This is a genomic window from Nonomuraea monospora (assembly GCF_039531895.1).
Taxonomy (GTDB): domain Bacteria; phylum Actinomycetota; class Actinomycetes; order Streptosporangiales; family Streptosporangiaceae; genus Nonomuraea; species Nonomuraea monospora.
Genome location: NZ_BAAAQX010000036.1, coordinates 1 through 113,688 on the forward strand (window position 1 = coordinate 1; position 113,688 = coordinate 113,688).

The 113,688-nt window shown below is 72.0% G+C and carries 102 protein-coding genes and 2 pseudogenes (1 of these 104 only partly in view); 52 read left to right on the forward strand and 52 right to left on the reverse strand.

Annotated elements, in window-relative coordinates; all coding sequences use genetic code 11:
* Window positions 1–110: 110 nt before the first annotated feature.
* The 5 genes and pseudogenes from ABD331_RS61140 to ABD331_RS45935 all read left to right on the forward strand — a co-directional run.
* Window positions 111–863: pseudogene (locus ABD331_RS61140) on the forward strand (TOTE conflict system archaeo-eukaryotic primase domain-containing protein); the annotation flags it as partial.
* Window positions 864–934: 71 nt separating this feature from the next.
* Complete coding sequence (locus tag ABD331_RS45920) at window positions 935–1,966, forward strand: Lsr2 family DNA-binding protein (protein WP_344490149.1); 1,032 nt, start codon at window positions 935–937, stop codon at window positions 1,964–1,966.
* A gap of 100 nt (window positions 1,967–2,066) precedes the next feature.
* Window positions 2,067–2,312 (forward strand): hypothetical protein, encoded by a 246-nt coding sequence (locus ABD331_RS45925; protein WP_020547380.1) that lies wholly within the window; start codon window positions 2,067–2,069, stop codon window positions 2,310–2,312.
* 67 nt (window positions 2,313–2,379) lie between these two features.
* A complete protein-coding gene (locus ABD331_RS45930) occupies window positions 2,380–2,685 on the forward strand; it encodes a type II toxin-antitoxin system VapC family toxin (RefSeq protein ID WP_344490154.1) in 306 nt (101 codons plus the stop codon).
* 230 nt (window positions 2,686–2,915) lie between these two features.
* Window positions 2,916–3,452, forward strand: a complete 537-nt coding sequence (locus tag ABD331_RS45935; RefSeq protein WP_344490157.1) for a hypothetical protein — start codon at window positions 2,916–2,918, stop codon at window positions 3,450–3,452.
* A gap of 251 nt (window positions 3,453–3,703) precedes the next feature.
* Here the strand turns inward: ABD331_RS45935 and bla are convergent, their stop codons facing one another.
* The 6 genes from bla to ABD331_RS45965 form a co-directional block, all read right to left on the reverse strand.
* Window positions 3,704–4,663, reverse strand: a complete 960-nt coding sequence (gene bla, locus ABD331_RS45940) for a class A beta-lactamase (RefSeq protein WP_344490161.1) — start codon at window positions 4,661–4,663, stop codon at window positions 3,704–3,706.
* Between the two features lie 222 nt (window positions 4,664–4,885).
* Entirely contained in the window at window positions 4,886–6,193 is a 1,308-nt protein-coding gene (locus tag ABD331_RS45945; protein WP_344490164.1) for an MFS transporter, read from the reverse strand.
* 208 nt (window positions 6,194–6,401) lie between these two features.
* Window positions 6,402–6,788, reverse strand: a complete 387-nt coding sequence (locus ABD331_RS45950) for an MFS transporter (protein WP_344490167.1) — start codon at window positions 6,786–6,788, stop codon at window positions 6,402–6,404.
* 47 nt (window positions 6,789–6,835) lie between these two features.
* Window positions 6,836–7,693, reverse strand: coding sequence for an LLM class flavin-dependent oxidoreductase (locus tag ABD331_RS45955; protein WP_344490170.1), 858 nt, complete (start codon window positions 7,691–7,693; stop codon window positions 6,836–6,838).
* Between the two features lie 48 nt (window positions 7,694–7,741).
* Window positions 7,742–8,404 (reverse strand): DsbA family oxidoreductase, encoded by a 663-nt coding sequence (locus ABD331_RS45960; RefSeq protein ID WP_344490173.1) that lies wholly within the window; start codon window positions 8,402–8,404, stop codon window positions 7,742–7,744.
* Between the two features lie 36 nt (window positions 8,405–8,440).
* On the reverse strand, window positions 8,441–8,848 hold the full coding sequence (locus ABD331_RS45965) for a DUF6069 family protein (RefSeq protein ID WP_344490176.1): 408 nt from the start codon (window positions 8,846–8,848) through the stop codon (window positions 8,441–8,443).
* Window positions 8,849–9,354: 506 nt separating this feature from the next.
* Between ABD331_RS45965 and ABD331_RS45970 the strand changes: the two genes are divergently transcribed.
* The 4 genes from ABD331_RS45970 to ABD331_RS45985 all read left to right on the forward strand — a co-directional run bounded on the left by ABD331_RS45970 (window position 9,355) and on the right by ABD331_RS45985 (window position 13,014).
* Window positions 9,355–10,011, forward strand: a complete 657-nt coding sequence (locus ABD331_RS45970) for a response regulator transcription factor (protein ID WP_344490179.1) — start codon at window positions 9,355–9,357, stop codon at window positions 10,009–10,011.
* 30 nt (window positions 10,012–10,041) lie between these two features.
* Entirely contained in the window at window positions 10,042–11,250 is a 1,209-nt protein-coding gene (locus tag ABD331_RS45975) for a sensor histidine kinase (protein WP_344490182.1), read from the forward strand.
* 415 nt (window positions 11,251–11,665) lie between these two features.
* Complete coding sequence (locus ABD331_RS45980; RefSeq protein ID WP_344490186.1) at window positions 11,666–12,739, forward strand: serine hydrolase domain-containing protein; 1,074 nt, start codon at window positions 11,666–11,668, stop codon at window positions 12,737–12,739.
* A 92-nt stretch (window positions 12,740–12,831) separates the two neighbouring features.
* Window positions 12,832–13,014, forward strand: a complete 183-nt coding sequence (locus tag ABD331_RS45985) for a hypothetical protein (RefSeq protein ID WP_344490189.1) — start codon at window positions 12,832–12,834, stop codon at window positions 13,012–13,014.
* Between the two features lie 270 nt (window positions 13,015–13,284).
* Here ABD331_RS45985 and ABD331_RS45990 read toward each other — a convergent pair whose 3' ends face one another.
* On the reverse strand, window positions 13,285–13,728 hold the full coding sequence (locus tag ABD331_RS45990; RefSeq protein WP_344490192.1) for a DUF4333 domain-containing protein: 444 nt from the start codon (window positions 13,726–13,728) through the stop codon (window positions 13,285–13,287).
* Window positions 13,729–14,195: 467 nt separating this feature from the next.
* On the opposite strand from ABD331_RS45990, the gene ABD331_RS45995 reads away from it, so the two are divergent.
* Window positions 14,196–15,164: a helix-turn-helix domain-containing protein gene (locus ABD331_RS45995; protein WP_344490195.1), complete on the forward strand. Its 969-nt coding sequence runs from the start codon at window positions 14,196–14,198 to the stop codon at window positions 15,162–15,164.
* A 66-nt stretch (window positions 15,165–15,230) separates the two neighbouring features.
* On the opposite strand, the gene ABD331_RS46000 is transcribed toward ABD331_RS45995, so the two are convergent.
* Window positions 15,231–15,635: a hypothetical protein gene (locus ABD331_RS46000; RefSeq protein ID WP_344490198.1), complete on the reverse strand. Its 405-nt coding sequence runs from the start codon at window positions 15,633–15,635 to the stop codon at window positions 15,231–15,233.
* Between the two features lie 51 nt (window positions 15,636–15,686).
* Window positions 15,687–16,916, reverse strand: a complete 1,230-nt coding sequence (locus ABD331_RS46005; protein ID WP_344490201.1) for a serine hydrolase domain-containing protein — start codon at window positions 16,914–16,916, stop codon at window positions 15,687–15,689.
* Between the two features lie 424 nt (window positions 16,917–17,340).
* Here ABD331_RS46005 and ABD331_RS46010 point away from each other — a divergent pair, with 424 nt between their 5' ends.
* From ABD331_RS46010 to ABD331_RS46035, 6 genes are all read left to right on the forward strand, one after another.
* Entirely contained in the window at window positions 17,341–18,546 is a 1,206-nt protein-coding gene (locus ABD331_RS46010; protein ID WP_344490204.1) for a bifunctional glycosyltransferase family 2/GtrA family protein, read from the forward strand.
* Window positions 18,547–18,626: 80 nt separating this feature from the next.
* Complete coding sequence (locus ABD331_RS46015) at window positions 18,627–20,495, forward strand: ArnT family glycosyltransferase (RefSeq protein WP_344490207.1); 1,869 nt, start codon at window positions 18,627–18,629, stop codon at window positions 20,493–20,495.
* 9 nt (window positions 20,496–20,504) lie between these two features.
* A complete protein-coding gene (locus ABD331_RS46020) occupies window positions 20,505–21,083 on the forward strand; it encodes an ArnT family glycosyltransferase (RefSeq protein WP_344490210.1) in 579 nt (192 codons plus the stop codon).
* A 64-nt stretch (window positions 21,084–21,147) separates the two neighbouring features.
* Complete coding sequence (locus tag ABD331_RS46025; RefSeq protein WP_344490213.1) at window positions 21,148–21,900, forward strand: mannosyltransferase YkcB-related protein; 753 nt, start codon at window positions 21,148–21,150, stop codon at window positions 21,898–21,900.
* A gap of 64 nt (window positions 21,901–21,964) precedes the next feature.
* Window positions 21,965–22,660: a response regulator transcription factor gene (locus ABD331_RS46030; protein ID WP_344490216.1), complete on the forward strand. Its 696-nt coding sequence runs from the start codon at window positions 21,965–21,967 to the stop codon at window positions 22,658–22,660.
* A gap of 82 nt (window positions 22,661–22,742) precedes the next feature.
* Window positions 22,743–23,852: a sensor histidine kinase gene (locus tag ABD331_RS46035; protein ID WP_344490219.1), complete on the forward strand. Its 1,110-nt coding sequence runs from the start codon at window positions 22,743–22,745 to the stop codon at window positions 23,850–23,852.
* On the opposite strand, the gene ABD331_RS46040 is transcribed toward ABD331_RS46035, so the two are convergent.
* Both ABD331_RS46040 and ABD331_RS46045 read right to left on the reverse strand, forming a co-directional pair.
* Entirely contained in the window at window positions 23,794–25,098 is a 1,305-nt protein-coding gene (locus ABD331_RS46040; RefSeq protein ID WP_344490222.1) for an FAD-binding oxidoreductase, read from the reverse strand. The genes ABD331_RS46035 and ABD331_RS46040 overlap by 59 nt on opposite strands.
* 38 nt (window positions 25,099–25,136) lie before the next feature.
* A complete protein-coding gene (locus ABD331_RS46045; RefSeq protein WP_344490225.1) occupies window positions 25,137–26,240 on the reverse strand; it encodes a DUF4267 domain-containing protein in 1,104 nt (367 codons plus the stop codon).
* 107 nt (window positions 26,241–26,347) lie between these two features.
* Between ABD331_RS46045 and ABD331_RS46050 the strand changes: the two genes are divergently transcribed.
* From ABD331_RS46050 to ABD331_RS46065, 4 genes are all read left to right on the forward strand, one after another.
* Complete coding sequence (locus ABD331_RS46050; RefSeq protein ID WP_344490228.1) at window positions 26,348–29,731, forward strand: ATP-binding protein; 3,384 nt, start codon at window positions 26,348–26,350, stop codon at window positions 29,729–29,731.
* Between the two features lie 144 nt (window positions 29,732–29,875).
* Window positions 29,876–30,706 (forward strand): peptidoglycan-binding domain-containing protein, encoded by an 831-nt coding sequence (locus ABD331_RS46055; protein ID WP_344490231.1) that lies wholly within the window; start codon window positions 29,876–29,878, stop codon window positions 30,704–30,706.
* Between the two features lie 39 nt (window positions 30,707–30,745).
* On the forward strand, window positions 30,746–31,624 hold the full coding sequence (locus ABD331_RS46060) for a peptidoglycan DD-metalloendopeptidase family protein (RefSeq protein WP_344490234.1): 879 nt from the start codon (window positions 30,746–30,748) through the stop codon (window positions 31,622–31,624).
* Between the two features lie 18 nt (window positions 31,625–31,642).
* A complete protein-coding gene (locus ABD331_RS46065) occupies window positions 31,643–32,587 on the forward strand; it encodes a SpoIID/LytB domain-containing protein (protein ID WP_344490236.1) in 945 nt (314 codons plus the stop codon).
* A 28-nt stretch (window positions 32,588–32,615) separates the two neighbouring features.
* On the opposite strand, the gene ABD331_RS46070 is transcribed toward ABD331_RS46065, so the two are convergent.
* From ABD331_RS46070 to ABD331_RS46090, 5 genes are all read right to left on the reverse strand, one after another.
* Window positions 32,616–33,512, reverse strand: a complete 897-nt coding sequence (locus ABD331_RS46070) for an NBR1-Ig-like domain-containing protein (RefSeq protein ID WP_344490239.1) — start codon at window positions 33,510–33,512, stop codon at window positions 32,616–32,618.
* Between the two features lie 67 nt (window positions 33,513–33,579).
* The gene (locus tag ABD331_RS46075; protein ID WP_344490243.1) at window positions 33,580–33,981 is read right to left on the reverse strand and encodes a putative quinol monooxygenase; all 402 of its coding nucleotides are present in this window, start codon (window positions 33,979–33,981) and stop codon (window positions 33,580–33,582) included.
* A gap of 140 nt (window positions 33,982–34,121) precedes the next feature.
* Entirely contained in the window at window positions 34,122–34,628 is a 507-nt protein-coding gene (locus tag ABD331_RS46080) for a signal peptidase II (RefSeq protein ID WP_344490246.1), read from the reverse strand.
* A 62-nt stretch (window positions 34,629–34,690) separates the two neighbouring features.
* The gene (locus tag ABD331_RS46085; RefSeq protein ID WP_344490249.1) at window positions 34,691–35,443 is read right to left on the reverse strand and encodes a hypothetical protein; all 753 of its coding nucleotides are present in this window, start codon (window positions 35,441–35,443) and stop codon (window positions 34,691–34,693) included.
* Entirely contained in the window at window positions 35,440–35,979 is a 540-nt protein-coding gene (locus ABD331_RS46090; protein WP_344490252.1) for an EF-hand domain-containing protein, read from the reverse strand. The genes ABD331_RS46085 and ABD331_RS46090 overlap by 4 nt, the downstream gene beginning before the upstream one ends.
* Window positions 35,980–36,099: 120 nt before the next feature.
* Between ABD331_RS46090 and ABD331_RS46095 the strand changes: the two genes are divergently transcribed.
* Complete coding sequence (locus ABD331_RS46095; protein WP_344490255.1) at window positions 36,100–36,915, forward strand: methyltransferase domain-containing protein; 816 nt, start codon at window positions 36,100–36,102, stop codon at window positions 36,913–36,915.
* Between the two features lie 111 nt (window positions 36,916–37,026).
* On the forward strand, window positions 37,027–37,815 hold the full coding sequence (locus ABD331_RS46100; protein WP_344490258.1) for a GAF and ANTAR domain-containing protein: 789 nt from the start codon (window positions 37,027–37,029) through the stop codon (window positions 37,813–37,815).
* On the opposite strand, the gene ABD331_RS46105 is transcribed toward ABD331_RS46100, so the two are convergent.
* Window positions 37,776–38,132, reverse strand: a complete 357-nt coding sequence (locus ABD331_RS46105) for a hypothetical protein (protein ID WP_344490261.1) — start codon at window positions 38,130–38,132, stop codon at window positions 37,776–37,778. The genes ABD331_RS46100 and ABD331_RS46105 overlap by 40 nt on opposite strands.
* Before the next feature lie 171 nt (window positions 38,133–38,303).
* Here ABD331_RS46105 and ABD331_RS46110 point away from each other — a divergent pair, with 171 nt between their 5' ends.
* Window positions 38,304–39,275, forward strand: coding sequence for a helix-turn-helix transcriptional regulator (locus ABD331_RS46110; protein ID WP_344490264.1), 972 nt, complete (start codon window positions 38,304–38,306; stop codon window positions 39,273–39,275).
* Window positions 39,276–39,396: 121 nt separating this feature from the next.
* A complete protein-coding gene (locus ABD331_RS46115) occupies window positions 39,397–39,603 on the forward strand; it encodes a hypothetical protein (protein ID WP_344490267.1) in 207 nt (68 codons plus the stop codon).
* Window positions 39,604–39,628: 25 nt separating this feature from the next.
* Here ABD331_RS46115 and ABD331_RS46120 read toward each other — a convergent pair whose 3' ends face one another.
* From ABD331_RS46120 to ABD331_RS46130, 3 genes are all read right to left on the reverse strand, one after another.
* A complete protein-coding gene (locus ABD331_RS46120) occupies window positions 39,629–40,006 on the reverse strand; it encodes a hypothetical protein (RefSeq protein ID WP_344490270.1) in 378 nt (125 codons plus the stop codon).
* Between the two features lie 104 nt (window positions 40,007–40,110).
* On the reverse strand, window positions 40,111–41,748 hold the full coding sequence (locus ABD331_RS46125; RefSeq protein WP_344490273.1) for an endo-1,4-beta-xylanase: 1,638 nt from the start codon (window positions 41,746–41,748) through the stop codon (window positions 40,111–40,113).
* Between the two features lie 161 nt (window positions 41,749–41,909).
* Complete coding sequence (locus tag ABD331_RS46130) at window positions 41,910–43,058, reverse strand: glycosyltransferase (RefSeq protein ID WP_344490276.1); 1,149 nt, start codon at window positions 43,056–43,058, stop codon at window positions 41,910–41,912.
* A gap of 195 nt (window positions 43,059–43,253) precedes the next feature.
* Between ABD331_RS46130 and ABD331_RS46135 the strand changes: the two genes are divergently transcribed.
* Together ABD331_RS46135 and ABD331_RS46140 are read left to right on the forward strand one after the other, a co-directional pair.
* Complete coding sequence (locus ABD331_RS46135) at window positions 43,254–46,067, forward strand: AfsR/SARP family transcriptional regulator (protein WP_344490280.1); 2,814 nt, start codon at window positions 43,254–43,256, stop codon at window positions 46,065–46,067.
* Between the two features lie 98 nt (window positions 46,068–46,165).
* On the forward strand, window positions 46,166–46,990 hold the full coding sequence (locus ABD331_RS46140; protein ID WP_344490284.1) for an alpha/beta fold hydrolase: 825 nt from the start codon (window positions 46,166–46,168) through the stop codon (window positions 46,988–46,990).
* Window positions 46,991–47,081: 91 nt separating this feature from the next.
* Here ABD331_RS46140 and ABD331_RS46145 read toward each other — a convergent pair whose 3' ends face one another.
* Window positions 47,082–47,342 (reverse strand): GlsB/YeaQ/YmgE family stress response membrane protein, encoded by a 261-nt coding sequence (locus ABD331_RS46145; protein WP_344490289.1) that lies wholly within the window; start codon window positions 47,340–47,342, stop codon window positions 47,082–47,084.
* Between the two features lie 231 nt (window positions 47,343–47,573).
* Between ABD331_RS46145 and ABD331_RS46150 the strand changes: the two genes are divergently transcribed.
* A complete protein-coding gene (locus tag ABD331_RS46150; RefSeq protein WP_344490292.1) occupies window positions 47,574–49,436 on the forward strand; it encodes an AfsR/SARP family transcriptional regulator in 1,863 nt (620 codons plus the stop codon).
* Between the two features lie 94 nt (window positions 49,437–49,530).
* Here ABD331_RS46150 and ABD331_RS46155 read toward each other — a convergent pair whose 3' ends face one another.
* The 3 genes from ABD331_RS46155 to ABD331_RS46165 all read right to left on the reverse strand — a co-directional run bounded on the left by ABD331_RS46155 (window position 49,531) and on the right by ABD331_RS46165 (window position 54,053).
* On the reverse strand, window positions 49,531–52,362 hold the full coding sequence (locus ABD331_RS46155; RefSeq protein ID WP_344490294.1) for an AfsR/SARP family transcriptional regulator: 2,832 nt from the start codon (window positions 52,360–52,362) through the stop codon (window positions 49,531–49,533).
* 28 nt (window positions 52,363–52,390) lie between these two features.
* Complete coding sequence (locus tag ABD331_RS46160) at window positions 52,391–52,621, reverse strand: GlsB/YeaQ/YmgE family stress response membrane protein (RefSeq protein ID WP_344490296.1); 231 nt, start codon at window positions 52,619–52,621, stop codon at window positions 52,391–52,393.
* A gap of 103 nt (window positions 52,622–52,724) precedes the next feature.
* On the reverse strand, window positions 52,725–54,053 hold the full coding sequence (locus ABD331_RS46165; RefSeq protein WP_344490300.1) for a S41 family peptidase: 1,329 nt from the start codon (window positions 54,051–54,053) through the stop codon (window positions 52,725–52,727).
* A gap of 88 nt (window positions 54,054–54,141) precedes the next feature.
* Here ABD331_RS46165 and ABD331_RS46170 point away from each other — a divergent pair, with 88 nt between their 5' ends.
* The gene (locus ABD331_RS46170; protein WP_344490303.1) at window positions 54,142–54,795 is read left to right on the forward strand and encodes a response regulator transcription factor; all 654 of its coding nucleotides are present in this window, start codon (window positions 54,142–54,144) and stop codon (window positions 54,793–54,795) included.
* Entirely contained in the window at window positions 54,792–55,901 is a 1,110-nt protein-coding gene (locus ABD331_RS46175; protein WP_344490307.1) for a sensor histidine kinase, read from the forward strand. Before ABD331_RS46170 ends, ABD331_RS46175 begins: the two co-directional genes overlap by 4 nt.
* 37 nt (window positions 55,902–55,938) lie before the next feature.
* Here the strand turns inward: ABD331_RS46175 and ABD331_RS46180 are convergent, their stop codons facing one another.
* On the reverse strand, window positions 55,939–57,228 hold the full coding sequence (locus tag ABD331_RS46180) for a class I SAM-dependent methyltransferase (RefSeq protein WP_344490310.1): 1,290 nt from the start codon (window positions 57,226–57,228) through the stop codon (window positions 55,939–55,941).
* A gap of 154 nt (window positions 57,229–57,382) precedes the next feature.
* A complete protein-coding gene (locus ABD331_RS46185; RefSeq protein WP_344490313.1) occupies window positions 57,383–57,904 on the reverse strand; it encodes an anthrone oxygenase family protein in 522 nt (173 codons plus the stop codon).
* A gap of 92 nt (window positions 57,905–57,996) precedes the next feature.
* On the opposite strand from ABD331_RS46185, the gene ABD331_RS46190 reads away from it, so the two are divergent.
* From ABD331_RS46190 to ABD331_RS46200, 3 genes are all read left to right on the forward strand, one after another.
* Window positions 57,997–58,662: a TetR/AcrR family transcriptional regulator gene (locus ABD331_RS46190; protein ID WP_344490316.1), complete on the forward strand. Its 666-nt coding sequence runs from the start codon at window positions 57,997–57,999 to the stop codon at window positions 58,660–58,662.
* Window positions 58,663–58,829: 167 nt separating this feature from the next.
* A complete protein-coding gene (locus ABD331_RS46195; protein ID WP_344490319.1) occupies window positions 58,830–59,927 on the forward strand; it encodes a hypothetical protein in 1,098 nt (365 codons plus the stop codon).
* A 91-nt stretch (window positions 59,928–60,018) separates the two neighbouring features.
* On the forward strand, window positions 60,019–63,135 hold the full coding sequence (locus ABD331_RS46200) for an amidohydrolase family protein (RefSeq protein WP_344490322.1): 3,117 nt from the start codon (window positions 60,019–60,021) through the stop codon (window positions 63,133–63,135).
* Window positions 63,136–63,145: 10 nt separating this feature from the next.
* Here ABD331_RS46200 and ABD331_RS46205 read toward each other — a convergent pair whose 3' ends face one another.
* Both ABD331_RS46205 and ABD331_RS46210 read right to left on the reverse strand, forming a co-directional pair.
* Window positions 63,146–64,891 (reverse strand): serine/threonine protein kinase, encoded by a 1,746-nt coding sequence (locus ABD331_RS46205; protein WP_344490325.1) that lies wholly within the window; start codon window positions 64,889–64,891, stop codon window positions 63,146–63,148.
* Window positions 64,892–65,018: 127 nt separating this feature from the next.
* The gene (locus tag ABD331_RS46210; RefSeq protein ID WP_344490328.1) at window positions 65,019–65,765 is read right to left on the reverse strand and encodes an SDR family oxidoreductase; all 747 of its coding nucleotides are present in this window, start codon (window positions 65,763–65,765) and stop codon (window positions 65,019–65,021) included.
* Between the two features lie 160 nt (window positions 65,766–65,925).
* On the opposite strand from ABD331_RS46210, the gene ABD331_RS46215 reads away from it, so the two are divergent.
* Entirely contained in the window at window positions 65,926–67,200 is a 1,275-nt protein-coding gene (locus ABD331_RS46215) for an acyltransferase family protein (RefSeq protein WP_344490330.1), read from the forward strand.
* A 4-nt stretch (window positions 67,201–67,204) separates the two neighbouring features.
* On the opposite strand, the gene ABD331_RS46220 is transcribed toward ABD331_RS46215, so the two are convergent.
* Together ABD331_RS46220 and ABD331_RS46225 are read right to left on the reverse strand one after the other, a co-directional pair.
* A complete protein-coding gene (locus ABD331_RS46220; protein WP_344490332.1) occupies window positions 67,205–67,960 on the reverse strand; it encodes a glucose 1-dehydrogenase in 756 nt (251 codons plus the stop codon).
* Between the two features lie 44 nt (window positions 67,961–68,004).
* The gene (locus tag ABD331_RS46225; RefSeq protein WP_344490335.1) at window positions 68,005–68,847 is read right to left on the reverse strand and encodes a helix-turn-helix transcriptional regulator; all 843 of its coding nucleotides are present in this window, start codon (window positions 68,845–68,847) and stop codon (window positions 68,005–68,007) included.
* Between the two features lie 66 nt (window positions 68,848–68,913).
* Here ABD331_RS46225 and ABD331_RS46230 point away from each other — a divergent pair, with 66 nt between their 5' ends.
* From ABD331_RS46230 to ABD331_RS46240, 3 genes are all read left to right on the forward strand, one after another.
* Window positions 68,914–70,140 carry a cytochrome P450 gene (locus ABD331_RS46230; RefSeq protein ID WP_344490337.1) on the forward strand — a complete coding sequence of 409 codons (1,227 nt, stop codon included), beginning with the start codon at window positions 68,914–68,916 and terminating at the stop codon, window positions 70,138–70,140.
* Between the two features lie 85 nt (window positions 70,141–70,225).
* Entirely contained in the window at window positions 70,226–70,876 is a 651-nt protein-coding gene (locus ABD331_RS46235) for a TetR/AcrR family transcriptional regulator (protein WP_344490340.1), read from the forward strand.
* Between the two features lie 31 nt (window positions 70,877–70,907).
* Entirely contained in the window at window positions 70,908–72,764 is a 1,857-nt protein-coding gene (locus tag ABD331_RS46240; RefSeq protein WP_344490343.1) for a serine/threonine-protein kinase, read from the forward strand.
* A 512-nt stretch (window positions 72,765–73,276) separates the two neighbouring features.
* Here ABD331_RS46240 and aroQ read toward each other — a convergent pair.
* Window positions 73,277–73,924 (reverse strand): gamma subclass chorismate mutase AroQ, encoded by a 648-nt coding sequence (gene aroQ, locus ABD331_RS46245; protein ID WP_344490346.1) that lies wholly within the window; start codon window positions 73,922–73,924, stop codon window positions 73,277–73,279.
* 66 nt (window positions 73,925–73,990) lie between these two features.
* Here aroQ and ABD331_RS46250 point away from each other — a divergent pair, with 66 nt between their 5' ends.
* The 4 genes from ABD331_RS46250 (at window position 73,991) to ABD331_RS46265 (ending at window position 77,526) form a co-directional block, all read left to right on the forward strand.
* Entirely contained in the window at window positions 73,991–74,740 is a 750-nt protein-coding gene (locus ABD331_RS46250; protein WP_344490349.1) for an MBL fold metallo-hydrolase, read from the forward strand.
* A 66-nt stretch (window positions 74,741–74,806) separates the two neighbouring features.
* Window positions 74,807–75,271, forward strand: a complete 465-nt coding sequence (locus ABD331_RS46255) for an RrF2 family transcriptional regulator (protein WP_344490503.1) — start codon at window positions 74,807–74,809, stop codon at window positions 75,269–75,271.
* Window positions 75,272–75,316: 45 nt separating this feature from the next.
* Window positions 75,317–76,492, forward strand: coding sequence for an MFS transporter (locus ABD331_RS46260; RefSeq protein WP_344490352.1), 1,176 nt, complete (start codon window positions 75,317–75,319; stop codon window positions 76,490–76,492).
* A 65-nt stretch (window positions 76,493–76,557) separates the two neighbouring features.
* Window positions 76,558–77,526, forward strand: coding sequence for a zinc-binding dehydrogenase (locus ABD331_RS46265; protein WP_344490355.1), 969 nt, complete (start codon window positions 76,558–76,560; stop codon window positions 77,524–77,526).
* On the opposite strand, the pseudogene ABD331_RS61145 reads toward ABD331_RS46265, so the two are convergent.
* A pseudogene (locus ABD331_RS61145) lies at window positions 77,517–77,774 on the reverse strand (serine hydrolase); the annotation flags it as partial. The gene ABD331_RS46265 and the pseudogene ABD331_RS61145 sit on opposite strands and share 10 nt — an antisense overlap.
* On the opposite strand from ABD331_RS61145, the gene ABD331_RS46270 reads away from it, so the two are divergent.
* Together ABD331_RS46270 and ABD331_RS46275 are read left to right on the forward strand one after the other, a co-directional pair.
* Complete coding sequence (locus tag ABD331_RS46270; protein WP_344490357.1) at window positions 77,671–78,048, forward strand: hypothetical protein; 378 nt, start codon at window positions 77,671–77,673, stop codon at window positions 78,046–78,048. The pseudogene ABD331_RS61145 and the gene ABD331_RS46270 overlap by 104 nt on opposite strands.
* Before the next feature lie 5 nt (window positions 78,049–78,053).
* Complete coding sequence (locus tag ABD331_RS46275) at window positions 78,054–79,304, forward strand: FxsB family cyclophane-forming radical SAM/SPASM peptide maturase (protein ID WP_344490360.1); 1,251 nt, start codon at window positions 78,054–78,056, stop codon at window positions 79,302–79,304.
* Here the strand turns inward: ABD331_RS46275 and fxsT are convergent.
* On the reverse strand, window positions 79,301–81,763 hold the full coding sequence (fxsT, locus tag ABD331_RS46280) for an FxSxx-COOH system tetratricopeptide repeat protein (RefSeq protein WP_344490362.1): 2,463 nt from the start codon (window positions 81,761–81,763) through the stop codon (window positions 79,301–79,303). The genes ABD331_RS46275 and fxsT overlap by 4 nt on opposite strands.
* Window positions 81,764–81,974: 211 nt before the next feature.
* On the opposite strand from fxsT, the gene fxsA reads away from it, so the two are divergent.
* Window positions 81,975–82,166, forward strand: a complete 192-nt coding sequence (gene fxsA, locus ABD331_RS46285) for an FxSxx-COOH cyclophane-containing RiPP peptide (RefSeq protein ID WP_344490364.1) — start codon at window positions 81,975–81,977, stop codon at window positions 82,164–82,166.
* 251 nt (window positions 82,167–82,417) lie between these two features.
* On the forward strand, window positions 82,418–84,094 hold the full coding sequence (locus ABD331_RS46290; RefSeq protein ID WP_344490369.1) for an nSTAND1 domain-containing NTPase: 1,677 nt from the start codon (window positions 82,418–82,420) through the stop codon (window positions 84,092–84,094).
* On the opposite strand, the gene ABD331_RS46295 is transcribed toward ABD331_RS46290, so the two are convergent.
* The 8 genes from ABD331_RS46295 to ABD331_RS46330 form a co-directional block, all read right to left on the reverse strand.
* A complete protein-coding gene (locus tag ABD331_RS46295) occupies window positions 84,069–85,922 on the reverse strand; it encodes an MFS transporter (RefSeq protein ID WP_344490372.1) in 1,854 nt (617 codons plus the stop codon). The genes ABD331_RS46290 and ABD331_RS46295 overlap by 26 nt on opposite strands.
* 167 nt (window positions 85,923–86,089) lie before the next feature.
* The gene (locus ABD331_RS46300; RefSeq protein WP_344490375.1) at window positions 86,090–86,893 is read right to left on the reverse strand and encodes a glycerophosphodiester phosphodiesterase; all 804 of its coding nucleotides are present in this window, start codon (window positions 86,891–86,893) and stop codon (window positions 86,090–86,092) included.
* Window positions 86,894–86,988: 95 nt separating this feature from the next.
* Complete coding sequence (locus ABD331_RS46305) at window positions 86,989–87,888, reverse strand: sugar phosphate isomerase/epimerase family protein (RefSeq protein ID WP_344490377.1); 900 nt, start codon at window positions 87,886–87,888, stop codon at window positions 86,989–86,991.
* Window positions 87,889–87,899: 11 nt separating this feature from the next.
* Window positions 87,900–89,993, reverse strand: a complete 2,094-nt coding sequence (locus tag ABD331_RS46310; RefSeq protein ID WP_344490380.1) for a PQQ-dependent sugar dehydrogenase — start codon at window positions 89,991–89,993, stop codon at window positions 87,900–87,902.
* Between the two features lie 187 nt (window positions 89,994–90,180).
* Complete coding sequence (locus ABD331_RS46315) at window positions 90,181–91,407, reverse strand: S1C family serine protease (RefSeq protein WP_344490383.1); 1,227 nt, start codon at window positions 91,405–91,407, stop codon at window positions 90,181–90,183.
* A 149-nt stretch (window positions 91,408–91,556) separates the two neighbouring features.
* On the reverse strand, window positions 91,557–92,219 hold the full coding sequence (locus tag ABD331_RS46320) for a response regulator (RefSeq protein WP_344490386.1): 663 nt from the start codon (window positions 92,217–92,219) through the stop codon (window positions 91,557–91,559).
* Window positions 92,216–93,376, reverse strand: a complete 1,161-nt coding sequence (locus tag ABD331_RS46325; RefSeq protein ID WP_344490389.1) for a sensor histidine kinase — start codon at window positions 93,374–93,376, stop codon at window positions 92,216–92,218. The genes ABD331_RS46320 and ABD331_RS46325 overlap by 4 nt, the downstream gene beginning before the upstream one ends.
* 24 nt (window positions 93,377–93,400) lie before the next feature.
* Window positions 93,401–93,979 (reverse strand): hypothetical protein, encoded by a 579-nt coding sequence (locus ABD331_RS46330; protein WP_344490392.1) that lies wholly within the window; start codon window positions 93,977–93,979, stop codon window positions 93,401–93,403.
* A 163-nt stretch (window positions 93,980–94,142) separates the two neighbouring features.
* On the opposite strand from ABD331_RS46330, the gene ABD331_RS46335 reads away from it, so the two are divergent.
* Window positions 94,143–95,339: a serine hydrolase domain-containing protein gene (locus ABD331_RS46335; protein ID WP_344490395.1), complete on the forward strand. Its 1,197-nt coding sequence runs from the start codon at window positions 94,143–94,145 to the stop codon at window positions 95,337–95,339.
* A 313-nt stretch (window positions 95,340–95,652) separates the two neighbouring features.
* Here ABD331_RS46335 and ABD331_RS46340 read toward each other — a convergent pair whose 3' ends face one another.
* Window positions 95,653–96,273 carry a hypothetical protein gene (locus tag ABD331_RS46340; RefSeq protein ID WP_344490398.1) on the reverse strand — a complete coding sequence of 207 codons (621 nt, stop codon included), beginning with the start codon at window positions 96,271–96,273 and terminating at the stop codon, window positions 95,653–95,655.
* A gap of 323 nt (window positions 96,274–96,596) precedes the next feature.
* Between ABD331_RS46340 and ABD331_RS46345 the strand changes: the two genes are divergently transcribed.
* The 5 genes from ABD331_RS46345 (at window position 96,597) to ABD331_RS46365 (ending at window position 100,942) form a co-directional block, all read left to right on the forward strand.
* Window positions 96,597–97,661 (forward strand): trypsin-like serine peptidase, encoded by a 1,065-nt coding sequence (locus ABD331_RS46345; RefSeq protein WP_344490401.1) that lies wholly within the window; start codon window positions 96,597–96,599, stop codon window positions 97,659–97,661.
* Window positions 97,662–97,709: 48 nt separating this feature from the next.
* Window positions 97,710–98,849 carry a M20/M25/M40 family metallo-hydrolase gene (locus ABD331_RS46350; protein ID WP_344490404.1) on the forward strand — a complete coding sequence of 380 codons (1,140 nt, stop codon included), beginning with the start codon at window positions 97,710–97,712 and terminating at the stop codon, window positions 98,847–98,849.
* Between the two features lie 94 nt (window positions 98,850–98,943).
* Complete coding sequence (locus ABD331_RS46355) at window positions 98,944–99,393, forward strand: RlpA-like double-psi beta-barrel domain-containing protein (protein WP_344490407.1); 450 nt, start codon at window positions 98,944–98,946, stop codon at window positions 99,391–99,393.
* 13 nt (window positions 99,394–99,406) lie between these two features.
* Entirely contained in the window at window positions 99,407–99,997 is a 591-nt protein-coding gene (locus ABD331_RS46360; protein ID WP_344490410.1) for a cell wall protein, read from the forward strand.
* Window positions 99,998–100,012: 15 nt separating this feature from the next.
* Window positions 100,013–100,942, forward strand: a complete 930-nt coding sequence (locus tag ABD331_RS46365) for a MauE/DoxX family redox-associated membrane protein (RefSeq protein WP_344490413.1) — start codon at window positions 100,013–100,015, stop codon at window positions 100,940–100,942.
* Here ABD331_RS46365 and ABD331_RS46370 read toward each other — a convergent pair.
* The 4 genes from ABD331_RS46370 to ABD331_RS46385 all read right to left on the reverse strand — a co-directional run bounded on the left by ABD331_RS46370 (window position 100,939) and on the right by ABD331_RS46385 (window position 103,438).
* Window positions 100,939–101,280: a chorismate mutase gene (locus ABD331_RS46370; protein ID WP_344490416.1), complete on the reverse strand. Its 342-nt coding sequence runs from the start codon at window positions 101,278–101,280 to the stop codon at window positions 100,939–100,941. The two genes, ABD331_RS46365 and ABD331_RS46370, sit on opposite strands and share 4 nt — an antisense overlap.
* Window positions 101,281–101,349: 69 nt before the next feature.
* On the reverse strand, window positions 101,350–102,516 hold the full coding sequence (locus ABD331_RS46375; RefSeq protein ID WP_344490419.1) for a 4-hydroxybenzoate 3-monooxygenase: 1,167 nt from the start codon (window positions 102,514–102,516) through the stop codon (window positions 101,350–101,352).
* A 263-nt stretch (window positions 102,517–102,779) separates the two neighbouring features.
* Window positions 102,780–103,037, reverse strand: coding sequence for a hypothetical protein (locus ABD331_RS46380; RefSeq protein WP_262380326.1), 258 nt, complete (start codon window positions 103,035–103,037; stop codon window positions 102,780–102,782).
* A 65-nt stretch (window positions 103,038–103,102) separates the two neighbouring features.
* Window positions 103,103–103,438, reverse strand: coding sequence for a hypothetical protein (locus tag ABD331_RS46385; RefSeq protein WP_344490424.1), 336 nt, complete (start codon window positions 103,436–103,438; stop codon window positions 103,103–103,105).
* Between the two features lie 185 nt (window positions 103,439–103,623).
* Here ABD331_RS46385 and ABD331_RS46390 point away from each other — a divergent pair, with 185 nt between their 5' ends.
* Window positions 103,624–104,955, forward strand: coding sequence for an esterase/lipase family protein (locus ABD331_RS46390; protein WP_344490427.1), 1,332 nt, complete (start codon window positions 103,624–103,626; stop codon window positions 104,953–104,955).
* A gap of 133 nt (window positions 104,956–105,088) precedes the next feature.
* Here the strand turns inward: ABD331_RS46390 and ABD331_RS46395 are convergent, their stop codons facing one another.
* From ABD331_RS46395 to ABD331_RS46420, 6 genes are all read right to left on the reverse strand, one after another.
* Window positions 105,089–106,474 carry a PLL family lectin gene (locus tag ABD331_RS46395; RefSeq protein ID WP_344490430.1) on the reverse strand — a complete coding sequence of 462 codons (1,386 nt, stop codon included), beginning with the start codon at window positions 106,472–106,474 and terminating at the stop codon, window positions 105,089–105,091.
* A 97-nt stretch (window positions 106,475–106,571) separates the two neighbouring features.
* Window positions 106,572–108,347, reverse strand: a complete 1,776-nt coding sequence (locus tag ABD331_RS46400; protein ID WP_344490433.1) for a pectinesterase family protein — start codon at window positions 108,345–108,347, stop codon at window positions 106,572–106,574.
* Complete coding sequence (locus ABD331_RS46405; RefSeq protein ID WP_344490436.1) at window positions 108,347–109,633, reverse strand: ABC transporter substrate-binding protein; 1,287 nt, start codon at window positions 109,631–109,633, stop codon at window positions 108,347–108,349. Before ABD331_RS46405 ends, ABD331_RS46400 begins: the two co-directional genes overlap by 1 nt.
* A 7-nt stretch (window positions 109,634–109,640) precedes the next feature.
* Window positions 109,641–111,059, reverse strand: coding sequence for a glycoside hydrolase family 43 protein (locus ABD331_RS46410; protein ID WP_344490439.1), 1,419 nt, complete (start codon window positions 111,057–111,059; stop codon window positions 109,641–109,643).
* On the reverse strand, window positions 111,056–111,928 hold the full coding sequence (locus ABD331_RS46415) for a carbohydrate ABC transporter permease (protein ID WP_344490442.1): 873 nt from the start codon (window positions 111,926–111,928) through the stop codon (window positions 111,056–111,058). Before ABD331_RS46415 ends, ABD331_RS46410 begins: the two co-directional genes overlap by 4 nt.
* Window positions 111,925–112,839: a carbohydrate ABC transporter permease gene (locus ABD331_RS46420; RefSeq protein WP_344490445.1), complete on the reverse strand. Its 915-nt coding sequence runs from the start codon at window positions 112,837–112,839 to the stop codon at window positions 111,925–111,927. The genes ABD331_RS46415 and ABD331_RS46420 overlap by 4 nt, the downstream gene beginning before the upstream one ends.
* 183 nt (window positions 112,840–113,022) lie before the next feature.
* Here ABD331_RS46420 and ABD331_RS46425 point away from each other — a divergent pair, with 183 nt between their 5' ends.
* Window positions 113,023–113,688: the 5' portion of a LacI family DNA-binding transcriptional regulator gene (locus ABD331_RS46425; protein ID WP_344490448.1), read on the forward strand. 342 nt of this gene lie beyond the right edge of the window; 666 of the gene's 1,008 nt are visible here — the first part of the coding sequence; its start codon is at window positions 113,023–113,025; its stop codon lies beyond the right edge, outside the window.

The following is a 113,688-nucleotide window of genomic DNA, read 5'->3' on the forward strand; positions in this document are numbered from 1 at the left end:
CTCCAGCAACGAGCCCACCGTCACCACCGCCTCACCGTCTGCACTCACAGTAGAAGGCGGTTCCCGGACTAAACAGTCACGACCACAAAAGCGCAGCTCAGGCACTCACTGAGGAAGAGCTACACCCGAATCTGATCGCGCTGCCGTTGCATGGCAGTAGCCGGGAGCAGGGCACAACACTGTTCTGTGACCCGCACACCTGGCAGCCGTATGAGGATCAGTTCGCGTTCCTGTCCGGGGTGCGTCGGCTGCGCCCGATCGAGGTGGATGCGCTGGTGAAGCGGTATGGCCAGATCGACGCCGGGCCATCGACGACGGGCAGGTTGCCTGCCAAGCACCGTAAGGGCGCGCTGGGTGTCGCACCCCAACGGGTGCGCGCGCGGCTGGGCGCCATGCCGGCGATCTCGACCGACGGCCTTCCCGCGCCGCTGATCGCCGCTCTCAAACATCAGGCTGCCTTTCACAACCCTGAGTTCTACCGGCGGCAGTCGATGCGGTACTCCACTTTCGCCACTCCGCGCTTCGTACACTGCTTCGACGACAGCGACCCCGACTGGCTACGACTCCCACGAGGGCTGGCGGAGCAAGCGGAACATCTGATCGCGGCAGCGGGCGGCGCCATCGAGATCACCACCACGGTGCCGGACCATGACCCTATCGCGGTGCGTTTCACTGGTGAGCTGACGAATGTACAGACCGAGGCGGTCACCGCGATGGCCAAGCACCTCACGGGAGTCCTGATGGCGCCACCCGGCGCGGGCAAGACCGTGATGGCCTGCGCACTGATCGCCCGGCACCAAGTACCAACTGCGATCATCGTGAACCGCGCCGAACTGCTCGACCAATGGAAAGACCGGCTGACGATGTTCCTCGATCTTGACGGGGCGCCAAGGGTAAGGGCAAGGACGAGCGGCACGGAGTCGTCGATGTCATCATGCTGCAGTCCGTTGCCCACCGCGACGCCGACCCATCGCTACTGGACGCGTACGGCATGGTCGTCGTCGACGAATGTCACGCGGTCGGTGCTCCGGCCGCCGAGGCCGCCATCCGTCAGGTAGCCGTGAAGCGCTGGATCGGGCTCTCGGCGACGCCATATCGGGCCGACCAGATGGACGCGCTCATCACCATGCAGTGCGGACCGATCCGGCATGAGATCACCTCTGAGGTGTCGTTCGCCCAGCGGCTCATTGTTCACGCGACCGGCTTCAGCACCGAGAAGATCGGAAACGACGGCGCCTCCTTCCAAGCGATCTATGGCGAACTGGCCGCAGACGAGACCCGGACCGCCCAGATCGCCGCTGACGTCGCGGACGCGGCGAGCCGGGGCAGGAACAGCCTCCTCTTGACCAATCGAGTGGAACACCTGCAATGCCTGGCCGCGGCCCTGGAGGACAACGGCGTGGCCGCGACGCTCCTGCACGGGCAGCTCAGCGCCCCAGAACGCGACCGCGTCCGCACCCGCCTTGCCGATGCCGGGGCGGGCCCGCTGGCGCTCCTGGCCATCGACAAGGTCGCAGGCGAGGGATTCGATCTACCCCGACTGGACGCCCTGTTCCTCGCGATGCCGATCTCGTTCAAAGGAAAAGTGATCCAGCACGTGGGCCGGATCATGCGAGAAGCCGCCACCAAGCACGACGTCGAAGTCCACGACTATCTGGACGCACAAGTCCCACAGTTGGAACGCATGTACGGCAAGCGGCGCCGCACCCTCACCCGCCTTGGCTTCACCACCACAACATCCGGCTCAGATGAACATCCACCGGCCACCGACACTCCCCCGCGCCCTTCCCCGCCGAAGACGTCAGCAGAGGTGGCGCAGCCAAGCGACCAGCAGCCGACCCCATCGCAAGTGCGCGCATGGGCTCGTGAACAAGGATTGCCGGTCGCCGGCCGCGGCAGACTCCGTCCCGAGATCTGGAAGGCCTGGCATGCCGCCGCCGGCACCACGCCAGGGGAGACTCCCTGACTAACAGCAGAAGGACGCCGGCCATCGGCCAGAGTGAAGCTCGGCCACCAGTTACGCTGGAGGTGCAACTCAGCACCGCAACGGAGGGAGTCGAGCGACGGTGAGCGTGGACCTCGAACACGAGCCCATTCATGACCTCGCCCGCCGGGTCATCCGGTTGGCCGAGGAGACCCAGCATGCTGCTCAAGTGCTCGAACGCCGCCTGGATGCGCTGGAACGCCGCTCCGAAGCCGCCGGCAGGGCCGAACGCATTTTGAGCGTTGCCGCCGGCATGCGAACCCACCTCGGTCGAGACCGGCTGTCCGTGGAAGATTTGTACGACCCGGACACCGGTCTTCCCGCGTGATCATCGACTCCAGCGCCATCATTGCCGTCATCAACGGTGAGCCAGAGGCCATCCCATTCGCGCGAACTTGTGTCGCATCTCGGCCGTCAACTACGTCGAAGCGGCCATCGTGGGGGACAACCGTGGTGAGGCCATGCGCAACGCCTTCGACACGCTCGTTGATGAGATGGGCCTCATCATCGAGCCGGTAACACCCCATCAGGCCAGGATCGCGCGCCGGGCGTACCAGACCTACGGCAAAGGCAACAACTCCAAGGCCAAGCTCAACATGGGCGACTGCTTCGCCTACGCTCTCGCCAAAGACCTCGACCAGCCCCTGCTCTTCAAAGGCGAGGACTTCCCGCACACCGACATCACCCCCGCACAGCCCTGACGGTCCAGCATTCCCTCTGCCCACATGTGATCACCAAAGTTTCCTCGCGGGAGTATTGTGTGCTTCTGTGACTGGCCGCCCTCCTGACGATCAATTGGATGGCATCGTGGCGATCTGCCGCCATAACGGGCACGAGCAGGCGATCGGCATCCTCGATCGGCCGCTGCCCGACCCGCCACCGGACAGCGCCGAACGGATCCACGCGTTCCACCGCTGGGCCGGATGAGGGCATGAGCGAATACCAGTACTACGAGTTCCTGGCCATCGATCGGCCGCTCACCGACCAGCAGCAGGCCGAGGTGCGCGCCCTGTCCACCCGGGCCCACATCACCGCCACCAGCTTCACCAACGAGTACCACTGGGGCGACTTCCACGGTGACCCGTCCCGCATGGTGGAGCGTTACTACGACGCCCACCTGTATCTGGCCAACTGGGGCACCCACCGGATCATGCTGCGCCTGCCCAAGGCCGTGCTCGACCCCAAGCAGGCCGAACGCTACCGGGCCGAGAGCCGTCGCCTTGGGCGCCGCGACGGACTTCGTGGTCTGCGTCTGGGGCACCGCGAAGTCGGGCGAGAGCGCTTTGACCAGGGCCAGCAGGACGGGATCGTCCCCGGCCAGCGCGGCGGCGCGGTCATAGTAGCGCTGGGCGCGCTTGGGAGCGGTGGCGGCCGCGGCTGGGGCCGGGCGTCCTGCCAGCGGCAGGAGGGCCGCAGTGGTCAGCAACGCACGGCGGGACGGGGCGGACTGCCCGAGGGTCATGGGTGAACACCTGCTCTTCGCTGGGCCACAGATCGTGACGTGATCAGCCCAGACGGACGTTCATGCCCGTCCAGCAGACCAGAACTGATCTTGTGACGTTCAATATCGGTGGGGAAGGTCCGGCGATGGAAAGCGAACATGGGTGCTGCTCCAGCCTCTGAAGGAGGCCCTCGTGGCCAAGCGGCACCCGGGCAGCCGCGCGAGGTTCGCTTCGGCAGCGAACGCGTGGGTGGCGGAGATGCCCAGGGAGTCGCCCGCTACAGGCGGCCCAAGCCGCGGGCCAGCAGGGTCGCCGTCTTGGCGATCACACTGTTGTCCATGGTCGCGGCGGGGTCCTCGCGGTTGGTGTAGACGGCGATGATCAGCGGGGCGCCGGTGGGCGGCCAGGCGACGGCGATGTCGCTGCCCGGCGCGTAGACGCCGGCGGCGCCGCCGGTCTTGTCGCCCACGATCCAAGTGGTCGGGAGCCCCTTACGGATGCGCTCGGGGCCGGTGACGCTGGCCTTCAGCCAGTCGTTGAGCCGCTGCCGGTCCTGGGGGTGCAGGGCCTGGCCGACGGTGAGCTTGTGCAAGCTGCGGGCCATGAAGGCCGGCTTGATGGTGTCGCGCTTCTCGCCCGGCTTCCAGTCATTGAGCTCCGGCTCCCAGCGGTCGAGCCGCCCGACGGGGTCGCCGAGCGAGCGGTAGTAGCGGGTCAGGCCGGCGGGGCCGCCGATCTGCTTGAGCAGGACGTTGCCCGCCGTGTTGTCGCTGACCGTGATCGCGGCATGGCACAGGCGCTCGACGGTCATGCCGTTCTTGACGTTCTGCTCCAGCCCGGTGATCGGGGAGTCGACGACCACTTCCTCCGCCGTCCAGCGCAGCGTGCGCTCGAGCAGGCCGGGGTCGCTGGTGCGAGCCTTGGCCAGGATGGCCCCGCACAAGATGGCCTTGAAGGTGGAGCGGCTGGGGAAGCGCTCCTCACCCCGGTAGGAAAGGATCTTGCCGGTTCCCGTGTCGATCGCGTAGGCCCCGATACGTCCCTGGTAGGACAGCTCCAGAGCACGCAATTGCTTCTTGACCTCGGCCGCGTCGGGGAAGGGCCGCGCGGCGGAGGCGGGGCGCGTCTCGGCTCCCGCGGGTGCGCCCAGGCCGGCTACGGCCGCGAACGCCGTCGCGATCGCCACAACGGAGCGTGCCAGCCTGACCCGGAATCGGCCGCGACGAACGTGCCTCACATCAGCTCCCTGGTCTTCATTCTGATCTTTCATGGCGAGGCGACAGAAAACCATGGAGAGCGGCTGGGTGTCCAATATTGATATGGATGACCACATCTTCATAATTTCGATATAGGAGCAGGTCAATACGGTCGCCGGCTCGCATTCCCGCGCCGGCCGCCGGTGCCGCTGCAGGACGCGGTCGGGGCCCGCATCCGCGATGATGCGGAGGGCGGACACCGGTCAGCGCGACGTGCGGGCCGCCTGGGCCGCCAGCAGCCCGCCCGCTGTGAACACGGCCGCCGCCGCCAGGTAGAGCTGTGCCGCGCCCCAGCCCGCGTCGAGCAGGCCGCCGGCCAGCAGCGGGGAGATCAGCGAGCCGATGCGTCCGGCGCCGACGACCCAGCCCAGGCCGGTCGCGCGGACCTCGGGCGGGTAGGCGGACAGGGCCAGGGTGTACAAGGCGGCGACGCAGCCGTTGACGAACAGGCCGATCAGCACGCCCAGCGCGAGCGACAGCCCGTACAGAGGGCCGGCCGGGATGAAGGAGGCGGCGAGCGGCGCGGCCGCGGCGAGCGTGTAGAGCACCAGCAGGCGCCTGAGCCCGAAGCGGGCGGCCAGCAGGCCCAGCAGCAAGGTGCCGAGAATGCCGCCCAGGTTGAGCGCCACGCCCCAGGTAATGCCCTGCTCAGCCGACAGACCCGCCTCCACCAGGAGTTTCGGTGTCCAGCTCGCGACGAGGTAGAAGGTGGACATGGCGACGGACAAGCCGGTCCAGATCAGCAGCGTGTCGCGGCGCAACCGCGGAGTGAGGAACTGCCGGATCCGGGACGCCGGCCGGGCGGAGGCGCCGGGCAGGTACTCCAGGGCGGGCCGGCCCATTGCGCGCAGCAGCCGGTTGAGGCGGTCCAAGGCGTGCGGCGGGCGGCGGGTGAGCAGGAAGTCCAGGGACTCGGGAAGCCGCCACAGCACCGCGCCGATGAGCAGGGCCGTGGCGGCGCCGCCACAGGCGAACACCGGCCGCCAGCCGGTCCCGTCCTGCAGCGCCGCCGCGAGGACGCCGCCCGCACTGGCGCCGACGGCGTAGCCGGTCACGTTCAGGCTGACGGCCAGGCTCCGCCAGCGGGCATTGGCGTACTCGGCGGTGATGACATTGCTCGCGGCCAGGATGCCGCCGACACCGAGTCCGGTGAGCACCCGCAGCAGGCCGAGCTGGACGGCGTCCTGGCTCAGCGCCGAGCCCAGCATCCCGGCGGCGGCGAGCACGAGGCCGGCCAGGATCAGGGTGCGCCGCCCGATGCGGTCGGCCAGCGGAGCCAGCAGCAGCGACCCCGCCGCCATCCCGGCCAGGCCCGCGCTGAGCAGCAGGCCGAGCTGCGAGCTCGACAACGACCACTCCTGCGACACCGCGACGGCCGTGAAGGACATCACCATGACGTCGAACCCGTCCACCACGTTGAGCAGCACGCACACCGCGATCGCCCACCACTGCGCCCGTGACATCGGGGAGCCGTCCACGCGGGCGCGCAGTTCCGCGAGGTTCGCATTCATGTGCCCGGCCTTTCACCGCGACTGACTTCATATCGGTGTCTGTCTACCTCGCCGGTCGCGGGAGAGCGCACTCAGGACTCGGGGACGGGGCGAACAGTGGGGCTGACGACCGCGGCCCGGACCGCGCGCCATGATGATCAACACCGCACCCGACCGGTGCGGCAACCCGCTCAGCCGCCGCCCGTACGAACGGCCGCCGACACCGAGGTCAGCCATGCCTCCTCCGCGCGCCCATATCTGCCCCAACGCCACGTGTAGGCGGCACCAGCGCCAGAGCCGCGCCCTGCACGACCCTGGCCGCGATCAGCTGCCCGATGTCCTGCGCGGCCACGGCTCCGGCCAGCCCGATGAGGTACGTGGCCAGCACGGCGAGCAGCACGCGGCGCTTGCCGTACAGGTCGCCCATCCGGCCGAGCAGCGGGGTGAGCACGGCACTGGACAGCAGGAACCCGCTGATGATCCACGAGGCCCAGCCGGATGTGGTGCCGAGCTCGCGCTGTAAGAGGCCGACCGCGGGGACGACCATCGTCTGCATGAGCGCGTAGCTGAAGACCGTGGCGACAGAGGCGGACAATGTCGCGTTGGCACTCTTCACTGACTTCACCTTGTTTCGCGGTAGGAACCCTGGGCCGGCCGCCGCCACTACAGGCCGATCGCGTCGGCCAGGAGGTCCACCTGCCAGGGGTCGGGATCGTTGCCCATGAAGATCAGCTCGTCGCAGCCGATCCGTTCGAAGTCGGCGATGGTGGCGATGATCTGCTCCGGTCTGGTGCGGGCGATGGAGATGCCGTACCGGGCGTACCCTTCGCCGGCGAAGGCGTCATAGGGGCCGATGGCCTCGGAGATCGCGGCCTCGGCGTACGGGCCGAGCGCGTACATCACCGAGGCAACCAGCCGTGGCGAGCCCGTCCTGCCGGCGTCCGCCCATGCCCGCCGCAGGCGGGGGGCGAAGTCCTGCACGGCTTGGACGGTCGCGTCGCCGACGATGCAGCCCGTCCCGTGGGTGGCGATGCGGCGCAGGGTCGCCTGGGAGGTGCCGCCGAACAGCAGGGGCGGGCCGCCGGGTGTGGCCGGTGGCGGGCCGACCGGGTCGCCGGGCGCCGCGGCCGCCGTGAGCCGGTCCAGGAGCCGGTCGAACTGCTTTCCCCGGGTGCCGTGGTCGACCTCGCTGAGGACGAAGTCGTCTTCCCAGAGCCCTGGCGCCAGCCCCAGTCGCAGGCGGCCGGGCCCGGCGAGCTGGTCCAAGGTGGTGACGGTCTTGGCGAACAGCGCGTGGTTGGCGCGCAGCGGCGCCAGGAGCACGCTGGTCAGAAGCCGGATGCGTGAGGTGGCTCCCGCTGCGGCGGCAAGTGTGGTCAGAGGTTCCGGCGTCGACCAGGCCAGGCGGTCGCTCACGCTGAGGGTGGAGAAGCCACGCTCCTCCGCCCGGCGCGCCCACTGCACCAAACTCCGGCCGTCTCGCCAGGGGCCATGTCCGGGCAGTCCGATACCGATGTCCATCGTGAATGCGTTCCTTCCGAGAGTGTGTCGAGGGCTACCGGATCGGCGTCAGCCCGCAGTCCTGCCGCGTGGGGCAGGGACGCCTGACGAGCCGCTCGTACGGCGCTCCAGCAGCCGGTGCAGGTGAGCGACGGGTTGAACCCCGGAGACCGGCGAGCGGCCGTCGATGACCAGGCTGGGGATGCTGGTGATGCCGTGCTCGGCCGCGCGGAGCCGGTCCGCCCGCACCTGGTCGGCGTAGCCGTCGCCGTCCAGGACGGCGCGCACCTCATCGGCCTCCAGCCCGGCCGTGCCGCCCAGCCGTGCCAGGACCTGCGGGTCGGCGACGTTGAGCCCCTCGGTGTGGTAAGCGTGCAGCAGCGCCTCCCACAACTGGTCGGCCCGGCCGCGGTCGGCGGCCAGCTTGCTCACCCGGTACGCGTCGAAGGTGTTCACCGGCCGGGCCAGGTCCAGATTCAGTTTCAGGCCCTCCGCGGCGCCCAGCGACCGGATGTGAGCGATATGGGCGGCCGTCTGCTCACCTCCCCAGCCGGCCATGGTTTCGGCTGCGGTCGGGCCGGGGGTCCGGCTCTTGCCCGGGGCGAGCTCGAAGCTGCGCCAGATGACCCGCACCTCGTCTTGGCCGTCGAGCTTGTCCAACGCCGCCGTCAGGCGTCTCTTCCCGATGTAGCACCACGGGCACAGCACGTCGGCGTAGATCTCCAGCTTCATGTACGTCCTTTGTCGGTGATCGTTGGCGTAGCAGTATCAGCGGTCGCCGGAGCCGGGGCGCATGCCGATGACCCACGCGGCACCGACGACCAGGTGCATGACGGCCAGCGCCACACTGGTCGGGAGGTCGTCGGAGACCGCGAATGGGCTCACGGCCGAGACCAGCGCAAGACCGAGCCCGCCCCAGACGATCCACGCGCGCAGCACGGCGTGCCATCGGGCCAGCACCGGCACGATCACGCCGCCGACGAGCAGCGGAACAGCGGAGGCGCCGCCGACGACCACGGGGGTGATGTCGTAGGGGGCCTCGATCTGCCAGGTCGCGCCGACGGGGGAGGCGGCCGCGAAAATCACGAGATTGGCGACGACCGCCGCCGCGGTCGCGATCAGCAGCCTGACGGGAGCCCGGAGGGCCTGAGCCGGGCGCGTGGTGGCGTGGTCCATGAAGTCCTCTCGATTCTGCGGCTCTTCGCAGCGCGCGCCGACAGCATGCTCGCCGAACTGCCCAACAGCGGTGACAAGAGTGCGGTTCGCGAGTTGGCACCCGTGATTCCGCAGCATGATCGGACGAATTTGTAGCGTTACCGTCGGTTGGCCGATCCGATCGTGCTGTGTGAGAGATGACCCATGAGTTCGTTGACCGGTTGCGCCGTTGCCGCAGCCGCAGGACCCCGCCCAAGTGCTCGAACGCCCGCCTGGATGCGCTGGAACGCCGCTCCGAAACCGCCGGCAGAGCCGAACGTATCTTGAGCATCGCCGCCGGCATGCGGACCCACCTCGGGCGGGACCGACTATCGCGCGCGCCGGGCGTACCGGACCCGCGCGAGGCGTGTCGTGAAGTCGAAAGGCGCGTCGAACTTCCCGGAAGTGAAGCTGCTGGACGGTGATCTCGCCGGCCCGCTCGACCAGACCATATGTGGTCCATATGTGGACGTTGCGATACTGCCCGGATGCGTGTGCTCCTGGTCGAAGACGAGCAGCCCCTCGCCCGCTACATCGAGGCAGGGCTGCGCAAGCACGGCTTCACCGTCGACGTCGCCTTAGACGGCCGGAGCGCGCTGGACAAGTGCGAGCTGACCCCGTACGAGGTGGTCGTGCTGGACCGGGACCTGCCGGAAGTGCACGGCGACACCGTGTGCCGCCGGCTGGTCCAGCGGGGCGAGTCGCGGGTGCTGATGCTGACCGCGTCCGACGCGGTGGAGGACCGGGTGGGCGGGCTGATGCTGGGCGCCGACGACTACCTGGGCAAGCCGTTCGCCTTCTCCGAGCTGGTCGCCCGCGTGCACGCGCTCATCAGGCGCAGCGCGCCGGCCCGCCCGCCGGTGCTGCGCGTGAGCGGCGTGATGCTGGATCCGGCCCGGCGCAGCGCCGAGCGGGACGGCCGACTGCTGCGCCTGACGCCCAAGGAGTTCGGCGTGCTGCGGCAGCTGCTGGCCGCCTACGGCGACGTGGTCAGCGCGGAGACGCTGCTTGAGAAGGTGTGGGACGAGCACGCCGACCCGTTCACCAACGCGGTCCGGATCACCGTCGGCACGCTGCGCCGCAAGCTCGGCGACCCGCCGCTGATCGAGACCGTCACCGGCGCCGGCTACCGGATCGGTGGCTGACGGGGTGCTTCGGCTGAGAGTGGCTGACGGGTGCCTCGGCTGAGAGCCGTGCGGCTGACCGCCCGCGCCCGGCTCGCCGTCCTGCAGACCGCTCTCGTGCTGGCCACCGGGGCCGCGCTGACCGGCCTGACCTACCTGCTCATGAAGCGCCGCCCCGCGCTCGTCACCCACCTGGACCCGACCGGCCCCGATGCGCAGGGCACCCTCCGGCTGGTGCCGCAGCCGCAGGACCTGCGTGAGCTGGCCGACCGGGTGCAGTCCGACACTCTGTCCGCGCTACTGCCCCAGGCCGGGCTGGCACTCGTCGTGGTGACCGCCCTGGCCGCCGTCCTGGCCTGGCTGATGGCCGGCCGGGTGCTGCGGCCGATCCGCGCGATCTCCTCGGCCGCCCGTCGGCTGTCGGCCGAGAACCTCACCGAACGGGTGCCGGTCACCGCCCCCGCCGACGAGCTGTCGGCGCTGGCCGGCACGGTCAACGACATGCTGGACCGCATCCAGCGCGGCGTCACCGAGCGCGACCGCGTCCTGGACGGCCAGCGGCTGTTCACCGCCAACGCCGCCCACGAGCTGCGCACCCCGCTGACCACCGCCCGCACCGCGATCGACGTCACCCTCGACGGCCGGCCCAGCCGGGAGGAGCTGCTCGCGATGGCCGGCGACGTGCGCGACGCGGTCGAGCACATGCAGCGCGTCCTGGACGGGCTGCTCCTGCTGGCCCGCAGCCAGGCCGGCTCCGACGCGCGCGAACCGGCCGACCTGGCTGCCATCGCGGCCGAAGTCCTCGACGCCGCGCGGGGACGAGCGGCAGCCGCCGGCACAGCCGTACGCGCGAGGCTGCTGCCCGCTCCCGTCACCGGCGAGCCCGTCCTGCTGGAACGCCTGGTCGGCAACCTGGTCGACAACGCGCTCCGCCACAACCACGCAGACGGGCACCTCGTCGTCGAGACGTACACAGCGGGCCCGCGCGCCCGGTTGCGGATCCACAACACCGGCCGCGAGATCGCGCCCGAGGAAGCGCGGACGCTGCTGGAACCGTTCGTGCACGGTCACGGCACCCGCGTCCGCACCGACAGCCCCGGCCTGGGCCTGGGACTGTCCATCGTGCGCGCGATCACCGACGCACACCAGGGGAACCTCGCGATCGCCGCCCGCGCGGGCGGCGGCCTCGACATCACCATCGATCTGGCCGCGCGGGAACGCTCGCACGACTCGGCACCTTTCACTCGGACGACCCGCTAAGAGCCGGCACAGCTCTTCCCGGCTCGCTGGACGCAGCCTTCGGGCAGCCAGGGCCCCTCGCCGCAGCGCCTTGACCACCTGCGCAGAGGCCATGTCGCCGACCTCCAGGCCGGAGGTTGCGTGCAGTGGCCCGGCCACCAGAGTCGTCGTTCCGAGGTCCGGTGCGCCATTTCCGTTCGTCGGAGGTCGTGTCGGGAACGCCAGCGCGAGGCGGTGGGCGAGGAACAACGCGGTGACGACCGCGTCGGCTGGTCGCCGTGCCCGTGCGGCGGGTTCCGGCCCAGGACGGCCCGCCCGCGCGCAGTATCGCGGGCACCTGCATATGGACCACCTATGGTGCACCGATCGCGTGCCGATACGCGCCGGCCGATAGATGTGATCACCCTCGACGTTCCCGTAGAGAGGATCACAGGAAATGAGCCGTGCACGAACCGCAGGCGTGACCGGGCTGGCCTTCGCCTTGCTGGCGTCGAGTCTCCCGACGCCGGCCAACGCCGCCGTCCAGGTGGGGCCCGCAGACATCCGGCAGGCGATCGACAACGTGGCAGGAACCGACGGCGTGGTGGGCGTCATCGGCGAGCTGTACGTCGACGGCAAGCGGAAGGGCCAGGCGAGCGCCGGAACACGCCTGATCGGCGGCAAGGGCGGGCGCATCCCCGCGGGGTCCCGTTACCGCATCGCGTCCCAGACCAAGCTGATGGAGGCGGCGGTCGTCCTGCAACTGGCCGGGGAAGGCAAGCTCGGCCTGGACGACAAGCTCGGTGACGTCCTGCCCGGGGTGTACGGGGAGGGGGACGAGAAGATCACCGTACAGGACCTGATCCGCCACACCTCCGGCATCCCCGACTTCACCGAGAGCGGGAAGTTCGACGTCTTCGACTTCACCACCGCCTACAAGCCCATCGAGCTGGTGCGAGCCGCCCGTGCCGTCCCGCAGGGCGAGCTCGGGAAGTACCGCTACTCCACCACCAACTACGTGCTCCTCGGCATGATCATCGAGAAGGTGACCGGCCACGACCGGGCCGCCGAGTTCCAGCGGCGGCTGTTCGCCCCGCTCGGCATGAAGCACACCTACCTGGCCACCAAGATCTCCGACCAGATCAAGGGCCCGCACGGCCACGGCTACCACTCCGACGCCAAGGGCCGGCCGCGCGACGTCGACCGGCTCAACGCCACCAGCTACGGCGTCGAAGGAGCGATCTCCACCGCGCACGACGTCAGCGCCTTCTTCCGCGCGCTCAACCAGGGCAAGCTGGTGCCCTCAGAGCTGTCGAAGCAGCTGCCGCGCCCCTTCCCCGAGCTGTGCGGCGGCACGGTCTCCTCGGCCTCGGGCGGCCTGCCCGGGATCAGTTCCGTCACCTTCTCCTCGGCCGACGGCCGGACCCAGCTCGCGATCGCCGCCACGCTGAAGATCGACAACGAGAAGGCCATGGCAGTCGGCGACGCCATGAAGCAGGCCGCCGAAACCGTACTCTGCCCCGGCCGATGACCACGAGGCCATCCGCCCTTCCCTCGCGTTCACCCTGCTTCTGACCGGCTGCGGCTCCGGTGATGGCGGCGGGGCGGAGGTGGCCTCGGCCGGTGGCGATGACGTTCGACGCGCCACAGGAGAAGGTCCGGGCGGCGCAGGAGGCGTGCCGGCAGTACGCCCCCAGCGGCCGGCAGCAGATTCGCGACCCGCAGATGGCCGAGAACCTGCGCAAGCTCGCCCTGCGCCTGCGTGCAACGGCGTCGAGGCCTACCCCGATCCTGAGGGCAGCATGATGCGCATCACCGAGGAGGCCGCTGAGGATCCGGATTTGAAGGCCGCAGAGGAGAAGTGCCCGCAGCAGGCGGCTGACGCCAGCCCGGGAGAGGCGAGCTCGTGGCCGGGCCGTACGGGGGTGCTGGCGGGCACGGCCGACCCGGAGGCGCGGTGGACCTGCTCGTGGGCGGGGTCGGGGTGGCCAACACGATGGTCATCTCCGTTCTGGAACGCCGCGGATCTCCGGCCTGAGCCCTTCGTTTCCCGGACGGGTCGCGCGGGCTCTGCGTCTACTCGGCGTTGTCGTCGACCTTGAAGTTGTAATTGACCTGCTTGCCGTTGACCGAGGTGGCAGTGACGGTGACACCGAGGGTGTCGCTGCCGGCCGTGAGCTCGCAACGGATGGTGGCGCCGACGCGTGCCGGGAGGTGCTCAGGACAGGTGACCCTGTCGGGGCGCTTGCCGGCGTTCGCGGCGAGCTTGTCGGAGATCGTCTGCGCGACTCGGGCCTTGTGGACGGCCCCGCCCTCGCTGACGCCCGTGTCCTCGGGCTCTGCGGGGTCGTCACCGGCTCGCTTCTCCTCAGCCGTCTGCGGCTTCTCGGTGGGGGTCTCCTCGCCGGCCGTCGTCTCACTCTTCTTTCCCACGTCGCCAAGGCTGAAGGAGCATCCGGTGGCGAGAAGCGCCGTCAGTGCGCCCAGCGCCGCCGCGGCGGCAATCCTCTTGTTACGCATGATGTCCCCCTGTTGGTGGTGATGAGAAAGGATCGGGATGCCGCGGGCGGCTGCGTGCTAGATACGGCGACGGCGAAGCTTCGCTTGACGCCGTAGACGCCAGGTGATCGCGTCGGTGGGCGGCAACCTACGCGGCGCTCGACGTCCCAACGACAGTCAGGTCCTCGTGATCCACCGTGATGACGCTCGGCCACGGCCACCACGTAACACGTTCCTTTCCCTGACCTCGTCCATAGACCTTAGGGTCATCGTGGGCTCCGGACTTTGTCATTCATGCTGGGAGCTTTGTCAGGGGTGCACAGCTTCAGGCGAGGGCCCCGCGTGTGCCCGTCGAGCCGTTGCACAGCGAAAGGCGATCCCGACAAACTGATGTCAAGAACCGGCCGTGCCGAAGGAGGTCTTGTGGGGGAACGGGCCGAGGTGTTGCCAGACCGGCTCTGTGACCGACGCGGACGAAGGTCCGCCTCATGAGTTCGGTCCTCGACACCGCGTTCATACCGCCGCGGGACCGGGAGGAAGTGGTCCGGAACGCGGTGTGGGAAGGCATGGTGGCAGTCGACATCGACCACGGTCCGCCGGCTGAGGACATCGCCGTGCGCATAGGGTTCGGCGTCGTCGGGCCCCTCAGGGTCTGTTCGGCGCGGGCGACCGCCGTCACGCTCCGTCGGACGGAGCGGCTCGCCCGGGAGGATGAGGAGCCGGCCGTCACTCTGGGCGTTCAGATGACGGGCAGCAGCATGGTGGTGCAGAACGGTCGCGAGTGCCTGCTCAGGCCAGGAGACTGCGCCGTCTTCGAGTCGATCGCTCCCTACACGCTGCTCTTCGACGAGGGAGTCGACCACCGCTTCATCCGTTTTCCCCGCGCGGCACTCGCGCTCCCCGACAGATTGCTGCGAGACGTCACCGCGGTCCCTCTGGGATCCGACAACCCCATCGCGCGTCTCGCCTTCCCCTACTTCTCCCAACTGGCCGTCACCGACGAACTGCACCAGGGTGTGCACGCCGACGCCGCCGTGCAACCCAGCGTCGAACTCCTCCGTGCCGTCCTGACGTCCCAGCACGGCAACTCCGGCTTGGCCAGGGCGCCGTTGGAGGCGACGCTCAGCCTGCGGATCACCCGTTACATCCGTGAGCATCTGGCTGATCGGGATCTGTCGGCGGCGCGGATAGCCGCCGCGCACAACATCTCCGTACGCCATCTGTACGCTGTGCTGTCCCGCTCGGGAATCAGCCTCGGAGACTGGATCCGTACACGCCGTCTGGCCGAGTGCAGGCGGGAACTGGCCGGCCAGAACGGGCGGCTGCGGACCATCGCGGCGATAGGGCGGAGCTGGGGCTTCGCCGACGCGACCCACTTCAGCAAGGTGTTCAAACAGACGTACGGGATGTCACCGCGGGCCTGGCGCGAACAGAACCACCCCCGCGCCTCCGCGTGATGGTCTGCGCGCAGCCGCGTTTCGCGTGACCGGCCTTGGACGGCTCCTGGCAACTCCCCGTACCTGTCAGCGGCGCACCATGACCCAGTGCTGGTCACTGCCCGAACGGCCGCACGCCACCGCGGAGGTCTCCCACGGACGCCGCACATTGTGGTGCAGGCACAGGTTGCGCAGGTGCTTCCATTTGATCTGGATGACCGGGTCCCACACGCCCTGCTTGACCACGGGGAAGGTGAACTGCTGACGCTTGTCGCCGCTGCACCGCCCCACCCGCACCGCCGTGCCCTTGGGCGCGCCCAGGCAGTACGTACGCCCGCGGTAGGTGACGGCGAGCTGGGAGCGGGCCGTGCGCTTCCACAGATAACCGTCGAACTCGGTGGACGGGCAGTAGTTCGCCCGGGCGAGGAAGCCCAGTTCGGCCGGGGTGTGGTCCACCGCGTAGGTGAGGCAGCGGTCGTCGTTCTTGATCATGGCACGGCATGCTACGACGATCTTCCGGGCGCGGGGCGCCGCCGGTCCTTCTCAGCCGCCCCCGCCGCCGCCACCGGACGTGCCTCCGGTGACGGCCTGTACTTCCCGCCCGCTCAGCGCCTGCAGCGTCTCGCCGTCGGTGTTGCTGAGGATGACACCGACCCAGCCGGTGTACGGGTAGATGTTCCAGCTGGCGCCGACACCGGGGTTGGCGCCGGCGCGGCCGTGCACCCACTGGCCGCTGACGATGTGGACCGGCATGTGGTAAGCCCCGAACGACTGCGGCCCGTGAGGGGACTTGGCCGCGGTGAGCACCTCGGCGTAGGGCCGTTCCAGCACCGTGCCGTCGCGCAGCGCGTGCGCGAACCGGACCAGGTCCGGTGCGGTGGCGAACCCGCCGTCCCCGGGAGCGTCGATGAAGCAGCGGCCCGGGTTCTTGCCCAGCGTGGTCTGGTTCGAGCTGCTCTGGTCCAGGTTGCGGACGGCGTCCACCGCGCTGCCGTCGGCCAGTGTCATGTAGGGGTGCGCGATGTGCGCGTCGGTGAGCCACTGCGGCCTGGTGTAGAACGCCGAGCCGGTCATGCCGCAGCGCTTGAAGATGTTCTCCTCGACGTAGTCCCAGTACGTCTTGCCGGTCACCGCCTGCACGATCAGCGCCGGGATGACGATCCCGGCACCGGCGTGGCCGGTGGGGGTGCCGACCGGTGCGACCAGCTTCGAATGGCGGGCCCACTGCCCGTAGAACTCCTGCACCTCCTCCCGGCTCTGGAAGACGCGTGCCACGTCCTCCTCCGGGCTCTCCAGCCCGGAGATGTTGGCGAGCAGGTGGTGGATGGTCACCTGCTCGGCGATCTCCTTGGCGAAGCCCGTCAGGTAGGTGCCGACCGTGTCCGACAGCTTCAGCTTGCCCTGCTGCGCCAACTGCAGGACGGCCACCGCGCCGAACGGCTTGCCCGCCGAGCTGAGGCTGAACGCGACACTCTCGCTGTTGGCTATCCCCTTCTCCTTGTCGGCCATGCCATAACTGCGTGACAGCACCGTCCGGCCCTTGTGGGACAGCAGCACCACGCCGGAGAACTTGCCTTCGGCGGCCAGCCGCGCCACGTACCTGTCGTAGGCCCCGCCGGGCAGCGTGTCCGGCGGGAGGGCGGAGTCCGCGTCGCCGCCGTCGGCTCCCGCCGTGACCGCGGCGCCCATCAGCGGCACGGTCGCGGCGGCACCGGCCGCCACGGCGGCGCCCCGCAACAGCGAACGCCGGTTCCATACTCGGTCAACAGCCACGTCTTCTCCCCTTTTACGGTCGCTTTCACGGCGGCCTTCCGTCCGGTGGACGGTTCGGGCGAGGGCCGGCTCGAAGCACATCCGCACGGCCGGCGCCTCCCCGATCACCCCGTCCACTGTCGACCGGCCGTGTCCCCGCCACGTCCGCGCCAGGTCATCGTCATGTCACGGCTCGCGCCGGCAGTGGCCGCCGCCGGGAGCGCTGCGGCCTATCGCGGGCATATCGAAAACCGCATACGCCACGGCGACAGGCCTCCCGCTTCGGTGAAGGCATGGACCACAGCGCATCACTGTCAGCGCGGGCGCGTCGTAGGCGCGGGATCGTGCTCGTTCCTCCGCCGATCTCCGGCGGCTCGCCTGCCCAGCCGAAACGCCGCACATCAGGCAGGGCCGCTTCTGTGGCCTCACTGTGAGGAGCTTGGTCGTGGATCCCCTGGTGGAGATCGCCGTACCCGTCCACAACGAGAAACACGTGCTGGCGCGCAGCGTGCGCCGGTTGCACGACTATCTGGAGGAGACGTTCCCCTACCGGTTTCGGATCACGATCGCCGACAACGCCAGCATCGACGGGACCTGGCAGGCGGCGCTGGACCTGGAGGCCGCGCTGCCCCACGTACGCGCGGTGCGGCTGGAGCAGAAGGGCCGGGGGCGGGCGCTGCGGCAGGTGTGGAGCCGCAGCGACGCCGACGTGGTCGCCTACATGGACGTGGACCTGTCGACCGATCTGGACGCGTTCCTGCCGCTGGTGGCGCCGCTGATCTCCGGGCACAGCGATCTGGCGATCGGGTCCCGGCTGACGCGCGGGTCGGCGGTGGTGCGCGGCCCGAAACGGGAGCTGATCTCCCGCTGCTACAACGTGCTGCTGCGTACGACGCTGGCGGCCCGCTTCACCGACGCCCAATGCGGCTTCAAGGCCGCCAGGACCGTGATCGCGCGGGCGTTGCTGCCGTCCGTGCAGGACGAGAAGTGGTTCTTCGACACCGAGTTGCTGCTGCTGGCCGAGTGCAACGGGCTGCGCATCCACGAGGTGCCGGTGGACTGGGTCGACGACCCCGACAGCCGCGTGGACGTGCTGCGAACCGCGCTGGATGACCTGAAGGGCATGGCCCGGGTGGCGCGTCGCATGCTGACGGGCGCGTTCCGCGTTCCGGTGGAGGGCCGGCCGCGCCCCCGGCTGCCGGCGGGGATGGCCAGGCAACTGCCGGCCTTCGCGATCATCGGGGTGTTCAGCACGATCGCTCAGCTCGTGCTGTTCGTGCTGCTGCGCACGGTGATGGGGCCGCTGTGGGCGAACGCGGTCTCGCTGGTGATCACCACCATCGGCAACACCGCCGCCAACCGCCGCTTCACCTTCGGCGTGACCGGGCCGGAGCGGGCATTGCGGCAGCAGCTCGAGGGCGGTGTGGCGTTCCTGCTCGGGCTGGCGCTGAGCAGCGGCGGCCTGGCGCTGCTTCACGCGCTGGCGCCGGAGGCGTCACGTGCCGTCGAGATCGCCGCGCTGGTGACCGCCAACGGGGTCGCGACGCTGGTGCGGTTCCTGCTGATGCGTACCTGGATCTTCCATCCAGGGCGTCTGGGGCACCGGCCGGCTCCGGCCGTCCGCACAGGTAGAGAAGGCGAGGTTCGATGACCACCCCCGCACATCATTCGCCGACGCTTCCCGGCCCGTCAGGCACGTCCGCGTCCGGCAGTCATCGCGGGAGTCACCGCTTGCTGCGCCGGCTGGCCCTGGGCGGCCCTGAAGATCCGCGCTGGTCGCGTCCCGCGCTCTGGGGCGTGCTGCTGGCGGCCTTCGTGCTGTACGCGTGGAGCCTGACGTCGGCCGGCCACGCCAACGCCTACTACTCGGCGGCGGTCAAGAGCGGCACCGAGAGCTGGAAGGCGTTCTTCTTCGGCTCGCTGGACTCCGAGTCGTTCATCACCGTGGACAAGCCCCCGATGGCGTTGTGGGTGATGGGCCTGTTCGCCCGCGTCCTGGGGTTCGGGACGTGGAGCCTGATGTTGCCGCAGGTGCTGGCCGGGGTGGCCGCCGTCGCGGTGCTGCACGCCACGGTGCGGCGGGCGGCCGGGCTCCCGGCGGCGCTGATCGCGGCCGGGGTGCTGGCGCTGACGCCGATCACGGTCGCCATCAACCGCGAGAACGCCCCCGACCCGTTGCTGGTGCTGTTCCTGGTGCTGGCCGCGTGGGCGTGCGGGCGCGCGATCGAGACGGGACGCCTGACCTGGCTGCTGGCCTCGGCGGGGTTCGTGGGGTGCGGGTTCAACACCAAGATGCTGCAGGCGTTCGTGGTCGTCCCGGCACTGGCTCTGGCCTACCTGGTGGCTGCCAGGCCGGACGTGCCGCGCCGGATCTGGCACCTGCTGGCGGCCGGTGTGGCGCTGGCGGTGTCGAGCTCCTGGTGGATGGTGGTGGTCGACCTGATCCCGGCCGCGAGCCGCCCGTTCGCCGGCGGCAGCACCGACGGGACCGTGTGGGACGTGGTCATCGGCTTCAACGGCCTCGGCCGGATCCTCGGCGAGGGAGGGGGTTCCGGCGGAGGCAGTTTCGGTGGCGCCGCGGGCGCGGGACGGTTGTTCAACGACATCGTCGGCGGCCAGATCTCCTGGCTGCTGCCGTTCGCGGTGCTCGCGCTGGTGGCGGGGCTGGTGCTGCTGCGGAAGCGGCCGCGCACCGACCCGGCGCGGGCCGCGCTGGTGCTGTGGGGCGGCTGGCTGGCCGTGCATCACGTGGTGTTCAGCTTCGCCGGGGGCGTGTTCCACCCGTACTACACCACGGCGCTGGCCCCGGCGATCGCCGCGCTGGCCGGCTCGGGCGGGGTGCTGCTGTACGGCGCGTACCGGCGGTCGGTCGGCTGGTCGTGGGTGCTGCCGGTGGGCGTGGTGGCCACGGGCGCGTGGTCGTTCGTGCTGCTGAACCGCACTCCCGAGTGGAATCCGTGGCTGCGCTGGGTGGTCGTGGCGGCGACCGCGGTGGCGGTGGCTGCGCTCGTGGCCGCGCGGCTGCCGGGGCGGCGCGGCCGTGGGATCGCCGTCGCGTCGGTGGCGTTCACGCTGGTCACGGCGCTGGCGGGCCCGGGAGCGTACGCGTCGGCGACCGCGTTCGGCGGTGCGAAGGACTCGTACGGCAACGCGCTGGCGGGGCCGTCCATGGAGCAGGGCCCTGGAATGCGGCAGACAGGGGGCGGCGGCGTTCGCATGGCCGGCGGGCCGGCCGCCGCGCTGAGCCCCGGGCTGATCGGCTACCTGCACAGGAACCGGGGCGATGCGCGCTGGCTGGTCGCGGTGTCCGGTGCCCAGCAGGCCGCGGGGATCATCCTGTCGACCGGCGAGCCGGTGATCGCGATGGGCGGCTTCACCGGGCAGGACCCGGCGATGACGGTGGCCAAGCTGCAGGACTACATCAGGAACGGCGAGCTGCGCCACATCCTGCTCAACGCATCGGCCGGTCCTCGTAAGGGTGCGATCTCGGCTGTCACGGCATGGGTGCGGCAGAACGGCGCCCTGGTCGACGCCGGCGAGTACGGGGAGTCGCCGTCCTCCTCGACAGGCGCTGAGCAGCAGCTTTACCGGTTGAGCTGAGGAGCGTTCATGGCGAGACTGACGTCCGTTGCCCGGCGGCGCGCGAGCCCCGCCGGGGGCGACCCGGCCTGGGCCCGGCCCGTGCTTGTGGTGCTGCTGGCAGGCACGGCCGTGCTGTACACGTGGCGGCTGAGCGCCGCGGAGTGGGCGAACTCCTTCTGCTCGGCCGCGGTGCAGGCCGGGGCGAGCAGTTGGAAGGCGTTCTTCTTCGGCTCCTCCGACGCGGCGGGCGCGATCACCGTGGACAAGCCGCCCGCCGCGTTGTGGCCGATGGCGATCTCCGCGCGGTTGTTCGGGGTGAACTCGTGGAGCATCCTGCTGCCGCAGGCGCTGATGGGCGTGGCGACCGTCGCGACCGTGTCCGCGGCCGTGCGGCGCGCGCTGGCAGGCGCCGTGCCCGCGCGGGTCGAGGCGGGCGCGGGGCTGCTGGCCGGTGCGGTGCTGGCGCTGACGCCGGTGGCCACGCTGATGTTCCGGTTCAACAACCCGGACGCCTTGCTGGTGCTGCTACTCACGGTGGCCGCGTACGCGCCTCGCTGGGGCTGTGGGGTGGGTGGGTGCTGGTCACCGGCGCGGTGTTCAGCCTGATGCGGGGCATCTTCCACCAGTACTACACCGTGGCGCTGCCCCGGCGGTCGCCGCCCTGGTCGGGTTGGGGTTCGGGCTGCTGTGGCCGCGGCGGCGCACGGTGGCGGGCGCGGCCACGCTGGCGGCGGTCGTGGCGGTCACGGCGGCGTGGTCGTACGCGCTGCTGCGGCGCACCCCCGATTGGCATCCGTGGCTGGGCCCGGTCGTCGTCGTGGGTGGCCTCGTCACGGCCGGAATGGTGCTGCGAGCCGCCTACCTGCCGGGGCGGGTGGTCGCGGGGGCGGCCGTGCGGCGCGCGCTGGCGGGGCCGGCCGCGTACGCACAGGAAACGGTCGCCTCCCCGCGTAGCGGGGTGATAGTGACCGCCGGGCCCGCCGTCGCGTCAGGCGCCGGTCTGATGCGGACAGCAACGAGCCGGGGGAAGCAGCAGCCCGGCCGCGAGGTCGTCCTCATGCACTCCTCGCCTCCTCCCAGCGCTGAGCTGGTGGCGCTGCTGAAGGCGGACGCGGCCTCCTACCGGTGGCCCGCCGCGACGTTGACGTCCCTCAACGCCGCGGTGTACCAGCTGGCCACGCGGACGCCGGTGATGGCGATCGGCGGCTTCAACGGCACCGACCCTGCTCCCACACTCGAGCAGTTCCAGCAGTACGTGGCCCGGAAGCAGATCCACTACTTCGTGGACGGCGGCGGGATGGGCAACGGCAGTCCGCAAGGCGGCAGCGATGCCGCCCAGCGGATCGTCGAGTGGGTGAAGACCACCTTCACCGCCCGCACGGTCGGCACGGCCGAGGTCTACGACCTCACGGCCCCCGCCTGACGCCCCGATGCCGCGCGTTCGGTGGCATACGCTCGCGATATGCCGTGCTTCCTAGGCTCGCGTCATGCGCGTACTGATCGTGGAGGACGAGCCCTACCTGGCCGAAGCCATCCGTGACGGTCTCCGGCTGGAGGCGATCGCCGCCGACCTCGCCGGCGACGGCGACTCCGCCCTGGAGCTGCTCAGCGTCAACTCCTACGACCTCGCGGTCCTCGACCGCGACATCCCCGGCCCTTCCGGTGACGAGATCGCCTGCCGGATCGTCGCCTCCGGCAGCGGCATCCCGATCCTCATGCTCACCGCCGCCGACCGGATCGACGACAAGGCCTCCGGGTTCGCGCTCGGCGCCGACGACTATCTCACCAAGCCGTTCGAGCTTCGCGAGCTCGTCCTGCGGCTGAGGGCGCTGGACCGCAGGCGGGCGTACGCCCGCCCCCCGGTCATCGAGATCGCGGGCCTGCGGCTGGACACCTTCCGCCGGGAGGTCTTCCGCGACGGGCGCTACGTGGCGCTCACCCGCAAGCAGTTCGCCGTGCTGAACGTCCTCGTCGCCGCCGAGGGCGGTGTCGTCAGCGCCGAAGAGCTGCTGGAGCGGGCCTGGGACGCCAACGCCGACCCTTTCACCAACGCCGTCCGCATCACCGTCTCCGCCCTGCGCAAACGACTCGGCGAACCATGGCTCATCGCCACGGTGCCCGGCGTGGGCTACCGCATCGACAGCGGCACGGACCCCGCCCGCCCTGACCGCGCTCATGAATAGACGCCCAGGGCTCAGCGCCCGCGCGAAACTCACCATCAGCTACGCCGGGTTCCTCCTGCTCGCCGGCGCTCTCCTGCTGTCCGTGGTGTGGGTGTTCCTGCTGCGCTACGTGCCCGACCGCATCAGCATCATGGCTCCCGTATACGTGCCCAACCGCACGGACCTCCTGCGCCTCTTCCTGCCCGCCGCGGCCCTGGCGCTGGGCTTCCTCCTGGTGTTCGGCCTCATGGGCGGGTGGGTCCTGGCCGGCCGGATGCTCGCGCCACTGACCAGGATCGCGGACGCGGCACGGCTGGCCGCCAGCGGATCGCTCTCCCACCGGATCCGGCTCCCGGGCAGCGAGGACGAGTTCCGCGAACTGGCCGATGTGTTCGACACCATGCTCGAGCAACTCGAATCCCACGTCGGCCGGCAGCAACGGTTCGCCGCGAACGCCTCCCACGAACTCCGCACCCCGCTGGCGATCTCGCGGGCGCTCCTCGACGTCGCCCGCGACGACCCCCGACGGGACCGGACCGAACTCATCGAACGCCTCAGCTCCGTCAACACGCGCGCGATCGACCTCACCGAGGCCCTCCTCCTGCTCAGCCGCAGCGAGCGAGGCAGCTTCAACCCCGAACCCGTCGACCTGTCTCTCCTTGTCGAAGAAGCCGCGGAAACGCTGCTTCCCCTCGCGGAGAAGCGCCGGATCGCGTTCGAGGTCACCGGCGGGAAGGCCTGGGCCGCCGGCTCCGCGGCGCTCCTGCTGCGGATGGTGACCAACCTCGTCCAGAACGCCATCGTCCACAACCTCCCCAGCAAGGGCACCGTCACGGTCCACACCGAGGCGCGGCGCGACGCGAGCGTGCTGCGGATCGAGAACACCGGCCAACGGCTCCCACCAGAACTCCTGCCGACCCTCACCGAACCCTTCCAACGCGGAACCCACCGCGCACGCCTCGACGACCACGCGGGCGTCGGCCTCGGGCTGGCCATCGTGCACAGCATCGTCCAGGCACACGACGGGACACTCGACCTCACACCCCGCCCCGCCGGTGGGCTCCTCGTCACGATCCGGCTTCCCGGCACCGCGCGAGCATCCTCCCCGGCACAGCGTCCAGTAGGGGCCGCCGATCAGCTCCGACGACTGGAAATCAGCCGAGCGCCGGGTAGTTGGCGCGGAACACGTTGTGCGGGTCGCGGGCCCGCTTGATCTCCCGCAGCCGCTCAAGCGTGCCTTCAGGGAAGGACTGCGCCGCCGTCTCCCCCGGCGACAGCATGGTGTACGGCTTGCGACCGCTGACGTAAGCCCCCAGGTCGGCCACCACCTCGGCCTGCCGGGCGCGCGTCGCAGCGGCCGTGTGCGGCAGGCCGAGGCCTACCATTCCGAGGAGGTACGGCTCCGCCACCACGCCGCTCGCACCGGGGCCCGGCTCGGCCAGTGCCCCGCCCAGGTGCCTGATCTGGAGGTTGATGAGCGGTTCGACGGGCTTGGCGAGCAGGAGGTTCACCGCGTCCGCGTCGAGGCCGGTGAGCAGTTCCGTGCGTGTGATGGACGGGGCCGGATCGGTCGGTTCGGCGGCGATGGAGCCCAGGGCGGCGAGCGGGACGACGCCGCGGCTGTCGGAGATCGTGTCCTCGATCTTGTCGAGGCGTACCAGCAGGTCCTGTCCCTGGGCCGACTCGCCCAGGTAGGCCAGGTCGAGCGTCACCATGGGAGGGGCGCCGGGGGGCTGGAGCCGGTTGAGCCAGATGCTCAGCTCGCGCGGCGCTTCGGCGGTGAGTTCCAGGAAGGCGTCGAACACCTCGCGGGTGCGGTGTTCCGGCCAGATCACGCGCCCGCCGTACAGGGACGGTGCGGGATACAGGTCGAGTTCGAGGGCGGTCACCAGCGCGAAGTCGCCGCCGCCGCCGCGTAGCGCCCAGAACAGGTCGGGGTCGGACTCGGCGGTCACCCGGCGTGGCTCGCCGTCGGCGTCCACGAGGTCGATGGCGCGGACGCTGCCGGATGCGAAGCCGTGCTTGCGGCTGAACCAGCCGATCCCGCCGCCCAGGGTGTAGCCGGTCACGCTGACGCCAGGCGCGCTGCCGGCGAGGCCGGTCAGGCCCAGCGGGCCGGCCGCCGCCAGCACCTGGCCCCACTTCGCGCCCGCGCCCACCCGGGCCACGCGCTCCTCGGCGCGGATCTCCACCTCGTTCAGCAGGCCGGTACGCAGCAGGATCAGGCCGTCCACGTCGCCGGAGGCGCCATGCCCGCTCGGCTGCGCGGTCACCGTCAGGCCCGCCCGCCGCGCGTGGCGCACGAGCGCCGTCACGTCGTCGGCGTCCGCGGCCTCCGCCACGGCGGCGACCGGCTGTCGGACGGTGCGGTTCCAGGGGGTGGCCGACTGGTCGAAGCCGTCGTCGCCGGGCAGGAGGACGCGGCCCTTGAGGACACCGCGCAGATCGTTGATCGTCATTGTCGTCTCCTTTGAGTTGAGTTGTCAGCCGGGGCTCTTCAGGCCTTGCGGGTCTCGCGGAGCATCAGCGCCCCCGTGACCGCGATCAGCACCGCGGTCAGGCCGTGAACGGCGTACGCGGCGACCGCGGAGCCGTGGTGGGCCAGGACGTTGACCATGTCGCCGAACGGGGCGACGGACACCATCAGCAGCACCCAGCCCAGGGGGCGGCGCTGGCCCGTCACCAGCAGGACACCCATGGCCAGGCCCATCGCGAGCTCGCGGCTGCCCTTCACGATGGGGAAGCCGCTGCCGTCGGAGGGCCAGTCCGGGAGGCCGGGGAAGGTCGTCCCGAGCGGCAGGATGAAGGACAGCCCGAGGTAGAGGGTGAACAGGACTACGGCGGCGGCCAGGACGGTGTTGAGCTTCTTCAGCGACATGGTGGTTCTCCTTCGAGGTTCGGGCTGGCGGACGCGGGGTTCGGGCTGGCGGACGCGGGGTTCGGGCTGGCGGACGCGGGGTTCGGGCTGGCGGAGGTGGTGGAGGTGGCGGGCGTAGCGGGGGCGGCCGATGAGGTGCCAGGTGACACGGACCCGGGTGGCGAGGCCGCGGAGGACGGCGGCGCGTTCGGCCGGGTTCGCGTCCTCCAGGACGGCGCCGAGGAGCGTGAGCAGGGCGGGCCTGGGGGTGCTGGTCACCAGGTGGTCGCCCAGGGAGGCCCACTCCCGCTCGGTGAGGTGCTCGGCCGCGAGCGGGAGGAGGGTGGCCTCCTCGTCGTCGAGGTGTTCCAGCAGGACGGCGCGGTGCTCGCAGAGGGCGGCCACGACGGTGTCGCGTTCGTCGGCGCCCGCCGTGGCTTCCCAGACGGGGACCGCGGCGTCCAGCCTGGTCAGGGTGGCCGCGACGCGCTCGTGCTGGGCCTGCATGCGCAGCACGATGTCGGCCTCCAGGTCCACCCGGGACAGCAGCGGCGGCCACAGCAGCTCGTCCTCGCCCGCGTGGTGGTTGCGCAGGCCCAGCCGGTAGAGGCGGAAGTGGTCGGCGATCACCCTGGCGCGAGCGGTGTCACCCGGGGTGACGGCCGCGACCAGCTTCGTCAGCAGCCGTGACTCACGGCGGAGCGCGCGGTGGACGATCTCCAGGTCCTGGGTGTTGACGCTCATCTGCTCCTGCCCTCGGTCGGTGGGTGGCGAGGTGTTCAGGCTGCTCCGGGGTCTTTGGAAGGGACTTGGAGGCCATTTGGAGCCGTCCGCGTACGATGAGCGGAATCATGGTCTTCATCCGGGTGCTGGGCTCTTTCGCGGCCGAGGTCGGCGGCGAGGCCGTTCCTCTGGGCGGGCCACGGCAGCGGGGCGTGCTGGCGTTGCTGGTGGCGGCGCGCGGGCAGGTCGTGCCGGTCGACCGGATGATCGAGGATCTGTGGCGCGGTGAGCCGCCGGCGCGGGCGTTGATGTCCTTGCAGGCGTACGTGTCCAACCTGCGCCGGTTGCTGGAACCCGGACGTCCGCCGCGCACCCCGGCCCGGCTGCTGGTCAGCGCGGCACCGGGCTACGCGCTGCGGTTGCCGCCGGACGCGGTGGACGCGTGGCGGTTCGAGGGACTGCTGGGCCGGGCGCGTGCGGACAGCGACCCGCGCGCCGCGCAGGCCCGGCTCGCCGAGGCGCTGGAGCTGTGGCAGGGGCCGGCGTACGCCGAGGTCGCCGACGAGCCGTGGGCCGCCGCCGAGACGGCCCGGCTGAACGAGCTGCGCCTGGTCGCCACCGAGCTGCGCGTCGCGGCCGGTCTGCGTGCCGGCGACCCGGCCGCCGTCGTTCCCGAGGCCGAACGGCTCACCCGTGAGGAGCCCCTGCGCGAGGAAGGCTGGCGGCTGCACGCCCTGGCGTTGTGGAGCAGCGGACGCCAGGCCGACGCGCTGGCGACGCTCCGCCGCGCCCGCGGCATCCTCGCCGAGGAACTCGGGCTCGACCCCGGCCCGGATCTGACGGCGCTGGAGGAGGCGATCCTCACCCAGCGCACGGACGTCCTGCGCGAGAGCGTGCCCCCGGCGGGGGACGCACCGCCGCCACGGCCTGCCCCGCCCGCCGAAGCGCCGTTCGCCGGACGCGAGGCGTTGGAACGGGAGGCGTTGGGACGGGAGGCGCTCGGGCAAGAGGCGCTCGGAGGCGAGGCGTTCGCACGCGAGACGCTCCGACAGGAGCCGCTCGGGCAAGAGGCGCTCGGGCAAGAGGCGCTCGGGCAGGAGGCGGTCGGACGCGAGGCGTCGTTCGTCGGGCGCGAGGCGGAGCTGTCGGCGCTGCTCACGGCCGCCACCGGGGCAGCCACCGATGGGGCCCGCGTCGCCCTGGTCACCGGCGAGGCCGGGCTGGGCAAGTCGACGCTGCTGGACCACCTGACCAGGCGCCTCGAACGCGACGGATGGCTGGTCGCCGTCGGCCGCTGCCCCGAGGTGGACAGCGCGCCACCCGCGTGGGCCTGGACGGAGGCGCTGAGCGCGGTCGCCGCGATCATGTCCCCGGGCGAGTTCGCGAACGACCTCGCGCCGCTGCTCACTGACACCGAGCCGGTCAAGGCCGACGCCACCGCGGGCCGGTTCCGCCTGCGCCAAGCCGTGTGGAAGTGGCTCGCGGCGGTGGCCGCGCGACGCCCGGTCGCCGTCGTGCTGGACGACGTGCACTGGGCGGACGCCACCACGCTCGAACTGCTCGGCGGCGTCCTCGGCCTGCGGGCCCCGGTCCTGGTCGTCGCGGCGTACCGGGCGGACGAGAGCGGGCGCCTCGCCGAGACGCTGGCCACCCTCGCCCGCGCCGCGCCCCTCCGCCTGGCGCTGCCGGGGCTGGACGACGCGGCGGTCGCGCGGCTCGTACGGGCCGAGTGCGACACCGACGAGGAGACGATCGCGGGGATCGCGGAGCGCACCGGCGGGAACCCGTTCTACGTGCGCGAGAGCGCCCGGCTGCTGAGCGGCGAAGGCGCGCTGGTCGCCCTGTCCGAGGTTCCGGAGGGCGTGCGGGACGTCCTGCGCCGCCGCCTCGCGCGCCTGCCCGAGGGGGGCGTGTCCGTGCTGCGGCTCGCCGCGGTCGCGGGCCGGGAGAGCTCCGTGGACGTCCTGGTCAAGGCCGCCGACACCGACGAGGACGGGGTGATGGACGCCCTGGACGCGGGCGTCATCGCCGGGCTGCTCGACGAGCCGGGCCCCGGACGCGTCCGCTTCGTGCACGCCCTCGTCAGGGACACACTCGTCGCCGACGTCAGCAGGCTGCGGGCCACCCGGATGCACGCCAGGATCGCCGCCGCGCTCGAAGGCACCGGCGACGTCGCGGCGCTGGCCCACCACTACGCGCGCGCCGGCTCGCCGGAGGCCGTCGGCTACTGCGTCCAGGCGGCCGACCTCGCCGAGGCCCGCTACGCGCACGACGTGGCGGCCGGTCTCCTCGCCGACGCCGTCGCCAACGCGACCGGTCCGGACGAACGCGTCGAGCTGCTCGGCAGGCTGCTGCGCGCGCAGATCCGGTCGGGGGCCGTCGCCGCCGCCCGCGAGACCCGGCGCGAGGCCGTGGAGTACGCGGAGTCCCTGGGCCGCGACGACCTTATGATCGCCGCGTTCACCGCGTGGACGGAGCCGACCCCCTGGCAGGCCCGCACGTACGGCACGGTGGACCGGGTCGTGGTCGACCGGCTGAGCCGCCTGCTGAAGCGTGACCTGCCCCCTTCCGTACGGTCCCGGCTCCTGACGGCGTACGCCACCGAGCTGATCGGCGAGGACGACCCGACCGTCGCGGAGGCGGCGCAGGAGGCACTCGACCTCGCCACCGATCCCCGGTTGCGGGCCGCGGCGCTCCAGATCCTGTCCGAGGTGCACGGCGACGCCGGGCTCTGCCGGGAGCTGGTGGAACTCGGCGCCGAGCACGACCTGCCGGTCTACCGGATCACCGGGCTGCTCAACCACGCCGCCGTCGCCGCCGCGGCCAACGACCCGGCGACCACGCGTCAGGTGATCACCGAGGCCCTGGAGCTCGCGCACGCCTACCGGGTTCGCGAGGCGATCGCCGTCACCGAGATCGCGCTGGCAGGGCTGGCGCTCGTCGAAGGCCGGTTCGCCGACGCCGAACGGCTCTTCGCCGAGGCCGGCGAGGGCATGCGGCGCATCGGGTCGGTGCACGCCACGGGCTTCCTGCAGCTCGCCCTGGCCACGATCCGGCTGAACGAGGGCACGCTCGGCGCGCACCTGGACGACGTGCGCGCCCTGCACGCCATGCTCGGCCCCATGACCGCCGACCTGCTCGCGCTCGCCCTCCACGCCAACGGCCTGGACGCCGAGGCCCGCGTGGCCCGCGCGTCGGCCGGCCCGATCCGCCCGGACTTCTTCTTCACCTTCTTCACCACGTTGCGCGCGATGGCCGCCGTCGCGCTGAACGACCGCGACGCCGCCAAGGAGATCTACGCGACGCTGCTCCCGCACCGCGACGGCCCACCGGCGGGCGCCGAGAGCCTGTCGGTGGCGGTGCGCCCGGTCGCCCACACGCTCGGCGAGCTGGCCGCGTTCCTGGGCCGCGCCGACGAGGCCGTCGCCCACTTCGCCCGGGCCGCCGTCGTCGCCGACCGGTGGAACGCGCCGCACTGGGCGGCCGAGGCCCGTTCGCGCACACGTCCGTAAGCCTGCCTCTCACCTGCGCGTACGCCCGTAAGACGGCACGCAGGACAGGCTGACAACACCGATTCCTTGCGGACACGCGAGGCGGACGGCGAGGTTGGTGTCGCCGCTCAGGCACCGCCCCTCACCCCCGCACCAGGAGTCACCATGACGCTGCCCACCATCCTGATACCGGCCCTCCTGTCCGGCTCGCTGCTGACCGGAGCGCTCGGGACGCAGGCGGCCGAGGCGGGCGTCCTTCCGAGCGTCAACATGGAGGCCACCGTCAAGGCGGCCCAGATCGACCCGAGGCGGCCCGACCACACGCTGACCCCGGGCGCCGAGGCCAGTGTGCTGCTGGTCGAGCAGGCGCTGAGTGACCGGAAGCTGCTGGACGCGAAGTGGGTGGACGGGTACTTCGGCACCACCACGGTCGCCGCCTACGCGAAGTACCAGAAGTCGCTCGGCCTCACGGGGCTCGACGCCAACGGCCTGCCGGGGAAGGCGTCGCTCACCAAGCTGGGCGCCGGCCGTTTCAAGGTCACCGCCGTGATCAATCCGGGCGGCCGGGTGTCCACCGGCGGGTTCGTCGTCAACGCCCGTACGAACAGCATGCTGACGGAGGCCAAGCGGCTGCTCGGCCGTGACTTCGCGCTGGATCAGGGCTCGTACAACCCCGGCGGCGACCCGACCTCGGCGGGCACCCACGACGGCGGCGGCGTCGTGGACGTCTCGGTGGCGGGGATGAGCGCCGCCACCCGCACCGCGACCGTCCGCGCGCTGCGGCGGGTCGGCTTCGCCGCGTGGCTGCGCAGCCCGCAGCAGGGCGACTGGCCGTGGCACATCCACGCCGCCGCCATCAGCGACCCGAGCCTGTCCGGCCAGGCCCAGCACCAGGTCGGCGACTACTACCTCGGCCTGAACGGGCTCGCCAACCGCGGCCGGGACGACGGCCCGGCGGTGACCATCCGCACCTGGGAGGAGTACCGGCGCCGCTGACCGGTCCTCGCCATCATCACTCGAATCAAGGAGATCAGCATGAGAACGTTCGCCAGCATCCTCACCGCGATGGCGCTCGGCGGAGGGCTGCTCGCCGCCGCGACGCCCGCCTCGGCCGCGAACCGCGACGGCGTCTGTGACAGCGGCGAGTTCTGCTACTACTTCAACAGCGGCAACCAGGGATCGGTCTCCGACTTCACCGGATCGATCGCCGACTACGCCACCACCCAGCCCACCTGCTACGACTTCAAAGGCCCCGGCGCGGGCAAGGGCCAATGCATCAAGAACGCCGCCGCCTCCGTCTGGAACCGCAGCACCAAGACCGTCCGCGTCTACTTCAACACCGGACACACCGGCACCTACCAGGACTTCGCCGCGGGCACCAAGGGCAATCTGAACGCCACACTCAAGAACCAGAACGCCTCGCACGAGTTCGGCCCGTCCGCGTCGTCGCGCAGCAGGATGTCGTACTCGCTCTACACGGCCAGCGGCACGATCACCTGCGGGTTCGACGGTTACACCAACACCGCGGGCCGGCACGAGGGCATCGACATCGCGCGCGGCGTGGGCTCGAACGTGCACGCCCTGGTGGCGGGTCAGGTCATCAACGTCGTACGCGGGGCGACCGGCAGGGCGAACCTGTCCACCATCGCCATCTACAACGCCGCGGCGAACAAGACGGTGATCTACCTGCACTCCGCTCCGCTCTCCTCGCTGCGCGTGGGCCAGACGGTCAGCCGCGGCCAGGTCATCGCCACCGAGTCGTGGCGCGGGGTGTCGAGCAGCGGGGCCGCGCACACCCACGTCGAGATGCGGCTCGGACGGCAGACGCGGGCGGCCAAGAGCGTCGGCGACCCGCACCTGGACAACCCGAACCCGACCTCGTTCTGGAACTCCCAGGGCTACAGCGTCCGATAGAGCGAAGAGGAGACGACTGTGCTCACCAGAAAGCTGCGCCTGTTATCGGGGCTCGCCGCGGTGGCGCTCGGCGGGACGGTTCTCGCCACCACCGCGCCTGCCTCTGCCGCCGGCCGTGACGGCGTCTGTGACAGCGGCGAGTTCTGCTACTACTTCAACAGCGGCAACCAGGGATCGGTCTCCGACTTCACCGGATCGATCGCCGACTACGCCACCACCCAGCCCACCTGCTACGACTTCAAAGGCCCCGGCGCAGGCAAGGGCCAATGCATCAAGAACGCCGCCGCCTCCGTCTGGAACCGCAGCACCAAAACCGTCCGCGTCTACTTCAACACCGGACACACCGGCACCTACCAGGACTTCGCCGCAGGCACCAAGGGCAACCTGAACGCCACACTCAAGAACCAGAACGCCTCGCACCTGTTCGGCCCGTCCGCGTCGCCCACCGGGTGCAAGACGGACGGCACGGACACGAAGCTGCCCACGACGATCCTCGTGTACCGGACCGCCCTGAACCGGGTGGAACGGGTGGACTTCAAGACCTACGTCAAGAACGTCCTGCCCAACGAGTGGGTGTCGAGCTGGCCGAAGGAGTCGCTGAAGGCCGGGGCGATGGCCGTGAAGAACTTCGGCTGGTACTGGGCGCTGCACTCCAACCGCAAGACGTCGGGCGGCCAGTGCTTCGACGTCTACGACCACACGTCGAGCCAGGTGTACGTGCCCGGCTCCGCGAAGGCGGTGACGAGCGCCGCCGTGGACGCGACCTGGGGCACCCGGCTGACCCGCGGCGGGAAGATCTTCCGGGCGCAGTACTGCGCCACGACGACGGCGTGCGGCAACTGGGTCACCGGTGACTGGATGTCGCAGTACGGCTCCCGCGACAAGGCCGCGGCGGGCTGGAGCTACACCAGGATCCTGCAGCACTACTACACGGGGATCGCGCTCAGCGCCTCGGCTTCCTGACCTCGTCGTCCGGCTCTCCGTCGTGTGGTCACGGCGGGGAGCCGGCGCCGTCCACGATGAGCTGGAAGTTGATCGGCCGGCTGCCCGGGAACACGATCGCCCCGGTGGCGTCCACCATCTTGAAGCGCACGTAGCACAGGCCAGGCTTGCGGGGCGTGGTGACGTCGGTACGGATGTCGACCGTCTCCCCCGGCTGCGTGTCCGCGATCGGCACGTCGGAGATGGTCTGGCACTGGTCGGCCTGCTGCGTCGGGTCGAGCCGGCGCAGCGAGTATCCCTTCCACGGCACAGACCCCGCGTTCCTGAGCCGCCAGACCTTGGTCACGGTCTCGCCGGCGCCGACGCGGGTGCAGTCGGGGAGCGTGACGTCCTCGACGAACTCGGCCTTGTCCCCTTCGTGCAGCGGCGCCGCCCAGGGCGGGTTGGTCGCGGGCACGGGGCAGGTGGCCGGTGAGAACGCGACGGCGGAGGAGGTGGCGGTCACGTGGAGGCTCTGCGCGGGGGGCTGAGAGCTGCGGTTGACGGCGACCACCGTGAGGACCGCCGCTCCCGCCAGGATCACCACCGCTGTCACCAGCGCGGCCGGGTGGGTCAGCCGCCGCCTGCCCTCCCCTCGCGGGGGAGGCTCCGTGATCGCGGGTTCCGCGTGGGTCGCGGCGCCCGTCGATCTGACCGCCTGGCTGGCGCTCTCCCAGCGTTCGCGGTACGCCGCCGGGTCCGCGCCACAAGCCTTGACGAACTCCACGGTGGTCTCCCAGCTCGGGAGCCGGTTACCCTTCGTGGCTTCGTGCAACGTCGTGTGGGAGATCGCCCCCGACCGGCCGGACATCTCGCGGAAAGGGGGGTTACCGACTGCGCTGCGTAACTCTCGCAGGATGGTCGCGAAACCCTCGATCGCCTCCGCCCGTGCACGTGTGTCGTCCACCGTGCGAAGGTAACAGCACGCAACGTCCGGCGGGCGGCGTTTTCCACCTTTCTGGTCCTTGATCGCCTCAGGCGCTGAGGGGCGTCAGCCAGTGGATCTCCAGGTCTTCTCGCAGGTAGTCCATGCGGTGCTGCTGGAAGTGCGCGAGTTCCGGACGTGCGAGATGCGCGCGCAGGTCGTCTGCCGACCGCCACAGTTCGTAGAACACGAGCGTGCCGGGGTCCGCCGCGTCGCGGTGGACCTGGTACTGCATCGAGCCCGGCTCGGCCCTGGTCGGCTCCACGAACGACAGCAGCAGCCGCTCCAGCTCGTCGGCGCGCTCGGGCTTGGGGCGGGCGAAGCCGTAGATGCCGACGGGTCCGACGACTCCCGCCGCCGCGTCGTGGCCGAGCTCGCGGCCGACCCCGAGGACCGGGAGCGCGCCTGCGGCTCGTTCGACCTGCCGGTGAAGAAGGCCGCGCGCACGCATCACTTCCGGGTGCTGCGCGAGGCGGGGCTGATCCTGCAGCGCGACCACGGCAACGGCAGCGCCGTCTCGCTGCCCCGGCAGGAGATCGAGCGTGAGCTGCCCGGCCTGCTGGAGCTGCTGTCCGAGGAGTTGAAGAACCCTCAGGCGGGCTCTTCCTCACCGTCCCTGGCGAGTGACACGCCGCGCAGGCTGAGCAGCACCATGGCGGCGGCCCCGCAGGTGAGCGCGATGTCGGCGACGTTGCCGACGAACGGGCCGTAGTCGATGAAGTCCACGACGTGCCCGTGGGCGAAGCCGGGCTCCCGGAAGAGCCGATCGCCCAGGTGGGACACCGCGCCGCCGAGCAGCACGCCCAGCACCAGCGCCCAGCCGGTCGAGGCCAGCCGGCGCGCGGTGTAGAGGATGCCGATCACCGCGGCCGCCGCCGCCAGGGCGAACACCCAGGTGGCGCCGGCGCCCAGGGAGAACGCGGCTCCGGCGTTGTAGAGCAGCCGGAAGTGGATCAGCGGCGGGATCACGGGGACGCGTTCGCTGTCGGACAGCGTGGAGACCGCCCAGAGCTTGGTGAGCTGGTCCACGACGAGGACCACCGCGGCCAGCGCGAGCATCACGCCGTAGAGCCGACCCGAACCCCGCTCCAGCCGCATCGCGCCATGGCCTCCGTGCTCGCGCAACCAAGATTGCCTCAAGACTACTGTCGGCTGACGTCTCACGGACCGCCGTGGCGGGAAGGCGGCACGACGGCCGGGTTGAAGATCTCCCAGACGAGCATGAGCGGGGTGTCCGCGGCGCGGATCAGGTAGGCCTTGGACGCGGCGGCGCTCTCCTCCGCGCTCCAGCGGGCCAGGCCGGTGGAGCGCAGGTGGCGGCCGTGCTCGATGCCGTGGGCGATCAGGTTCGGCCCGAGCGGGCGGACGGGGTCGGTGGCGATCTGGCGCAGGCGGGGGGCGCTCAGCGAGGCGATCACCTCGTTGTGGGAGACCGGGGTGCCGTGGTGGTCGTGCAGCAGCGAGTGGCGGACGGCGACGGCGCAGTCGTCGGTGAGCCGGAGCAGGGCTCGCACGTCGGCGGGCAGGCCGGCGGCGGGCCGGAGGTCCAGGCCTTGCAGGCGGACGCCGATCGGCCCGCCGGTCAGCGCCTCCAGCAGCAGGGTGGTCGAGCCGTCGCCGGCCAGCAGCATGCGGGTGACCGCGCTGGCGAAGGAGCCGACCGGCAGCGGCGACAGCCCGGGGGGCCGGTAAGGCGCAGGGCCGGTGCGCGGGCTGTCAGGCTGGGCTCGCTGATCACGCGAAAGGCCGGTGCGCGGGCCGTCTGGCCAGACTCGCTGGTCGTGCGGCGGGCTGTCAGGCCAGGCGCGCTGGTCATGCGGCGGGCTGTCAGGCCGGGTTCGCTGGCCGTGCGGCCCGCCCTCGCCGTGCGAGGCGGGGGCGGGCCACGGCGACGCCGGGCTGGTGGTCGTCATGCCGGTTCGCTGGCCAGCATCTGTCCGGGGGTGTGCGCCGAGGTGCTGACGTAGTACGCCTTGATGGCCGCGGACCAGGCGTCGGTGGTGACCCGGCCGCCGTGGCTCGCCAGCGTGGCGAAGAGCTGCTCCACCTGCGGCAGGGCGAAGCCGATGGCCGTCATGCAGGCGACGAAGTCGGTGTGCTCGACCTGTCCGTCGTCGTCGATGTCGGCCAGGGCGGTCAGGGCGCGGGCGTACGGTGAGCCGTGCTCGTCGAAGTGGTCGGAGTCGGGGACGGCCGCCGCGTACTCCTGGAAGGTGACGATTCCGTCGCCGTCGCTGTCGGAGATCGCCGCCAGGCCCTCCCAGTACGCGCGGCACCCTTCGGCCAGGGCGAGGGCCTTGGCGGAGTTGGGGTCCGCGCCGAGTGAGGCGCAGACGCGGCCGGCGAGGAGGGCGAAGTCCTCGGCCCTGAGGCGGCCGTCGCCGTTGGCGTCCAGGAGGGAGAAGCGGGCGCGGAGACGGGTCAAGCGAAAGTTCGGGTCCACCGACATGATGGGTCTCCTTCTTGACCGGCGGGGCGGTCCCCCACCGCTGCTCGCTCAGTGTAATGATAAAACTACTCTGAGCAACGCCTGAGTAATGGTGACGACCGTGAGCAAGGAAAAACCCAGGTGACCCGATCGGCTTCAGCGCCCCATGACTCCGCCTACCTCCTCGGCGCCTCCAGCGCCGAGCACCGGCGGCTGCTCGCCCAGGGCGATCTGCTGCGCGACGCCGCCCGGCAGCTCGTCGCACGCCTCGCGCTGCCCGCGCCGGCCCGCGCCATCGACGTGGGCTGCGGCCCCCTGGGCATCCTCGACCTGCTCAGCGACGCGGTCGGCCCGAGGGGCGGCGTCGTCGGCCTCGACGACAACGAGCAGATGATCGCCTGGGCGCGGCAGTCGATCGCCCGGCTGGGCCTGGCGAACGTCACCACCGAGCTGGGCAGGCTCTCCGGCGGCGACAGACCGGCCTTCGACCTGGCCCACTGCAGGCTCCTGCTGATCAACAGCGCCGACCCGGCTGCGGTCGTGTCCGCCATGGCGGCGGTCACCCGGCCAGGCGGCTGGATCGCCGTACAGGAGTACGACTGGGCCACCTGGCAGTGCGACCCGCCGCACCCCGCCTGGGACGCGCTCAAGGCCATGATCGCCCCGGTGTTCGGCGGGGACGTGCACATCGGGGCCCGGCTGCCGAGCCTGCTGCGTGAGGCCGCGGGCTGCCAGGAGGTGCACACGGCGGCGCACGCCTTCTACTGGCTTCCGCGCAGCCCCTGCCAGCGGCTGCTGCTGCAGTTCGCCGGCCTGTTCGGCGAGCGGCTCCTGGCCCGGGGCACGGATCCGGACACCTTGGCGACCCTGAAGTGCGAGCTGGGCGCGCATCTGGCCCGGCCGACCACCGTGGTGCGCGAGAGCCTGCTGGTGCAGGCCTGGGGACGCAGGCCCTGAGGCCAGGAGTGAACCCGAGGCCACAAGGGTAATGTCGGGCCGTGCGGCCATTCCGGAACGCGTACCCCGGATGCGGCGCGAGCACGAATTCTCCCTGTTGAGGAGGCCCTCATGGGCCCGACCAACGATCCCACCCCGAAGGACGAGCCACCCTTCGAAGACCCCGGCCTGGACGAGGGCTTCCTCCAGGAGCTCACCGCGGTGCTGCTGGCCACCAGCGGCATCGACACGGCGCTGAGCGAGCTGGCCACGGCCGCCTCCCGGATCACGCCCGGCGCGCCGATGGCCGGGGTGACCCTGCGGCTGGGCGGCAGGGTCCGCACGGTCGCCTCCTCCGAGGCCACCGCGCTGCTGGTCGATGAGATCCAGTACGACAACGGCCCGGCGGGCGGGCCCTGCCTGGAGGCCATCGACTCCGGTCGCGTGGTGCAGGTGGACGATCTGGCCACGGAGAGCCGGTGGGGCGAGTATTCGGCGTACCTGCTGGCCCATGGGTTGCGCAGCGTCTACTCGCATCCGCTGCGGGCCGGGGAGCAGGTGATCGGCGCGCTGAACATGTACGCCCCCGCCACCGCGGACAGCGCGTTCGGCCCTGACGCCCGTCAGGCCATCGCGCGGGTGGCCGAGCACACCGGGCTGCTGCTGCACGCGGTGCTGCAGGCGGCTCGCCACGCGGAGATCACCGCGCAGTTGCGCGACGCGCTCGCCCAGCGCGCGACGATCGAGCAGGCGGTCGGGGTCCTGATGGGTCAGCGCCGCTGCAGCGCCGAGGAGGCGTTCGCCATCATGCGGCGCGCGGGCCAGACCACCGACCGCTCGCTGGGTGAGGTCGCGGCCGACGTCATCACGTCCTTCACCGGTCAAAGGCCCCGACCGTCCCCTTTCGTCGATCCGCTCTGACCCGGTCCGGCGCCGCCGTCCGGGCCGCGGATGACGGCGCGGGCGTACCGGGAACGGGCGTACTCGGAGCGGGCGTACTCGGAGCGGGCGTACTCGGAGCGGGCGACGGCGCGGGCGTACCGGGAGCGGGTGACGGCGCCGGACCGGGAGCGGGCAGCGACGGGCTGGAGCGCTCCCGCGCCAGGACCGCCCGCGCGCGGGACCGGCTGGCCGCGGCACGTGTGCGGCTGGGCGAGGCGCGGGCCCGTGAGCAGCGCGCCGGCCAGCGGCTGGGGGAGATCGAGGCGGAGCTGGAACGCCGGTGGCTCGGCGACCACTCACCAGAGCCGATCCCACGGTGGGCGAGCGGTCAGCAGGGCCCCTGACCCGGAGGTGAGCGGACGCGTACTGTCGCAGTTGTCCAGGGCGGCTACTATCACGACAGGACCGGTTCGCCTCGCCTGCGAGCACGGGTGCGGTCGGAGCGGGCTTGACGAGCGGAGCGTTCGATGGAGCCGTTGACCTTCGAAAGCCGTGATCTCGGCCAGACGGAGGAGTTCCTCAACAAGGCCTACGCCAGGATGCGGATCGGGTCCGACGTGCCCAGCCCGCGCGCCGTGATCTCGCGCCAGGTCATGGGCACGGTGAGCATCGACCGGCTGCGGCTCGAGTTCGCCATGAGCTACGACGTCAACCCGCTGGGCAAGGTGTGCCTGTGCACCGTGGAGTCCGGCACCATCGTCCAGCAGGTCGCGGGCGGCGACCAGGAGGTGTTCGGGCCGGGGGACGCGGTGCTGTTCGCGCCGCACGACCTGCCCTACACCGGGCAGATCCGCCGCTCCGGCTACCACATCATCATGTTCGACCCCGCCCTGATGCAGCAGGTCGCCGGGGCTCTTCCCGGCCGCCGGCCCGAGCCGGTGCGGCTGCTGGGGCACCGGCCCGTCTCCCCCGCCGCCAGGCAGCACCTGACGCGCACCATCGCCTACCTGCGTGACGACGTGCTGGCCAACCCGGAGCTGGCCGCCCAGCCGCTGGTGGTCTCCACCGCCGGGCAGTTGCTGGCGGCCAGCGTGCTGGTGGCGCTGCCCAGCAACGCCAACGCCGACGCGAGCGCCCAGGACGGCCGCGACGCCCATCCCCAGGCGTTGCGCCGCGCCATCGCCCACATCGACGCGCACGCCGACGAGCCGCTGGGCATCGACGACATCGCCACCGCCGCCCGCGTCAGCACCCGGGCCCTGCAGTACGCCTTCCGCAGGCACCTCGACACGACCCCGCTGGGCTACCTGCGCCAGGTCCGGCTGGCGCACGCGCACGCCGAGCTGAAGGCGGGTGATCCCCGCACGACCACGGTGGCCGCGGTCGCGGCCCGCTGGGGCTTCTTCCATCCCGGACGGTTCTCGCTCACCTACCTGGCCGCCTACGGGCGCACACCCCGCGAAACCCTGCACGCCCCTGCCGAGGCTTCTCCCCGCTGAAGCCGCGAACCCCCTTTCGTTCAGCGGACAGCAGCGAGGAGAATGTGCGCCTCGTGTACTGACCAGCGATGACCGCTGAGCGACAGTGGACCTCGAAGGAATCGGACACCGTACAGCAAAGATGATCATGGAAGATTTCGGGCAGGAAGAGCTCTACGCGACCGCGGCCAGGCTGAAGTCGCAGGCCACACAGATCCGCCTCGACAGCAAGCGCATCGCCACCATGGCCCGCGAGATCCGTTACAGCCTGCGGGAGCAGCAGGAGCGCCTGCGCACCAGCTTCGACGCGATCGCGGAGCGCCGGGCCGGGCGGCACGCCGAGCCGTGACCGCGGCGGGAGCCCGCCCCGCCCGTCAGGCTCGCCGGTCGTCCTCCAGGGCTTCCGCGCGCAGCTCCGCCGCGCGGCGGCGATGCGACTCCACGTCACCGATGCCCAGGTCGGCGGCCTGCTCGTGCATGCTGGCGGCCCTGCGCACCGCCCAGGCGGCACGCCGGTACCCGGCCCTGGCCTCGGCCTCGGCCTGGTCCGCCGCCTGCATCGCCTCCTCGGTCCGCTCCGCGGCGTCGCGTGCCCGGGTCTCGGTCACGGTGTAGGAGCTGCCCCGCACGCTGAGCTCGCGTACCCACTGCTTGAGCTGCGCGGCGCGCTCGCCTGCCCGCCTGGCCCGCGCCTGAGCCCGCTCGTGCTGCCTGCGGATCTCATCGGAATACGCCTGGAATTCCTCGGTCATCGCCCGCTACCGCCCTCCGACGCCGACCGGACCCTTCCGACAGAGTACGACCGCGAGCCCGCCCACGCCCGGTGAGGCGTGGACGGGCCGGTGAGGAGAAGCGGTCAGGCGCAGGTGTAGCCGCTCGGCACCGAGGTGTCGCCGCCGGGGCGGCTGACCTGGAAGCCGAAGGCGGTGGCGGCGCCCGCGCCGAGGCTGCCGTTGTGCGCGGCGTTCCTGGCCGTCACGGTCTGGCCGCTCACGGTGAGCTGGGTGTTCCACGAGCCGGTGATGGTGTGCCCGGCCGGCAGGGTGAAGGTGACCGTCCAGCCGCTGATCGCGGAGGCGCCCGCCGTCACCCGGACCGGCTCGATGACGTACCCGGTCTGCCACTGCGTCTGCGTGGTCGGGGCCGCCGTGCAGGAGCCGCCGGGGTTGCCGCCGCCGCTGGTCGTGGTGAAGGTGACCGTCGAGGAGGCGGTCGACAGGTTGTTCGCGCCGTCACGGGCCCGCACGTACACCTGGTACTGGGTGGCGGCGGTCAGGCCGGTGAGCGTGATCGAGTTGGTGGACGACTGGCCCAGCAGCGTGTCGGTGGCGCCCTGCTCGCGGTAGACGTTGTAGCCCGCCAGGCCCGAGCCGCCGGAGTCGGTCGAGGCCGTCCAGGTCAGGGCCGCGCCGGAGGAGGTCACGCCGGACGCGGCCGGGGTGCCGGGCGTGCTCGGCGGCGTGGTGTCGGGGTTGGGGTTCGTGCCGCCGTTGAGCGCGTTGAGCACCGAGGTGTAGGCCGGCTTCTTGTTGCCGCTGCCGTCGAACAGGAGCGGGGTGTCGCCGGAGCGCCAGGAGTCGCTGTCGCGCACGCCCCAGGTGGTGATGCCGGTGCAGCGGGCCACGGCCAGGCAGTCGTTGACCACGTTGGCGTACGTGGTCGGGGAGGCGCCCTGGATGTCCAGCTCGGTGATCTGCACGTCCACGCCGAGGGCGGCGAAGCTGGAGATCGTGGTGCGGAAGTTGCTGTTGTACGGGCTGCCGCTGTTGAAGTGGGCCTGGAGGCCGACGCAGTCGATCGGCACGCCGCGCGACTTGAAGTCGCGGACCATGTTGTAGACGCCCTGCGTCTTCTCCCAGGTCCAGTTGTCGATGTTGTAGTCGTTGTAGCAGAGCTTGGCGGCCGGGTCGGCGGTGCGGGCGGTGCGGAAGGCCACCTCGATCCAGTCGTTGCCGGTGCGCTGGAGGTTGGAGTCGCGCCGGCCGCCGCCGCTGTCGGCGTAGGCCTCGTTGACCACGTCCCAGGCGTAGATCTTGCCCTTGTAGTGCGCCATGACGCCGTTGATGTGGTCGATCATCGCCTGCCGCAGCGTGCTGCCGGACAGCGACTGCATCCAGCCCGGCTGCTGGGAGTGCCAGGCCAGCGTGTGGCCGCGCACCTGCTTGCCGTTCTGCACGGCCCAGTTGTAGACGCGGTCGGCGTTGGTGAAGTTGAACTGCCCCCGGTTCGGCTCGGTGGCGTCGATCTTCATCTCGTTCTCGGCGGTCACCATGTTGAACTCGCGGTTGGCGATCGTCGTGTAGGCCGACTCGCCGAGCTTGGAGGCGCTGATGGCGGTGCCGAAGTAGCGCCCGCTCTGGGCGGCCGCCGCGCCCAGCGTGGTCTCCGCGGCCTCGGCGGGGAGTGACAACGTCAAGGGCGCGATCGCGCCCGCTAAGCCGACGACGCCGGCGGCGACCATGCGGCGGAATCCGCCGAAACCGTTCGTGCGCATGCCTGGAGCCTCCGTTACCGGATCACATTGAGGGACCCAGTGTGGAAACATCCCCGAAATATGTCAACGATGCTCTAAAACTTTCGGGGCACAGAAGGCCGAAAGGCGCACTTCGTAGGGCTTCTTACAGGGGTGATGGATGTCTGAAACTTTCGGCGTCGCTACGCCACCAGTGCGGAGATCGACTCCAAGGCGTCATGGTGCTCGAAGGCCGCCCGCAGCTCCCGCGCGCGGGCGCGGAAGGAGGGCGTGGACAGGACGGCGTCCAAGGCCGCGCGGAGCGTGGCATCGTCGGGCCTGCCGGTCTCCAGGTCCACGCCCGCGCCGCTCCACGCGACCCGGGCGGCGATCATCGGCTTGTCCTCGGTGGCGCCGCCGACGACGAGCGGGACACCGTGCCGCAGGGCGGTGTGCACGCCGCCGTAGCCGCCGTTGGTCACCAGGACGTCGGCGAAGGGCAGCAGCAGCTCGAACGGGACGAAGCCCGCCAGCCGGGCGTTGGCTGGAACGTTCCCCATGATCCGGTGCACCTCCTCGGGGCCGCCGGGGCGCGCGGTGGCCGCGACGACGAGGGCGTCGGAGCCGGCCAGCACCCGCAGCGTGGGGATCACCAGCTCCTCCAGGTCCACGTTGGCGAACGTGCCCTGCGTGACCACCACGACCGGCCGGTCCCGCGACAGCTCGCCCCACCACGACGGCCGCTCGAAGACCCCGGCAGGCGGCGCGGGCAGCGGGCCGACGAAGCGGAAGGAGCCCGGCAGGTCGTCGCGGGGAAGCTCGAACTCGGGGACGGTCAACTGCAGGAAATGGTCGGGAACGGCGATCAGGCTGCTCAGCACGAACCCGGGCAGAGCCACCCCGACCGACTCGAACACCTTCTCCACGTGCTGTTGCGCGTCCTGGTGCACCTCCGCGCCCCAGCCGAACGACGGAGGCGGCGGCGAGATGCCCAGGCTGACCGTGGCCGGACGGGTCCCAGGGCCTGACGACAGGGAGAGCGGCAGCGCTCCCAGGAACAGGCTGTCGCTGATCACCGTGGTGGCCGGGAAGCCGTCCAGCAGCCGGCGCAGCGCCTCGTACTGCGCGGGGACCGGGTCGCCGAAGACGTGCTTGATGTCGAAGCCGATCTGGGCCGGGCCGGGAGGAAGCAGACTCCGTCCGGGAAAGGCCCGGTCCATCTGCCGTTCGTCGTAGTCGGCCGGCTCGGGGAGCGGCGCGAAGCGCGCGCCGGCGGCCTCGGCCCGCCCCCTGTACCGCACGCCGGTGAGAACCACCACCTCATGGCCGCGTCTCACCAGATCGGCGGTCACGGTGAGAAGGGGAGCCGCGTGTCCGTGCACGGGTGTGGCGGCAACAATGATCTTGGGCACTGGATCTCCGCTGGAGAAGGGGAAACACCTGGGCGAATCGCCCGTGTTGTTTACTGGGCCGCGATCGTACGTCAACCGATGTGCGTAATAAGTGATCGGCAGGCGGCCCGTCCTCGACCAGGAAACGGAGAACCCATGGTGCGCTTCACGGTGCTCGGCCCGGTGCGCGCCTGGCGTGACGGCGTCGAGCTGGCGGCGGGGCCTCCCCAGCAGCGGGCGATGCTCGCCCTGCTGCTGGCGCAGGCGGGCCGGCCGGTGTCGCTGAGCGAGATCGTGCACGTCCTGTGGGGGAAGAACCCGCCGGTCAGCGCCGTCAACGTGGTGCACCGATACGTGGGCATGGTGCGCCGGTTGCTGGAGCCCGCGCTCGCCGTACGGGAGGAGGGGCGCTGGCTCGTCCGCGACCGCGGCGGCTACCGCCTCGACGTGGGCCCCGGCGAGGTGGACCTGCTGAGCTTCCGCCGGTTGGCGGAGGACGCCCGGCGGAGGCGGGCGAACGGTGCCGCGCATGCCGCGCTGAAGTTGATGACGGAGGCGCTCGCGCTCTGGCACGGCCCGGCCGCCGCCGGGATCCCCGCTGACGTGCGGTCCCATCCGACCTTCACCGCCCTCGACCGGGAGCAGCTCGCCGCCGTCCAGGAGGCCGCGGATCTGGCGCTGGAGCTGGGAGCGGCCGATCAGGTGCTGGCGCAGCTCTGGGAGACGGCTGCGCGGCATCCGCTGGACGAGCCGGTGCAGGCCAGGCTGATTCTCGCGCTGGGCGCGGGCGGCCGACAGGCGGAGGCGCTGGAGACCTGGCACGCCGTCCGCGCCCGCCTCGCCCGCGAGCTGGGCGCCGGGCCCGGCCCCGAGCTGCGCGCCGCCCAGCGGCGGATCCTCCACGGGCAGGCCGCCCCGCCCGCCCAGCGGCGGATCCTCCACGGGCAGGCAGCCCCGGCGCCCGGCCCCATGCGGCTCCCGCCGGACCTCGCCACCTTCGCGGGGCGGCGCGCCGGCCTCGCCAAGGCCCTCGCCCTGCTGCTGGCGGAGGACGGGCGGAGCCCGGCCGTCGGCGTGATCAGCGGCATGGGCGGGATCGGCAAGAGCACCTTCGCGATCCACCTGGCCCACCAGGTCGCGCACCGCTTCCCGGACGGCCGGCTGTACGTGGACCTGCGCGGCCACGCCCCGAACGGATCCGCCCTCGCCCCCGGCGAGGCGCTGCGCGGGCTCCTGGAGGCGCTCGGGGTGACGCCGCACCGGATCCCGGACGGGCTGGACGCGCGGGCCGCCCTCTACCGGAGCCTGCTCTCCGGCCGCCGGGCCCTGATCGTGCTGGACGACGCCCGCGACGCCGAGCAGGTGCGCCCGCTGCTGCCGGGAAGCTCCGGCTGCCTGGTGCTGACGACCAGCCGGACCGGCCTGTTCGGCCTGATCGCCGAAGGCGCCCACCCCCTGGCCATCGACCCGCTCCCGGCGGACGAGGCCAGGGAACTGCTCGCCCGCCGGCTGGGCGCGGACCTGGCCGCGTCCTCGCCGGAAGCCGTGGACAGGATCGTCGCCCGGTGCGCGGGGCTGCCCCTGGCGCTGGCCGTGGTGGCGGCGCGGGCGGCCGACCGGCCGCTCACGGCGGTGGCCGCGGAGCTGCGCGTGGCGGACGGCAGCCTCGGCGCCTTCTCCGGCCCCGCCGCCGACGGCGACGTGCGGGCGGTCTTCTCGTGGTCCTACCGGGTGCTCAGCCCCGCCGCCGCCCGGCTGTTCCGGCTGCTCGCCGCGCATCCGGGCCCCGACCTCGGCGTGGCCGCCGCCGCCAGCGTCGCGGGGATGCCCGTGGGGCATGCCCGCGGGCTCCTCACGGAGCTGACCTCGGCCTGCCTTCTCACCGAGCACTCGCCGGGCCGCTACACCTGCCACGAGCTGCTCCGCGCGTACGCCACCGAACTCACGCACGCTCACGACACGGAAGCCGAACGCCGGGCGGCCGCGCACCGGGTCTTCGACCACTACCTGCGCACCGCCCACGCCGCCGGCCGGCTGTACTCCCCGTACTGGCGGACGACCACGCTGCCCGCGGCGCGGCCCGGCGTGGCCGCCGAGACCTTCGAGGACGACCGGGAGGCGCTGGCCTGGTTCAACCGCGAACATCTCGTGCTCACGTCCATGATCGACCAGGCCGTCCGGGAGGGCTTCGACACCCACGCCTGGCAACTCGCCTGGGCTCTGGAGCGCTTCTTCGACCGTCAGGGACACTGGCACGACTTCCTCGCCGCGCAGCGCGCCGGTCTGGCCGCCGCCGTCCGGGTGGGGCACCGGGGCGCGCGGGCGCACCTGCACAGAGGCCTGGCCCGCGCCGCCGCCCGCCTGGGCCGTTTCGACGACGCCAACACGCACGTCCAGCGGGCCCTGAGCCTGTTCGACGAGCTGGACGACCTGCCGGGCCTGGCGCACGCCCACCGCTGCCACGGCTGGATCCTCGACCAGCAGGGACGCCACGAGGCAGCGCTCGACGCGGCGAAACACGCCCTCGACCTGTACCAGGCCATCGGCGACCGCGTGGCGGGCGGCAGCGCGCTGCACGCGCTCGGCTGGACGCATGCCCTGCTCGGCGACCTCCGGCGGGCCACCGCCTACTTCGAGCAGGCCCTCGCCACGACGGACGAGAGCCGCGACCGCTACGGCGCCGGCGGCACGCTGGACAGCCTCGGCTACGCGCACCACCACCTCGGCGACCACTCGCAGGCCATCGCCTGCTACGAGCGGGCCCTGCGGCTCTACCGGGACGTCGGCGACCGCTACCAGGAGGCCGGCACGCTCAGGCGCCTGGGCGAGACCTACCTCGCGGCGGGCGACCGGGGCACCACGCGTGCCGTCTGGCGCCAGGCCGCGGCGATCCTCGACGCCGCCGATCCCCCGGCCGCGGAGGAGGTCCGCGCGGAGCTGCGCCGCATCGACCACGCGGCAGGACGCTGACCGCTCCGGCACTTTTTGTTCACATCCTCCCTTCTAGATTGGCGGGGGCCGTGCCGGGCGCGGCCTCCTGACCTTCGCAAACAGCAGGGGGATGAACCATGGGCCACCTCATCGTGGGTGACGGCCAGCTCTTCTACACCGACGAGGGCACCGGTGACGAGAGCGTGCTCTTCGTGCACGGGGGCACGTGCGACTCGCACGACTGGGCCCCGCAGATCGAGCCGTTCGCGGTCCGGCACCGGGTGATCGCGCCTGACCTGCGCGGCCACGGCAGGTCGTCCGCCGTCTCGGGCGGGCTCGCCCCGCGTGACTTCGCCGACGACCTGGCCGCGCTGCTCGACCACCTCGGCGGCAGGCCCGCCGTCGTCGTGGGTCACTCGCTGGGCGCGGCGGTCGCCTCCGTGCTCGCCGTCGAACGGCCGGACCTGGTCCGCGCCGTCGTCGCCGTCGATCCCGCCTACGGGTTCGACCCCGAGTTCGCCGCCGGCGTCGCCGCCGCCTTCCGCGCTCCCGATCCGGTCGCCGTGGCCGCCGCCGTACTGGCCGGGATGGAGGCCGCCGTGATCGAGCCCGGCCTCGCCTGGCTCGCGACCTGGCACCGCCGCCGCACGCTGGGCACCGCGCCGGAGGTCGCGGCCGGGGTGTTCCAGGGACTGTTCGACGCGCCGAACGAGGTGACGCTGCGCCCCGGCGCCGAGGATTATCTCCGCCGGCGGGCCTGCCCGGTGCTGACGGTGTCCTCGGACGCCTCGCTGAAGGCGAAGGGCATCGACCTCGGCTGGGAGCAGGCGGTCAGCCCGCATCCGTACAGTGCGGCGGTGGCCTGGGACGGCGTCGGCCACTGGATCCACCAGGAGCGCGTGGCGGAGTTCAACGAGCTGGTTCTCGGCTGGATCGCCGCGCTGCCCGCCTCGCCGGCGTAAGAGGCACGCTGACAGGTGTACGGCGGCGGCCGTCACCGGAGCACGGTGCTCCGGCGACGGCCGCCTTTCTGTGCCGGTGACCGGGTCTCTGTCAGGACTTGCTCTTCTTGGCGGACATGTTCGCGACGACGGCCACGCAGCCGACGGCCAGAGCGATCTGCACGACGAACACCAGCCACCCCTTCTCGGCGAAGCCGATCAGGTAGGCGAGGCCGGTGCCGACGGCGGCGGCCACGGTGCCCGCGGCGATGGTGGCGAACCAGCCGATGTCCTGACGTCCGGGCAGGATGAGCCGGCCCAGCAGGCCCGCCACGGCACCGGAGATCACGCAACCGAGAAAGATGAAGAGCATGGGTCTTCTCCTTGGATGAGGTTCTGAGGGAAGGCGGCTCCTCGTCCGGTGAGGGCTGCTGTACGAGGTCGCCGGGCCACGAACGTAGAGCCCACCACGCAAGCGCGAGATTGACGGCGCGTATATCCGGTGGCCGGAGCCGGTCCGATCGCCTCTCGTCAGTTCTTAGGCACAACGCCCGCCTACGCTTGCCGGGGCTCAGGTCGGGATTCGGGGTGGAGGGCGATCGATATGGGTACGGGGCTGCGGTTCTCCCTGCTGGGGCCGGTCCGGGCGTGGCGCGGCGAGACGGAGCTCGACCTGGGCGCGCCCCAGCAGCGGGCGGTGCTCGCCTTCCTGCTGCTGCGCGACGGCGGAGCGGCGCCGGCCGAGGAGATCGTGGACGCGCTGTGGGCGCAGCGGGCGCCGGGAAGCGCGCTGTCCATCGTGCGCACCTACGTCTGCCGCCTGCGGCGCGCCGTGTCCCGCGCCGGGGACGGCGACCGGGTGATCCGGTCCTCGGGCGGCGGCTACGCCATCGCCGCCGACGCGGCGCACGTCGACTGGAACGCCTTCCGCGAGACGCTGCTGGAGGCGCAGGGCGTACGCGCGCGGGGGAACCCGGCGGAGGCGTCGCGCCTGCTACGCGACGCCCTGTCGTTGTGGAAGGGCGTTCCCCTGGGCGGCGCCCGCGGCGACTACGTCAGCCAGGAGCGGGCCCGGCTGATCCAGCGCAGGATGGCCGCGCTGGAGGAGCAGGTGGCGCTCGACCTGGAGCTCGGCCGGCACTCCTGGGCGCTCGACGAGCTGTCGGCGGCCATCGCCGCCGAGCCGCTGCGGGAGCGGCTGCGCGAGCTGCAGATGATCGCCCTGTATCGGTCAGGGCGGCAGGCGGAGGCGCTGGCGGCCTACGACGAGGTGCGGCGCTCGCTCGCCGCCGAGCTCGGCATCGACCCCGGCGCCGGGCTGCGGGACCTGTACGTGCGCATCCTGCGGGCGGACCCCGACCTCACCGGCCCGCCGCCTCGCCAGGTGCCCGCCGAGGCCGTCGGGCTGCCGCCCGCCCAGGTGCCCGCCGTGCCGCCGGGCTTCGTCGGCAGGGACGCCGAGCTGGCCGTCGTCCTGGACGCGCTGCGCCCCGCCGGGTGGCCGCCCGTGGTGGCGATCACCGGGCTCGGCGGCATGGGCAAGACCGCGCTGGCGGTCAAGGCCGCGCACGCGACGCGCGGCCGTTTCCCCGACGGCCAGGTCTACGCGGACCTGGGAGCGTCCACCGGCCGGCCGGTCTCCCCCGCCACGGTGCTGGGCTCCTTCCTGCGTGCCTTCGGCGTGCCGGAGGAGCGGCTGCCCGGCTGCCTGGAGGAACGGTCGGCGCTGTGGCGGACCGTGCTGGCCGACCGGCGGGTGCTGGTTCTCCTGGACGACGCGAGCGACGCGCACCAGGTGCACCACCTGCTGCCCGCGGCGCCGGGCTGCGCCGCGCTCGTCACCACCTGGCGGCACATGCTGGACCTGCCCGGCGTGCGCTGGGTCGGGCTCGACGCCCTGCCCCCTGACGACGCGCTGGAGCTGCTGGCCCGGCTGGCCGGCCGTCAGCGGGTACTCGGGGAGCGGCAAGCCGCCGTCGAGGTGGTCGAGCTGTGCTCGCACCAGCCGCTGGCCGTCCGCGTGGCGGCCGATCTCCTCCAGGCCAGGCCGCACTGGACGGTGCGGCAGGTCCGCCTGTGGCTGGAGGACGAGCTGCACCGGCCCGCGGGCACCAGCGACGACTGCGCGCTGATCGAGGCGCCCCTGCTGCGGGCTCAGCGCCGGCTCGGCGCGCGGCAGGCCACGGCCTTCCGGCTCGCCGCGCTGCCCGAGCAGGATGAGCTGACGCCGGAGACGGTCGCGGCGCTGCTCGGCCTGCCCGTGCCCGTGGCGCACCGGCTCCTGGAGTCGCTCGTGGACGCGCACCTGCTGCTCGCCGGGGTGGGCGGGACCTATCGCTTTCACCGGCTGGTCAAAGCGTTCGCGCGACGGCAGGCGTGGTCACGTGAGGGTGTCGAACGGTGTGACGCCGCCTTGGACCGGCTGCGGCGCTTCCGCGCCCGACGCTCCGCCACCGCGACGGCCTGACGCGGGGCCTGACGGCGGAAAGCGGCGGAAGGACGCGTGGCCTGACGGAGGAAAGCGGCTGAAGGACGCGTGGCCGGGACGGCCGGACGCGGTGTCACCGGCGGTCGGCGAGTTTCGCGGCGAGGGCCGCCCTGGCCTCGGTCCGGGAGGCGTAGAGGCGTTCCAGCGCCGCCCGCCAGCTCGCCCGGGCCGCCGCACGATCGCCGGTGGCGTCCAGGGCGTCGCCGAGCCGCTCCAGCACGAGGGCGTCGTGGTCCCGGCCGTGCCAGCCCCGGCCGCCGCCCACCGCCAGCGACCTGCGGTAGCTGTCGATGGCGGCGCGGTGCTCGCCCAGGCTCTGGTAGGCCCAGCCCATGGTGTAGAGGTTGAAGCTCTGCCCGATCACGCTGCCGATCCCGGTGTGCAGGGCCAGCGACCGCCGGCTGTACGCCAGGGCCGCGCGAGGCTCGCCCAGCCGGATGAGCACCCAGCCGACCGCGTTCAACGCGCCCGACTGCTCGAACAGGCCGGCGCCGTCCTGCCGCGAGAGTTCGAGTGACCGCCGCGCGTGGTGCAGCGCCTCCGGGAAACGGCCCTGCTTGTCGTACAGGCGGGTCAGCTCGAGATGGGTGACGGCCTGGCTTCGCACATCCCCCAGCTCGGTGAACAGCCGCAGCGCCTCCTGGTAGTTGGCGTGCGCCTGGCCGGGCAGGTCGGCGCGGGTGCAGGCGGAGGCCAGCGCGTGCAGGGCGTGCGCGTGCATCGACGCGTCGCCCAGCCGGACCGTGGCGCGCACCGCGATCCGCGCCAGGGCCAGCGCGCTCTGCGCGGGGCGCAGCAGGATCAGATAGGTGTGCGCCGACCAGGCGAGATGCGCGACATGGTGGTCGAGCCCGAGCTGGGCGGCATGCTCGACGGCGGCGAGCACCACGCTCTCCTCCGCGCTGAACCAGGCCGATGCCGCAACCGTGTCCCCGACCCGGTCCGGGCTGACACCCGCGCGCGGCTCCGGTGGCGGCAGCACGTTCTGCCCCGGCTTCATCAGCTCCGAACAGCGGCGGGCGGTACGGAGGTAGTGGTCGAGGAACCGGAGCAGAGCCGCCCTGCGATCGGCGTCCGTGTCCTGCTCGGCGGCCGTCCCGGCGGCGTACGCGCGTACCAGGTCGTGGAAAAAGTAGCGGCCCCGGACGTGCTCGGTGAGCAGGTGCGCGGCGGTGAGCTCCGCCAGCAGGGGGCGGACCTCTCGCGGGCGTACGCCCCCCAGGCTCGCCGCTGCGGACGCGCTGATGTCAGGTCCCGGCACGGTGCCCAGCAGCCGGAACAGGCGGGCTGCGCCGGGGGTGAGCGCGTGGTAGGACCAGGAGAAGACCGCGCGGGGGGCGGCCATCGGGTCGAAGCCGGTGAAGGCGTCCAGGCTGCCGCGCTCGCGGCGCAGCTCCGCCGCGATGGACGCCAGCGTGAAGGACGGATGGGTCAGGGCGTGGGCCGTGACGATGGCCAGCGCGAGCGGCAGCCCGCCGCACAGGGACAGGAGCTGCGCGACCGCGTCCGGTTCCGCGTCCACCCGCTCCGCTCCCAGCCGCGCGCGCAGCAGACCGGCGGCCTCGTCCGCGGGCAGCGGGGCCAAGGTGATCGTGCGTGCGCTCCCGTCGAGGACGAGCCCGTCGAGCCGGTCGCGGCTGGTCACGATGACGAGGCAGCCGGTGGCCGCCGCCAGCAGCGGGCGTACCTGGTCGGCGTCCCGGGCGTTGTCCAGCAGCAGGAGCATCCGCCGCCCCGCGACGCGGTCGCGGAAGAGGGCGGCTCGCGCTTCCAGGGCGGCCGGGATCTCCTCCGCGGCCACGCCGAGGCCGGCCAGCAGGACGCGCAACGCCTCGTCGGCGCTCATGGCCTGCTCGCTGTGGTGGAAGCCGCGCAGGTTGACGTACAACTGGCCGTCGGGGTGGTGGTGGGCGGCCCGGTGCGCCCAGTGCACGGCCAGGGCGGTCTTTCCGACGCCGCCCATGCCGCGGATGATCCTGACCGTCGCCGTGTCCGGATCGTCGTCCAGGACCGGTAGCTGCTCCAGCTCCGCGCGCCGCCCCGCGAAGAACGGCGGGCCGGCGGGAAGCTGGGCAGGCTTGGCCACCCCCGCGTAGGCCGACTCCGCGTAAGCGGGCGGCGGGTAGGCGGGCGGTGTGGTGCCGGGCGGTGGTGCCTCCTGGTGCGGTACGCCCTCCGCGGCGGCCTTCAGCTCGGGCCCTGGGTCGATGCCCAGCTCCTCGGCCAGCCGGTCGCGGACCGTCCGGTAGACGGCGCGGGCCTCGTCCTGCCGCCCGGTCGCGGCCAGCACCTGCACCAGCCGGGCCTGCAACAGCTCGTCCAGCGGCTCCCTGCCGGCGGCGAGCCGCACCGCCGGCAGCACCCGCGCGGGCAGGCCCGCGGCGAGCGCGTGCTGGGCGGCCTCACCCACCGCGGCCCCGAACTCCCGGTCCAGGGCGACGAACACGGGCCGGGCCCGCACTTCCGGCATGATCCCCGCCCCGGCGGCCCCCCGCCACAGCCGCAGCGCCCGCAGGTACTCCTCCACCGCCTCGACCGGCCGGTCCTGCCCGGCTGACGTGCGGGCCCGCGCCAGGTGCTCGCGGAACCGGAGCAGGTCGCCGCTGGTCGCGTCCACGACGAGCTGGTATCCGCCGGCCGCGCGCCGCAGCCACCGGCCCGCCTCGCGTGCCGCCAGATCGGCTTCCAGCGCACGGCGCAGCGTTCCCACGTTCCGGTACAGCACGTTGAGCGCGGTGTCCGGCGGTTCCTGCCCCCACAGGCCGTCTACCAGGTCGTCGAGGCCGACCGGCCGTCCCCCCGCCGCCAGCAGCAGGGCGAGCAGGGCGCGCTGCTGAGGCCCGCCCAGGGCGACCTCGCGCCCCTCCCGCAGGACCCGCAACGGGCCCAGGACCGCGAACCACATCCGTCCCCGCAGGAGAGGTCACCGCCTTTCATTCACTCATGGCGACGACGCCCACACAGGCGGCGGCCAGCACGAACTCCACGCCGAGGACGAGCCAGGCGTCGTCGGCGAAACCCACGGCGTGGGCGAGCGTCACGGCAACCACGCCGGCGCCGATCAGGGCCACCCAGCCGGCGGCGCGGCGGCGCGGCACGAGCAGGTGGGAGAGGCAGCCGATGATCGCGCCGACGGCCGTCGAGCTGATGATGAAGAGCGCCATACCGGCCCTTTCCTCGACGTCGATGCCCTCGATGCTAGGGGCGCGCCGTTGACTGGCGATTGACGGTGCGCATACGGCCGGGACGGCGACGTCGACCGGCCCTCTACTGCTGCTCGCGCAGCAGCTCCAGTGCCTTGGCCACGCCAGGGTCGCGCCCGGTGGCCAGGTCGAGGGCGGTCATCGGGGCGTGGTGGTCGACCGGCACGCCCACCGTGTCGATGGTCTCGCGGGCGGGCCCGAGGTGGCGGACCTTGGGCAGGACCAGGACGCTGCCGTCGTCCAGCAGGTAGCCCTCACCGGGCCCTGAGACGGCTCCGGCCGTGCGGGTGCCGACGAGGGTGCCGATGCCGTTGTCCTTGACGGCCGCGCTGAAGTCGTCGCAGGCCGAGGCGCAGCCGCGGTCGGTGAGGACGATCAGGCGCGCGCCGACCAGCGGGACGCTGTCGTCGGTCTTGTTCGGCACGCAGTCGCCCTCGAACGGGCAGAAGTAGCTGGTGACCTTGCCGTGCGCGAACGCGCCGAGCAGCCGCGTCACCTCGCGGGGCGACCCGCCGCCGTTGCCGCGCAGGTCGAGGACGACCGCCTCCGGCTTGCCCTGCAGCTTGGCGATGACCTGGTCGGCGGCGCCCCCGAAGAAGCCGGGCAGCTTGACGTAGACGGCGCCGCCGGGCAGCGTCTTCGACGTCACCGCCCTGGGCGGGCGCGTGAGGGGGCCCGGCTCGATCTCGACGGTGCGGGTGCGTCCCGTGGTGGGGCGCTTGAGCGTGAGCCGGACGGGGCCGGGAGCGCCGATCGCGTCCACCAGGCTCTGGTTGACGGTGTCGCCGAAGAACGCCGGCACGCCGTTGGCCTTGACCAGGATGTCGCCGGGCCTGACGTCGGCCTTCGCGGCGGGGCTGCCGGGCAGGACCTCGGTGATGAACAGCGGCGGCCGGGTCGCCGGGTCGAGCCGCGCGCCGTACGCGCCCGAGACGCCCACGATGCCGGTGCCGGTCGGCTCGCTCTCCTCCTCCGGCTCCGGCTTGATCCAGTTGGCGTGGTTGTCCTGGAGCCCGGCGACCATGCCGGTGATCGCGGCGCGCAGCGCGGCGGGGTCGCCGGTGCCGAGCACCTTGGCGAAGGCGGCCCAGTCGGTGTCGCGGTTGCCGGTCAGGGCGGGGAGCCGGAGGTCGCCGCGGTCGGCGCCGCGCCGCATCAGCTCCTGGGTGTAGGCCGACATGGCGTTGCGCAGTAACGTCCTGGTGTCCAGGGCCGGGCCGCCGTAGTAGTTGTCCAGCACGCAGTGGTACGCCTGCCGGAGCGTGTTCACCGAGGTCGGGGGCGCGGACTGCGGCGGTGGCGCCGTGCTCGGGGCGCAGGCGCCTGGGGCCGGCTGGGGCGTCGGGGTGAGGCTCGCCGCCAGCAGGGCGGCGGCGATGAGAGTTTTGATCATGGCCATGAGGATGGCCGGGAGCGGGTTTCACGGCTGTGACGGTGACCGTTAACGCCGCTGTTACCACCCCTCGGATATGCACGTCGGTATGCGGGTTCTGGTAGTGGAGGACGAGCGCGATCTGGCCGACCTGGTGGCCGTGGGGCTGCGCCGCCACGCGATGGCCGTGGACGTGGTCTACGACGGGGCCGCCGCGGTGGAGCGGCTGGCGGTGCACGACTACGACGTTCTGGTGCTGGATCGGGATCTGCCCGAGTTGCACGGCGACCTCGTCTGCCACGAGGTGGTGGCGCGCGGCAGCCGTACCAGGATCCTGATGATGACGGCGGCGGCGTCGGTGCCGGACCGGGTGGCGGGGCTCGGCATGGGCGCCGACGACTACCTGCCCAAGCCGTTCGACTACGCCGAGCTGGTCGCGCGGGTGCGCGCCCTGGGGCGGCGCAGCCGGCCGCAGGTGCCGCCGGTGCTGTCGCGGCACGGCATCGTGCTCGACACCCACCTGCTGCAGGCCTCGCGGGACGGGCGGCACCTGCATCTGTCGCTCAAGGAGTTCGCCGTCCTGGAGGTGCTGATGCGGGCGGAGGGCGCGGTGGTCAGCTCCGAGCGGCTGCTCGAAGAGGCGTGGGACGAGCACGCCGACCCGTTCACCACCGTGGTGCGGGTGGTGGTCAGCCGCTTACGCGCCAAGCTGGGCGACCCGCCGTGCATCCAGACGGTCCCCGGCGCGGGATACCTGCTGTGACGACGATCCGGACGCGGCTCACGCTGATCTACTCCGGGCTGTTCCTGCTGACCTCGGTCGTGCTGCTGATCACCGTCAACGTGCTGCTGCGGCAGGCGATGGACGCGCGGATCGCCCCGCTGGCCGTCCAGCCGCCGGAGCGGGTGTGGCGCGGGCCCGGGGAGCGGCCTCCGGCGCCGCGGCTGCCCGACCTGGTGGACGACGTGATCAGCTACCAGTGGGAGATGACCGTGTTCACGGTCGCGATCCTGTCGCTGGTCTCGCTGGTCGTCGGCTGGACGATCGCCAGGCGGATCCTGCGCCCGCTGCACCGGATCACCGCCACCGCGCGGCGGCTGTCCCTGTCGACCCTGCACGAGCGGATCGCGCTCGCCGGGCCGCAGGACGAGCTGAAGGAGCTGGCCGACACCTTCGACGCGATGCTCGACCGGCTCGAACGCTCCGTCGCGGGGCAGCGGCGGTTCATCGCCAACGCCTCCCACGAGTTGCGGACGCCACTGGCCGTCCAGCGGGCGGCCATCGAGATCGGGCTGCCCGAGGACGTCGGCGAGATCCGCGACAAGCTGCTGCTGCACAACCGCCGCGCGGAGGGCCTCATCGACGCCCTCCTGGTGCTGGCCCAGGCGGAGCACGGCCTGGACGACAGGAGCCCGGTCGCCCTGGACGAGGTGGTGCGGCTCGTCGTGGCCGAGGGGCGCCCGGACGAGGTCGCCGTGACGGCGCGGACGGAGCCGTTCGCCGTCGAGGGCGACCCCGTGCTGCTGAACCGGCTCGTCACGAACCTGCTCGACAACGCGGTCCGCTACAACCATCCGGGCGGCAGCGTCGAGGTGACGCTCGCCGGCGGGGTGCTGACGGTCCGCAACACCGGCCCTGACGTGCCCGTCGAACGCTTCGGCGATCTCTTCGAGCCCTTCAGGCGGCTGCACACGACCCGCGGGCAGGGCGCCGGGCTGGGGCTGTCGATCGTCGCGTCGATCGCGAAGGCGCACGATGCGGACGTGCGGGCCAGCCCCCGCCCCGGGGGCGGGCTGGAGATCGTCGTCACCTTCCCCGGATCGGCCGAGCCGGTGGCCGGGCGGCGGGCGCTCAGCCGGGCGCCCTGATCAGGGGGTGCGGGCCGCGACGACCGCCAGCGTCAGGTCAGGGGGTGCGGGCCGCGACGACCGCCATCGTCAGGTACGGCACCGTGAACCGGCCGCCCAGCCCGTCGATGGCGGCTCCGACGCCGTCCAGCACCTCGGCCAGCTTGCCGGCCGGGAGCCGGGTGAGGGCGCCGGTCGTGGGCAGCAGGTCCAGCCACTCGTCGCGGGTGTAGTCCTGCTGCCACTCGAACCGCCACAGCTCCGGCTCGCCGAACCCGCCCGCCTCCCGGATCCCGTCGGCGAACTTGGCGAACATCTCCGCGTAGACGTCGCGCGCCGGCCGCGCCTGCTGGCCGGCGAACGGCGAGTCGGGCATCACCCTGCGGAAGACCTCCGCGTAGGCCTGCGCGATGGCGGGCGGCGCGTCGAAGACGTGCGCGAAGATCGCCAGCGGCCCGCCGGGGCGCAGCAGCCGGGCCGCCTTGCCCGCGCCCGCCACCGGGTCCACCCAGTGCCAGGCCTGGCCGGCGATGATCGCGTCGAACGTGCGGCCAGCCGGGTCCCACGCCTCGAACGTGGCGGCCTCGGCCTCGACGCCGCTGCGCCGCGCGACTTCGAGCATGCGCTCGTCGGGGTCGACGCCCAGCACGGTGCAGCCGGCCGCTTGAAACTGGCGGGCCTCGATGCCGGTGCCGCAGCCGACGTCCAGGACGGCGGGGCCTGGGCTGGCGGCGATGACGCGCTTGACCAGGGCTTCGGGGTAGGGCGGCCGGGCGCGGTCGTAGCGTTCCGCGTCCGTGCCGAACGACTCCGCGTACTCCCTGGCCTGGTGGGCTGGTTGTCCTTGCGATGAAGTGGGCATGCGCCCACCGTAGTGGGCAGTCGCCCACCACGGCAAGCGGTCTAACCCGCGAGCCGGTCGCGCGCCAGAGTCCGGAGGTGATCGGGGATGGGGCACCCGGTGGGAGCCACAGGCGACCGGGACGTGGTGCCGCCACGGCCCGCTGCCCACGCACTCCAGCGCGTCGGAATCGGTGCGGCGCTCGACCGTGCTCAGCTCCAGCGCGACCCCGTTCACCTCGAACCGGGCGAAGTACTGCGCCGACCCGGGCAGCCACTCCGCCGGGTGGAGGCAGGGGAAAGAGGAGAGTGCCGCGGCGAAGGCGTCCACGTCCTTCCTGCCGGCGAGCAGGACGTCGATGTCGCCGGCGGGAATCTGCACGCCCTGGAGGAGCGCGGCGCTGGTGCCGCACACGCGGTACGCCGGCCCGTCGCCGTTGACCGCGAGCGCGTCGAGGGCCAGGTCCAGCGCCGTGGTGACGTCCATGCGGCTCAGTTGTCCGCTCATGGACGTCAACGTAACGACGCGGGAGGCACGCGCGTCAGGCGCATCGCGGCGCGATCAGTGGACGGCGCAGCCGACCCGGACGGGCACGCCGGCGGACCAGCGGCCGGAGGTGACGTCCTGCGCCCTGGCGTAGGCGTTGGTGGGACGGCCGCGCTCATGGTTCTGCGTTTCGCGGAACGTTCCTTTCCGAGGAGAGATCGGTTCTGGTCATGTCGTGGTCGAGGCCCTGGGCGGTGATCAGGCACGCGAACGCGGCGAGGGCGAGTACCGCGCGCAGGAGGTGCAGGTCGAGCCACCGTTGCCGGATCTCGTGCCAGCCGGCGGGCGGCTGGGCGGGATCCCAGCCGTTCGCGATCCGGTTGAGCGGCTCCATCCCCGCCAGGGTGAGGGCGACGGTCGCGACGAGCAGGAGCAGGGCGGCCGTGCAGGCGGCGAACGCCGGCCAGCCCCGCTGCCACGACAGGAGCGAGGCGACGATCGTCGCCCCGATGCAGGTCAGCAGGAACGGCGGCATGGCCCGGCCGTAGTCGGCGTTGAGCGCCTGCCAGTACGTGACATAGGCGGCGCCCGGCATCCGCGCCAACGATGGGGCGATGACGACGAAGAGGACGCCGCCCGCGTACAGGCCGGTCAGCGCCGTCGCGAGCATCCGGGACACGGTGAGCAGCAGGGACACGGTGCGCCTCCCCAAGACGATGCTTTGGATAGAACCGCACTTTTTCATTAGAGACGATTCTAGTCAATATAGTTCTGAAATCATGGTTCGCGATGACCGAGCAGAAGAAGCGCCGCGCCTACTCCAGCGCCCTGCGCCAGGAGCACGCCCAGGCCACGCGGCAGAAGATCGCCACGGCTGCGCGGGAGCTGATGATCGCGAAGGGCTACGCCGACACCACCATGGCGGAGGTGGCACGCGAGGCGGGCGTCGCGGTCCAGACGCTGTACACGTCCTGCCCGGGCGGCAAGCCGGCGCTGGCCAAGCTGGTCTACGACCTCACCCTGGCCGGAGACGCCCGTCCCACGCCGCAGAGCGACCGCCCCGAGGTGCAGGCGATCATCGACGAGTCGGACCCCGCCCGCAAGCTGGCCCTGTACGCCGCCATGGCCACCGGGATCCTGCGGCGCGTCATGCCCGTGCACCGCGTGCTGCGCGCGGCGGCCGCCGCGTCACCGGCCGACGCGGGGCTCCAGGACGTGCTGGCCGGCATCGAACGCGATCGGCTGAGGGGCAGCCGCGGCCCCGCCGAGCACCTGCACGCGCTCGGCGCCCTGCGCCCTGACCTGCCTCCGGCCAGGGCGGCCGAGCAGATCTACGTGCTCACCTCGACGGAGAACTTCGAGAAGCTCACCGAGGTGTGCGAGTGGAGCGCGGCCGAGTACGAGGAGTGGCTGGCCACGCTGCTGGCCGCCGCCCTCCTCGCGCCCGCGAGCTGACGAGCCGGGGAAGGAGTTACCCCCCATCTAAGAGCAAAAGCGCTGATCAGGGACGCGTAACAACGTCAAAAGGGCCGCACGCGAGCACGCGATCGAGCATCCTGGGCATGGCCAGCAGCCTCCCGAGCATCGCCCTTCTGTTCCCCCCCATCCCTGAAGAGGTACTCGTGACTCGGTATGCCATCGACCCTGCCCGCAACGTGCTCGTCGCCCTCTGGAGCACCGGCATCGGCGACACCACCACCCTCGTCGCCGACCTGCCCGAGATGGAGGACATCGGGAACGTCCGCCATCTCGCCGCTCAGCTGACGAGGCTGTCGGAGATCTGCTGGCGCTCCTACACCCACCCCGCCAGCGCCGCCGACCAGCACGGCCCGCACAGCATCGGCTGGCGCAGGCAGCAGGAGCGCGACGCCTTCGCCGGCGTCCTGCCGACGCTGATCGCCGCCCACCGGACCAGCGTCCGGCCGGCCGCGACCCAGGTCGGGCGGGCCGCGCACGCCGTCGCCATGGCCCTGCACACGCTGGGCGTCCCGGGGCTGGCCACGCACATCACCACGGACGTCGCCGCCGAGCTGGCCGCCATCGAGCAGGCCGAGCTGGGCGACCTGTCCGACAGGGCCGAGCAGGCGGTCGCGCTCAGCCGCGAGGACGCCTCGCCGCTGCACATCTCGCAGGCCGACGCCCTGCTGCGGGCGCAGCCCTTCGGCTGCCCTGAGCTGCTCACCCAGATCGACCCGGCCGCCGCCTCCGTGGCCGCCGCCCACTGGTACCACGCCGCCGTGACCGTGGCCGCCCGGCACACCGGCCTGCACCAGGTGCACGTCGTGGCCTCGGCCGAGCAGCACAGCAAGCCGCTGGCCCTGGAGAGCCTCACCGAGATCACCGCCGTCATCACCTCGGGCGGGCGCCCCCGGCACGTGGTCATGCCGCTGATCCGCAACGCGCTGCACGTCGCCGACGGTCATCTGCGCGGCATCACCGACATCCACGAGCGCGTCATCGCCGCCCAGGACCTGCTCAGCAAGGCCGACGCCGACCACCCCGACCTCGGTCTCGAACCGAACACGATCTTCGTGCCGCTCACCCCGCTCGATCCCGCCCGGCCCGCTCCCGACCTGCTCGACAACCTGCTGCACGGCATCCACACCTGCTGGCAGGTCTACCAGGACGGCCAGACGGAGGAAGGCAGGGACGAGCTGCTGCAGCAGTTCCTCGGCGAGCTCCGGCAGGAGGCGCTCGACCACACCGACCGGCTGCTCTAGCCGGTGCGGGCCCTTGACCGATCGTCTTGACCAACGTATGCACCTCGTAGACGAAGATCCCGGTCAAGCGCGAGCAGTGGAGGGAAGCCCGATGTCACCTGACGCCCCTGGCTCGATGTCCCGCCGGACCGTCCTGGCCGGTGGCGCCGGCGCCGCCCTCGCCGCCGCGATCGCGCCCGTCGCGGCGCCGCAGGCGAGGGCCGCCAGCAGGGACAGGACCTCGGTCGAGACCGGCACCGACTTCGCCGTCGCCCCCTCGCCCGACGGCCGCCTGCTGGCCTTCGACCTGCTGGGCGTCCTGTGGGTCTGCTCCGCCTCGGGCGGCACCGCCCGCAGGCTCACCAGCGACCTGTACGACCTCGCCCAGCCCGACTGGTCCCCCGACGGCTCCAGCCTGGTGTTCCAGTCGTACCGCGACGGCGTGTTCAACCTGTGGACGATCCGGCCCGACGGGTCCGCGATCAGGCAGCTGACCAAGGGCCCGTTCGACCACCGCGAGCCCCGCCACAGCCCTGACGGCCGCACCATCGCCTACTCCTCCGACGCCGGCGGCAGCTACGGGATCCACCTGCTCGACCTCGCCACCGGAACGTCCCGCGCCCTGGCGGACACCTCCGCCGAGGAGTACGAGCCGGCCTGGTCGCCCGACGGCAGCAAGCTCGCGTTCGTCGTCGCCGACACCAGGATCGACGTCATCGACGTGGCCACCGGCGCGCGCAGCACCGCCGTCACGGTGCCCGCCGGTCAGGTCATCCACCAGCCGTCCTGGCTGCCGAACGGCACCGACCTGGCCTACCACCTCTTCCGCGCGGGCCTGAACGAGGTGGCGAGCACGGCGGGCACCCTGGTCGCGGGCGAGGAGGTCTTCCCGTTCCAGGCCCGGTTCCTCCCGGACGGCCGCTACTTCTACACCTCCTCAGGCACCGTCAGGACCCGCCGCCTCGGCTCCGCCTCCGCCGGCACGGTCGGCTTCACCGCCGCGCTGACCACGACGACCCCGAAGTACAGGAAGCAGGCCAGGGTGTTCGACGCGCCCGGCTCGTTCCCCGTCGTCGGGATCGGCAGCCCAGCGGTGTCCCCCGACGGGTCCACCGTCGCGTTCCGCGCGCTCAACGACATCTACCTGGGGCGGCTCGGCGACACCCCGCGGCCGCTCTTCCGTGACCGCTGGTGGAAGGCCGATCCGGACTTCTCACCGGACGGGCGGCGGCTGGCGTTCGTGACGGACCGGACGGGGACGCTCAACATCTGGGTCCGCGACCTGGACACGGGCGCCGACCGGCAACTGACCAGGCTCACCGACTCCGCCGCGTTGTCGGTGCGATGGTCGCCGGACGGCAGCGAGATCGCCTACCTGGACCAGGACGGCGCCCTCTGGGTCCTGGACGTGGCCTCCGGCGAGCTGCAGAAGATCTTCAACGCCACGTTCGAGCCCGGCAGGCCGACCTGGTCGCCCGACGGCAGGACGATCGCGCTGGCCGCCGTCGTGCCGTACTCGCGGCGCTACCGCGAGGGCCTGTCCAAGATCCTCCTGGTGGACCGGGCCACCGGCGCGGGCACGTACGTGGACCCGGCCCCGCACCGCTCCCTGCAGACGCGCGGCGACGACGGCCCCGTCTGGTCGCCGGACGGCGCCATGCTGGCCTTCGCCATGGAGTCGGTGATCTGGGTGCTGCCCGTGGACGCGACGGGACGGCCCACCAGCCCCGCCCGCCAGGTCACCCGCGAGGTGTCCGACGCCCCCGTCTGGGCGGGCGACTCCGCCACCCTCCTCTACCTGAACGGCGGGCGGCTGCGCCGCGTCCGCGTGGACGGCGCCGCCCCGCGCACCGTCCCGCACCGCCTGACCTGGCGCAACGACCCCGGCCCCGAGCAGGTGGTGATCCACGCGGGCCGCATGTGGGACGGCGTGTCGGCGACCGTCGCCCGCGACGTGGACGTCATCGTGCGCGGCCAGCGGATCACCGCGGTCGAGCCGCACCGGGACGGCCGCCCCGGCGTCCTCGTGGACGCCCGCGACAGGTTCGTCATGCCCGGCCTGATCGACATCCACCACCACCGCGAGATGCAGGGCTACGCGTACGGGTCGCGGCAGGGCCCGCTGTGGCTGGCCCTCGGCATCACCACGACCCGCTCGCCGGGCTCGCCCGCGTACCACATGGTGGAGGAGCGCGAGTCGGTGCAGTCGGGCGCCCGGCTCGCGCCGCGCTATCTGGGCACCGGCGAGGCCATCGACGGGCCGCGCATCTACTACAACTTCATGCGGCCGACGTTCAGCCACGACCAGCTCGCGCTGGAGCTGGAGCGGGCCGCCGACCTCGACTACGACGTGCTGAAGTGCTACGTGCGGCTGCCGGTGATCTGGCACCGGGAGGTGATCGACTGGGCGCACCGCAGGGGCAAGCCGGTGACCTCGCACTACCACTACCCGGCGATCGCCATGGGCGGCGACCAGACCGAGCACGTCGGCGCCACCAGCCGGTTCGGCTACTCCCGCACCGTCACGAACGTGGGCTCCGCCTACTCCGACGTCATCGCCATGTTCAACGCCTCGAAGATGGCCAGGACCCCCACCCTGTTCAACTCGACCGCCCTCTACAGGGACGACACGTCGCTGGCCACCGACGAGCGGGTGCTGCGCCTCTACCCGAACTGGCGGCTGGCGGCGCTGCGCACCACGGTCGCCACGGCGCAGAACGCCGATCCGGCCGCCATCCAGGTGACGTTGAAGAACCTGGCCAACCAGGTCGCGCAGCTCGCGGCGATGATCCGCGGCGGCGGGGTGGTCACCGTCGGCACCGACGCGCCCATCGACCACGTCGCGGTGAGCCTGCACATGAACCTGCGCGCCATGGTCAGGTACGGGCTCACGCCGCTGGAGACGCTCACCGCCGCGACCAGCACGTCCGGCGCCTACCTGGGCCTGCCGCTGGGCAGGATCGGCAGGGGCATGTACGCGGACCTGGCCATCGTGGACGGCGACCCGCTGGCCCGGATCGAGGACGCCGCCAACGTCACCGCCGTCCTCGTCGGCGGCCGGCACCACACCGTCGAGCAGCTCCTGGCCCCTTACCCGCCGTCCACAGGCCACGCCGCGAGCAGGGTGAAGGAGCCCGTCCCCACGCACGCGAGCACCGCGGGCTACTGGTGGAACGACCCCGACGAGCTGGCCAGGGCCCGCGTCTCCTGCTGCGACCAGCACGGGTGACGGTCGGCCCCTACGGCTTGGCGATCTTGCCGCCCGCCCGCCAGTCGCGGTAGGTGGTCGTGAAGACGGACTCGTAGGTGCCCGTGCCGCTGACCGGCACCTTCCAGGTGAGGCTGAACTTCGTCGGCCGGTTCTTGGCGTCGATCGTCAGCCGGTAGTTGAGGTAGGAGGCGCCGCTCCCCTCGCTCACGTCCGCGCCCAGCCAGGAGCCCAGCAACGTCCGCAACCGGCCGCCCGCCTCGCTCGCGCGCAGGACACCGGTGTAGGTGCGGCCCTCCGGGTGGATGTCGGTGCTGTTCAGCACGACCTGCTGGATGACGGACGGGCCGGCCGTGCCGGCGACCAGGAGCGCGTACCAGTCCACGCTCTCCGGGGTCTGCTCCTCCAGCACCTTGGCGGCGGCTCCCCGCCGGTCCCGGTAGAACAGCCCGTCGGTGACGACGTAGCGGCCGGCGGACTCCTCGTAGGGGTTGATCGACATCGTGAAGTCGTCCTCGGCCCTGGCGTCACCGCTCGACAGGCGGCCGGTCGCCTTGGCGCCGGCGCTGCTCTGGGTGAAGCCGCCCTCGAAGGTGAAGTCGGCGGTGGGCGTCACGCTGAGCGACAGGTCGAGGGCCGCGGCCAGGTCCACCGCGGTGCGCGGCACCGGCGACGACGCCGCCGGGCTCGCCACCGCTGACCCGCTCGGCGCGGCCGAGGGCGGCGACGAGGCGCGGACGCCGGTCTTCGCGCCCGACGGGAGGTTCAGCACGACCGCCGCCGTGGCCCCGACGGCGGCCACGGCGGCGACGAAGGGCGAGAGCCGGCGCACCAGGCTGCGCGGCGGGCGGGGCGGCGGCTCCGGCGGCCAGGAGGCGGCGTCCTCCTGCACCGACCAGACGCGGTTCAGCCGGGCCGTCACGTCGGACGCCGGGCTGTCCGCCCTGACCTCGCTGTCACCGTGCCGGTCGCGCCAGGCCTCGGCGACCGCCGCGAGCACCTCCTCCATCGCGGGGCGGGCGGCGGGCTCCTTGGCCAGGGCCGCGTCCACGGTCGGCCGCAGCTCGCGCGGCACCGCCCCGGTGTCCACCGCGTCGTTCATCACCCGGTACGACAGCACCTCGGGGCGGCCCATCCCGTACGGCAGCTTGCCCGTCGCCGCGAACACCACGACCATCGCCCAGCCGTACACGTCGGCGGCCGGGCCGGTCGGGCCGCCCGCGTACTCCTCCGGGCTCACCCAGCCGGGAGAGCCGATCACCAGGCCGGTGCCGGTGAGCGACGTGCCGTCGAGCGAGCGGGCGATGCCGAAGTCGACCAGCCTCGGGCCGGCCGGTGACAACATCACGTTGGACGCCTTGAGATCGCGGTGCACGACCTCCGCGGCGTGCACGGCGACCAGGGCCTCCGCGAGCCCCGCGGCCAGCCCGAACAGGTCGTCGCCCGCCAGCGGGCCGCGCTCCTTGACGTGCTCGTCCAGCGTGCGGCCGTCGATGAACTCGGTCGCCAGCCACGGCTGCTCGGCCTCGGCGTCGGCCGCGAGCATCCGTACACAGCAGGCGCCCTGCACCCGGCGCAGCATCGCCACCTCGCGCCGGAACCGGACCCTGAACTCGTGGTTGGCGGCGTACGTGTGGTGGATGAGCTTGACCGCGGCCCGCTGCCCCGCGGCGTCCACGCCCGCGTAGACGATGCCCATGCCACCGGCGCCGAGCCGCCCGATGATCCGGTACGGCCCCACTTTCTCCGGGTCCTGCGGGCGCGCGGGGATGCTCACGAGGTCCTGCTTCGACGGTGTGCCAATGATCGCCAAGTGATTATGTCAGCCCGGCGCGCCGACCCCGGCGCCTCGATGACCGCCTCCACGTCCATGCCGCCGATCGGCAGGGCGGCAGGACGCCGGGTCAGGGCTTCCTGCCCGGCCAGTCGCGGTAGTGGATCCGGCCCAGGGCGGCGTCCTCGTCCGGCACCAGCGCCCGCTCGCTCACCTCGGTCCCGAAGTAGCGCGCGTGCGGGTCGGTGACGACCTCGCGCGTGTCGCCCCAGGAGGCCAGCGCCTCGCGGAAGAACTCGTCCATCCGGAACTGGTCGGGCCCGGCCACCTCGATCCCGCCGTTCAGCGGCGCGCCCAGCGCGGCCCGGCCGACCGCCTCGGCCACGTCGTCGCCCGCGATGGGCTGGAAGCGGACGGGCGCGATGCGGACCCGGCCGTCGTGCGTGGCCTCGTCGGCGATGCCGCGGACGAACTCGAAGAACTGCGTGGCGTGCACGATCGAGAACGGGATGCCCGACTTCGCGATCAACTCCTCCTGCGCCCGCTTGGCCAGGAAGTAGTCGTTCGTGGGCGTGCGCCCGGTGCCGACCACCGACAGCGCGACGTGATGGCCGACGCCCGCCGACGCCTCGGCCGCGGTCAGGTTGCGGGTCGAGGTCTCGAAGAACTCCATCACCTGCGCCGCCTCGAAGGACGGCGAGTTGGACACGTCGACCACCACGTGCGCGCCCGCCAGCGCCCCGGCCAGCCCCTCGCCCGTGAGAGCGTTCACGCCGGTCTTCGGCGAGGCCGCCACGGCCTCGTGCCCCTGCCCCTCCAGCCAGGTCACCAGCTTCGACCCGATCAGGCCGGTCCCACCGATCACCACGATTCTCATCGCTGTCACCTCTCCCGTCACTACGGAGATTAGGCAGGTGGGCAGGCCTTGGGCAGCCTCCGGGAAGGAATATTCGCGATAGCTTTCCCTATTGACAAGATGGCACCTGACCTGGGCTTACTCTAAGCATTCGCTCAGGTTGACCCCATAGCGTGACTGGGTGTCTATCAACCTGGCCGACCTGAGAGGCGACGGCGGGCCGCGGGCCGGCGTCCTGCCGCAACCGCTCCCGCCCGCGCGCAGGCAGACCTGGCTGGACGCCCTGCGCGGCGTGGCCGTGCTCGCCGTGCTCTTCGAGCACCTGCTGGACCCGCTCTTCCCCGAGATCCGCTCCGCCGTCAGCCCGTGGTTCGACTTCGGGCAGTACGGCGTCATGGTGTTCTTCCTCGTCAGCGGCTACGTGGTGCCGGCCTCGCTGGAGCGGCGCGGCGACGTCACCGGCTTCTGGATCGGGCGGCTGTTCCGCCTCTACCCGCTGTGGGCGCTCGTGGCGGTCGCCGGGACGGCGTTCGGGCTGCTGCGGGTGTACTCGGAGCTGCCCGTGCAGCTCGGCGAGCATCCCGTGACGGCCGGGCTGGCCCACCTGACGATGCTGCAGGACTTCTTCCAGGTGGTCAGCGTCGTCAACGTGTTCTGGACGCTCTCCTACGAGATGGTGTTCTACCTCCTCGTCACCGCGATCTTCGTCTTCGCGCCGCACCGGCCCCGCACCATCGGCACCCTCGTCGTCGTGACGGCGGGCGTGCTCGTGGGCGGCCTGCTGCCCGCCGGCGCCCTGTCGCGCGGGCTCGGCGTCGAGGCCGTGGTGCTCGCCGCGACCGCCGTGCTGGTGGCCGGGCTCGCCGCGGTCCTGCGCGGCGGCCCGCACGCCCGGCTGGCCGGGGCCGCCGCCCTGGCCGTGCCCGCCGTCGTGCTGATCGGCTTCAACAGCAGGATCGGGGCGTGGCAGAGCCTGGCCATCGTGGCCACCATGTTCGCCGGCACGGCGCTGCACCGGCTCGACCAGGGGCAGCTCCACCGCCGCGCCCGGTGGGTGGTCGGGCTGGTGCCCGTGGTGTGCGTCGTGGCCGCGTTCTGGTTCGGCCCCGGGTGGGGGATGGGCGAGGCGGAGGCGACGGCGTTCAGGTGGAGCTGGTCGGCGGCCGTGGTGGCGGCCTGGCTCACCTTCGTCGTCTTCCGGCTGCTGCCGGTCGCCATGCCGGGGGTGCTGGCGCGGCTCGGGCTGATCAGCTACTCCGTGTACCTGGTGCATCCGCTGGCCGTGCAGGTGTTGCGGCGGCTGGTGCCGTACCCGGGGCAGGTCGCCTGGGCGGAGCGGGTCACCTGGGCGGTGGCGCTGACGGCCGTGGTGGCCGCCGTCGCCACGCTCTGCTACCGGTACGTGGAGCTTCCCGCCCAAGCGGCCGGCCGCCGCCTGATCCGCGCCCGTTCCTGAGGGTTCAGCCGGTCAGCCCAGAGGCGGTGGCGACCAGGCCGCCGTCGATGACCAGGTCCTGCCCGTTGACGTACGAGGCCTCGTCCGAGGCGAGGAAGGCGACCGCGCCCGCCACGTCCTCGGCCGTGCCGAGCCGCCCGGCGGGCACCGCGGCGAGCACGGCGGCCCCGGCCTCGGCGGAGATGTTGTCGTGGAACATCGGCGTCTCGATGTAGCCGGGGCTGACCGAGTTGACCCGGATCCCCCTGGGCGCCAGGTCGGCGGCGAGCGTGTGCGCCAGGTTGTGCACCGCCGCCTTGGTCGCCGCGTAGATCGAGGCGCCCGGCAGGCCGCGGTGCAGCGTCCACGACGCGTTGATCACGATCGCGCCGCCGTCCGCGAGCAGCGGCAGCGTCTTGTGGACGGTGAAGAACACGCCCTTGAAGTTGATGGTCACGATGCGGTCGAACTCGGCCTCGGTGACCTCGCCGAACGAGGCGACGCCCGCGTTGGCGAACACCACGTCGAGCCGCCCGTACCGGTCGCGGATCGTGGCGGTCAGCGCGTCCAGGCCGGCGAGGTCCGCGACGTCGGCGCGTACCGGGAGGACCCGGTCGTCGCCGCCCAGCTCGTCGTGCGCGGCCTTCAGCCGCGTCTCGTCCCTGCCGGTGATGACCACCCGCGCGCCCTCGGCGAGCAGCCTGCGGGCGGCGGCCAGGCCCATGCCGCTGGTGCCGCCGGTGATGAGTGCGATCCTGCCGTTGAAACGTCCGTTCGTCATGAAGCTCAGCCTGCCGACCTGGGCGCGGGCGAGACAGTGCGTGCTCAGCCTGGGTCTGACAGCACCACCTTGGCCAGCCGCTCATCGGTGCCGGGCAGCGGGTTGTACAGCTCCAGGTGCCAGTCCGGCCGGTCGGCCACCGTCAGAGTGGTCATCTCGAAGTACAGGTCGCCGGCGGCGGGGTGGCGCACCGCCTTCACCGCCTGGACGGGCGCGCCCACCTCGTGGCGGGCCCACAGCCCGGCGAACTCGGGGCTGACCGCGCTGAGGTCGTCCACCAGCCGGCCGAACTCCGGGTCGCCGGGGGCGTGGCCCGCGTCGGCGCGGAAGGCGGCGACCACGGCCGGGGCGACCGCGTCCCACTGCACGTGCATGCCGCGGTAGCGGGCGTTGGTGAAGAACGAGACCAGGCAGTTGTGATCGACGTCGTCGTAGCCGAACACCGCCCGCGTCGCCGCGTTGATCGCCAGCAGGTTCCACCGGCTGTCGCGCAGGATCGCCGGTCGAGGCGTCCACGCGTCGAGCAGGCGGCGCAGCTCCGGGGTGACCTCCGCGCCGCCCCGCGTCCCACCGGGGAGCGGCGGGTTGAGTCCGGCCAGCAGGTACAGGTGGGCGCGCTCCGGCTCGCTCAGGCGCAGCGCCCGGCCGATCGCGTCGAGCACCTCGGCCGAGACGTTGATGTCGCGCCCCTGCTCCAGCCACGTGTACCAGGACACGCCGACCCCGGCCAGCACGGCGACCTCCTCGCGGCGCAGCCCCGGCGTCCTGCGCCGCCCCACTGCCACCATGCCGACGTCGCCGGGGGCGAGCCGCGCCCGGCAGGCGCGCAGGAAGTCGCGGAGCTGCTCGCGGCGGTGCCGCCTGGCCTCAGGAGTCTCGCTGGTCATAAGTCACGGTAACGTCGCCGGGTTATAGTCAGGGCAATTGCCATCTTCCGGGCGAAGGTGATGGGCATGTCCCTGGGCGACCTGTACGAACCGCTCCACCAGCACCACGCCGACCCCTACCCCTTCTACGAACGGGCCCGCCGCGAGGAGCCGCTGTTCTACTCCCCGGCCATCGGAGCCTGGGTCGTGACCAGGATGACCGACGTGCGCCGGATCCTGCGCGACAGCCGCACGTTCTCCTCGGCCAACACCCTGCGGCCGTTCACGCCTTTTCCTCCGGCCGTCCTGGCCGAGCTGGGCAAGGGCTACCCCAACCTCGCCTCGTACATCACGATGGACGGCGACGAGCACCGGCGGCTGCGCGGCCCCGCCGCGGCGGCGCTCACCCCCGAGCGCGTGGACGCGATCGAGCCGTACATCACCGAACGCGCCACCCAGCTCATCGACGGCTTCGCCAAGGACGGCGGCGTCGAGTTCATGGCCGGCTACGCCAACCCGCTGCCCGTGGACGTGATCGCCCGGCTGATCGGCTTCGCGGAGGAGGACAGCGCCGCGTTCGGCGACGACAGCCGGACCGCCGCGTCCATGGGGATGGGGCACCGGTTCAGCTCGGAGGAGGAGCAGATCGAGTGCGCCCGCACGTGGGTGCGCTTCCAGCAGCTCATCGAGCGGTACGTGACCGCGCGCCGCGCCGACCCCCGCGACGACCTGATCAGCGACTACCTCGCCGCCTTCGCCCCCGGCACGGAGCCGCTCACCTTCGAGCGCACGGCCGAGCTCATCGGGCTCGTGCTGGGCGTCGCCGTGCCCGGCCACATCACCACCTCGGCGCTGCTCGGCAACGGCCTGCTGCGGCTGCTGTCCCAGCCCGAGCAGTGGCGGCTGCTGTGCGAGCGGCCCGGCCTCGTGGCGAACGCCGCCGAGGAGATCGCCCGCTACGACACTCCGACGCACATCTTCCTGCGGGTCTCGACCGCCGACGCCACCGTCGGCGGGCAGGACTTCCCCGCCGGGACCGAGTTCGCGCTCTGCCTCGCCTCCGCCAACCGGGACGACGACGCCTTCGAACGGGGCGAGACCTTCGACATCACCCGGACGCCCCGCGCGAACGTGGTCTTCGGTCAGGGGCCCCACTACTGCCCGGGGGCCGGGCTGGCGCGGCGCGAGGTCGAGATCTCGCTGCGGCTGCTCGCCGAACGGCTGCCGGGGCTGCGGCTCGTGGCGGGGCAGCGGATCGAGTACCGCGGCACGCTCGATCACCGGGGGCCGCTCGCCCTGTGGCTCGAATGGTGACAGTGGCGCGGGCGATCTGACTCCTTGCGTCCGGGCTGATCATTCTTCTAAGTTAGGGACCGTAACTTTGGAAGGGGATCGCCCAGTGAAGACCGGCGGGCGCACGGCCAGCTTCACGCTGAGCGACGTGATCGAGGCCGGCACCCGCCTCGGCCTCGTCCAGCTCAGCATGCAGGGCGTCGCCGACGCGCTCGGCGTCACGACTGCGGCGCTCTACCGCCACGTGGCCGGCCGTTCCGCGCTGGAGACGCTGGTCGGCGAGGCGATCCTCGACCGGCTCACGCTCGTGGACGACCCCGCCGAGCCGGCCGCCGCCCACCTGGCGAGCTTCGCCATGCAGTTGCGGCGCTTCACCCTCGGCCACCCGGGGACCGCCCAGTACCTGCAACGGCTGTTCCCGCGCGGGCCGTCGGGCCTGCGGCTGCTGGAGCACCAGATCGTCGCCCTCGGCCGGCGCGGCTACGACCCGGCCGCCGCCGTCACGCTCTCCTCCTCGATGGCCACCATCGCCATCGGCGCCACCGTGGCCGAGCAGGAGCGGGCGAGCCTGCTCGGCACCCCGGCCGTGGACGAGGCGCTGGCCGTGATGGCGGGCTCCGAGCTGCTGCGGCAGGCCGGCGCAGGCATCCCCGACCACACCCCGGAGGACTACTTCGTGTTCCTGATCACAGCGGCCGCCGAGGGGCTGGTCGCCCGGCTCCCGCCCGGCCACCCGGTCCCGAGGACGGCGTCCTGAACGCCGCCCGGCACGACGTCGAGGAGCCCCGGTGCCCGAGCCGATGAGCCTGCTGCCCGACGACCCCGCCGAGGCCGGGCCGTACCGGCTGGAGGGCCGGCTCGGCGCGGGCGGGCAGGGCACCGTCTACACGGCGCGCGGCCCCGGCGGCGCGCTCGTCGCGGTCAAGCTGCTGCACTCGCACCTGATCACCGACGACGAGGCCAGGAACCGGTTCCTGCGCGAGGTGCAGACGGCCGAGCGGGTGGCGCCCTTCTGCACGGCCCAGCTGCTGGGCTCCGGGTTCGTGGGGGCCAGGCCGTACATCGTCAGCGAGTACGTGGACGGCCCCTCGCTGCAGGACTCGGTCAGGGAGAGCGGGCCGCGCGGCGCGGCGGCGCTGCAGCGGCTGGCCATCAACACGGCGACGGCCCTGGCCGCGATCCACGCCGCCGGGGTGGTGCACAGGGACTTCAAGCCCGGCAACGTGCTGCTGGGCCCCGACGGGCCCGTGGTGATCGACTTCGGCATCGCCAAGGCTCTGGACGTGAGCCAGTCGGTGGTCAGCAGCCAGCCGATCGGGAGCCCCGCGTACATGGCGCCCGAGCAGATCGCGGACGAGGACGTGGGGCCGGCCGCCGACCTGTTCGCGTGGGCCGCGACCATGTACTACGCGGCCACCGGGCAGCGGGCCTTTCCCGGCGAGTCCATTCCCGCGACCCTCAACTCGGTGTTGCGCAGTGAGCCGGACCTGAGCGGGGTGGAGGGGCGGCTGCGGGGGCTGCTGGCGGAGTGCCTGGACAAGGAGCAGGCGGGGCGGCCCACCGCCGCCCAGGTCGTCGAACGCCTGCGCGCCCTGTCCTGGCACTCCGCCCCGACCGACGGCCACGCTCAGCACTCCCCCACGCCCCGCGCCGTCGCCGCCGAACGCCCCGGCGAGCACGCCCCCGCCAGACAGGCGCACGCCGGGCAGGCGCACGCCGGACACGCCGCCGCCGAGCAGGCGCACGCCGGACACGCCCCCGCCGGGCAGACGCACGCCGAGCACGCGCACGCCGAGCACGCGCACGCCGAGCACGCGCACGCCGGGCAGGCGCACGCCGGGCAGGCCACGGCCGAGCACGCCCGTGCCGGGCAGGCGCACGCCGGACACGCCGCCGCCGAGCAGGCGCACGCCGGGCGGACGACGGCTGAGCAGGCCCATGCCGGAGGCGTTCCGGGCGGGTATGACGCCAGTGGGCACCTTTCCACCGCGCCGCGCGCCCGCGCGGTGAGCCCCGTCCGGCGGCGCGTGCCTGCCGTCGTCGCGGCGGGCGCGGCGCTGGTGCTCGCCGCCGGCGTCGGCATCAGCGTGTACGCCCTCACCCCCGCCACCGCCCAGCGACAGGCCGCGCTGCAACCGCCGCCGAGCACGTCGCCCCCGCCCTCGGAACCCGCGTCGTCCACCCCGTCGCCGGCCCCCACCGCGTACGAGCTGCTCGTCACGAAGAAGCCGGACAAGACCGCCGGCCCGGCTCCGGCGTCCCCCGCCAAGACGCCCCGCAGGTCCGCGACCCCGGCCCGCGATTCCGACGCGATGCCGGGCAGCAGCCCCACCACCTCCGCCAAGAAGCCGAGGAAGACGCCCGAGCCGACCAGCAAGCCGTCCGCCACCAGCCGGCCGCCCTCCCCCAAGCCGTCGCTCCAGCCCTCCACGGGCACGATCACGTGGAACGACGTCGGCGAGTACTGCAAGGCGCACGGGCAGACGCTCATGTACGGCGCCGGCTGGTCGGGCATGAAGTGTTCGGACGGCGCGGAGGTGTCGGTGACGGCGGTGTGCGCGTGGAAGTACCCCGCCTACGGCCAGGCCGTGGGGGTGCCGCCGGAGAACCCGTTCATGCCGTCGGCCACCTGCAACCTGTCCTGACAGTGAGCCGCCGCGCCAACCAGCCCGTTTAGTCCCGTTCTGGTGCGGTAGGGGCCGCTTGTTGGCGGAATGTGAACGGGGCGATCACATCAGAGCGATCGCCCGGCGCCACACAGGAGGTGACGATCATCCTTGCGGCATTGGCCATCCCGGTGGCGGCTCTGATCGGTCTGATGCTCATGACTCTTCTGGAGGACGCGCTCCTGGCGCCTCCCGCCGACTCCCGAAAACCCGACGCCGCCGACCCGGCGCCCGCCTCCGGACCGGCACCCGAACCGGCACCCGAGCCGGCATCCGAATTGGCGCCCGAGCCGGCGTTCGAAGCGACACTCGCAGCGGCACCCGCACCAACAGCCACGGCGGATTCCGCCGAACCCGCGACGGAGTCCACGGCCGTGATTCTCCCGCTGCCCGCACGCCCCTACGCCTCCGGCCGAGGACGCCCGGCCACGCGACGCCCCCGAAGTTGCGCCCGCGTCACCGCACGCGTGGACGACCCCAGGTGCGCCGCGTCAAGAACCAGGCATCCCCTGCCGCGCTCGGCCTGAGCGCGCGCAGAGCGGGACGAGCGCCGCGTCGAGGGCGTCGCGGTGCAGCCGGTCCAGCCCGGTACGGGCTTCCACGTCGAGCCTGGCGGCGGCCGACGCGGCCCAGCAGCGGCCGACGGAGGCGCGTACCGGTGCGGTCTCCTTCAGCAGGCGCAGCAGGCGCGGCGTGAGCCGGTCGAGCCGCGGCCTGATCTCGGTCGCCAGGTCGGCGTGGCGGCGGGGCCGCAGCTCAGGATGCGCCCGCCAGCGCGCGTGCAGCCCGCGCTGCACCCGCTTGCCGGCCTCGATCTGGGCACGGAAGAACCGCACCCCGTCCTCCGGCGGCAGCCCGGCCCGCGCCGACTCGGCGGCGACCGCGTCGAGCAGCCGACGCTCGCGGGCGGGATCGTCGATCGGGCGGCCGTCGGCGAGCTTGGCCGCCGCCACCTCGTCGGCCAGCAGCAGCCGCCGCACGACCAGCCCGACCAGCTCGTCCATGCCGGCGGGCGCGCCGATCGCCGACCAGCCGACCCCGCCCCTGGAACCGTCTGCGGACGCCTGAACGTCTCCGTGCAGCAGCACCGCCGACATCACGGCCACCGCCAGTGACGCGGACCTCACCGAACCGGTCATGACCACCCGCCCCTGAATTGACTACGGTGAGTAATATAGACGTCACATAGCGCCATAGGGGCGGGAATGCAGCTTCACTTCATCGGCACCGGCTCGATCTTCCACGACCGTCTGAGCGCCTCCGCGCTGCTGGACGGCAAGCTCCTCATCGACACGCCGAACGGCTCGATCAAGGCGATGCGCCGCTCGGGGATCGACCCGGCCGTCGTGGACATCTGCCTCATCACCCACTTCCACGCCGACCACTTCTTCGACATCATCTTCCTGCTCATGGAGCAGGGCCTGCTGCGCGAGCGGGAGCGGGAGCTGGTGCTCATCGGCCCGACGGGGTTCGCCGAGCGGGTGGTGCACCTGTTCGAGATCAGCTATCCGGGCACCTGGGAGCAGGTGCGGCCGAAGGTGCGACCGCGTTTCGTCGAGTTCGGCCACGAGGGCGGCGAGTGGTCGGGCGACGGCTACCGCGTCCAGGCCCTGCGCGTGGAGCACACCACCCCGATCGCCCTCGGCTACTCGATCACCGACGCCGCCGGCACCGTCTTCGGCTACACCGGCGACACCGTGCTGTGCCCGTCGGTCGAGCGGCTCGCCGACACCAGCGCGGCCCTCGCCCTCGACACGTCCTTCCGCACCTCCAAGGTGGGCCACATGGGGCTGGACGACGTGGAGCGCATCGCCGACGACCACCCCGGCCTCACGCTCTTCCCCACGCACCTCGGCGAGGAGGTCACCGGCTCCGACCGGCCCAACATCGTCTTCCCCGAGGACGGGCAGAGCTTCGAGCTCGGCCCCGACGGCGTCGTGCCGGGAAGCGGCTGACCCGCGAGACGGCGGCCCCCCGGACGACGCGGCCGATCGGGGATGTGTAATATCCCGGTTGTGCAGATGGGTGAAGGAGTCGAGTGGGGGTTGCACTGCTGTGTGACCCTGGGCTGGCTGCGGGACGAGGGCCCGGTGTCGATCCGCAAGCTAGCCGCCTGGTTCGACCTGCCGCAGGAGTACCTGAAGAAGCGGCTCCAGGCCTTGACCAAGGCCGGGATCCTCACCTCCGTCCCCGGCGCGAGAGGCGGCTTCTCACTGGCCAGGCCGCCTGAGCAGATCACCATGATGGACGTGGTGACCGCGCTGGAGGGGCCCGCCGAGGCGTTCCGCTGCGTCGAGATCCGGCAGCGCGGCGTCGGCGCGGAAGGCGGCCAGTTCCGCCGTCCCTGCGGGATCAGCATGGCGATGCGGCGGGCCGAGCTGGCCTGGCGGCGGGAGCTGGCCGCGCAGACGATCGCCGACCTCATGGCGGGCGCCTCCCCCTCGGGTGAGCGCACCCGGCGCACCTACGCCCGCCTGCGCGGCTGATCGATCGCCCCCCTCACGGCGGGCTCACCCGGAAGTGGAATGAGGATGTCTGGTATCCCGATCAGAACCCTGGTGCTGGGGCTCGGCACGTTCGCCGTCGGCACCGACGCGTACGTGGTGGCCGGGTTCCTGCCCGCGATGGCCCAGTCGTTGCAGGTGACGCAGAGCACCGCCGGGCAGTCGGCCACCGTCTTCGCCGTCGCGTACGCGGTGCTGTCGCCCGTGCTGGCCACGTTCACGGCCCGGGTGCCGCGCCGGGCCCTGCTGACCGGCGCGCTCGCCGTGCTCGCGCTCGCCAACCTCGGCTCCGCGCTGGCGCCCGACTACCCGGTGCTGATCGTCACCCGGGTGCTGGCCGCCGCCGGCGCCGCCGCCTTCACCCCGGGCGCCGGCGCCGTGGCCGCCGCCATGGCCGCCCCTCACCAGCGGGCCCGCGCGCTGGCCGTGGTGGTCGGCGGGCTGACCGTGGCCACCGCGCTCGGCGTCCCGCTCGGCAACCTCGCCGACAGGACGCTGAGCTGGCGGATCGCGCTCGGGCTGGTCGCCGCCCTCTGCGCGCTCTGCGCCGCAGGCGTGCTCGCCGTCCTGCCCGCCCTGCCGGGCGGCCCGAGCGTCCCGCTGCGCACCAGGCTGCACGCCCTGCGCCATCCCGGGGTGCTCGCGGTGCTGCCGCTGACCCTGCTCGGCATGATGGCCAGCTACGGCCTGTACGCCTACGCCGTCCCGCTCCTGCACGCGCTGGGGGCCACGCCGGAGTCCGAGATGTGGCTGCTGTTCCTGTACGGCGCCGGCGCCGTCGTCAGCAACCTGGTCGCGGGCGGTGCGGCCGACCGGTACGGGCCCGTCCGCGTGCTGTTCGTGGGCTACGCGGCACTCGCGCTCACTCTGGGCGCCTTCACCTGGGCCACCGGCGCCGGGTCGCACCTGCTGCCCGTGGCCGCGCTGCTCATGGCGGCCTGGGGAGCGAGCACCTGGTTCCAGACCCCGGCACAGCAGTTGCGGCTGATCTCCGCCGCGCCTCAGGAGACCGCCGTCGTGGTGGGGCTGAACGGCTCCGTGCTCTACCTCGGCATCGCCCTGGGGACGGCGCTCGGCGGGCTGCTCCTGCCCGTGGGCGCGCCGGTCGCGCTCGGCGTGAGCGCGGCGCTGGCCGCCTGCTGCCTGCTCTACCTGGCCGCCACCCGCCGGGCCGGCGAACGGGCCGTCGTCCACCCGGAATAGTCGTGATCTCCGGACGGCTGTCCTAGATGGCTCATGAGGAGCGACGACGTCGAGGGAGTTGCGGGATGCGTGCTGTCTGGTTGAGGGAGTTCGGCGGGCCCGAGGTGTTGCGGGTGGAGGAGACGCCGGATCCCGTGCCGGGTGAGGGGCAGGTGCTGATCGAGACCGCGGCGGTCGGGATCACGTTCGTGGAGACGCAGGTACGGTCCGGCTCCGCGCCCATGCCGCTGCCGGAGCTGCCGATCATCCCCGGCAACGGCGTGGCCGGCACCGTCGTCGCGGTGGGCCCCGGCGTGGACGCCGCCCTGGCCGGGCAGCGGGTGGCCAGCACGACAGGCGGCACCGGCGGCTACGCCGAGAAGGTGGCCGTCGACGCGAGCCTGGTGATCCCCATCCCCGACGGGCTGCACCACCGCGACGCGGTCGGCCTGCTGAACGACGGGCGCACCGCCCTCGGCATCGCCCAGGTCATCGCGCCCGCTGCCGGCGAGTGGGTGCTGATCGGGGCCGCCGCCAGCGGCGTCAGCAGCCTGCTGATCCAGCTCGCCACGCGCGCGGGCGCCCGGGTGATCGCCGCCGCCGGGTCGCGCACCAAGCTCGAACTCGCCCAGAGCCGCGGCGCCGAGGCGGGCGTGGACTACACCCAGCCGGGCTGGGCCGAGCGGGTGCGTGAAGTGACGGGCGGCCTGGGCGTGGACGTGGCCTGCGACCCGGCGGGCGGCGACATCGGGCGGGCGGCGTTCGAGCTGGTCCGTGAGGGCGGGCGGTTCCTCGCCTTCGGGGCAGGGAGCGGGTCGATGACGGTGATCGAGCCCGAGGAGGCGGCCGGGCGGGGCGTCACCCTGGTGTCCATGGGGGCGGCCTTCCCGTCGCCCGAGGCCGTGCGGGAGCTGTCCGTGCGGGCATTGGCCGAGGGCGCCGCCGACCGGCTGCGGCCGGTGATCGGGCAGACGTTCCCGCTGGAGCGGGCCGCCGACGCGCACGCGGCGATCGCCAAGCGGGCCACCCTCGGCAAGACGCTGCTCATCCCCTGACAGCCCGCGGGCGGCGGGCCGCGCGGCAGGCGCGTGATGTCCACCAGCTCGCCCGGCTTCGCGGCCGTGTAGCTCAGCGGCTGCGGGCCCCTGATGCCGCGCTCGCCGGCTCCCTGCCAGTAGGTGTCCTTCAGCCCGGCGGGCTTGATGACCCTCTCGGTGATCACCTCGCTGACGGGCCTGCCGGTGATCTTCTGGAGGAGCAGCCCCGCCACGACGTACCAGGTGTTGCTGTACTCCCAGCCCATGCCAAGGGGCGGACGCCGGCCGGTGCGCCAGGCCCGCGTCGAGCAGTTGCCTGGGCTCGCCGTAGGTGTCGCGGGTCCGCAGGACGGGCGGCAGGTCCTTGGTGCGGCCGGGCAGGCCGGCCGGGTGCTGGAGGAGCCGGCGGGTGGGGATCCTCCGGCCGTCGTCGCCGTTGCCGCGGACCTGGCCAGGGTTTGCCGATCTCGGATCCCGGGCATCCCGGTGCCGCCGAGCCCTCAGCCGCCGCTGCGCTCGCCTCTCTCCATCAGGAGCTGATCAGCGTGGGAAACAACGCCCGGCGCGAGCTCACAGCACTCGAATGGCCGGCCGGCCTCGACGTCGGCGAGCTGCTGGAGTCGGGGTGGCGGCCGACGCCGTTCCACCAGTTCATCCTGAAGCTGCACAGCCGCTGCAACCTGGCCTGCGACTACTGCTACGTCTACGAGATGGCCGACCAGGGCTGGCGCGGGCAGCCGCGCCGCATGTCCAAGGCGACGATCGACCGGGTGGCCGCGCGCGTCGCCGAGCACGCGGCGGCGCACGGCATGAAGAACGTGGAGATCGTCCTGCACGGCGGCGAGCCGCTGCTCGCGGGCGTCGAGCGCACCCGGTACGCGGTGAACAGGCTGCGGGCCGAGCTCGGCGGCGGCGTCACGGCGACCGTCCGGGTGCAGACCAACGGGGTGCTGCTCAACGACGCCTTCCTGCGGCTGTTCGCCGAGCTGGACGTGCGGGTGGGCGTGAGCGTGGACGGCGACGAGGAGGGGCACGACCGGCACCGCCGCCGGGCGAACGGCTCGGGCACCCACGCCGAGGTGCGGGCCGGGCTGGAGCGCCTGACCTCGCCCGCCTACCGGCACCTGTTCAGCGGGCTGCTGTGCACGCTGGACCTGGCCAGTGACCCGGTCGTCACGTACGAGGCGCTGCTGGAGTTCGGGCCGCCGGTGGTGGACTTCCTGCTGCCGCACGGCAACTGGGACACCCCGCCGCCCGGCTGGACGGGCGCCGGCACCCCGTACGGCGACTGGCTGGCCGCCGTGTTCGACCGCTGGTACCGGGCTCCGGCGCAGGAGACGCAGATCCGGCTGTTCAGCGAGATCATCCGGCTGCTGCTCGGGCGGCCGTCGCGCAGCGAGGCGATCGGGCTGTCGCCGGTCGCGGTCGTGGTGGTGGAGACGAACGGCAGCATCGAGCAGGTGGACACGCTCAAGTCGGCCTACGACGGGGCGGCCGTGACCCTGCTGCACGTGCTGCGTGACTCGTTCGACACGGCTTTGATGCTGCCGTCGGTGGCGGCGCGGCAGATCGGTGAGGCGGCGCTGTCGGCGCGGTGCGCGTCCTGCGAGATCGCCCGCGTGTGCGGGGGCGGCCTGTACCCGCACCGGTACCGGTCCGGCGCGGGGTTCCGCAACCCGTCCGTGTACTGCAGGGACCTGTATCGGCTGATCACGCACGTGCGGCGGCACGTCGCCGATGATGTGGCGCTGTTGACGAGCGCGACCGGCCAGGTTCCGACCGGGGCGCCCGGCTAGATCGGTGGCGGGTCGAAGTCGAGGTCGAGGTGGCGTCCCTCGGCCGCGGTCAGCGCGTCGGGGTGCTCGCGCCCGAGCGTCTCCTCGTAGCGCCGCATCGTCTCGTCGAACAGCGGCTTGGCCTCGTCGCCCCGCCCGGCGGCGGACAGGTCGCAGGCCAGGTTGGCGGCGGCGGCCATCGAGCCGGGGTGGTGCTCGCCGAGGAGCCGGCGCAGCCGCCGCAGCGACTCCTCGCCGAGCCGGCAGGCCTCGTCGAGGCGGCCCAGCGCGGCGAGGTCGGTGGCGAGGTTGACCGCGACGGTGAGCACGTAGTGGTGGTCGCGCCCGAACCGGCCCTCCAGCCCGGCCAGCGCCGTCTCGTTGAGCTCGGCCGCCTGCGCAGGCTCGCCGCGCACGCGTTCCAGCAGCGCCACGTTGCTCATGCAGCCGAAGTGGTAGGGGTGCTCGGGGCTGTAGACCCTGGCGTAGCGGTCCATCGTGTCCTTGGCGAGCCTGAAGGCGTCCTCCGGCAGGTCGTTGGTGCGCAGGCAGTTGCCCAGGCAGGTGGCCGCCGCCAGGGTGCCCGGATGGTTGAGGTCGTAGATGCGCACGTAGCGGGCGTGCACGTCGCGGGCCAGCTCCAGGCCCTCCTCGCGCTCGCCCGCCCGGAGCAGGGCGATGGCCAGGTCCTTCTGCACGAGCAGGACGCGCGGGTGGTCGGCGTCGAGGTGTTGCCGCCCGTAGCCGAGGGCGTCCCTGCCCACGTCGCACGCCTCGTGGTAGTCGCCGCACTGGCGGACCGACCGGGCCAAGCTGGCCCACAGGTTGAGGAAGGTGCCCCGGCTCACCTGGGGCTCGTTGGCCTGGGCCGTACGGTACGCCTCCTCCAGCAGCACCTGCGAGCTGCGGTAGTCGCTGGTGAGGCCGTAGTCGAGGGCCAGGTTGTTGATCGCCCGCAGGGTCTGCGGGTCGTCGGAGCCGAGGACGGCCCTGTGCCGTTCCACCGACTCCTTGTCGTGCTCCCTGGCATCGATGAACCGGCCGCGCCCGCGCAGGTCGGCGCCGATGCCGTTGAGCAGGATCAGCACCTCGCGGTGGTCGGCGCCCATCGCCTCGCGCATCGTGGCCAGCGTGGCCGTGTTGAGCTCGTAGGCGTCGGTGTAGCGGCCGAACTCGCGCAGCATGTCGCCCTTGACGCGCTGCGCCCGCAGCACGTCGGGGTCGTTCGCGCCGGAGTCGAGCGTCCACTGCTGGACGAACGCGTCGGCGTACCGGCTGGCGGTGCGGTAGTCGCCGGAGGAGGCCAGGGCGCCCAGCATGGCGTGCGCGAACGTGCGCACGTCGGGGCGGGTGCTCTGCGCCACCTGGGCGGGATCCACGTGGGCGAGCAGCGCCTGGTAGCGCGGCCAGTTCGCGGGGATGTCGGAGCCTGCGGGGGCCGACTCGACGATGAGGGAGTGCACCTCGGAGCGGATGGCGTCCTTCGTCGGCGCCCCCAGCTCCTCCCTGAGCAGCGCCTGGATCAGCCGGTGGACCTGGAGCGTGCGCTCGTCGGGGTCGATGCGGACCAGCGCGTAGCGCGCCAGCGTCGCGATGGCCTTGCTCAGCCGGATGGGCGTGGCGAGCAGCCCGGCCAGCTCGGGGCGCACGGGACCCTTGACGGGGCGGAAGGCGTCGCGCGGGATGGGCTCGGGCCCGAAGAACGCGCAGGTGCGCAGCAGCTCCATGGCTTCCGGCAGGTGCTCCCTGAGCTTGGTCACCGACAGCCGCCAGGCCGTGGTCATCGACCAGGGGTACTCCCTGGGCTTGCCCTCCTCCAGCAGGCTGGAGGCGTGCTGCTCGAACAGGCGCAGGTACTCCTGCGCCGACATGCCGGTCTCGACCTGGAGGGCGGCCGCCTGCTCCAGCGCCAGCGGCAGGTCGCCGAGCGCCTCCGCCAGCCTGTCGGCCTCCTCGACGGTGACCGACGGCACGCGCCTGGAGAGGAACTCCATGCTCTCCTTACGTGGGAACACGTCCACGGCGATCGTCTCGTAGACGCCCGCCCAGCGGTGGTTGCGGGAGGTGACCAGGACGTCGCCGGGGCCGGGCGGGATGAGGTCGCCGAAGTCCTCGGGCTGGTCGGCGTTGTCGAAGATGAGCAGCCAGCGGCCGTACGGCTCGCCCCTGCGCAGGGCGTCGAGCACGGCGTTGGCGGCGTCCTCGATGCCGGCCGTCGTGGCGTCGGGCACGCCCAGCTTGGGCGCGAGCTGGGCCAGGGTGGCCCGGACCAGGCCGGGCTGGTCGGCGGGGATCCACCAGACGACGTCGTAACTGTCGCGGAAACGGTAGGCGTACTCGATGGCCATCTGCGTCTTGCCGACCCCGCCGAGGCCGTGCAGGGTGTGCGGCACCACGGCGGTGACGTTGTCGCCGATGCCCGTGTGCAACCTGTTGAGCAGAGTTTCCCGCCCGGTGAAGTTCTTGTTTCTCGGGGGCACCTTCCACACCGCCGGGAAATCACGTGGTGATCGCTCGGTGGTGGCCGGCTGTGAAACCATCACGCGTTCCGCCTCCCGCTCGTCGGATTACGACTGCAAAGGCATGGGGAGTAATGAGGACGAGCACCATCCTAACTGCGTTGTACGTTCCCGCAGAGGTACAGTCAGACAAAGCTCGAGATCGCCGGAATAAGCCGCTCAAGGAGCGCTCATGAGACCGCAGTCTTCCGCACGACAGGGCGACCTGGTCGACGTATCCGCACTCTCCCCCGGTGACCTGCGCGAACTCGGCGACTCCGCGCTGGGCACGGCGTTGCGCGAGCTGTTCGAGCACGGCCCGGACCAGGAGGACGTGTTCGCGGCCTTCGACAACAGCACCCCGCCCGCGCGCGGGGGGAACTGACCGGGCCCGAAGTTCCGGCGCTCGAATGAACGGCGGGCGGGCGCCGCCTTTTTGTGTTTCGGTGGCCCGAAACGGCCGCGCCCGCAAGGTATCCGATTCGACGTGCGGTAACTTGGAAATGTGGTGCGGCAGAGACATCATCGCGTTTCGGCCTGGTCGATATTTGATTTCGCACCGTGGCGCACGCTCGCGGGCGGTTTTCCGCTCGCGCCGGCGCGATATGTCATCTCCTCGGTGAGCGAGGTCTCCCCATGGCAGGAATACCCGCGGCACTGCGGCGGCGACGCAGCCCCTTCATCGGACCGCGGCCGTTCACCGCTCACGACGAGAGCCTCTTCTTCGGCAGGTCCGACGAGATCCGGCTGCTGCTGGAGCTGTGGCGGCGCAACAGGCTGACGATCCTGCACTCCGACGCCGCCGCGGGCAAGACCTCGCTGCTGCGCGCGGGGCTGATCCCGGCGCTGCGCGCGGACAACGCCAACGTGCTGCCGCTCGGGCGGGCGGCCTCGTGCCAGGTGTGGCCGGTCGCCGCGCTGCCCGGCCACAACCCGTACGTGCTCACCCTGCTGTCCTCCTGGGACCCCGAGGAGTCGCCGGGAAGGCTGGCGGCGCTGTCGGTCGGCGAGTTCGTGCGCGGCAGGCAGACGCACGACAGCGACGGCCGGCCCGCCCCGATCTTCGCCGCCGTCGACCAGGCGGAGGCGTTCCTGCGCAGGCAGGAGCCGGGCAAGGGGCACCGTCGGCGGCTGCTGGACGAGCTGTTCGAGGCGCTGGCCGCCCGGCCGAACCTGCGCCTGCTCCTGTCCGTGCGCTCCGACTACCTCGACGACCTGCGCCACGAGGTGAAGGACGCCGACCGGCCCGAGTGTGCCGAGTACCATCTGCGGCCACTCTCGCCGGAGGCCGCCACCGTGGTCGTGAGCCGCTCCGCGCAGGCCATGCGGCTGCACTTCCCACCCTCCGAGGTCGAGGAGCTGCTGGAGGAGCTGCGTACGATCAGGGACGAGAACGGCCAGGTGAGCCGCCTGACCCGGGCGATCGACCCGCTGCTGTTGCAGGTCGCCGGCGCGCACCTGTGGCGCGAGGAGCCCGACCACGACCACTTCGCGCACCTGCGGTCGGAGGTCGACAGGGCGCTGTCCGACTGGTGCGGCAGGACGCTCGCGGTGGCGGCGGCGGAGCACGAGCTGTCGCCGCGCGAGCTGGACCGCTGGCTGCGGCGCACCCTTCTGCACCGGGGCAGGAGCGCCGCCACGGTGAAGTTCACCGACGCGTTCCTGCACTCGATGGAGGACCGCCACCTCATCACCGACGCCCGCCACAACGCCGGCCCCGACCTGCGGCAGCGGCGCCTGCTCGCGCCGCTGCGCAGGCTCGACGCCGGGCAGTGGCCGCATCCGCCGCCTGACCCCGCCGCGCTGCTGTGCGCCGCCGTGCGCGCCCGCGCCGAGGGCGAGCCCGGCCGGGCGGGGCGGCTGGCCCGCGAGGCCGCCCGGGTGTGCCCGCCGAAGGAGATGCGGGTGCGCGCCGACATCGAGTCGCTGCTCGGCAACCTCTGCTTCGAGCAGCGCGCGCTGGACGAGGCCAACGCCCGCTACCTGGCCGCCGCCACCCTGTACGAGGCGCTCAACGACTGCACGTCGGTGGGCTGGATCCTCGCCGCGATCGGCCGCATCTCGCTGATCCAGGGCAGGCGCAGCACGGCCATCGAGCACATGATGGCCGCCGTCAGCAGGCTGCCGAACGACCCGGTCGTACGTACCGGGCTCGGCCAGGCGCTGCGGGCGGCCGGCGAGACCACGGCGGCGCTCGACGTGCTGAGCCGCGTGCTGGAGCGCGACGAGGTGCCCGAGGCCAGGCGAACCCGTAACGAGATCGCCAGCGAACTCGATGGCGGCCGGCTCACAGGAGGCATCGCTGATCAGTGAAACCGCTCTGCTCACCCTGATCACCGGCGGCAGCGCCGTGCTGGCCGCGCTGTCCGGCGCCGGTTCCTACGTGATCAGTGAGCGGAATAAGGCCAGGCAGGACCGTGCGGCGGCGGCGGAGGAGCGGGAGGCGTTCCGCACGGACGCGCGGGTCCGCGAGCTGCTCACGGCGTTCGCGGACGCGCAGGCGGCGGTGCTGAAGCTGGGGCTTGCCGTGCGCATCTCGCTGGACATGCGCGGCAACAGCCTTGCCCGCCTGGGCGGCGAGGACCGGCCGGAGCAGCTCCGCCAGGTACGCGTGGAGTACCTGGCGGCCAGCGTCGCGGTGGCGTGGCTGCGGCCGTTGTGCCCGCCTCGGGTGCACCACCGGATCGAGTCGCTGACCAAGGCGGTGGACGAGGCGTACCTGCAGGCGTGGTCCACCTCGGTGCCCGCGGAGGCCCCTGCGGAGATACAGGCCAGCTTGCAGGGCAGCCTCCATGCGCTGAGCGACGACCTGTTCCACGACGTGTCCAGGGAGCTGCCCGCTCCGATGACGGGCCCGGTCGCGCGGCCGCTCCCGGCGGAGCAGCCGGACGGATGAGGCGCGCGCGGGCGCGGAGATCGCCAGGGCCAGCGCGCCCACCACGACGGCCACGGCGATGACGGCGCCCTCCGTGCCGAGCATGGCCAGCAGGTAGCCGCCGGTCAGCGCGCCGAGGGGCACGGTGCTGCCGGAGAAGAACCGGATGACGCTGGTGACCCGGCCGAACAGCCGCTTCGGCACGCCCGAGGTCTGGTAGAGGGCCAGCGCGACGTTGATGTGCGCGCCGATGAACCCGATCCCGCCCCACACGGCGGGCAGCACGGCGGCGACGTACAGCAGCGAGTCGTGGTCGGCCAGGGTGAGGCTCGCGCTCAGCAGCAGCCACGCCCAGACGCCCGCGACGATCAGCCGCGCCGGCTTCATCCTGCGCAGCAGGCGCGGGGCCAGCAGCGAGCCGAGCACGCCGCCCAGCCCGGAGGCGGCGATCAGCAGGCCGATGACCAGCGGCGACATGTGCCGCTCGTGGGCGAGCAGGACGAGGGTGAGGCCCAGGGTCTGGAAGGAGAAGTTCGCCAGCGCACAGACGATCATGACGCGGGCGAGGAAGTCCTCGTGCCGCAGGAAGGTCAGGCCGCGCCAGAACGCCCTGAGCTGCCACGCCAGGCGCAGCGGCCGTCTGACCGCGGCGCCCGCGAAACGTTTGTCGCGCATCCGCAGCAGGGTGAGGACGGACACCAGGGAGGTGGCGACGTCCAGCAGGAACGGCCAGCAGCGGCCCAGCTCGAACAGCCAGCCGCCGAGCGGCCTGCCGAGCAGCCCGGCCACATGGGTGCGGGCCTCGTTGCCCGCCATGGCCCTGGCCAGCCGTTCGCGCCGGACGAGCCAGGGGACGGCGGTCGTCTCGGCCGTGCTGTAGAGCACCACGCAGATGCCCTGGGCGATGCTGATCGCGGGCAGCAGGTAGACGATGCCCTCGCCGACGACCAGGCAGCCGATCATCAGCACGGCCAGCGCCGCGCGGACGACCATGCTGGCGACCATCACGCGGCGCCGGTTGGAGTAGTCGGCCAGCACGCCGGCGGGCAGGTGCAGCAGGATGCGCGGCAGCGTGCCGGCGGCGGCGACCCAGCCGGCGAAGACGGGTGAGCTGGTGAGTGAGAGCGCGAGCAGCGGTGCGGTGACCGTGGCGGCCATGTTCCCGAGTTGCGAGGCGGTGGAGCCGGTCCACAGGAGCCGGAGTTCGCGCCGCTCGGCCGCTCCGGGAGCATGGCCGGGCTGTCGGCTGTCGATGCTTTCGGCCACCTCTATCCGTGCTCCCAGGACATGCGCGGATGGCGTGCGGGAAAGGACGCGCTCCCGCACGAGGGCGGGAGCGCACGTTCAGGAACGTTACCGTGACCGTCGCCGATACAGGGCCACAACATGCGACGCCTTTCCAGGATGGACCTTCCAGCCTAAGCGGCGGGGCGTCACCCGCGCCGTCTGGCGGCCTCCAGGCGGTCGGGCCTGTTGGTCATGATGCCGTCCACGCCGAAGGAGATCAGCCGCTGGATCAGCGCCGGCCGGTCCGCCGACCAGGTGTAGACGCGCATGCCCCGCTCGTGCACCTTCTTGACGTAGCGGGCGGTGAGCCCGGTGTGCGGAAGCGTGAGGCCGTCGGCGTAGCGGGCCACTTCGCCGAGCCGGCCTGCGGCGGGCCTGCCGATGAGCGCGGTGGGCAGGCCGGGCACCATGTCGCGCAGCACGCGCATCGAGTGCCAGCCGAACGCCTGCACGGTGAGCCGCTCAGGGGTCCACGCCGCGCGCTCCTCCTGCAGCTCGGCGGCGACCCGGCGGTCGATGTCCGGGCTGCGCGGGGAGTGCTTGACCTCCAGCAGCAGCCCGGCGCCGGTGTCGCGGGCCGCCTCCAGTGCCCGCTTGAGCGTGGGGACGCCCTCGCCGCGGAAGCGCGGGGAGAACCACGAGCCCGCGTCCAGCCGCTGGATCTCGGCGAGCGTGAAGTCGGAGACCCACCACGGCTTGCGCCTGGGGAACAGCTTCTCGACGTCGGTGGTGCGGCTCAGGGTCTCGTCGTGCATGAGCACGAGCTGATGATCCTTGGTCTGCTGGACGTCGAACTCGCACACGTCGGCGTGCTGGGCCCTGGCCAGGGCGCAGGCCACGATGGTGTTCTCGGGCGCCTGCGCCGAGCCGCCGCGGTGGGCGATGTTGTCCACCTGAGGCGGCGCGGCGGTGATGATCGCGGTGATGACGACGCCGAGCGAGTGGTACATACTTCCCCCCAGGCCCCATATGTCTCGCATGGAGAAAAGTTCCCGGGTGACCGTTTTCTACCGCTCGTCGGCGTCGTCAGCACCAACTTTTTAGACTAGAAGCGGATCTTGCGCAGATAGCGGTAGCCGACCTCCGACGTCTGCCGCGGCGTCACGTCGGGGGTGTCGTTCTCCACGATGTACTCCCTGACCTGGTGGGCGTCGAACACCCGGCGGAAGTCGATCGTGCCGGTGCCCAGGTCGGCCATGTCACCGTCCAGGTGCCGGTCCTTGACGTGGTACTGCAGCACCCGCTGCGGCGCCCGCCTGATGACGTCGATCGCGAACTTCACCGGATCCCTGGCCCCTCGGCCCACGCCGCCGGTGACCGCCCAGTAGATGTCGATCTCCAGGTGGACCAGGCGCGGGTCGAGCTCGGAGGTGAGCACGTCCCACGGGGTCACCCCGCCGCCGAGGTCGGTGGTGAACTCGTGGGCGTGGTTGTGGTAGCCGTAACGCAGCCCCGCCTTGCGGGCGGCCAGCGCCTCGACGTTCATCCGCTCGGCCCAGCCCTTCCACTCGTCCAGGCTGGCCGAGGCCAGGTACGGCACCACCATGTAGGTCTGGCCGAGCGTCAGCGCGTTCTGGATCTTCGTCTCCAGGGCGGCGTCGTCGGGGCTGATGCCGTCGTGGCTGGAGCTGGCCTGGATGCCGAGCCCGTCGAGGAAGTCGCGTAACTGCTGCGCCGTGCGGCCGAAGTAGCCCAGCGCCAGCTCGACCTTCGGGTAGCCGATCTCGGCCAGGTAGGCGAGGGTCGTGTCGTAGTTCTGGGCCAGGTCGTCGCGCACCGTCCAGAGCTGGATGCTGATCTGGCCCGGAGGGACCCGCTCCCTGCCGCCGTGGTGCGGCGGCGTCGCCGCAGCCGCGGCCGGGGACGCGGCGGCCAGGGCCGCCGCGCCGAGTCCGAGGCCCGCCGCGAGCAAGGTGCGCCTGCTGGGGCCGTAGCCGTAACACATGAGGGTGTCTCCTAACTCGTGGGCTCCAGCACGACCTGCGTGCTGGAGGTCAGCGGCGGCAGGCCGCCGGTGCCCGGGTCGGTGTAGGTGGCCACGAAGACGCCCGTGAGCTCGTCCGTCTCCGGGTCGTGGCCGCTCGGCTCGGTGGTCTGGATCGAGCCCGTGCAGCCACGGGCGGTGGTCTGCGGGTGGCCGTGGTCGTCGTGGCCGAGTATGTAGTCCACGGTCACGTTCGCGCAGTCCACCGGCTGGTCGTCGGTGACGCGGACCTCGAACTCGACCACGTCGCCGAAGGAGAACGGCTGGCCCGCCACCGGGCGTACCAGCTCGACGACCGGCGCGGCGTTGCCGACCACGATCCGCACCGACGTGGCCGCCGACCTGCCGCTGGGGTCGCTCACCCGCAGGGTGGCGTCGTAGATGCCGTTCTGGGTGTAGGTGTAGGCGCCGCTCGGGTCGCGGGAGTCCACCCGGCCGTCGGCGTTGAAGTCCCACGCGTAGCGGATCCGGTCGCCGTCGGCGTCGGCGGTGCCCGTGCTGGTGAAGCTCACGGTGAGCGGGGCCAGGCCGTTCGTCACCGAGGCCTGCGCGGCCGGGATCGGGGTGTGGTTGCCGGTGTTGCCGATGTAGTCGACGCGGGCGAGCTGGGCGTCCGGGTTCTCGCTGAAGAAGCCGTCGCCGTACTCCAGGACGTAGAGCGCGCCGTCGGGGCCGAACTCCAGGTCCATCGGGTTGTCGAAGACGAACGAGGGCAGCACCGGCTCGATCCGCCGCCCGTTGTCGTGGAAGGCCTTGACGTAGTCGCGGGTCCACTCGTAGAAGAGCGGGACGCCGTCGTAGTACTTCGGCCAGCCCACGGCCGTGCGGCCCCGCGTGTCGGCCGGGTCGAAGTCGTAGGCCGGTCCCGCCATCGGGCCGATCCCGCCGGTGCCCAGCTCGGGGAACTCCGCCGACGGCCCGTAGGAGTACCACACGTCGGGCTGCACGACCGGCGGCAGCCGGCGCAGGCCGGTGTTGCGCGGCGACTCGTTGACGGGCGCCGCGCAGTCGAACGTCGCGCCCGAGGCGCCGGTGGCGAAGTCGTAGTCCACGTACGGCAGCCGCGCCGTCGCGCAGTACGGCCAGCCGTAGTTGCCCGCCTTACGGACGACCGTCCACTTGCCGTGCCCGGCCGGGCCGCGCGCGGGGTCGGCCTCCTGCTGGTCGGGCGAGTAGTCGGCGACGTACAGCTCGCCGGTGCGCCGGTTCAGCTCGATCCTGAACGGGTTGCGCAGCCCCATGGCGTAGATCTCCGGCCGGGTGCCCGCCGTGCCCGGCCTGAAGAGGTTGCCCCTGGGGACGGTGTAGGAGCCGTTGTCGCGCACGCTGATGCGCAGGATCTTGCCGCGCAGGTCGTTGGTGTTGCCGGCGCTGCGCTGGGCGTCGAAGGCCGGGTTGCGCTCGGCCCGCTCGTCGATCGGAGTGAAGCCGTCCGACTGGAACGGGTTCGTGTCGTCGCCGGTGGACAGGTACAGGTTGCCCGCGGCGTCGAAGACGATGTCGCCGCCGACGTGGCAGCAGATGCCCCGGTCCACCGGGACGTCGAGGATGCGCTGCTCGGTGCGCAGGTCGACGGTCGTGCCGCCCCAGCGGAAGCGGGACAGCCTGATCAGCCCCTTGAAGGGCGCGAAGTCCGCCGGGGTGCCGGTGAACGGGGCGTCGCCCTCGTTGACGTCCGGGGTCGCCGGGTCGTCCACGGGGGTGTCGAGCGGGGGCGAGTAGTAGAGGTAGACCCAGTCGTCCTTCTTGGAGCCCTTGCCGAAGCCGGGGCTCAGGGCGATGCTCTGCAGCCCTTCCTCGTCGTGCTGGTAGACGTCGAGCCGGGCGGCGAGCGTGTTGAGCCCGGTCTTCGGGTCGTGTAACCAGACCTCGCCCTTCCTGGTCGTGTGCAGGACCCTCGAATCGGGTAACACCGCCAGGTCCATGGGCTCGCCCGGGTTGTCGTTGAGCGTCACCTTCTGGAACTGGGAGTCGGGCGGCGGCGCCGCCGCACCTGCCTGGGCGGCGCCTGCCGGCATGAGGATCGCCGCAGCAGTCAGGGCCGCGATTGCGGTTCTCGCGCTCATGCCTCTCTCCTTCGGTCTACTCGGGGGAATAAGAGAGGGCAAATTAACGTGAATGTAACCCGAGTTACGCCGATCGAGGAGGGCCTGACCGCCACCGATCCGCGCATCTTCCCTGCCGGATCGGATTAAGTGCCGAAACACGAAGAGCGCCCCCGCCCGTACGGGCGAAGGCGCTCTTCATGGTGTGTCACTGCTGCTGCTTCGGCTCCTCCATGGTGACGGTCACGGTCTTCTCCTCGCCGTCACGCTGGTAGGTGACGGCGACCTGCTGGCCGACCTTGTACCCGCGCACCTGGCCGACGACCGTGTCGCCGCCCTGCACCGGCGTCTCGCCGATCTTGGTGATCAGGTCCCCCTGCTTCAGCCCGGCCTTCTCGGCGGGGCTGCCCTGGGTCACCTGGCGCACGAGCGCGCCGGTCACGTCGCCGCTGGCGTCGGTGACGCTCACGCCCAGGTACACGTGGCTCACCGTGCCCTTGCTGATGAGCTGCTCCGACACGTGCTTGGCGGTGTTCACCGGGATCGCGAAGCCGAGGTTGACGCCGTCGGCGGCGACCGCGCTGTTGATGCCGACCAGCTCGCCCGCCGCGTTCACCAGGGCGCCGCCGGAGTTGCCCGGGTTGATCGCCGCGTCGGTCTGGATCATGCCGCCGAGCGTGGTCGTCTCCTGCTGTTGCTGCTGCCCCTGCCCGCCCCAGCCCGGCGGGAGCTGCTGCTCGTCCTGACTGCTCCCGGAGGTCACGGTGCGGTCCAGCGCGCTGATGATGCCGGACGTGACCGTGCCGTCCAGGCCCAGCGGGCTGCCGATGGCCAGCACGTCGTCGCCCACCTTGAGCTGGTCGCTGTCCCCAAGCGCCACCTTGGCCAGCCCCGACACGCCCTCGGCCTTGATGACCGCCAGGTCGGTGGCCGGGTCGGTGCCGACCACGGTCGCCTTGGCCGTCTTGCCGTCGTTGAACTTGACCGTCAGCCCGCCGTTCTGCCCCGAGACGACGTGGTTGTTGGTCAGGATGTAGCCGTCCTGCGACAGCACCACGCCCGAGCCCTCGCTCGTCTGGCCCTGGATCATCACCACGGACGGCTGCACCTTCTCCGCCACCTGCGCCACCGTGTACTGGTCGGCGGCGGTGCGGAAGACCGGGCTCGGGTTGCTCACGGTGGCGGTCGCCACGGGCTGCGCGCTGTCCCCTGCCAGGTACGCGCCCACGGCCCCGCCCCCCAGCGCGGCGGCCGACATGGCCGCCACGGCGGCCAGCGCCAGCCCCGCGATCGCCTTGCGGGTCAGCATGAACCCCGTTCGCCTCGGCGGCGGAGGCGGCGGCAGCACCGGGCTGGGCCGGGTGAACCCTCCGGCGGAGGGCGGGGTGTCACCGAACTGGCTCCAGCCACCGGTACGAGGCTCGTTCGCGTCCATGTCATCTCCTGTAGTGCCGATGACACAAGAGTGAGCCATGAGGCGTAAATCCCGACTAAGCGGCGAATGCCCGGTATGCGAAACTGCTGATCTCGGCCTTATCGCTGCTGGCAGCGGTGATCGGCGAGCCGCGAAAATTCCTCCGGAAATCAGCTTCCCGGCACGATCAGCCCCGTCTCGTACGCCGCGATCACCGCCTGCACCCGGTCGCGCAGCCCCAGCTTGGTCAGCACGTTGCTGACATGCGTCTTCACCGTGTGCTCGCTGACCACCATCTCCCGCGCGATCTCCGCGTTGGACAGCCCCCTGGCCATCATCCGCAGCGTCTCCTGCTCCCGCCCGGTCAGCACCGACAGCCGCTCGGACGGCGGGGCGGCGGAGCGCGGGGCGGCGCGGGAGGTGAAGTCGGCGATGAGCTTGGTGGTGACCGAGGGGGCGAGCAGCGACTCGCCGGCCGCGACCACGCGTACGGCGTGCACGAGGTCGTCGCGCCTGACGTCCTTGAGCAGGAACCCGCTGGCCCCGGCCCGCAGCGCGTCGTAGACGTAGTCGTCCAGGTCGAACGTGGTGAGCATGAGGACCCGGCAGTCGCCGTCCGCGCAGACGGCGCGGGCGGCCTCGATGCCGTCCATGACCGGCATGCGGATGTCGAGCAGCAGCAGGTCGGGGCGGTGCTCGCGGACGGCGGCGATCGCCTGGAGGCCGTCGCCCGCCTCGGCGACGACCTCGATGTCCGGCTGCGCGTCGAGGATCATGCCGAACCCGGCGCGGACCAGCTCCTGGTCGTCCGCCACCACCACGCGGATGCTCACGACGCCGCCCGCGGAAGCCGGACCAGCACCCGGAAGCCGGGCTTGCCGGGGCGCGGGCCCAGCTCGGCGGTGCCGCCGCACGCGGCGGCGCGTTCCCTGATGCCGATCAGGCCGTTGCCGCCCGAGGGCAGCGCCGCGTCCCGGCCGCGGCCGTCGTCGGTGATGTCGATCATGAGTGCGTGGTCCTGCCAGGTGAGGGCGATGTCGGCGCGGGTGGCGCCCGCGTGCTTGACGATGTTGGTGAGGGCTTCCTGGGTGATGCGGTACGCCGCCACCTCGGTGTCGGGCGACAGCGTCCCCGGCGAGCCCGTGGTGGAGTATGTCACGTGCAGCCCGGTCGATCTGACCTGGTCGGCGAGGGCGGGCAGCCCTTCGATGGTGGGCTGGGGGCCGCGCGGGCCCTCCTCCTCCTTCAGCACGTTCAGCAGGCGGCGGAGCTGGTGCATGGCGTCGCGCCCTGCGCCGGCGATGGCGTCGAAGGCGGCCACGGCCCTGGCCGGGTTCGAGGTGACCGCCACCGGGCCCGCCTCGGCCTGCACGACCATGACGCTGACCGCGTGGGCGAGGATGTCGTGCATGTCGCGGGCGATCCTGGCCCGCTCCCGCTCGGCGGCGCGCTCGGCCTCGATCTCGCGCTCGCGGGCGAGCTGGACGGCCCGTTCCTCCAGCGCGGCGGCGTGGGCGCGGGAGGCGGCGGCGGCCCGGCCGATGGCGTACGCGGCGACGAACTGCACGGTGCCGCGCACCCCCGACTCGGCCGAGCCGACGATGAGCAGCCCGCCGCCCAGCGTGAAGGCGAACGCGATCCACCGCTTCCACCTGCTGGAGTAGGCCGCCAGCGTGTAGAGGGCCACCAGCCCCGTGTACCAGATCGGCTGGGCGGCCACCTCTTCCTCGAGGTCGTAGAAGCCCGTGGGGATGCAGACGGCCAGCAGCACGAGCACCGGCGCGCGGCGGCGCCAGATCAGCGGCACGGCGGAGACGACCACGACCGCGTAGCCCCACCAGTGCCAGGGCCCGCCGTGCGGGTTCTCACGGGAGAGGAACGGCCAGAGCTGAATGAGCAGCACCAGGGCCGCGAGCGCGCCGTCCACCAGGATCGTGGGCAGGCCGCCGTACCAGCGGCGGAACCGCGCGATCAACCGTGACTCGGACATAAGCCCCAATTGTGCCCCTCAGTCTCACGCGACGGCGACCGCGTGGCGGGCGGGCGCCCGGCGCGCGAGCGGGACGAACGAGATCAGCAGGCACAGCGCGCCGAGCGGGATGAGGTCCTTGTCCGCGAACGGCAGCGCGAGGTCGAGCAGCACCAGCGCCGGCGTCCACGCCGAGACCCTGCGCATGACGGCGAGCTGCAGCACCAGCGCGAGCTGGGCCAGGTAGAACAGGAACGGGCCGCCGTCGTACACCACGATCGACACCCCGGGCACGCTCTGCACCTGGTCGAAGAGCACGCCCATCCCGTCGTGATCGGCGGCCATGAACCCGACCACGAGGTCGATGCCGAACTGCGCGAGCAGCGTCGCGATGCCCGCCGTGCCGGCCACCGCGCTCACGGTGGACAGCGTGCCGCGGCCCGCCATGGCGCGCAACCGCCAGAAGATGAGCGCGAACAGGACCAGGGCCGCCATGAACGCGAGGTGCCCGGTGGTCCAGGCGAGGCCGGGGCCGCGGCTGCCGTCGAGCCCGTCGAGGATGCGGATCACCCCGTAGGTGAGCGTGAGCAGGGGTGCGGCGATGAAGGCGATGCGGGAGTTCATGGCGGTAATCCTGGGCCCGGGGAGTGAGGCGGGGCATCGCCGGTGCGAGGGATTCGGCGGCTCCCTCGCGGGAGGGAGGAGAAATGGGTCGCGTCGGCGATTCGCGGCGGGGGTGGCTCTCAGCAGGATTGCTGTCGTTCCCACGACTCGTCAGGAGATCACCATGTTGAAGACCGCAACCGCCTGTCTCGCGCTGGCCACCGTATTCGTCGCGGCGCCCGCCCAGGCGAGCACCCCGGTCTGCCAGGCTCCCGCCGTGATCCAGCCGGACCCGGCCGCGGTCGTTCCGCCGATCAACGAGGCGGCGCTGCGCAAGGCCATCGGCGACCTGCCCGCGGCCGACGCCACCGCGGCCGTGGTGCGGGTGGGCGGCAAGAAGGGCTCATGGGCGGGCGCGAGCGGCGTGGCCGACCTGACGACGGGGCGCGCGGCGTCGGAGCACGTACGCTTCCGCGCCGGCAGCGTGACCAAGATGTTCACCACCGCGGTCGTGCTGCAACTCGTCGCGGAGGGCAGGCTGTCGCTCGACGACACCGTGCAGGACCACCTGCCCGGCCTGCTGCCCGCCTCCTACCCGGAGATCCGGGTGGGGCAGCTCCTGAACCACACCAGCGGCCTGCCCGCGCCCGACCTGCCCGACGGCTTCGGCTACGTCTATGAGACCAGGTTCAAGAAGTGGACCCCGCGTGAGTACGTCGCCCTGGCCGTGCGCAACCCCGTCGAGTTCGCCCCGGGCACCAGGCAGCACTACCTCAACATCAACACGTTCGTGGCCGGGCTGCTGATCGAGCGGGTCACGGGCGAGACCTACGAGCACGAGGTGACCGGCCGCGTCCTGCGGCCCGTCGGCATGCGTGACAGCTACCTGCCCGGCGCCTCGACCACAATCAAGGGCCCGCACCACCGGGGATACCAGAGCGTCCCCGCGGGCTTCGGGAACGCGATCGCCTACGGCGACGGGCACGTGGTCGACATGACCAGAATGAGCGTCACGTCCACCTGGGCGTCGGGCGACCTGATCTCGACCGCGGCGGACCTGGAGAAGTTCGTCAAGGCGCTGTTCGGCGGGAAGGTCGTGCCGCCCGCCCAGCTCGAAGCCATGTTCACCGTGCCGGACGTGACGATGTTCGACGAATGCGGTCTCACGCCCGCCACCTACACCTCGGGCATGACCAGGATGGTCCTGCCCGGCGGGATCGTGGCGTACGGCAAGACCGGGGCCCGCTACGGCTACGCCAACGGCGTCGGGGCGACCAGGGACCTGTCGCGGACGCTGGTCTACTCCGTCAACTCCACGGGCGCCAAGGACTCCGGCCAGAACCAGCGCACGCTCGGCGTCGTGCTGGCCTCCTTCTCCTGAAGGGGCCGGCTGGGAGATGTGAGGGCCGGCATACCACCCTCACATCTCTGACGGCGCTCGCTCAGCGGCGCCGGCGCCTGCGCCTGCGGGCGCGGCCACCGCCTGCCCCGCCGTTCTGACCCGGAGACGTCGGCTCCGGTCCCGGAATGCGGAAGAACGAGAAGAACCCCAGATATCGCTGCATCGCGGCCATGATGTCCCCCTTAACGGAACGGGTCGCGCGCCGGACGGCTGCGCGCCCGGCGCAAGCCGGACTGACCCGCAACCCTACCCGCGAATCGGCAGCAAAACCCTTCTGACCTGGGTTTTCTCGCTACTTGTAGGACAGCTTGCGACGCTTGAACATGGGGTGCTTGGTCTCCCAGTAGCGCCAGCCCTCCACGCGGGACGGCACGTTCGCGATCCCGGCGGAGACCTTGACGTGCGCGCAGGTGCCGAGCACCGACCAGGCCGACCAGCCCACGCGGTAACCGAACACGCGGTACCACATGTTGCCGTACATGCCGTCGCTGATCTCCTGCGTGTACTCGTGGCCGGTGTAGACCATGTGCCGCTCCTCGAGGTGCGGCAGGCCGAGCCGGCGCAGGTTGTAGAGGACCTCGCCCTTGTCGATGACCTTCTCGGCCTCGTTCTCCGTCTCCAGGAAGGCCGTGACCTCGTGCTCGCGCGTGACCGAGACCGTCATCGAGCCGCCGGGGCCGTCGATGTAACGGGTGCGGGGCACGAAGAAATTGCGCGGCGACATCTGGTGGATCCGGAAGAAGGTGCGCGGCCGGCAGTTCCGGCCGTCCTCGTCGTCGTGACTGTGGTCGACGAAACCCTTGTCGAACTTGTGATGGTCGGGACCGTCGTCCTTGTCGCCCGCGCTGGCCGCCGGCGCCATGGTCACGGCCAGCACGGCCGCGAGAATGCCGCGTGCGACAGGCTTCGCCATTTTTCTCATTGGGGTGAACATTCACCGTTCCTTTCGGAATGCGACCCATAGTCGCCAGACCGGTACGATGCTTACAGTTGCCGCGAGCCAGATGACAACGCCACGCCGAATTCGAATTTCCCGTACTGGGAAAGAGCCGGTGAAAGAGCGTCAATATCGGACCGCCATTCCGTAAAATGCACCCATCCCACCCCATGTGACGCTCTGCTATATGGCGACTTCACAGCGTGATGGCGATATATCCGATTGTGTGGGTGTTGAGGAAGATGGAGCCTTCCTTACGTACCTCCCTACGGCAGATTCCGGGTTTCGGGAGGTACGTAATGCACCGCAGAGTCAGCCTGCTCTCCGCCGTCGTTCTCGCCGCCCTGGCGGGCGCGCTCGTACCGGCCAGTGCCGCACAGGCCGGAGCCAACGGGCTCGATCCCCGGCCCGCCGGCTGGACCGCCACGGACTCGCAGTCGGAGCGCAGGACCGTCTCGCAGTACTGGACCACGGGGCGCATGCTCGCGGCGCAGCCCCTCGACGCGCCCGCGCCGCGGCGCACCCAGTCGCGCGGGCCGTCCGAGGGCGACCCGTGGGCCACCCGCGGCGCCGCGGCCACCACCACCCGCCGCAGCCCGTGGACCACGCGCGGCGCCGCGTGGTCGGTCGGCGGCACCACGCCTGTCACCGCCGCGCGGCAGTCCCTGGTGCCCAACAGCCCGGGGCTGCAGTGGACGGACGGCGGCGCGGTCGTGCGCACCACCGGCAGGGTCTTCTTCACCACCGCCGACGGCCGCAACTCCTCCTGCTCCGGCTCCGCCGTGACCAGCGCCAACGAGAGCGTCGTGATCACCGCGGGGCACTGTGTGAAGCTGAACGGGGCCGCGCACAGGAACTGGGTGTTCGTGCCGGCCTTCGACGACGGGCGGCGGCCCTTCGGCACCTGGGTGGCCAGCGCGATGCTCACCACCCAGCAGTGGAACGCCAGGGAGGACATCAACTTCGACGTGGCCGCCGTCGTGGTGGCGCCGCTGAACGGGCGGACGCTGACCGACGTCGTCGGCGGGCAGGGCATCGCCTTCAACCAGGCCAGGCAGCGGCAGATGTTCGCCTTCGGCTATCCGGCGGCCGACCCGTTCGACGGCTCGGAGCTGATCTACTGCAGCGGGCGCGCGTTCAACGATACCGTCATGACCCGTGACCAGGGGCTGCGCTGCAACATGACCGGCGGGTCCAGCGGCGGGCCGTGGTTCCAGGGCTTCAACGAGTCGACCGGCCTCGGCTGGCTCAACTCCGTCAACAGCTTCACCTACAACTTCGCGCCGAACTTCATGTTCGGCCCCTTCTTCGGCGACGAGGCCATGGCCGTCTACCAGGCCGCACAGAACTCGGACGCCCTCTGAGCGCTCGGTGCATGATGGCTGGTGATCCCTCTCCCCTGGAGGCTCGCCATGCCGGATCCGCTACCGCTGCTCGAACGCCTCATCGCCGTCGACTCCGTCAACCCGGACCTGTCCCCCGGCGGCGCGGGCGAGTCGGCCGCGGCCGATCTCTGCGCGCGGTGGCTGGGCGAGCGGGGGTTCGAGGTCCACCGCCTGGAGCGGCGGCCCGGCCGCCCCTCCGTGGTGACCGTGCGCCGGGGCACGGGGGGCGGGCGCTCGATCATGCTCAACGGCCACCTCGACACCGTCGCGTACGGCACGTACGACGGCGAGCCGCTCGTCCCGCGCGTCGAGGACGGGCGGATCTACGGCCGGGGCGCCTTCGACATGAAGAGCGGCGTCGCCGCGATGATGGCCGCCGCCGCCCGCGCCACCGCGGGCGGCCCGCTGCGCGGCGACGTCATCGTGGCCTGCGTGGCCGACGAGGAGCACGCCAGCTCAGGCACCGAGGAGGTGCTGGAGAGCTTCACCGCCGACGGCGCCGTCGTGGTCGAGCCGAGCCTGCTGGAGGTGACGCTCGCACACAAGGGTTTCGCCTGGTTCGACATCGACGTGCTGGGCCGCGCCGCGCACGGCTCCCGCCCCGACCTGGGCGTGGACGCGATCGCCAAGGCCGGTCACTTCCTGGTCGCGCTGGAGGCGCTCGGCCGCCGGCTTGCGCACTCGGGCGGGCACCGGCTGCTGGGCCCCGGCACCGTGCACGCCGCGCTCATCCAGGGCGGCGAGGGCCCCTCCACCTATCCGGCGGGCTGCCGGATCACGATCGAGCGGCGCACCGTCCCCGGCGAGACCGAGCGGGGCGTGCGTGACGAGCTGATCGGAATTCTCGATCACCTCGCCGCCACCGTCCCGGAGTTCGACTACCGCCTGCGCCCCGGCCTGTACCGCGAGCCCTTCGAGGCCGACCCCGACGCGCCGATCACGCGCGTCCTGCTGCGCGAGGCCGAGCGGGCGCTCGGCCACCCGCCCGTCATCCGCGCCGAGCCCTTCTGGACGGACTGCGCCCTGCTGGCCCGCGCCGGCATCCCGTGCCTGCTCTTCGGCGCGGACGGGGGCGGCGCGCACGCCGACACGGAGTGGGCGGACCTCGCCTCCGTGCACCGCGTCACCGAGGTGCTGGCCGCCACGGTGACGTCCTTCTGCTCATAAATATGGGCATTGACGAAAATTCCTTACATGGTACTCATAGATCAAGTCGGAAAGCTTCAACCCCCCTAGCCAAGATCGTCCAAGGAGGACGCGCATGGCGCGAAGCACGGCCAACGACCCGCCCGCCGACTTACTCGGCCCCGTCCGCGGAGAGGTCTCCTGGTTCTGCTGCGGCACCTCGTGGGGCCCCTGCAGCAGCACCGGCAAGGGAGCCTGCGGCACCTGCAACTCCGGCAACCTCCAGCACGCCTGGCCCAACACCTCCGACGCCTGCTGGGCGATCACCCGCCCCGACAGCTGCGGCGTCAGCCTGTCCCGCCGGACCTGCGGGTTCCGGCACCGCATCACGGCGCTGTGCACCGGCACCAGCGTCGTCACCGCCATCGCCGACTGCGGCCCGCAGACCGACCTGTTCTGCGGCGAGCAGAGCTGCTGCGGCGCGACCTGCGCGAGCAACCGCCTGATCGACCTCACCCCCGCCGCCTACAGCCAGATCGCCAGCCTCTCGTCCGGCCTGCGGCCGGCGGAGATCTCGACGGCCTGAGGAGGCGAGCCGCATGCGCAGCAGAAGAGACCTGCTCAAGTCCGCCGTCCTCGGCGGAGGCGCCGGCGTCGTCGCCGCGACCGCGCTGGGCTCACTCGGCCCCGAGGCGGCCTTCGCCGCCCAGAAGGTGGAGCCCGGCGCGCCCGACCCGGACTTCGCCGAGGGCCGGATCCGCTCCATCAAGGAGAACACGCTGCTCGTCCTCGGCTCCGACCTGGTGTTCCACACCATCAGGGTGGTCGACGGCACGAGCCTGTGGAAGCTCGGTCCCGTCCCGTTCGACCAGGCCAAGCCCGGCGACGGCCTGTACGCCAGAGGCGTGCGGATGCCCGACGGCATGCTGGCCGCCGAGGCCGTGTGGCTCAACATCGTCAACATCAAGGGCCACATCAAGAACATCACCGGCCAGACCATCCACCTCGACCACAACGGGCACGACGTGCTGTGTCACGTCGTCGCCGGCAAGTCCGTCGCCATCCACTCGCAGGCGCCGGCCACCGCCGACCTGTCGATGCTGAAGGTCAGCCAGCACGTGCAGATCCTGGGTGCCTGGCGGCCGGACACCAACGAGGTCGACATCGCCACCGTCTTCTCCCCGCACTAGCAAGGAGGCAGTGCCATGCACGGGGCCATGCACGGGGCCATGCACGGGGCCATGCACGGGGCCATGCACGGGATCGCCGCGTCGCAGCCGTACGTGATAGCCGCCTTCCTCCTGTGGGCCGGCCTGGTGAAGCTGTTCGGCAGGCGGATGCGGGCGCAGGCCGGGCAAACCGCCCTGGCTCGGCTCACCGGCCCGGCGCGCGCGGTCCCCGCGCTGCGGCTCGTCGGACTGGCCGAGCTGGCCGTGGCCGCCGCGCTGCTGGTTCCCCCGCTGCATCCGCTGGACGGGGTGGCGGCGGCGGTGCTGTCCGCCGGGTTCCTGGCGTACCTGACCTACGCCGCCGTGGCCGCGCCCGCCTCGTCGTGCGGCTGCCTGGGCCCGCACTCCCGGCCCGTGGACGTGCGCGCCTTCGCCCGCGCCGGCCTGCTGCTCGCCGCCGCGCTCCTGGCGGCAACGGCGCAGGAGTCCGGCGCGCTCCTGGCGACGACGGCGCGGGAGTCCGGCGCGCTCGCGGCGGCAACGGCGCGGGAGTCCGGCGCGCTCCTGGCGGTGACGGCGCAGGACCTCGCCGCGCCCTTGGCCGTGACGGCGTCGGGAGGGTTGGTGGTTGCGCTCGTCATTCTGGTGGAGGCCGTGGCCCTGCTGGCGCTGTCGGCCGAGCTGGACCGCTACTGGCTCGTCCCGCTGCGCCGCCTCCTGGTGCGGGTGCGCCGCCCGCTGGCGATCCCGCAGCCCGCGGACGTGCCGCTGGAGGCGTCGCTGCACCTGCTCCGCCGCAGCCTCGCCTACTGCTCGGCCGCCGCCCAGCTCACCTCGGACGTGCTGGAGTCGTGGGACGAGGACGGCACCCGCTTCGTGGTGTACGGGGCACGGGGACGCACGGCGGTCTTCGCCGTCCCGCTCGCCGGGGACGACCCGGCCGGCGTGCGGGTCGCGCTCGTCTAGTCGCGTCTGGACGCCGCGTGGCTGCTGGCGATCAGCTCGTGGTGCCGGACGACCTCCGCGATGATGAAATTCAGGAACCGCTCAGCGAAGACGGGGTCGAGTTTGGACTCCTCGGCCAGCGCGCGCAGGCGGCGAATTTGGGCCGCCTCCCGCGCCGGATCGGCCGGCGGAAGCTGGTATTCGGCCTTCAGCCGGCCGACTTCCTGGGTGCACTTGAAACGCTCGGCGAGCAAGTGGACGAGGGCGGCGTCAAGATTGTCGATGCTGTCCCTGAGCCGTTGAAGCTCCTTACGGACAAACATTTCCTCATCAGGCTGATCCGCAGAGGTTTTATCCATAACAAATACGCCCCCTCGACTCAACATAGCCCTAGAAGGGGAAATATTAGCAGAAAATGGACATTCGTTTCACGCCATGAGATCGGCGAACGCGCGGGCCGCGGTGTCCGAGGTGAACAGGCGCTCCAGCCGCGCCCTGGCGAGCTGCCGCCGGAACGCCCCCGCGGGCGCGGCGTTCCCGGCCTCGTGCATCATCTCGCTCATCCACCGGGAGAACTCCTGGCTGTCCCACACCCGCCTCAGGCACGTCTCCGAGTACGCCGCCAGCGGCCCCTCGTCGCCCTCCCGCAGCGCCGCGCGCAGGCCCCTGGCCAGCACGTCGGCGTCGGCGATGGCCAGGTTCATGCCCTTGCCGCCCATCGGGGTGATGATGTGCGCGGCGTCCCCCACCAGGAAGAGCCGGCCGTAACGCATGGGGTCGGCGACGAAGCAGCGCATCTCGACGAACAGCTTCTCCGTGATCGGCCCGGTGGGCAGCTCCGCGTCGCCGAGGCGCAGCCGTAACTGCTCCCAGATGCGCTCGTCGCCCCAGGCGTCGAGGCTCTCGCCCGGCGCGCACTCCAGGTAGAAGCGGCTCGCCTTCGGGCCGCGCGCGAACTGGGCGGAGAAGCCCGCCGGATGGATGCCGAAGAGCGGGTGGCGCGGCGCGGGCGCGTCGGCGAGCACCGTGAGCCAGCCGATGCCGTGGTCGTAGGTGTAGGTGGTCAGCGCGCCCTCCGGCACGGCGGCGCGGCTGACGCCGTGGAAGCCGTCGCAACCCGCGACGTAGGAGCAGGCGATCTCGTGCACGACGCCGTCCGCGTCCCGGTAGGTGACGGTCGGCGAGGAGCCGTCCAAGCCGTGCGGGGTCACCTCGGCGGCCTCGAAGCGCAGGTCTCCCCCGCCCTCCAGGAAGGCCTTGACGAGACGGACGACGAGGACCTGCTGCGGGACGATCCGCCCCGCGCGCCCGTCGGCCAGGGCGGCGACGTCGAAGAAGCGCGGCTGCCCGTCGAGACGGATCTCCAGCATGCCGTCGCTGTGCGTGCCCGCCAGCACGCTGTCACCCAGGCCCCAATCCTCGAAGACCCGGGCGGCGGCGTGTTCCAGCACCCCGGCGCGCTGCCGCTGCTCCACGTACGGGCGGCTCTGCCGCTCCAGCACCACGCAGCCGACCCCCGCGCGCCGCAGCAGGTTGGCCAGGGTGAGACCCGCGGGCCCCGATCCGATGATGACGACCTCGATGCTCTCCCGCATGCTGGGCATCCGACACCAAGATCGACAAATGCGCAAGCCCCGCCAGAAAGCGGCACATCCGCTCCTGCCCCCAGGGTCAGGAGACCGACCGCGCCGGCGCTGATCGCGCCGACCGGGATGCTCGGCGCCGCGACCGCCTGCCTGACCGGTGGGCGTGCGCCTGCTGCCCACCGCCCTGCGCGGCCTGCGGACGGCTGCGCTGCCCGGAGAGCGTCTGACCGCACAGGCGGCCGTGCCGCGCTACCCGGTAAGCGCCTGACCGGTCAGGCGCCCAGGTCGCGGACGATGTTGTCCAGCCGGACGGCCAGCTCGTCGAGCGTCTGGTCGGTCGGCGCCCCCTCGGGAAGCTGCGCCATCACCTCGTCGCGCCGGGCGATGACCAGGCCCTTGTGGGCGTCGTCCACCTCGGCGGCGGGAAGGACCACGCAGTCCCCCCGGACGAAGACCAGTGTGGCGTCCGGATGCTGGGAGTCCAGCAGTTGACGGACACATTCCCTGTCTACCAGCGACATCGCGGACATCCGGCGCTCCTCGCGTTCCTGCGTTCCCCCAGCAGGGCGTTTACCCACGTGACAGGAGTGAAACCTCACCCGAAGGCGGGCGGCCCCCCGTCCGAGCGGGATCGCCGCACCCCGGTCACGATCAGGTAGACGGCCGCGCCCAGCGCCACCAGGGCGGGCGGGACGGCCAGCGGCGGCCGGCCGGCGAGCAGCGCCAGCACGGCCAGCACCACGCCGGCGAGCAGCAGCAGCCCGGCCGTCAGCAGGCGCAGGCCGAGCCGGTTGGAGGGCGGCGGGTCCTCGTCCCACTCCCCGTGGCCCGCGCCGTGCACCCCCGGCACGCCGGTGTCGCTGACCCCGTTCGCGGCGGGCGGTTCCCGCAGCACGGGGGCGAAGAACTCGTCGTCGTCACGGTGTTTCATCGGCTCGCCTCCAGCTCGTCCGCTCCTTCTGCCCCGTGTCTGCGGGCTGTCACGCCTTTCGGCCCTGACCTGCGGAAACGCCACTTGAAAGCCACCACGTTTCGTTCGCCGGTAATTACAGAGAGTGACCGTATGGTGTGCTCAGTGGCCCCAGCGGCCCTCAGCAAGCGAGAGGATCATCGAGCATGGCGCAGGAACCCAGAATCGACGTCGAGACCAGGGCCTCGAACATCGAGAGCAGCCTGACCTCCGAGCAGGTCGAGCGGATCGCCGACGCGCTCGGGCAGCAGGGGGTCTGGTTCGCCACCCCGCCGGAGCGCGCGGGCGAGGCCCGTCCCGCCGACCAGGTCTGGGAGCTGGTCGGCGACCGTCCTTACCAGGGTCAGACGGCCACCGGCCGGGCAGCCGTGCACCTGGCCGACGGTCACGACGCCCTGACCAGGCCGCTGATCCTGGCCGACGGGTTCAGCTACGGCCCGAGCGACCTGGACGAGCTCTGGCGGCACTTCAACAAGCCGTACCAGGCGGGGGTGCCCGGCTTCCTCGACCAGCTCAGGGCCATGGGCATCGACGTGGTGCTGCTGGGCTTCGACCAGCGGCACATCGCGATCCAGGCCAACGCCACCGTGGCGGTCACCGCCGTGCTGCGCGCCATCGAGGAGCGGCGCGGCGACAACCCGCTGGTCGTGGGCGGGGTCAGCATGGGTGGCATCGTCACCCGGTACGCGCTGGCCCGCATGGAGAACGACCGGATCGACCACCAGACCGACAAGTTCTTCTCCTACGACTCGCCGCACCTCGGCGCCTGGATCCCGCTGGTGCTCCAGCAGCTCGCCTACCTGCACGAGTCGCTGGCCCCGCGCTCCGGCGGGCCGGGGCAGGCCGAGCTGATCCGCAGCCCCGCCGCGCAGCAACTCCTGTGGGGCTGGGTGGACAGCGCCGACTACTCGGGCCCGGTCACCGGCTCGCCGCTGCGCAAGGAGTTCCTGGAGGACCTGCGCAGGGTGGGCTGGTTCCCGATGCGCCCGTACAAGCTGGGGCTGGCCAACGGCACCGGCAACGGCGTGGGGCTCGACCTGCCGCCCGGCACTCCCGTCTTCGACCTGCAGCACGAGGCGCTGCAGCTCACGGCCCGCATCCAGCCGGACGGCGGCGAGCTGCAGAACATCGGCACCGTGCGCTTCGGCGCCCCGGTGTGGACGAGCGCCACCTCGCACGTGCGGGCGTTCGACGGCGCGCCCGGCGGCACGCTCGACTCGTGGGGCAGGCTCGCCGACGCGGTCGGGCTGCCGATCGAGGACCGCTTCAGGGCCGGCGCGTTCGTCCCGGCGGTCAGCGCCATCGCGCTGGCCAGGGACGCGTTCCAGTGGCAGTCCGACCTGTACCTGGACCTCAGCGACCTGCCGAAGGACGAGACGCTCCTGGACGCGTTCTGCTGCGACGCGACCAACACGGAGCACGGCTCGGTGTCCCGGCCGCTGATCGAGTGGTTCCTGGAGCAGCTCGCCGGTTGGTGATCGTACGCATGCCGGTTGGTGATCGTACGCATGGTCGCCGGTTGGTGATCGCACGGATGGTCGCCGGACGGTGATCGCACGCATGAAAGTGCCGGCTCGCGCGGACGCGAGCCGGCACTCGTCGTTCCGGCGTCTAGCGGATGCCCCGGTGCACGCACAGGAGCTGGTCGTGGGTGGCGTTCTTGTCGCGGTAGGCGACGATCGCCGGGGCCTCGGCGCTGTAGTGGTGCGGCAGCCGCTGGTCGGCGGTCCAGCCGGAGCCGTTGAAGCTGCTCCACCACAGGCTCTGGTCGGCGGCGCCGCGGTGCACGCAGTACAGCCGGTCCTTGTAGACGGTCAGGGCCGGGCCCTCGGTGGCGTGGTGGCCGGGCAGCTTCTGGTCGGGGCTCCAGGTGTGGCCGTCCCAGCGCGTCCACCACAGCGCCGTGTCGTTGCCCGCGCCGCGGTGCACGCAGTACAGGTGGCCGCGGTAGACGGCCAGGGCCGGGTTCGAGGCGCTGAGGTGCTGCGGCAGCCGCTCGTCGGGGCTCCAGGTGGAGCCGTCCCAGCGGGTCCACCACAGGGCCTGGTCGCTGCCCGCGCCGCGGTGCACGCAGAAGAGCTGGCCGTCGTAGGCCGCCAGCGCCGGAGCCGACTCGCTGAGGTGCTGCGGGAACTGCTGGTCGGAGCTCCAGTACGAGCCGTCCCAGCGCGCCCACCACAGCGAGGTGTCACCGCGGCTGCCGCGGTGCACGCAGTAGAGCCGCCCGTCGTAGGCCGCCAGCGCCGGGGCCGACTCGCTGAAGTGCCGGGGGAACGGCGCGTCGTCGCCCCAGCCCTCCTCGGCGTCGTAGCTGGTGAACCAGAGGCTGGAGTCGCCGTCGCCGCCGCGGTGGGCGAGGAAGAGCCGGTCCTGGAACTCGGCCAGGGCCGGGCCCGTGATGCTGAAGTGGTCGACGAACCGCTGGTCGGGGCTCCAGCCGTCGCCCGGCTCGTGCACCGTCCAGTACAGGCTGGTGTCGCCGCCGCTCTGGCGGGCCGGGATCAGCATGCCGGGCGCGGTCCACGGCGAGGCCAGCCTGACGCCGTACGGGCGGGCGATCGTGGCGATCCACTCGGCCTTGGCGCGTACGGTGCGCTCGATGACCGGCACCAGCCAGGAGCCGAGCACCGCGCCCGTGATCTCCCCGACGAGCTGCGGGATCTCGGCCGCGAGCAGCGCGGCCGACTCGTTGAGGTGGATCTCGTAGCCCCACCACCTGGCCACCGGCCAGACGTCCGCGCCCATGGTGCGCAGCTCGCGCTGGAGGGCGCGGACGCGCTCCTGCTCCTTGGAGGTGAGCTCGGCGATCTGCCGCTCGCTCTCCCTGCGGGCGTCCAGTGCTCCGGCGTCCTCCAGCAGCTCCGTCTCCACGGCCACGTCCACGGCCGCCGCGGCCACCGGGTCGTCCTGGGCGTGCAGCAGCGCGGCCTCCGTGTCGAGCACGCTCTCTTCCGTCCCGTTGGCCGCGATTTTCGCGGCCTGCGTCTCATCGGTCATTTCCAGCCCCCTGGCGTGATGGATGCACGAACTTCGCCATCGTAACCAGGAGTGCTGATACGGCTACTCTAGGTCTGGATTGTTCCGGGTAAAGACGCTACGGGCGCCACCCCGCCAGGTATCGCTCCACGGTGTGCCGGGCCGCCTGCCGGTCGGTGAGCTGCGGCCGGTCGGCCGTGACGGCCGCGCCGGGGCCGGTGTTGCGGTACTCGGCGAAGCGGCCCTCGCCCGCCCACGGGTCGTCCAGGACGTGCGCGCCGAGCCAGGCGTCGCGCACCACGGCCGCGCCCGAGCTGCCCAGGGAGACGGACTTGGCCGCGTCGCCCTCCAGCCGGCCGCCGTTGACCAGCACGGTGCCGCCGGCGAGCACATTGCCGGGGCCGGCCGACCTGAGCGTGCAGCCGTCCAGGACGGTCGTGCCCTGGCCGCGCACGATGTCCGCGTCGCCCTCGGCGTAGCAGTCGCGCAGGTAGGCGCGGCGGCCGTCGGCCTGGAGCACACCGGCGTCGCCGAGCAGCCTGGCCCCGTCGAAGGCGGTCCTGTCCCCCGCCAGGCGCGCGGCGGGGGCGGGTCCCGGGTTGACCGTCTCGTCGGTGGCGTTCTGCAGCGTGAGGTCCCGTACCGTGACGCCGTCGGCGAGCACGGCGAGGGTGGCGCTCTGGGCGGTGCCCCAGGTGCCGCCGTAGAACTTCGCCGCCCCGGCGGACAGGTCGTAGGTGATGACCACGTCCTCGGCATTGCCGGTCGCGCCCCTGATGGTCAGGTCGCGGCGGCCCGCCCAGACGCGCGGCATCTCGCGGTAGACGCCGGGCCCGACGGTGATCTCCGCGCCGCGCGGCGCCGCGCCCACCGCCGCCTGGACGCTGGCGAAGTCGCCGGTGCCGTCGAGCGCGACGGTGATGCGGCGCGGCGCCCGCCGCTCGGCGCCGGGCGGGCCCGCGCCCCGGCTGACGATGCCGGGCACCCTGTCGGCGGGGTCGAGGGTGTAGGCGTAGTAGGCGGACGGGTCGAACGCCGCGCCCGCGCTGTCTGAGCGGCCCGGCGAGTCGCGCAGCACGTTGCCCCGCTGCACAACCTGCGAGGCCGGGTCCTTGGCCACGATCGGGTCGGGCACGCCCTGGTAGTAGCTGTTCTCCACGACCAGCCTGCCGCCGCCGCGGATCATCGTCCCGTACATCGCGGTGTCCTGGACGTAGTTGTTGTACCAGTGCGCGGCCTCGGTGTTGTCGATGCTGGCGTTGCGCTGGTGGGTGCCGCGGATCCAGTTGTGGTGGAAGGTCACCTTGGTGACCACGTTGGTCGTCCAGCCGACGCCGACGGCCTTGTTGTGGTCGCTGAAGACGTTCCAGGAGACGGTGACGTAGTCGCTGTCCTTGCGGATGTCGAGCAGGCCGTCGCCGGTGCGGGTGAAGTGGTTGTGGTCGATCCAGACGTGGTGGGCGCCGTCCATCTGGACGCCGTCGTAGTCCTTGGTCTTGCCGTCCCAGTCGCCGGGCACGTACGAGTCGCGGATCGTCAGGTTGCGGATGATGACGTTGTGCACGCCGTTCAGGAAGAACCCGCCGTGCACGATCTCGGCGCCCGCGCCCTCGCCGACGATGCTCTTGTCGGAGGCGACGGCGATCTCCTTGCCGTACGGCTCCATCGTGATCGAGCCCCTGATCTTGATCACGTAGGGCTCGGGGGCGGTGGCGTACCGCTCCAGGTCGGCCAGGTTGTCCACGGTCACGCTCTGGCCCGCCGCGCCGCCGGTGGTGCCGTCCATGCCCAGGGCGTCGAGCCCGGCGAAGCCGTCGGCCCGCTGCCCGGCGTGTGCGGGTGCGGGCACCAGGAGGAGCCCCGCGACCAGGGCGAGGATCGCCGCCGCGCGCATCAGCCGTTCCTCTTCTTGTACGCGGCCTGCGCCTCGCTCAGCTTGGCCGCGAACTCGTCCAGAAAGGCCTTGGCGCTGGTCTGGCCCAGCAGCACCTTCTGGAACTGCGGCTCGGCCCAGGTCTTGGTGATCTGGTTGAACTCCGGCAGGTGGTAGGGCATCTGCACGACCTTGGTCGCCGGGTCGTTCAGCACCCGCTGCGCCTCGGTGATGTGCGCGGCGCCGGAGGCGGGCACGTCGGTGTTGGCCGGGATGACGCCGGTCTGCTCGGCGAGGTAGCCGCCCATCTCCTTGGCGGCGAGGAACTCGGCCAGCTTGGCCGCGGCGTCCTTGTGCTCACTCGCGGAGAAGACGGCGACGCCGCCGACCGGGTTCGACAGCACGGTCTGGGGGCCCTGGTCGGCCTTGGGCACGGAGAAGGAGCCCACCTTCTCGTCGCCGAGCGCCTTCTTGTGGTCCTGGTAGGAGCCCAGGTTGTGCTGCATGATGGCGATGCTGCCGGCGGTGTCGAACTGGGCGACCATCTTGACGTAGTCGTTCTGCAGGTCGCCCTCGGGGGTGTTCTTCTTGTACAGCGCCGCGTACTTCTCCAGCGCCGTCACGTTGCGCGGGTCGTTCAGCGTGGCCTGGCCCGCGGCGTCGAAGAACTCGGTGACGCCCGACTGGCCGTAGACGACCTCCAGCATCTGCGCGATGGAGCCGGCGCCGCCGCGGATGGTGAAGCCGAAGCGGTTCTTCTCGGGCTCGGTGAACTTGTCGACGACGGCGAAGAACTCCGACCAGGTCTTCGGCGCCTCCACCCCCGCCTCCTTGAACCAGTCCTTGCGGTACCAGAACGCGCCGGAGTTGGTGGAGATCGGGTAGATGTACATCTTCCCGTCGGGGACCACGTTCTTGACGGTGGTCAGCAGCGCCTCGTTGAACTTACCGTGCAGCGCGGGGTTCCTGGCGATGCGCTCGTCCACGGGTTCGAGCGCCTTCTGGGCCACCAGGCTGCCGAGCCCGGAGGTCGAGATGTCGGCCACGTCGGGGGTGCCGCCGCCGGCGATGGCGGTGTCGAGCTTCTGCGGCGCCTGCGCGATCGGCACGCCCACGTAGTTGACCTTGATACTGGGGTTGGCCTTCTCGAACTCGGCGATGGCGTGCTGCCAGACCGGCGTGCGGGCAGGCCCGGCGTTGGTGTCCCAGAAGGTGATCTCGGTCTTGCCGTCGGAGCCCGAGCCGGAGCCGCAACCGGCCAGGACGGCCACCAGCATGACGGCGGCCAGCGGCGCGTGTGGTCTCATGTGCCCACTACCTTTCGATGTCCACGGTGAACGCCTCGAAGATCGCTTCGCCGGTGCCGTCCCCCGCGGCGAAGAGGCCGAGCACGGCCCCCACCCATCGGCCCTGCGTGGCTTGGAAGGGAGCGCCGATCGGCCTGCCGCCGGCCAGGAAGGTGACCAGCGCGTTCTCGTCGATCCGCGCGCCGATCGTGACGGCGCCGTCCCCTTCGACCGGGACCGTCTCCAGGTCGCCGCACGTCAGCACGAGCTTGCCGTCGCCGGTGCGCTCCAATCCGACGAACGCGGCGGTGTCCCCGACCACGGCCAGGCCCGCGCGGCCCTCGCCCGCGAGCGTGAGCGTGGTGGTGACCGTGCAGGGCTCGCCAGGCAGCCGCTGGCCCAGCACGGACGGCCGCGCGCGCAGGTCGTCGGGCCCCGGCACGCAGGTCAGCCTGAGCGTGCCGTCCCGCAGCTCCCACGAGGAGGGCACGGGGTTGGCCTGCCAGCTCCACTGCAGCCCGAGCGCCGGCCCGGCGAAGTCGTCGGACGTCGCGGGCGCGGCCGGCTCGCCGCCCGGCACCGGCACCCGGTACTCGGCGACGGGCTCGCCGCCGTCGCCCATGACCGGCCAGCCGTCCTCGCCCCACGCCATCGGCTGCAGGTGCACGACCCGGCCGAACGGGCCGCGGTCCTGGAAGTGCATGAACCAGTGCTCGCCGGACGGGGTGTCCACCCAGCCGCCCTGGTGCGGTCCGTTGACGTCGGTGCCGCCCTGCTCCAGCACGATGCGGTCCTCGTACGGGCCGAAGACCGACTCGGCGCGGAACACCGACTGCCAGCCCTGCTCGACGCCCCCGGCCGGCGCGAAGATCCAGTAGGCGCCGTCGCGCTTGTACAGCTTGGGCCCCTCCAGCGTCCGGTAGCCCGGCAGCAGGTCGGCGTCGATGACCAGGGTGCCCTCGTCCAGCACCGCGCTGCCGTCGGGGGCCATGCGGTTGACGGTGAGCCGGTTGTTGACGCCCGCGCGGCTCTTGGCCCAGCCGTGCACCAGGTACGCCTGCCCGTCGTCGTCCCACAGCGGGCACGCGTCGATCAGCCCGAGCCCCGGCTTGACGACGTGCGGCTCGGTCCACGGGCCGCGCGGGTCCTCGGCGCTCACCCAGCAGACGCCGACGTCCGGATCGCCCCAGAAGATCCAGAAGCGGCCGTCGTGGTGGCGCAGCGAAGGCGCCCACACCCCGCAGCCGGGCCGCACGTCGTCGTGGCCCCTGGTGTACGCGTGGCCGATGATCGTCCAGTTCACCAGGTCGCGGGAGTGCAGGATCGGCAGCCCCGGCACCTTGGTGAAGGTGGAGACCGTCAGGTAGAAGTCGTCGCCGACGCGGATCACGTCGGGGTCGGACCAGTCGGCGTTGAGCACCGGGTTGCGGTAGGTCTGAGTGTTCATCCCTTCACCGCCCCGGCGGACATCCCCTGGACGAGGTAACGCTGGATGAAGGCGAAGACGAGGACGACGGGCAGTGCGGCGACGACGCCGCCGGCGGCGAGGGCGCCGAAGTCGACGCTGTTCTCGCCGAGGTTGTAGGCCAGGCCCACGGGCACGGTGAACTTCTCCTGGTCGTTGATGAACATGAGGGCGAAAAGGAAGTTGTTCCAGCTGTGGATGAAGGCGAACGAGCCGACCGCGACCAGCGCGGGCCGCAGCAGGGGCAGCACGATGGCCAGGAAGCCGCGCAGCCGGCCGCAGCCGTCCACCCAGGCGGCCTGCTCCAGCTCGTACGGGATGTTGCGGATGAAGCCGCTGATCAGGATGAGCGAGAGCGGGAGCTGGAAGACCGTCTCGGCGATGACGAGGCTCCACAGCGAGTTCGTCAGGCTGAGCGTGCGGAAGATCTCGAACAGCGGGATGATCATCAGGGCGCCGGGGATGAACTGCGTGCAGAGCATCCCGACCATGAACGCGCCCCTGCCGCGGAAGTGGTAACGGGCCAGCGCGTAGCCGCCGGCCAGCGCCACCACCGTGGTCGCGACCAGCGAGGCGACGCCGACCATCAGGCTGTTCCGGAAGAAGACGGCGAACCCCATCCCGTTCCAGACCGTGTCGAAGTGCTGGAGGGTGACCGGCCACGGGAAGATCGCCGTCGAGCCGGCCGGGCGGAAGGCGAAGACCAGCATCCAGTAGAACGGCACCAGCGTGAACAGCAGGTACAGGGCCAGCGGCAGGTAGATCTGCCAGCGCGGCACCCGGTTGCCCGGCGCGCTGCGCGGGCTCTGGCGTTGCGGGGCGGCCACGGGCCGTTCGGCGACCACGGTCATGACTTGGCTCCGAACTTGCTCAGGCGCAGGTAGGCGATCGAGAAGAAGGTCAGGATGAGGAACGCCACGGTGGTCAGCGCGGTGGCGTAGCCGAAGTCGTGCGACTGGGCGGCCAGCGAGGCCACGTACAGCGGCAGGGTGGTGGTCTGGTGGGCGGGGCCGCCGCCGGTCAGCGTGTAGAGCAGGTCGACGTTGTTGAACTCCCACACGCAGCGCAGCAGCGTGGACAGGATGATCGCGTCGCGCAGGTGCGGCAGCGTGATGTGGAAGAAGCGGCGCGTCCGGCCGGCGCCGTCCACGGAGGCGGCCTCGTACAGCTCCTTCGACACCGACTGCAGGTCGGCCAGGAGCAGGATCGCGAAGAACGGCACCCCGCGCCACAGCTCGGCCACCACCGCGGCCCAGAACACGGTGTCCGGGTTCGCCAGCGGGGCGGCGCCGTACTCCATGAGGCCCAGGTCGGCGAGGTAGCGCGAGACGCCGGTGAACGGGTTGTAGAGCAGCACCCAGATCGCGGTGGTGAGCACGCCGGAGACCGCCCACGGCGAGAAGACCAGCGCCCGCGAGATGGCCCGGCCGACGAAGCTCTCGTTGACGATCAGCGCGAGCGCCAGGCCCAGCAGGAACTGCAGCACGACCTCGACGGCCACCCACTTGAGACTGAAGCCGAGGCTCTGCCAGAAGATCGGGTCCTCGAACAGCAGCCTGCGGAAGTTCTCCAGCCCGGCGAAGCCGTTGTCCCAGGGCTGGGTCACGTTGTAGTGCTGCAGGCTGTAGTACAGGACGCTGAGCATCGGGTAGACGAGGAACCCGAGCATCGCCACGACCGACGGGGCGATCAGCCAGTACGGGGTCAGCGCGCCTGCTCGGCGGGATCGTGGGCGGGGCGGGGGCGCCGAGACGACGGCCACGTAACGGACTCCTTCGCGTGGTGCCGGTCTGCAATCGGTTGCAGGAAACGTTGCGTTAGCACGCGTGCAACGTCAATGGCATGCGAATCCGGCAGGAGTCACTATCAGGGCAAACGCCGAAATTTCGAAATTTTCGCTGGCATGGCCTGGCCTTATCCCCGCCCTTCGGAGCAGAGTGGGACCATGACGGCCCCCGACCCACCCGCCCCGCTACCCAAACTGGCGGTGATCGCCCGCGAGGCCGGGGTTTCGGTTGCAACCGTTTCCAAGGCGCTCAACGGCCGGTCCGACGTCTCCCAGCACACCAGACGCCTGGTCGCCGAGGTGCTGGAACGGCGCGGCTACCCGCGCCAGCGGGTGCGGCCCACGCGGGGCAGCATGGTCGACGTCATGCTGCAGGGCCTCGACTCGCCGTACGCGCTGGCCATCCTCGGCGGCGTCGAGGACGCGGCCTGGCGGCTCGGCGTGGATCTCATCGTCTCCGCCGTCGTCGGCCGCACCAAGAACGGCCAGCCCCCGCCGGCCTGGCTCGACCGGATCAGCGCCAGGGACAGCGCGGGCGTCCTGCTCGTACGCACCTCGCCGACCGCCACCCAGCGGGCCTGGCTGGCCGACCACGGCATCCCCGCCGTGGTCGTCGACCCGCGGCGCAAGCCGCCGCCCGGGCTCTCGGTCGTGGCCGCGTCCAACCGGGACGGCGCCCGCGAGGCCACCGCGCACCTCATCGCCCTCGGCCACACGCGCATCGCCATCATGACCGGGCGGCCCGGCGTGCCCTGCGCGATCGACCGGCTGGCCGGCTACCGGGAGGCGATGGCCGCGGCGGGGCTGGCGATCGACCCGCGGTGG

Bases quoted from the DNA above. Each gene is read 5' to 3' on its own strand.
- ABD331_RS45920 (WP_344490149.1), top strand. From the start codon at position 935: ATGCTGCAGTCCGTTGCCCACCGCGACGCCGACCCATCGCTACTGGAC.
- ABD331_RS45935 (WP_344490157.1), top strand. From the start codon at position 2,916: ATGAGCGAATACCAGTACTACGAGTTCCTGGCCATCGATCGGCCGCTC.
- ABD331_RS45945 (WP_344490164.1), bottom strand. From the start codon at position 6,193: ATGAATGCGAACCTCGCGGAACTGCGCGCCCGCGTGGACGGCTCCCCG.
- ABD331_RS45955 (WP_344490170.1), bottom strand. From the start codon at position 7,693: ATGGACATCGGTATCGGACTGCCCGGACATGGCCCCTGGCGAGACGGC.
- ABD331_RS45960 (WP_344490173.1), bottom strand. From the start codon at position 8,404: ATGAAGCTGGAGATCTACGCCGACGTGCTGTGCCCGTGGTGCTACATC.
- ABD331_RS45965 (WP_344490176.1), bottom strand. From the start codon at position 8,848: ATGGACCACGCCACCACGCGCCCGGCTCAGGCCCTCCGGGCTCCCGTC.
- ABD331_RS45970 (WP_344490179.1), top strand. From the start codon at position 9,355: ATGCGTGTGCTCCTGGTCGAAGACGAGCAGCCCCTCGCCCGCTACATC.
- ABD331_RS45980 (WP_344490186.1), top strand. From the start codon at position 11,666: ATGAGCCGTGCACGAACCGCAGGCGTGACCGGGCTGGCCTTCGCCTTG.
- ABD331_RS45990 (WP_344490192.1), bottom strand. From the start codon at position 13,728: ATGCGTAACAAGAGGATTGCCGCCGCGGCGGCGCTGGGCGCACTGACG.
- ABD331_RS45995 (WP_344490195.1), top strand. From the start codon at position 14,196: ATGAGTTCGGTCCTCGACACCGCGTTCATACCGCCGCGGGACCGGGAG.
- ABD331_RS46000 (WP_344490198.1), bottom strand. From the start codon at position 15,635: ATGATCAAGAACGACGACCGCTGCCTCACCTACGCGGTGGACCACACC.
- ABD331_RS46020 (WP_344490210.1), top strand. From the start codon at position 20,505: ATGGCGAGACTGACGTCCGTTGCCCGGCGGCGCGCGAGCCCCGCCGGG.
- ABD331_RS46030 (WP_344490216.1), top strand. From the start codon at position 21,965: ATGCGCGTACTGATCGTGGAGGACGAGCCCTACCTGGCCGAAGCCATC.
- ABD331_RS46040 (WP_344490222.1), bottom strand. From the start codon at position 25,098: ATGACGATCAACGATCTGCGCGGTGTCCTCAAGGGCCGCGTCCTCCTG.
- ABD331_RS46045 (WP_344490225.1), bottom strand. From the start codon at position 26,240: ATGAGCGTCAACACCCAGGACCTGGAGATCGTCCACCGCGCGCTCCGC.
- ABD331_RS46050 (WP_344490228.1), top strand. From the start codon at position 26,348: ATGGTCTTCATCCGGGTGCTGGGCTCTTTCGCGGCCGAGGTCGGCGGC.
- ABD331_RS46055 (WP_344490231.1), top strand. From the start codon at position 29,876: ATGACGCTGCCCACCATCCTGATACCGGCCCTCCTGTCCGGCTCGCTG.
- ABD331_RS46060 (WP_344490234.1), top strand. From the start codon at position 30,746: ATGAGAACGTTCGCCAGCATCCTCACCGCGATGGCGCTCGGCGGAGGG.
- ABD331_RS46075 (WP_344490243.1), bottom strand. From the start codon at position 33,981: ATGCGTGCGCGCGGCCTTCTTCACCGGCAGGTCGAACGAGCCGCAGGC.
- ABD331_RS46080 (WP_344490246.1), bottom strand. From the start codon at position 34,628: ATGCGGCTGGAGCGGGGTTCGGGTCGGCTCTACGGCGTGATGCTCGCG.
- ABD331_RS46085 (WP_344490249.1), bottom strand. From the start codon at position 35,443: ATGACGACCACCAGCCCGGCGTCGCCGTGGCCCGCCCCCGCCTCGCAC.
- ABD331_RS46090 (WP_344490252.1), bottom strand. From the start codon at position 35,979: ATGTCGGTGGACCCGAACTTTCGCTTGACCCGTCTCCGCGCCCGCTTC.
- ABD331_RS46100 (WP_344490258.1), top strand. From the start codon at position 37,027: ATGGGCCCGACCAACGATCCCACCCCGAAGGACGAGCCACCCTTCGAA.
- ABD331_RS46110 (WP_344490264.1), top strand. From the start codon at position 38,304: ATGGAGCCGTTGACCTTCGAAAGCCGTGATCTCGGCCAGACGGAGGAG.
- ABD331_RS46115 (WP_344490267.1), top strand. From the start codon at position 39,397: ATGATCATGGAAGATTTCGGGCAGGAAGAGCTCTACGCGACCGCGGCC.
- ABD331_RS46120 (WP_344490270.1), bottom strand. From the start codon at position 40,006: ATGACCGAGGAATTCCAGGCGTATTCCGATGAGATCCGCAGGCAGCAC.
- ABD331_RS46125 (WP_344490273.1), bottom strand. From the start codon at position 41,748: ATGCGCACGAACGGTTTCGGCGGATTCCGCCGCATGGTCGCCGCCGGC.
- ABD331_RS46135 (WP_344490280.1), top strand. From the start codon at position 43,254: ATGGTGCGCTTCACGGTGCTCGGCCCGGTGCGCGCCTGGCGTGACGGC.
- ABD331_RS46140 (WP_344490284.1), top strand. From the start codon at position 46,166: ATGGGCCACCTCATCGTGGGTGACGGCCAGCTCTTCTACACCGACGAG.
- ABD331_RS46145 (WP_344490289.1), bottom strand. From the start codon at position 47,342: ATGCTCTTCATCTTTCTCGGTTGCGTGATCTCCGGTGCCGTGGCGGGC.
- ABD331_RS46150 (WP_344490292.1), top strand. From the start codon at position 47,574: ATGGGTACGGGGCTGCGGTTCTCCCTGCTGGGGCCGGTCCGGGCGTGG.
- ABD331_RS46155 (WP_344490294.1), bottom strand. From the start codon at position 52,362: ATGTGGTTCGCGGTCCTGGGCCCGTTGCGGGTCCTGCGGGAGGGGCGC.
- ABD331_RS46160 (WP_344490296.1), bottom strand. From the start codon at position 52,621: ATGGCGCTCTTCATCATCAGCTCGACGGCCGTCGGCGCGATCATCGGC.
- ABD331_RS46165 (WP_344490300.1), bottom strand. From the start codon at position 54,053: ATGATCAAAACTCTCATCGCCGCCGCCCTGCTGGCGGCGAGCCTCACC.
- ABD331_RS46170 (WP_344490303.1), top strand. From the start codon at position 54,142: ATGCGGGTTCTGGTAGTGGAGGACGAGCGCGATCTGGCCGACCTGGTG.
- ABD331_RS46180 (WP_344490310.1), bottom strand. From the start codon at position 57,228: ATGAGCGGACAACTGAGCCGCATGGACGTCACCACGGCGCTGGACCTG.
- ABD331_RS46190 (WP_344490316.1), top strand. From the start codon at position 57,997: ATGACCGAGCAGAAGAAGCGCCGCGCCTACTCCAGCGCCCTGCGCCAG.
- ABD331_RS46200 (WP_344490322.1), top strand. From the start codon at position 60,019: ATGTCACCTGACGCCCCTGGCTCGATGTCCCGCCGGACCGTCCTGGCC.
- ABD331_RS46210 (WP_344490328.1), bottom strand. From the start codon at position 65,765: ATGAGAATCGTGGTGATCGGTGGGACCGGCCTGATCGGGTCGAAGCTG.
- ABD331_RS46220 (WP_344490332.1), bottom strand. From the start codon at position 67,960: ATGACGAACGGACGTTTCAACGGCAGGATCGCACTCATCACCGGCGGC.
- ABD331_RS46225 (WP_344490335.1), bottom strand. From the start codon at position 68,847: ATGACCAGCGAGACTCCTGAGGCCAGGCGGCACCGCCGCGAGCAGCTC.
- ABD331_RS46230 (WP_344490337.1), top strand. From the start codon at position 68,914: ATGTCCCTGGGCGACCTGTACGAACCGCTCCACCAGCACCACGCCGAC.
- aroQ (WP_344490346.1), bottom strand. From the start codon at position 73,924: ATGACCGGTTCGGTGAGGTCCGCGTCACTGGCGGTGGCCGTGATGTCG.
- ABD331_RS46250 (WP_344490349.1), top strand. From the start codon at position 73,991: ATGCAGCTTCACTTCATCGGCACCGGCTCGATCTTCCACGACCGTCTG.
- ABD331_RS46255 (WP_344490503.1), top strand. From the start codon at position 74,807: ATGGGTGAAGGAGTCGAGTGGGGGTTGCACTGCTGTGTGACCCTGGGC.
- ABD331_RS46260 (WP_344490352.1), top strand. From the start codon at position 75,317: ATGTCTGGTATCCCGATCAGAACCCTGGTGCTGGGGCTCGGCACGTTC.
- ABD331_RS46265 (WP_344490355.1), top strand. From the start codon at position 76,558: ATGCGTGCTGTCTGGTTGAGGGAGTTCGGCGGGCCCGAGGTGTTGCGG.
- fxsA (WP_344490364.1), top strand. From the start codon at position 81,975: ATGAGACCGCAGTCTTCCGCACGACAGGGCGACCTGGTCGACGTATCC.
- ABD331_RS46290 (WP_344490369.1), top strand. From the start codon at position 82,418: ATGGCAGGAATACCCGCGGCACTGCGGCGGCGACGCAGCCCCTTCATC.
- ABD331_RS46300 (WP_344490375.1), bottom strand. From the start codon at position 86,893: ATGTACCACTCGCTCGGCGTCGTCATCACCGCGATCATCACCGCCGCG.
- ABD331_RS46305 (WP_344490377.1), bottom strand. From the start codon at position 87,888: ATGTGTTACGGCTACGGCCCCAGCAGGCGCACCTTGCTCGCGGCGGGC.
- ABD331_RS46310 (WP_344490380.1), bottom strand. From the start codon at position 89,993: ATGAGCGCGAGAACCGCAATCGCGGCCCTGACTGCTGCGGCGATCCTC.
- ABD331_RS46315 (WP_344490383.1), bottom strand. From the start codon at position 91,407: ATGGACGCGAACGAGCCTCGTACCGGTGGCTGGAGCCAGTTCGGTGAC.
- ABD331_RS46325 (WP_344490389.1), bottom strand. From the start codon at position 93,376: ATGTCCGAGTCACGGTTGATCGCGCGGTTCCGCCGCTGGTACGGCGGC.
- ABD331_RS46330 (WP_344490392.1), bottom strand. From the start codon at position 93,979: ATGAACTCCCGCATCGCCTTCATCGCCGCACCCCTGCTCACGCTCACC.
- ABD331_RS46335 (WP_344490395.1), top strand. From the start codon at position 94,143: ATGTTGAAGACCGCAACCGCCTGTCTCGCGCTGGCCACCGTATTCGTC.
- ABD331_RS46340 (WP_344490398.1), bottom strand. From the start codon at position 96,273: ATGGCGAAGCCTGTCGCACGCGGCATTCTCGCGGCCGTGCTGGCCGTG.
- ABD331_RS46345 (WP_344490401.1), top strand. From the start codon at position 96,597: ATGCACCGCAGAGTCAGCCTGCTCTCCGCCGTCGTTCTCGCCGCCCTG.
- ABD331_RS46350 (WP_344490404.1), top strand. From the start codon at position 97,710: ATGCCGGATCCGCTACCGCTGCTCGAACGCCTCATCGCCGTCGACTCC.
- ABD331_RS46355 (WP_344490407.1), top strand. From the start codon at position 98,944: ATGGCGCGAAGCACGGCCAACGACCCGCCCGCCGACTTACTCGGCCCC.
- ABD331_RS46360 (WP_344490410.1), top strand. From the start codon at position 99,407: ATGCGCAGCAGAAGAGACCTGCTCAAGTCCGCCGTCCTCGGCGGAGGC.
- ABD331_RS46365 (WP_344490413.1), top strand. From the start codon at position 100,013: ATGCACGGGGCCATGCACGGGGCCATGCACGGGGCCATGCACGGGGCC.
- ABD331_RS46370 (WP_344490416.1), bottom strand. From the start codon at position 101,280: ATGGATAAAACCTCTGCGGATCAGCCTGATGAGGAAATGTTTGTCCGT.
- ABD331_RS46375 (WP_344490419.1), bottom strand. From the start codon at position 102,516: ATGCGGGAGAGCATCGAGGTCGTCATCATCGGATCGGGGCCCGCGGGT.
- ABD331_RS46380 (WP_262380326.1), bottom strand. From the start codon at position 103,037: ATGTCCGCGATGTCGCTGGTAGACAGGGAATGTGTCCGTCAACTGCTG.
- ABD331_RS46385 (WP_344490424.1), bottom strand. From the start codon at position 103,438: ATGAAACACCGTGACGACGACGAGTTCTTCGCCCCCGTGCTGCGGGAA.
- ABD331_RS46390 (WP_344490427.1), top strand. From the start codon at position 103,624: ATGGCGCAGGAACCCAGAATCGACGTCGAGACCAGGGCCTCGAACATC.
- ABD331_RS46395 (WP_344490430.1), bottom strand. From the start codon at position 106,474: ATGACCGATGAGACGCAGGCCGCGAAAATCGCGGCCAACGGGACGGAA.
- ABD331_RS46400 (WP_344490433.1), bottom strand. From the start codon at position 108,347: ATGCGCGCGGCGGCGATCCTCGCCCTGGTCGCGGGGCTCCTCCTGGTG.
- ABD331_RS46405 (WP_344490436.1), bottom strand. From the start codon at position 109,633: ATGAGACCACACGCGCCGCTGGCCGCCGTCATGCTGGTGGCCGTCCTG.
- ABD331_RS46410 (WP_344490439.1), bottom strand. From the start codon at position 111,059: ATGAACACTCAGACCTACCGCAACCCGGTGCTCAACGCCGACTGGTCC.
- ABD331_RS46415 (WP_344490442.1), bottom strand. From the start codon at position 111,928: ATGACCGTGGTCGCCGAACGGCCCGTGGCCGCCCCGCAACGCCAGAGC.